Annotated in this window: 106 protein-coding genes, 3 tRNA genes and 1 riboswitch (2 of these 110 only partly in view); of the genes, 71 read left to right on the top strand and 38 right to left on the bottom strand. The window is 58.2% G+C overall.

Features of this window, described 5'->3' with window-relative positions; genetic code table 11:
- The 7 genes from ACS1BR_RS06745 to ACS1BR_RS06715 all read left to right on the top strand — a co-directional run.
- On the top strand, window positions 1-323 hold the 3' portion of the coding sequence (locus tag ACS1BR_RS06745; RefSeq protein WP_463561192.1) for a DUF3180 domain-containing protein. It extends 205 nt beyond the left edge of the window; only the last 323 of its 528 coding nucleotides appear in the window; its start codon lies off the left edge, out of view; its stop codon occupies window positions 321-323.
- A gap of 39 nt (window positions 324-362) precedes the next feature.
- Window positions 363-1253 carry a Rossmann-like and DUF2520 domain-containing protein gene (locus ACS1BR_RS06740; protein WP_463561191.1) on the top strand — a complete coding sequence of 297 codons (891 nt, stop codon included), beginning with the start codon at window positions 363-365 and terminating at the stop codon, window positions 1251-1253.
- An 18-nt stretch (window positions 1254-1271) separates the two neighbouring features.
- A complete protein-coding gene (gene panC, locus ACS1BR_RS06735; protein ID WP_463561190.1) occupies window positions 1272-2216 on the top strand; it encodes a pantoate--beta-alanine ligase in 945 nt (314 codons plus the stop codon).
- Window positions 2217-2257: 41 nt separating this feature from the next.
- A complete protein-coding gene (lysS, locus tag ACS1BR_RS06730) occupies window positions 2258-3772 on the top strand; it encodes a lysine--tRNA ligase (RefSeq protein ID WP_463561189.1) in 1515 nt (504 codons plus the stop codon).
- 99 nt (window positions 3773-3871) lie between these two features.
- Entirely contained in the window at window positions 3872-4087 is a 216-nt protein-coding gene (locus tag ACS1BR_RS06725; protein WP_463561188.1) for a hypothetical protein, read from the top strand.
- 195 nt (window positions 4088-4282) lie between these two features.
- Entirely contained in the window at window positions 4283-4636 is a 354-nt protein-coding gene (locus tag ACS1BR_RS06720; RefSeq protein ID WP_463561187.1) for a histone-like nucleoid-structuring protein Lsr2, read from the top strand.
- Between the two features lie 195 nt (window positions 4637-4831).
- Window positions 4832-7489, top strand: coding sequence for an ATP-dependent Clp protease ATP-binding subunit (locus tag ACS1BR_RS06715; protein WP_463561186.1), 2658 nt, complete (start codon window positions 4832-4834; stop codon window positions 7487-7489).
- A gap of 105 nt (window positions 7490-7594) precedes the next feature.
- Here ACS1BR_RS06715 and ACS1BR_RS06710 read toward each other — a convergent pair whose 3' ends face one another.
- A complete protein-coding gene (locus tag ACS1BR_RS06710; RefSeq protein ID WP_463561185.1) occupies window positions 7595-8560 on the bottom strand; it encodes an HhH-GPD family protein in 966 nt (321 codons plus the stop codon).
- A gap of 75 nt (window positions 8561-8635) precedes the next feature.
- Between ACS1BR_RS06710 and ACS1BR_RS06705 the strand changes: the two genes are divergently transcribed.
- Entirely contained in the window at window positions 8636-9406 is a 771-nt protein-coding gene (locus tag ACS1BR_RS06705) for a hypothetical protein (protein WP_463561184.1), read from the top strand.
- A 9-nt stretch (window positions 9407-9415) separates the two neighbouring features.
- Here ACS1BR_RS06705 and disA read toward each other — a convergent pair whose 3' ends face one another.
- From disA to ACS1BR_RS06690, 3 genes are read right to left on the bottom strand one after another with little or no spacing between them, the layout of a single operon-like run.
- Window positions 9416-10462: a DNA integrity scanning diadenylate cyclase DisA gene (gene disA, locus ACS1BR_RS06700; RefSeq protein WP_463561259.1), complete on the bottom strand. Its 1047-nt coding sequence runs from the start codon at window positions 10460-10462 to the stop codon at window positions 9416-9418.
- A gap of 47 nt (window positions 10463-10509) precedes the next feature.
- Complete coding sequence (radA, locus tag ACS1BR_RS06695; RefSeq protein WP_463561183.1) at window positions 10510-11904, bottom strand: DNA repair protein RadA; 1395 nt, start codon at window positions 11902-11904, stop codon at window positions 10510-10512.
- Between the two features lie 58 nt (window positions 11905-11962).
- Window positions 11963-13288 (bottom strand): FUSC family protein, encoded by a 1326-nt coding sequence (locus ACS1BR_RS06690; protein ID WP_463561182.1) that lies wholly within the window; start codon window positions 13286-13288, stop codon window positions 11963-11965.
- 174 nt (window positions 13289-13462) lie between these two features.
- Between ACS1BR_RS06690 and ACS1BR_RS06685 the strand changes: the two genes are divergently transcribed.
- From ACS1BR_RS06685 to pstB, 4 genes are read left to right on the top strand one after another with little or no spacing between them, the layout of a single operon-like run.
- Window positions 13463-14542, top strand: coding sequence for a phosphate ABC transporter substrate-binding protein PstS (locus ACS1BR_RS06685; RefSeq protein WP_463561181.1), 1080 nt, complete (start codon window positions 13463-13465; stop codon window positions 14540-14542).
- 5 nt (window positions 14543-14547) lie between these two features.
- Entirely contained in the window at window positions 14548-15543 is a 996-nt protein-coding gene (pstC, locus tag ACS1BR_RS06680) for a phosphate ABC transporter permease subunit PstC (RefSeq protein ID WP_463561180.1), read from the top strand.
- Entirely contained in the window at window positions 15540-16637 is a 1098-nt protein-coding gene (pstA, locus tag ACS1BR_RS06675; protein ID WP_463561179.1) for a phosphate ABC transporter permease PstA, read from the top strand. The genes pstC and pstA overlap by 4 nt, the downstream gene beginning before the upstream one ends.
- A gap of 26 nt (window positions 16638-16663) precedes the next feature.
- The gene (gene pstB / locus ACS1BR_RS06670) at window positions 16664-17443 is read left to right on the top strand and encodes a phosphate ABC transporter ATP-binding protein PstB (protein ID WP_463561178.1); all 780 of its coding nucleotides are present in this window, start codon (window positions 16664-16666) and stop codon (window positions 17441-17443) included.
- A gap of 55 nt (window positions 17444-17498) precedes the next feature.
- Here pstB and ACS1BR_RS06665 read toward each other — a convergent pair whose 3' ends face one another.
- The 4 genes from ACS1BR_RS06665 to ACS1BR_RS06650 form a co-directional block, all read right to left on the bottom strand.
- Window positions 17499-18047, bottom strand: coding sequence for a YceI family protein (locus ACS1BR_RS06665; protein WP_463561177.1), 549 nt, complete (start codon window positions 18045-18047; stop codon window positions 17499-17501).
- A gap of 387 nt (window positions 18048-18434) precedes the next feature.
- Window positions 18435-19448 carry an anion permease gene (locus tag ACS1BR_RS06660; RefSeq protein WP_463561176.1) on the bottom strand — a complete coding sequence of 338 codons (1014 nt, stop codon included), beginning with the start codon at window positions 19446-19448 and terminating at the stop codon, window positions 18435-18437.
- Between the two features lie 3 nt (window positions 19449-19451).
- A complete protein-coding gene (locus ACS1BR_RS06655; RefSeq protein ID WP_463561175.1) occupies window positions 19452-20072 on the bottom strand; it encodes a DUF47 domain-containing protein in 621 nt (206 codons plus the stop codon).
- A gap of 306 nt (window positions 20073-20378) precedes the next feature.
- Window positions 20379-21089 carry a hypothetical protein gene (locus tag ACS1BR_RS06650; RefSeq protein ID WP_463561174.1) on the bottom strand — a complete coding sequence of 237 codons (711 nt, stop codon included), beginning with the start codon at window positions 21087-21089 and terminating at the stop codon, window positions 20379-20381.
- Window positions 21090-21254: 165 nt separating this feature from the next.
- Between ACS1BR_RS06650 and ACS1BR_RS06645 the strand changes: the two genes are divergently transcribed.
- Window positions 21255-21327: transfer RNA gene (locus ACS1BR_RS06645), tRNA-Lys, on the top strand.
- A 91-nt stretch (window positions 21328-21418) separates the two neighbouring features.
- Here ACS1BR_RS06645 and ACS1BR_RS06640 read toward each other — a convergent pair.
- Window positions 21419-21973, bottom strand: a complete 555-nt coding sequence (locus ACS1BR_RS06640) for a site-specific integrase (protein ID WP_463561173.1) — start codon at window positions 21971-21973, stop codon at window positions 21419-21421.
- Window positions 21974-22269: 296 nt separating this feature from the next.
- On the opposite strand from ACS1BR_RS06640, the gene ACS1BR_RS06635 reads away from it, so the two are divergent.
- From ACS1BR_RS06635 to ACS1BR_RS06615, 5 genes are all read left to right on the top strand, one after another.
- Entirely contained in the window at window positions 22270-22671 is a 402-nt protein-coding gene (locus ACS1BR_RS06635; protein ID WP_463561172.1) for a type II toxin-antitoxin system death-on-curing family toxin, read from the top strand.
- 270 nt (window positions 22672-22941) lie between these two features.
- A complete protein-coding gene (locus tag ACS1BR_RS06630) occupies window positions 22942-23655 on the top strand; it encodes a DUF3800 domain-containing protein (protein ID WP_463561171.1) in 714 nt (237 codons plus the stop codon).
- A gap of 800 nt (window positions 23656-24455) precedes the next feature.
- On the top strand, window positions 24456-24905 hold the full coding sequence (locus ACS1BR_RS06625; protein ID WP_463561170.1) for a nucleotide-binding protein: 450 nt from the start codon (window positions 24456-24458) through the stop codon (window positions 24903-24905).
- On the top strand, window positions 24815-25153 hold the full coding sequence (locus tag ACS1BR_RS06620; protein ID WP_463561261.1) for a P-loop NTPase family protein: 339 nt from the start codon (window positions 24815-24817) through the stop codon (window positions 25151-25153). The genes ACS1BR_RS06625 and ACS1BR_RS06620 overlap by 91 nt, the downstream gene beginning before the upstream one ends.
- Window positions 25154-25449: 296 nt before the next feature.
- Window positions 25450-25980: a hypothetical protein gene (locus ACS1BR_RS06615; RefSeq protein WP_463561169.1), complete on the top strand. Its 531-nt coding sequence runs from the start codon at window positions 25450-25452 to the stop codon at window positions 25978-25980.
- A gap of 76 nt (window positions 25981-26056) precedes the next feature.
- Here ACS1BR_RS06615 and ACS1BR_RS06610 read toward each other — a convergent pair whose 3' ends face one another.
- On the bottom strand, window positions 26057-26539 hold the full coding sequence (locus tag ACS1BR_RS06610) for a recombinase family protein (RefSeq protein ID WP_463561168.1): 483 nt from the start codon (window positions 26537-26539) through the stop codon (window positions 26057-26059).
- Window positions 26540-26630: 91 nt separating this feature from the next.
- On the bottom strand, window positions 26631-27173 hold the full coding sequence (locus ACS1BR_RS06605) for a GNAT family N-acetyltransferase (RefSeq protein ID WP_463561167.1): 543 nt from the start codon (window positions 27171-27173) through the stop codon (window positions 26631-26633).
- Between the two features lie 257 nt (window positions 27174-27430).
- Between ACS1BR_RS06605 and ACS1BR_RS06600 the strand changes: the two genes are divergently transcribed.
- The 4 genes from ACS1BR_RS06600 (at window position 27431) to ACS1BR_RS06585 (ending at window position 30716) form a co-directional block, all read left to right on the top strand.
- Window positions 27431-27688 (top strand): hypothetical protein, encoded by a 258-nt coding sequence (locus ACS1BR_RS06600; RefSeq protein ID WP_463561166.1) that lies wholly within the window; start codon window positions 27431-27433, stop codon window positions 27686-27688.
- Window positions 27689-27701: 13 nt separating this feature from the next.
- On the top strand, window positions 27702-28040 hold the full coding sequence (locus ACS1BR_RS06595; RefSeq protein ID WP_463561165.1) for a hypothetical protein: 339 nt from the start codon (window positions 27702-27704) through the stop codon (window positions 28038-28040).
- Between the two features lie 468 nt (window positions 28041-28508).
- Window positions 28509-28685, top strand: a complete 177-nt coding sequence (locus tag ACS1BR_RS06590) for a hypothetical protein (protein ID WP_463561164.1) — start codon at window positions 28509-28511, stop codon at window positions 28683-28685.
- A 90-nt stretch (window positions 28686-28775) separates the two neighbouring features.
- Window positions 28776-30716, top strand: coding sequence for a heavy metal translocating P-type ATPase (locus ACS1BR_RS06585; RefSeq protein ID WP_463561163.1), 1941 nt, complete (start codon window positions 28776-28778; stop codon window positions 30714-30716).
- A gap of 45 nt (window positions 30717-30761) precedes the next feature.
- Here ACS1BR_RS06585 and ACS1BR_RS06580 read toward each other — a convergent pair whose 3' ends face one another.
- Both ACS1BR_RS06580 and ACS1BR_RS06575 read right to left on the bottom strand, forming a co-directional pair.
- On the bottom strand, window positions 30762-32240 hold the full coding sequence (locus ACS1BR_RS06580) for a polysaccharide pyruvyl transferase family protein (protein WP_463561162.1): 1479 nt from the start codon (window positions 32238-32240) through the stop codon (window positions 30762-30764).
- Between the two features lie 2 nt (window positions 32241-32242).
- Entirely contained in the window at window positions 32243-33217 is a 975-nt protein-coding gene (locus ACS1BR_RS06575; protein WP_463561161.1) for a glycosyltransferase family 2 protein, read from the bottom strand.
- A gap of 246 nt (window positions 33218-33463) precedes the next feature.
- Between ACS1BR_RS06575 and ACS1BR_RS06570 the strand changes: the two genes are divergently transcribed.
- The gene (locus ACS1BR_RS06570) at window positions 33464-37363 is read left to right on the top strand and encodes a S8 family serine peptidase (protein WP_463561160.1); all 3900 of its coding nucleotides are present in this window, start codon (window positions 33464-33466) and stop codon (window positions 37361-37363) included.
- 74 nt (window positions 37364-37437) lie between these two features.
- Here the strand turns inward: ACS1BR_RS06570 and ACS1BR_RS06565 are convergent, their stop codons facing one another.
- On the bottom strand, window positions 37438-38088 hold the full coding sequence (locus ACS1BR_RS06565) for a TetR/AcrR family transcriptional regulator (protein ID WP_463561159.1): 651 nt from the start codon (window positions 38086-38088) through the stop codon (window positions 37438-37440).
- Between the two features lie 77 nt (window positions 38089-38165).
- On the opposite strand from ACS1BR_RS06565, the gene ACS1BR_RS06560 reads away from it, so the two are divergent.
- From ACS1BR_RS06560 to ACS1BR_RS06540, 5 genes are all read left to right on the top strand, one after another.
- Window positions 38166-39053 (top strand): aldo/keto reductase, encoded by an 888-nt coding sequence (locus tag ACS1BR_RS06560; RefSeq protein WP_463561158.1) that lies wholly within the window; start codon window positions 38166-38168, stop codon window positions 39051-39053.
- 310 nt (window positions 39054-39363) lie between these two features.
- Window positions 39364-40104, top strand: a complete 741-nt coding sequence (locus tag ACS1BR_RS06555; RefSeq protein WP_463561157.1) for a succinate dehydrogenase cytochrome b subunit — start codon at window positions 39364-39366, stop codon at window positions 40102-40104.
- Window positions 40105-40114: 10 nt separating this feature from the next.
- The gene (locus ACS1BR_RS06550; protein ID WP_463561156.1) at window positions 40115-42055 is read left to right on the top strand and encodes a fumarate reductase/succinate dehydrogenase flavoprotein subunit; all 1941 of its coding nucleotides are present in this window, start codon (window positions 40115-40117) and stop codon (window positions 42053-42055) included.
- Window positions 42052-42804: a succinate dehydrogenase/fumarate reductase iron-sulfur subunit gene (locus tag ACS1BR_RS06545; protein WP_463561155.1), complete on the top strand. Its 753-nt coding sequence runs from the start codon at window positions 42052-42054 to the stop codon at window positions 42802-42804. Before ACS1BR_RS06550 ends, ACS1BR_RS06545 begins: the two co-directional genes overlap by 4 nt.
- A 168-nt stretch (window positions 42805-42972) precedes the next feature.
- Complete coding sequence (locus tag ACS1BR_RS06540; protein ID WP_463561154.1) at window positions 42973-43458, top strand: GNAT family N-acetyltransferase; 486 nt, start codon at window positions 42973-42975, stop codon at window positions 43456-43458.
- A 91-nt stretch (window positions 43459-43549) separates the two neighbouring features.
- Here ACS1BR_RS06540 and ACS1BR_RS06535 read toward each other — a convergent pair whose 3' ends face one another.
- From ACS1BR_RS06535 to ACS1BR_RS06525, 3 genes are all read right to left on the bottom strand, one after another.
- Window positions 43550-45634: a glucose PTS transporter subunit IIA gene (locus ACS1BR_RS06535; protein WP_463561153.1), complete on the bottom strand. Its 2085-nt coding sequence runs from the start codon at window positions 45632-45634 to the stop codon at window positions 43550-43552.
- A gap of 290 nt (window positions 45635-45924) precedes the next feature.
- On the bottom strand, window positions 45925-48438 hold the full coding sequence (locus tag ACS1BR_RS06530) for an HAD-IC family P-type ATPase (RefSeq protein ID WP_463561152.1): 2514 nt from the start codon (window positions 48436-48438) through the stop codon (window positions 45925-45927).
- A 239-nt stretch (window positions 48439-48677) separates the two neighbouring features.
- Complete coding sequence (locus ACS1BR_RS06525) at window positions 48678-49283, bottom strand: TetR/AcrR family transcriptional regulator (protein WP_463561151.1); 606 nt, start codon at window positions 49281-49283, stop codon at window positions 48678-48680.
- Between the two features lie 106 nt (window positions 49284-49389).
- Between ACS1BR_RS06525 and ACS1BR_RS06520 the strand changes: the two genes are divergently transcribed.
- Complete coding sequence (locus ACS1BR_RS06520; protein WP_463561150.1) at window positions 49390-50244, top strand: MBL fold metallo-hydrolase; 855 nt, start codon at window positions 49390-49392, stop codon at window positions 50242-50244.
- Window positions 50245-50280: 36 nt separating this feature from the next.
- Here ACS1BR_RS06520 and ACS1BR_RS06515 read toward each other — a convergent pair whose 3' ends face one another.
- Entirely contained in the window at window positions 50281-50997 is a 717-nt protein-coding gene (locus ACS1BR_RS06515; RefSeq protein ID WP_463561149.1) for a VTT domain-containing protein, read from the bottom strand.
- A gap of 198 nt (window positions 50998-51195) precedes the next feature.
- On the opposite strand from ACS1BR_RS06515, the gene ACS1BR_RS06510 reads away from it, so the two are divergent.
- The 6 genes from ACS1BR_RS06510 to ACS1BR_RS06485 all read left to right on the top strand — a co-directional run bounded on the left by ACS1BR_RS06510 (window position 51196) and on the right by ACS1BR_RS06485 (window position 58237).
- Window positions 51196-53358 carry a RecQ family ATP-dependent DNA helicase gene (locus ACS1BR_RS06510; RefSeq protein ID WP_463561148.1) on the top strand — a complete coding sequence of 721 codons (2163 nt, stop codon included), beginning with the start codon at window positions 51196-51198 and terminating at the stop codon, window positions 53356-53358.
- 5 nt (window positions 53359-53363) lie between these two features.
- Window positions 53364-53867, top strand: coding sequence for a nucleoside deaminase (locus ACS1BR_RS06505; RefSeq protein ID WP_463561147.1), 504 nt, complete (start codon window positions 53364-53366; stop codon window positions 53865-53867).
- Window positions 53868-53986: 119 nt separating this feature from the next.
- Window positions 53987-54751 carry a P-loop NTPase family protein gene (locus tag ACS1BR_RS06500; protein WP_463561146.1) on the top strand — a complete coding sequence of 255 codons (765 nt, stop codon included), beginning with the start codon at window positions 53987-53989 and terminating at the stop codon, window positions 54749-54751.
- Entirely contained in the window at window positions 54748-57435 is a 2688-nt protein-coding gene (locus ACS1BR_RS06495) for a YhgE/Pip domain-containing protein (protein WP_463561145.1), read from the top strand. The genes ACS1BR_RS06500 and ACS1BR_RS06495 overlap by 4 nt, the downstream gene beginning before the upstream one ends.
- A 3-nt stretch (window positions 57436-57438) precedes the next feature.
- On the top strand, window positions 57439-58104 hold the full coding sequence (locus ACS1BR_RS06490) for a TetR/AcrR family transcriptional regulator (protein ID WP_463561144.1): 666 nt from the start codon (window positions 57439-57441) through the stop codon (window positions 58102-58104).
- Window positions 58105-58146: 42 nt separating this feature from the next.
- Window positions 58147-58237: transfer RNA gene (locus tag ACS1BR_RS06485), tRNA-Ser, on the top strand.
- A gap of 279 nt (window positions 58238-58516) precedes the next feature.
- Here the strand turns inward: ACS1BR_RS06485 and ACS1BR_RS06480 are convergent.
- Entirely contained in the window at window positions 58517-58912 is a 396-nt protein-coding gene (locus tag ACS1BR_RS06480; RefSeq protein WP_463561143.1) for a type II toxin-antitoxin system death-on-curing family toxin, read from the bottom strand.
- Between the two features lie 471 nt (window positions 58913-59383).
- Here ACS1BR_RS06480 and ACS1BR_RS06475 point away from each other — a divergent pair, with 471 nt between their 5' ends.
- From ACS1BR_RS06475 to ACS1BR_RS06455, 5 genes are all read left to right on the top strand, one after another.
- Window positions 59384-60025, top strand: a complete 642-nt coding sequence (locus ACS1BR_RS06475; protein ID WP_463561142.1) for a tyrosine-type recombinase/integrase — start codon at window positions 59384-59386, stop codon at window positions 60023-60025.
- 490 nt (window positions 60026-60515) lie between these two features.
- Window positions 60516-61733 (top strand): MFS transporter, encoded by a 1218-nt coding sequence (locus ACS1BR_RS06470; protein WP_463561141.1) that lies wholly within the window; start codon window positions 60516-60518, stop codon window positions 61731-61733.
- Window positions 61734-61783: 50 nt separating this feature from the next.
- Window positions 61784-62422 (top strand): uracil phosphoribosyltransferase, encoded by a 639-nt coding sequence (upp, locus tag ACS1BR_RS06465; RefSeq protein WP_463561140.1) that lies wholly within the window; start codon window positions 61784-61786, stop codon window positions 62420-62422.
- 473 nt (window positions 62423-62895) lie between these two features.
- Complete coding sequence (locus ACS1BR_RS06460; protein WP_463561139.1) at window positions 62896-63669, top strand: winged helix-turn-helix domain-containing protein; 774 nt, start codon at window positions 62896-62898, stop codon at window positions 63667-63669.
- Between the two features lie 24 nt (window positions 63670-63693).
- Window positions 63694-64227: a SixA phosphatase family protein gene (locus tag ACS1BR_RS06455; protein WP_463561138.1), complete on the top strand. Its 534-nt coding sequence runs from the start codon at window positions 63694-63696 to the stop codon at window positions 64225-64227.
- Window positions 64228-64294: 67 nt separating this feature from the next.
- Here the strand turns inward: ACS1BR_RS06455 and ACS1BR_RS06450 are convergent, their stop codons facing one another.
- Both ACS1BR_RS06450 and ACS1BR_RS06445 read right to left on the bottom strand, forming a co-directional pair.
- The gene (locus ACS1BR_RS06450; RefSeq protein WP_463561137.1) at window positions 64295-64525 is read right to left on the bottom strand and encodes a hypothetical protein; all 231 of its coding nucleotides are present in this window, start codon (window positions 64523-64525) and stop codon (window positions 64295-64297) included.
- Window positions 64526-64527: 2 nt separating this feature from the next.
- Window positions 64528-64599, bottom strand: a tRNA-Thr gene (locus ACS1BR_RS06445).
- Window positions 64600-64831: 232 nt separating this feature from the next.
- Here ACS1BR_RS06445 and ACS1BR_RS06440 point away from each other — a divergent pair.
- The 4 genes from ACS1BR_RS06440 to ACS1BR_RS06425 all read left to right on the top strand — a co-directional run bounded on the left by ACS1BR_RS06440 (window position 64832) and on the right by ACS1BR_RS06425 (window position 67625).
- A complete protein-coding gene (locus tag ACS1BR_RS06440; protein ID WP_463561136.1) occupies window positions 64832-65545 on the top strand; it encodes a DsbA family protein in 714 nt (237 codons plus the stop codon).
- A gap of 112 nt (window positions 65546-65657) precedes the next feature.
- Window positions 65658-66332 (top strand): SDR family oxidoreductase, encoded by a 675-nt coding sequence (locus ACS1BR_RS06435; protein ID WP_463561135.1) that lies wholly within the window; start codon window positions 65658-65660, stop codon window positions 66330-66332.
- Window positions 66333-66375: 43 nt separating this feature from the next.
- Window positions 66376-66699 (top strand): acylphosphatase, encoded by a 324-nt coding sequence (locus tag ACS1BR_RS06430; RefSeq protein ID WP_463561134.1) that lies wholly within the window; start codon window positions 66376-66378, stop codon window positions 66697-66699.
- An 8-nt stretch (window positions 66700-66707) separates the two neighbouring features.
- Window positions 66708-67625 (top strand): cation diffusion facilitator family transporter, encoded by a 918-nt coding sequence (locus tag ACS1BR_RS06425; protein WP_463561133.1) that lies wholly within the window; start codon window positions 66708-66710, stop codon window positions 67623-67625.
- A 40-nt stretch (window positions 67626-67665) separates the two neighbouring features.
- Here the strand turns inward: ACS1BR_RS06425 and ACS1BR_RS06420 are convergent, their stop codons facing one another.
- Together ACS1BR_RS06420 and ACS1BR_RS06415 are read right to left on the bottom strand one after the other, a co-directional pair.
- Entirely contained in the window at window positions 67666-68883 is a 1218-nt protein-coding gene (locus ACS1BR_RS06420; protein ID WP_463561132.1) for an MFS transporter, read from the bottom strand.
- The gene (locus ACS1BR_RS06415) at window positions 68864-69940 is read right to left on the bottom strand and encodes a ThiF family adenylyltransferase (protein WP_463561131.1); all 1077 of its coding nucleotides are present in this window, start codon (window positions 69938-69940) and stop codon (window positions 68864-68866) included. The genes ACS1BR_RS06420 and ACS1BR_RS06415 overlap by 20 nt, the downstream gene beginning before the upstream one ends.
- Window positions 69941-70128: 188 nt before the next feature.
- Between ACS1BR_RS06415 and ACS1BR_RS06410 the strand changes: the two genes are divergently transcribed.
- From ACS1BR_RS06410 to ACS1BR_RS06400, 3 genes are all read left to right on the top strand, one after another.
- Entirely contained in the window at window positions 70129-70935 is an 807-nt protein-coding gene (locus tag ACS1BR_RS06410; protein WP_463561130.1) for a spermidine synthase, read from the top strand.
- 114 nt (window positions 70936-71049) lie between these two features.
- Entirely contained in the window at window positions 71050-71844 is a 795-nt protein-coding gene (locus ACS1BR_RS06405; protein WP_463561129.1) for a di- and tripeptidase, read from the top strand.
- A gap of 137 nt (window positions 71845-71981) precedes the next feature.
- The gene (locus ACS1BR_RS06400) at window positions 71982-72512 is read left to right on the top strand and encodes an HdeD family acid-resistance protein (RefSeq protein WP_463561128.1); all 531 of its coding nucleotides are present in this window, start codon (window positions 71982-71984) and stop codon (window positions 72510-72512) included.
- 65 nt (window positions 72513-72577) lie between these two features.
- On the opposite strand, the gene ACS1BR_RS06395 is transcribed toward ACS1BR_RS06400, so the two are convergent.
- The 4 genes from ACS1BR_RS06395 to ACS1BR_RS06380 form a co-directional block, all read right to left on the bottom strand.
- Window positions 72578-73741: a chloride channel protein gene (locus ACS1BR_RS06395; protein ID WP_463561127.1), complete on the bottom strand. Its 1164-nt coding sequence runs from the start codon at window positions 73739-73741 to the stop codon at window positions 72578-72580.
- Complete coding sequence (gene purB, locus ACS1BR_RS06390) at window positions 73731-75182, bottom strand: adenylosuccinate lyase (protein WP_463561126.1); 1452 nt, start codon at window positions 75180-75182, stop codon at window positions 73731-73733. Before purB ends, ACS1BR_RS06395 begins: the two co-directional genes overlap by 11 nt.
- A 65-nt stretch (window positions 75183-75247) precedes the next feature.
- Window positions 75248-75661, bottom strand: coding sequence for a hypothetical protein (locus ACS1BR_RS06385; protein ID WP_463561125.1), 414 nt, complete (start codon window positions 75659-75661; stop codon window positions 75248-75250).
- A gap of 9 nt (window positions 75662-75670) precedes the next feature.
- Window positions 75671-76339, bottom strand: coding sequence for an MFS transporter (locus ACS1BR_RS06380; RefSeq protein WP_463561124.1), 669 nt, complete (start codon window positions 76337-76339; stop codon window positions 75671-75673).
- A gap of 419 nt (window positions 76340-76758) precedes the next feature.
- Between ACS1BR_RS06380 and ACS1BR_RS06375 the strand changes: the two genes are divergently transcribed.
- Genes ACS1BR_RS06375 through ACS1BR_RS06365 form a run of 3 tightly spaced genes read left to right on the top strand, consistent with a single transcriptional unit; the run spans window position 76759 to window position 80434 of the window.
- A complete protein-coding gene (locus ACS1BR_RS06375) occupies window positions 76759-77937 on the top strand; it encodes a thiamine pyrophosphate-dependent enzyme (protein ID WP_463561123.1) in 1179 nt (392 codons plus the stop codon).
- A 2-nt stretch (window positions 77938-77939) separates the two neighbouring features.
- Complete coding sequence (locus ACS1BR_RS06370) at window positions 77940-78920, top strand: alpha-ketoacid dehydrogenase subunit beta (protein WP_463561122.1); 981 nt, start codon at window positions 77940-77942, stop codon at window positions 78918-78920.
- Between the two features lie 35 nt (window positions 78921-78955).
- A complete protein-coding gene (locus tag ACS1BR_RS06365; protein WP_463561121.1) occupies window positions 78956-80434 on the top strand; it encodes a dihydrolipoamide acetyltransferase family protein in 1479 nt (492 codons plus the stop codon).
- Window positions 80435-80462: 28 nt separating this feature from the next.
- Here the strand turns inward: ACS1BR_RS06365 and ACS1BR_RS06360 are convergent, their stop codons facing one another.
- The 5 genes from ACS1BR_RS06360 to ACS1BR_RS06340 form a co-directional block, all read right to left on the bottom strand.
- Window positions 80463-81479, bottom strand: a complete 1017-nt coding sequence (locus tag ACS1BR_RS06360; RefSeq protein ID WP_463561120.1) for a hypothetical protein — start codon at window positions 81477-81479, stop codon at window positions 80463-80465.
- The gene (locus tag ACS1BR_RS06355) at window positions 81479-82801 is read right to left on the bottom strand and encodes an ATP-binding protein (RefSeq protein WP_463561119.1); all 1323 of its coding nucleotides are present in this window, start codon (window positions 82799-82801) and stop codon (window positions 81479-81481) included. Before ACS1BR_RS06355 ends, ACS1BR_RS06360 begins: the two co-directional genes overlap by 1 nt.
- Before the next feature lie 63 nt (window positions 82802-82864).
- A complete protein-coding gene (locus ACS1BR_RS06350; protein WP_463561118.1) occupies window positions 82865-83578 on the bottom strand; it encodes a response regulator transcription factor in 714 nt (237 codons plus the stop codon).
- A gap of 166 nt (window positions 83579-83744) precedes the next feature.
- Entirely contained in the window at window positions 83745-84362 is a 618-nt protein-coding gene (locus ACS1BR_RS06345) for a sugar O-acetyltransferase (RefSeq protein WP_463561117.1), read from the bottom strand.
- A 15-nt stretch (window positions 84363-84377) separates the two neighbouring features.
- Window positions 84378-84527 carry a hypothetical protein gene (locus ACS1BR_RS06340; protein WP_463561116.1) on the bottom strand — a complete coding sequence of 50 codons (150 nt, stop codon included), beginning with the start codon at window positions 84525-84527 and terminating at the stop codon, window positions 84378-84380.
- A 57-nt stretch (window positions 84528-84584) separates the two neighbouring features.
- On the opposite strand from ACS1BR_RS06340, the gene ACS1BR_RS06335 reads away from it, so the two are divergent.
- The 4 genes from ACS1BR_RS06335 to ACS1BR_RS06320 all read left to right on the top strand — a co-directional run bounded on the left by ACS1BR_RS06335 (window position 84585) and on the right by ACS1BR_RS06320 (window position 89331).
- On the top strand, window positions 84585-86309 hold the full coding sequence (locus ACS1BR_RS06335) for a long-chain-fatty-acid--CoA ligase (protein ID WP_463561258.1): 1725 nt from the start codon (window positions 84585-84587) through the stop codon (window positions 86307-86309).
- Window positions 86310-86572: 263 nt separating this feature from the next.
- Window positions 86573-87436, top strand: a complete 864-nt coding sequence (locus ACS1BR_RS06330; protein WP_463561115.1) for a MetQ/NlpA family ABC transporter substrate-binding protein — start codon at window positions 86573-86575, stop codon at window positions 87434-87436.
- A 137-nt stretch (window positions 87437-87573) separates the two neighbouring features.
- Window positions 87574-88629 (top strand): methionine ABC transporter ATP-binding protein, encoded by a 1056-nt coding sequence (locus ACS1BR_RS06325; RefSeq protein WP_463561114.1) that lies wholly within the window; start codon window positions 87574-87576, stop codon window positions 88627-88629.
- Entirely contained in the window at window positions 88630-89331 is a 702-nt protein-coding gene (locus tag ACS1BR_RS06320; RefSeq protein ID WP_463561113.1) for a methionine ABC transporter permease, read from the top strand.
- On the opposite strand, the gene ACS1BR_RS06315 is transcribed toward ACS1BR_RS06320, so the two are convergent.
- Window positions 89328-90044 carry a hypothetical protein gene (locus ACS1BR_RS06315; protein ID WP_463561112.1) on the bottom strand — a complete coding sequence of 239 codons (717 nt, stop codon included), beginning with the start codon at window positions 90042-90044 and terminating at the stop codon, window positions 89328-89330. The genes ACS1BR_RS06320 and ACS1BR_RS06315 overlap by 4 nt on opposite strands.
- A gap of 325 nt (window positions 90045-90369) precedes the next feature.
- On the opposite strand from ACS1BR_RS06315, the gene ACS1BR_RS06310 reads away from it, so the two are divergent.
- From ACS1BR_RS06310 to ACS1BR_RS06280, 7 genes are all read left to right on the top strand, one after another.
- Window positions 90370-90960, top strand: a complete 591-nt coding sequence (locus tag ACS1BR_RS06310) for a histidine phosphatase family protein (protein ID WP_463561111.1) — start codon at window positions 90370-90372, stop codon at window positions 90958-90960.
- Complete coding sequence (locus ACS1BR_RS06305) at window positions 90960-91436, top strand: VanZ family protein (protein ID WP_463561110.1); 477 nt, start codon at window positions 90960-90962, stop codon at window positions 91434-91436. The genes ACS1BR_RS06310 and ACS1BR_RS06305 overlap by 1 nt, the downstream gene beginning before the upstream one ends.
- Before the next feature lie 120 nt (window positions 91437-91556).
- Complete coding sequence (locus ACS1BR_RS06300; RefSeq protein WP_463561109.1) at window positions 91557-92348, top strand: DeoR/GlpR family DNA-binding transcription regulator; 792 nt, start codon at window positions 91557-91559, stop codon at window positions 92346-92348.
- Window positions 92345-93307, top strand: coding sequence for a 1-phosphofructokinase family hexose kinase (locus ACS1BR_RS06295; RefSeq protein ID WP_463561108.1), 963 nt, complete (start codon window positions 92345-92347; stop codon window positions 93305-93307). Before ACS1BR_RS06300 ends, ACS1BR_RS06295 begins: the two co-directional genes overlap by 4 nt.
- A 128-nt stretch (window positions 93308-93435) precedes the next feature.
- Window positions 93436-95478, top strand: coding sequence for a PTS fructose transporter subunit IIABC (locus ACS1BR_RS06290; RefSeq protein ID WP_463561107.1), 2043 nt, complete (start codon window positions 93436-93438; stop codon window positions 95476-95478).
- A 53-nt stretch (window positions 95479-95531) separates the two neighbouring features.
- Window positions 95532-97229: a phosphoenolpyruvate--protein phosphotransferase gene (gene ptsP / locus ACS1BR_RS06285; RefSeq protein ID WP_463561106.1), complete on the top strand. Its 1698-nt coding sequence runs from the start codon at window positions 95532-95534 to the stop codon at window positions 97227-97229.
- Window positions 97230-97344: 115 nt separating this feature from the next.
- Window positions 97345-97623, top strand: coding sequence for an HPr family phosphocarrier protein (locus ACS1BR_RS06280; RefSeq protein WP_463561105.1), 279 nt, complete (start codon window positions 97345-97347; stop codon window positions 97621-97623).
- A gap of 93 nt (window positions 97624-97716) precedes the next feature.
- On the opposite strand, the gene ACS1BR_RS06275 is transcribed toward ACS1BR_RS06280, so the two are convergent.
- Window positions 97717-98628: a DUF3800 domain-containing protein gene (locus tag ACS1BR_RS06275; RefSeq protein ID WP_463561104.1), complete on the bottom strand. Its 912-nt coding sequence runs from the start codon at window positions 98626-98628 to the stop codon at window positions 97717-97719.
- 341 nt (window positions 98629-98969) lie between these two features.
- Here ACS1BR_RS06275 and ACS1BR_RS06270 point away from each other — a divergent pair, with 341 nt between their 5' ends.
- Both ACS1BR_RS06270 and ACS1BR_RS06265 read left to right on the top strand, forming a co-directional pair.
- The gene (locus ACS1BR_RS06270; protein WP_463561103.1) at window positions 98970-100070 is read left to right on the top strand and encodes a lipid II:glycine glycyltransferase FemX; all 1101 of its coding nucleotides are present in this window, start codon (window positions 98970-98972) and stop codon (window positions 100068-100070) included.
- Window positions 100071-100183: 113 nt separating this feature from the next.
- Complete coding sequence (locus ACS1BR_RS06265; RefSeq protein ID WP_463561102.1) at window positions 100184-102220, top strand: threonine/serine exporter family protein; 2037 nt, start codon at window positions 100184-100186, stop codon at window positions 102218-102220.
- Here ACS1BR_RS06265 and ACS1BR_RS06260 read toward each other — a convergent pair.
- Window positions 102217-102894, bottom strand: coding sequence for a uracil-DNA glycosylase (locus ACS1BR_RS06260; RefSeq protein WP_463561101.1), 678 nt, complete (start codon window positions 102892-102894; stop codon window positions 102217-102219). The two genes, ACS1BR_RS06265 and ACS1BR_RS06260, sit on opposite strands and share 4 nt — an antisense overlap.
- A 108-nt stretch (window positions 102895-103002) precedes the next feature.
- Between ACS1BR_RS06260 and ACS1BR_RS06255 the strand changes: the two genes are divergently transcribed.
- From ACS1BR_RS06255 to rlmC, 5 genes are all read left to right on the top strand, one after another.
- Window positions 103003-103263 (top strand): DUF3263 domain-containing protein, encoded by a 261-nt coding sequence (locus ACS1BR_RS06255; protein WP_463561100.1) that lies wholly within the window; start codon window positions 103003-103005, stop codon window positions 103261-103263.
- Between the two features lie 133 nt (window positions 103264-103396).
- Window positions 103397-104077, top strand: coding sequence for a LytR C-terminal domain-containing protein (locus ACS1BR_RS06250; RefSeq protein WP_463561099.1), 681 nt, complete (start codon window positions 103397-103399; stop codon window positions 104075-104077).
- A gap of 275 nt (window positions 104078-104352) precedes the next feature.
- On the top strand, window positions 104353-105984 hold the full coding sequence (gene groL, locus ACS1BR_RS06245; protein WP_463561098.1) for a chaperonin GroEL: 1632 nt from the start codon (window positions 104353-104355) through the stop codon (window positions 105982-105984).
- Window positions 105985-106192: 208 nt separating this feature from the next.
- Window positions 106193-106501 (top strand): nucleoside triphosphate pyrophosphohydrolase family protein, encoded by a 309-nt coding sequence (locus tag ACS1BR_RS06240; protein WP_463561097.1) that lies wholly within the window; start codon window positions 106193-106195, stop codon window positions 106499-106501.
- A gap of 38 nt (window positions 106502-106539) precedes the next feature.
- Window positions 106540-107685: a 23S rRNA (uracil(747)-C(5))-methyltransferase RlmC gene (rlmC, locus tag ACS1BR_RS06235; protein WP_463561096.1), complete on the top strand. Its 1146-nt coding sequence runs from the start codon at window positions 106540-106542 to the stop codon at window positions 107683-107685.
- Window positions 107686-107822: 137 nt separating this feature from the next.
- Here the strand turns inward: rlmC and ACS1BR_RS06230 are convergent, their stop codons facing one another.
- The 3 genes from ACS1BR_RS06230 to ACS1BR_RS06220 are packed head-to-tail and all read right to left on the bottom strand — an operon-like array spanning window position 107823 to window position 110407.
- Window positions 107823-108458, bottom strand: coding sequence for an ABC transporter ATP-binding protein (locus ACS1BR_RS06230; protein WP_463561095.1), 636 nt, complete (start codon window positions 108456-108458; stop codon window positions 107823-107825).
- A complete protein-coding gene (locus tag ACS1BR_RS06225) occupies window positions 108459-110036 on the bottom strand; it encodes a hypothetical protein (protein ID WP_463561094.1) in 1578 nt (525 codons plus the stop codon).
- A complete protein-coding gene (locus tag ACS1BR_RS06220; protein WP_463561093.1) occupies window positions 110033-110407 on the bottom strand; it encodes a hypothetical protein in 375 nt (124 codons plus the stop codon). Before ACS1BR_RS06220 ends, ACS1BR_RS06225 begins: the two co-directional genes overlap by 4 nt.
- 234 nt (window positions 110408-110641) lie before the next feature.
- A riboswitch (SAM riboswitch) is annotated at window positions 110642-110739 on the top strand.
- A 92-nt stretch (window positions 110740-110831) separates the two neighbouring features.
- Between ACS1BR_RS06220 and ACS1BR_RS06215 the strand changes: the two genes are divergently transcribed.
- From ACS1BR_RS06215 to ACS1BR_RS06205, 3 genes are all read left to right on the top strand, one after another.
- Complete coding sequence (locus tag ACS1BR_RS06215) at window positions 110832-111743, top strand: methylenetetrahydrofolate reductase (protein ID WP_463561092.1); 912 nt, start codon at window positions 110832-110834, stop codon at window positions 111741-111743.
- 32 nt (window positions 111744-111775) lie between these two features.
- Complete coding sequence (metE, locus tag ACS1BR_RS06210) at window positions 111776-114103, top strand: 5-methyltetrahydropteroyltriglutamate--homocysteine S-methyltransferase (protein ID WP_463561091.1); 2328 nt, start codon at window positions 111776-111778, stop codon at window positions 114101-114103.
- A gap of 65 nt (window positions 114104-114168) precedes the next feature.
- A protein-coding gene (locus ACS1BR_RS06205; RefSeq protein ID WP_463561090.1) for a cupin domain-containing protein crosses the window boundary here: on the top strand, window positions 114169-114437 show its 5' portion. Its footprint extends 136 nt past the window's final position; the window shows 269 of its 405 coding nt (coding positions 1-269); the start codon lies at window positions 114169-114171; its stop codon lies off the right edge, out of view.

The following is a 114437-nucleotide window of genomic DNA, read 5'->3' as shown; positions in this document are numbered from 1 at the left end:
GCCGGGATGTTCCGCGAATGAATCCGCTCCTTGCCGCCCGCACCGCGGTTTTCGCTCAGGCTTGCGCCTACACGGGGGTTCTTCTGGGTGGCTGGCACCTGGCCCTACTGGTCTACCAGATCTCCCTTTTCCGGGTGCGGCTGATGTGGGACCCCCTGCTGCAGGTAATTGCAGACTGTGTGGCGGCAGCTGTGATGGTGGCGGTGGGCCTTGCGGTAGAGAACATGTGCAAGATTCCACCCGGTGACCCCGAGGACACCGATACCGGCGCCCAGATGCCGGTTAATCCGCGGGAGAACAGGGGCTATGCGAGGGAGAGCTAAACCGACGGCGCAAAAATCTGCCGTGTAAGCTTGAGACTAATGAACTCTTCACAACCTTCACGCCTGGGCATCGGGATTATCTCCGCCGGAAAAGTTGGGGCGGTGCTCGGTGCTGCTCTGCGGGCTGCCGGGCACTCCATTGTCGGTGTACACGCGGTTTCCGAAGAATCTCAAGATCGAGCGCAGAGCCTTCTTGACGGGGTGCCCCTGCTGACAGTCCACGATATCGTTGAGCGTAGCGAAGTGGTTTTGCTTGCCGTGCCCGACGACGCCCTGCCCGGACTGGTCACAGGTCTGGCGGAGACCGGATCCTGGCAGCAGGGCCACATCGTTATTCACACTAGTGGCCGCTTTGGGGTCGGGGTGCTTGAGGCGGCCCGTGCTCGCGGTGCCGTTGGGTTGGCGATTCACCCGGCCATGGCCTTTACCGGACTGTCGCTGGACCTCACCCGGATCAAAAACTCCAGTTTTGCGGTAACCGGCCCCGCCCCGTTTTTACCTATAGCCCAGGCGCTCACCGTGGAAATGGGGGCAGAACCGGTTATTATTGCGGAGGGGGACAGGGCGCTTTACCACGCAGCGCTCACCCACGCTGCCAACCACTGTGCGACTCTCACCGGCCAGGCCCTGAAGATTCTTAACTCTCTGGGTGTTGAAGATTCTGCTCGTCTGCTGGAACCCTTACTGAGAGCCTCTCTAGATAACGCGCTTGCCTCGGGAGAAAGAGCTCTGACAGGCCCCATAGCGCGGGGAGACGCGCAGACGGTGCGTGCCCACAGAGAAGAACTGGCCGGGTTTGCACGCGAGGAAAATGCTGAAGATATCGCGGCAGCCTACCTGGCTGTAGCCCGCGCCACCGCACAGCGGGCACATGCCGCCGGTGCGCTGACCGACGACCAGATGGCGCAAATACGCGCCGCGCTTGACTAAAAATTTCAGTCATTAACAATGAAAGGATCGCTCACTACCGTGACGGCAAGTCCCGAAATTATTCGATCTATTGAAGATATCCAAGCTAGGGTAGACGACTCTCTGGGTGCGGCTCAAGCGGAAATTGACCGGCAAGCGGAAAACGAGGCACAGCCGGCACGCACAGCCAGCCTGGGCTACGTGGCGACCATGGGGGCCCTGCACGAGGGGCACGCTACACTGATCCGCCGCGCTCGCGAGCAAAACGATGTGGTTGTTGTTTCTATTTTCGTCAACCCTCTACAGTTTGGCCCCCACGAAGATTTTGAGAAGTATCCGCGCACCCTTGAGGCGGATGCTGAGTTGGCGGCGGAGACCGGTGCCGATTTTATTTTTGCCCCCGACGTGGAGCAGATCTATCCCGGTGGTCAACCGCGTATTAGTGTTTCTGCGGGACCGCTCGGTTCCCGGTTTGAGGGCCGTACCCGACCGGGGCATTTTGACGGGGCGCTCACGGTGATTAACAAGTTTTTTAATATTTTGCGACCGGCTGCGGTGGGCTATATTTTTAATGCGTATTTTGGGCAAAAGGACGCCCAGCAGCTGTCGCTGGTGCAGCGCATGGTTTCTGATTTTAGCCACCGGGTAACTATCAAACCGGTGGCTGTGGTCCGCGAGGACAACGGCCTGGCAATATCCTCACGCAATCGTTTCTTATCGGAGACTGAGCGGGAGAGTGCCCTGGTTATTTCGCGAACCCTGGCCCTGTTGCGTGAGCAGCTTCTTGGTCAGCAGGTTCGGGACATCGATCTGCAGCCCGCTCGGGAGCGTATTAACTCCACCGAGGGTGTGCGCCTTGACTACCTTGAGGTGGTTGACCCGGTAACTTTTGAGGAGCCAACTGCTGATTCACAGCAGATTCTTGCACTGGTTGCCGCCTACGTGGGTGAAACCCGGCTCATCGACAATATGGAACTGCTTTAGCCGTCGTATTATCTACTAACCGTTAGGTTTTTATAGTGACTATGAATGAGAGGGGCACCGCCCCCGAGACATCCGCAAATTCTGAGAGATCCGAGCAGATGCAGATTCGCCTGGAAAAACGGGCTAGGCTGCTTGAATCCGGCCGTCAGGCATACCCTGTGGGGGTTGCTATCACCCACACGATTGAGCAGGTGCGCAACAAGTACGAGGGTAAGCTTGAGGCTGACGAGACCACCGGTGAGATTGTTGGTATTGCCGGGCGCGTGGTTTTTATTCGCAATACGGGCAAGCTCTGCTTTGCCGCCCTACAGCAGGGTAACGGTCAGCGGATTCAGGTGATGGTTTCCCTGGCCGGCGTGGGTGAGCAGGTGCTGGCCGACTGGAAGGCCCTGGTCGATTTGGGTGACCATGTTTTTGTGCACGGCGAGGTGATTTCTTCCCGCCGGGGCGAGCTGTCGGTGATGGCCGATAGCTGGCAGATGGCTTCTAAGGCTCTGCGGCCTCTGCCCACCCTGCACAAAGATCTCAATGAGGAGACCCGGGTGCGGCAGCGCTATCTCGACCTTATGGTGCGGCAGGAGGCCCGCGATATTGTGGTTAAGCGTGCCAGGATTACACAGATTGTTCGCGATGTGCTCAACAGCCACGGGTACGTTGAGATTGAGACTCCGATCTTGCAGCTGGTGCACGGCGGTGCTACGGCCCGCCCCTTTGAGACTCACCTCAATGCTTTTGACCAGAAGATGACCCTGCGTATCGCCACCGAGCTCTTTTTGAAGCGGGCTCAGGTGGGTGGTATTGAGCGGGTGTACGAGATCGGTCGGGTCTTTCGCAACGAGGGTATAGATTCTACGCACAGCCCCGAGTTCACCACCCTGGAGTGTTACGAGGCATATGCTGACCAGTTTGTGATGGCTCGGCGTATGCAGGAGATCATCATGGCCTGTGCCGATTCGTTAGGGATCTATGAGATTGAGACCGAGGCCGGTACCGTTGATCTTCGCGGTGAGTGGGCCTGGATTTCGGTGTATCCCGGCCTGTCTGAGGCGGTAGGGGTACAGATCACTCCCGAGACCGATGCCAAGACCCTGCGTGAAATTGCCGAGCAGCAGGGGGTTGCGGTGGACCCCGCCTGGGGCGAGCAGAAGCTGGTGATTGAGCTTTTCGGTGAAATTGTTGAACCCACCCTGGTTAACCCCACTTTTGTCTATGACTATCCGCCGCTGGCTCAGCCGCTGGCCCGCCCGCACCGCAGCGAACCCGGTGTGATTGAAGCCTGGGATTTGATTATTGGGGGTATGGAGCGGGGTACCGCTTTTTCTGAGCTGATCGACCCGGTGATCCAGCGACAGCGGCTGCTGGAACAGTCGCGTATGGCCGCCGACGGCGACGACGAGGCTATGCAGCTCGACGAGGATTTCTTGCGTGCTCTTGAATACGGGGCGCCGCCCATGGGGGGTATTGGGCTGGGTATTGACCGCCTTGTGATGCTCTTTACCGGTGCGGGTATTCGCGAGACCATTCTTTTTCCGCTGATGAAACCGGAGGCCGGCTAGGGGTTTTGCGTGCGGGGTGCAGCTTGTGCCCGGCTCGTCGACATTTAGCTTTTTCGGCGTATGCTTGATTCAGGTTGTCGTCAGAAGAAATGAGCTCAGGTGGATTATCTTATTGCCATTATTCCTTCGCTGTTTGCGGGCGTTGTTTTGTATTTTATCCTGCGCTGGATCAACCGGGCGGATCGTACCGAGCGTGAGGCCCAAAAGAATTCTCAGCTGGATGCGGAGCAGTGGTATGAAAGGGTGAAAAAATCTCGGGGCACCAGGGATCCGTTCGGTGAAAAATCCACCAAATATCATAAAGATACTAAATAACCATATATACCTATATAGCTAATCGCATTTATTTTTTATTTTGTGTTTTTATTGCTATTATCGGTATCGAGCTAGTAATCTAGTGAGCGGATTCTTCCCGTTCAGGGGTTGGCGCACCGGGGGTAAAGCACCTGTGTTCTATGCTTATTGTGCCTGCCGAATGGGAGTCGGAATATAAATGATGAGGAGACAGCTATGGCTCAAAAAGTAAAGATTATTCTTGAAGACGATCTTGATGGTGGTCCCGCCGACGAAACCCTGCGTTTTGGCCTGGACGGGGGTCAATACGAGATTGACCTTTCCAGCGCCAATGCGGCTCGCCTGCGCGATGCAATTCGTCCTTTTGCGGCAAAAGCACGCCGTGTGCAGAACCGTACCACCGGCCGCACCGCAACTAAGGGTAATGGTGCAACCAAGCGTAATCCCGAAACTTCTGTCATCCGCCAGTGGGCTAAGGACAACGGCTACGAGGTATCCGACCGCGGCCGTATCCACCAGGATATTCAGGATAAATACTATGCTTCGCAGAAGTACAAGAATAGCCTCTAAACCCAGAGGATTATAGTGGAGGGGGCGTCTGGTGGGCGCCCCCTCCTTTTTGTGTGAGGTGCCGGGGTTTAAGCAGAAAATTGCTCAGGGCTTAATGTGTGTGCTGATGGGCTTTCACCCCGTGCGAACAGCGCACTCACTGCCGTTAAAGCCGCGTAATCTTTTTCCTAACGTTAGGTTTGTTAGGAGTGTTCAATGTTTGAACGATTTACCGACCGTGCTCGGCGCGTGGTGGTTCTGGCGCAGGAAGAAGCGCGTATGCTCAACCACAATTACATTGGCACGGAGCATCTGCTGCTGGGGCTGATTCACGAGGGCGAGGGAATTGCCGCCCGCGCCCTGGAATCACTGGGGGTTACCCTGTCGGCGGTGCGTGAGCAGGTACAGGATATTATTGGGCCCGGACCGCAGGCACCCAGCGGACATATCCCTTTTACTCCCCGGGCCAAGAAGGTTTTGGAGCTTTCCATGCGGGAGGCGATCCAGCTCAACCACGGTTATATCGGTACCGAGCATATTCTGCTGGGCATGGTACGGGCCAACGAGGGGGTGGCCAACCAGGTGCTCAGCAAGCTTGGGGCTGATCCCGCTAAGGTGCGTCAGACCGTGACCGACATGATTTCTGGTTACCCCGGAAACGGCGGTGAGGGCAAGGAGACCGCCGGTGTGGGCGCGGGCCAGTCCAAGGCGGGGACCCCCGCCGGTTCGGCGATCCTGGACCAGTTCGGCACCAATCTCACCGCCGCTGCCCGCGAGGGTAAGCTTGACCCGGTGATTGGCCGGCACACCGAGATGGAGCGAGTGATGCAGGTTCTCTCGCGTCGAACCAAGAATAACCCGGTGCTCATCGGTGAACCCGGTGTGGGTAAAACCGCGGTGGTGGAGGGGCTAGCGCAGGCAATTGTGCACGGGGACGTACCCGAAATCCTCAAGGATAAGCACCTCTATACCCTGGATCTCGGTTCGCTGGTAGCCGGTTCCCGCTACCGCGGTGACTTTGAAGAGCGGCTGAAGAAGGTGCTTAAGGAGATCCGCACCCGCGGCGACATTATTCTTTTTATCGACGAGATTCACACCCTGGTGGGTGCCGGCGCAGCGGAGGGCGCAATTGATGCCGCCTCCATTCTCAAACCCATGCTCGCCCGCGGTGAGCTACAGACGATCGGCGCCACCACCTTGGACGAGTACCGCAAGCACATCGAAAAAGATGCTGCCCTGGAGCGCCGGTTCCAGCCTATTCAGGTGGATGAGCCCTCGCAGGCTCTGGCCATTGAAATTCTCAAGGGTGTTCGCGATAAGTACGAGGCCCACCACAGGGTTTCTATCTCCGATGAGGCACTGGAGTCTGCGGTTAACCTTTCGGCCCGCTACATCTCTGACCGTTTTCTGCCCGACAAGGCGGTTGACCTGATCGATGAGGCCGGTGCCCGCCTGCGTATCAAGCGTATGACCGCCCCGCCGGAGATCAAGATACTTGAAGAGCGGATCGGCAAGCTGAAATCGCAGAAGGAGGTGGCCATCTCCGACAACGAGTTTGAGAAGGCGGCGGATCTTCGCGATAAGGAACAGAAGCTGACCCGTGAGAAAGAGGAGAAAGAGAAGAAGTGGCGTGAGGACGGCGACGCCTTTGGAGAGGTGACCCCCGAGGTGATCTCTGAGGTGCTGGCAGCCTCGACCGGTGTCCCCGTCTACAAGATTACGGAGGAGGAGTCCGGCCGTCTGCTGAAGATGGAGGACGAGCTGCACAAGCGAGTGATCGGTCAGGACAACGCGATTAAGGCGCTGGCGCGGTCGATTCGGCGCACTCGGGCCGGGCTCAAGGACCCCAACCGTCCCGGCGGATCCTTCATCTTTGCAGGCCCCACCGGTGTCGGTAAAACGGAGCTGGCCAAGGCTTTGGCAGAATTCCTCTTTGGCGACGAGTCCGCACTGATCACGCTGGATATGTCGGAGTACCAGGAGAAGCACACGGTCTCCCGTCTCTTCGGTGCCCCTCCCGGCTATGTGGGCTTTGAGGAAGGCGGCCAGCTGACCGAGAAGGTGCGCCGCAAGCCTTTCTCTGTGGTGCTCTTCGACGAGGTTGAAAAGGCGCACGCCGATCTTTTCAACTCGCTACTTCAGATCCTTGAAGACGGCAGGCTCACCGACTCGCAGGGCCGGGTGGTCGATTTCAAGAATACGGTGATTATTATGACCACCAACCTGGGCTCTCGCGATATGGCGCGCAAGGTGCCCGTGGGTTTTCAGGGTGTTGGTGACCTCGAAGGCGACTACGAGCGGATGCAGGCGCGGGTGATGGAGGACCTCAAGGAGCACTTCCGCCCCGAATTCCTCAACCGCGTTGACGATATTATTGTCTTCCCGCAGCTTGACGAGAAAGAGATCCTTCAGATTGTTGACCTCTTTGTGGGGCGTCTGGCCAAGCGTCTGGCTGAGCAGGACATGAGTATTGAGCTGACCGATGCCGCCAAGGCGCTGATGGCTGCCAAGGGTTACGATCCTTCGATGGGTGCCCGCCCGCTGCGCCGCGAGATGCAGCGCAACATTGAGGATGTACTCTCCGAGAAGATTCTCTTTGGCGAGATCAAGCCGGGTGAGAAGATTACGGTTGATAGCGTGGGTGAGGGGGAACTGGCCACGTTCACGTTCTCCTCGCAGCCCATGAGCGAGCTGGAGAAGTCTATGGATTTTTCCGCCTACGAGAACCAGGACTCCGAGCCGCTGCCGGCGGAGCCCGAAGCCGCGGTGGTCAATGAGGCCGCTGAGCTTCAGGCCGATGACGACCAGCAGGTGCAGCCCGTGACCGAGAGAGGGCCGGGGTCAAGCGCGGGACAGAACCGCGACGACTTCTAGGCTGCCTCAGGGCGCGTATGCGAGAAATTCTCTAGCATCTCTACAGCGGGGCCGGTGCCAACAGTACTGTTGGCACCGGCCCCGCGTGTGTTGCACCGTCGGCCCCTAAAGGGATACCGTGGTGGCACCCACCTGCCGGGCAAGACCGTCGGCCAGCAGACCCTCAAAGCAGCGGTGGAGCTGTTCTTGCGGGGAGTTGAGCTTTCTCAGGTTGTCAACCGCCGGAACAATGTCGCGGGGAAGGCCGATGTCAGCCCTGCCGCCGGAGAGTAGGATACGCTGATCGATGGGATTCTCTGCCGCGCGCAACACCGCCATCATGGCCCCGCGAAGCTGCCGGTCTGTTCCGGCCCATGCCTGCCCGCGCGGAGTGTACTCCGCCCGAGGCTGCCCCGCCTCCAGCCAGGCGCAGCGGGAACGTACCGGGCAGACATCGCACCGCGGCGATTTTGCGGTACACACGAGGGCACCCAGCTCCATGGTGGCCGCATTCCAGATCACAGATTCTTGCAGGTCCCCGGGCATGAGCTCCTCGGCCAGCCGGGTTTCAGCCGCGGTGAGCGACCTGGCCGGTAGGGCCTGACCGGAGACGGCGCGGGCAAAGACCCGGCGAATATTGGTGTCAATAACCGTTGCCCGGTGCCCAAAGGCAAAAACGGTGATTGCGGCCGCGGTGTAGGAGCCAACACCGGGTAGGGCCAGCAGGTCGTCGTAGGATTCCGGGACCTCGCCGGAATGCTGGCTGACGATCGTCCGGGCCGCGGCATGAAGTCTCAGTGCCCGTCGCGGATAGCCCAGCCGGCCCCAGGCGCGGACCGCCTCGGATGGGTCAGCTGCTGCCAGATCTGCGGGGGTGGGCCACCGTTCCATCCACTGTTCCCAAACAGGTAAAACGCGGTTGACGGGGGTTTGCTGAAGCATGAATTCGCTGACCATGACCCCCCAACCGCTGCGGTCGCTGGCCCGCCAGGGGAGGTCTCGGGCGTGTGTTCGGTACCAGGAGATTATATTCTGGTGAAGGAATGTATAGTGTGGGCGGTGATGATCGGTGTTTGCTCTAGTGGACGGCATTTTATCACTGTAGACGATTTTTTCTGACGAAGAGAAAATCCACACAAGAGCCCACAAAACCGGTACCCTAGAGACATGTCTGAAAACGGTTTCGAAGAGCCCTACAGCGATGAGCCCACTCCCGAAGTCTATCGGAAACGTCGTATTGTTGCGATGCTGATCGCACTGGTCATCCTTCTACTTATTATCTGGGGTGCTGTCGCGCTCTTCCGCCCGGCCCCGGAGGGGGAGACCGCAAGCACCGCCGGGGCAACCACCTCAACAGAGCCCTTTAGTGATTTCTCGGCCAGGTCGTCGTCGGCCAGCGCCAGCCCGTCAGAAACCGCCGAGAGCTCGGAGACAGGAACCGCTACACCGAGCGAGTCCGCCCCCGCTGAAACCGAAGGTACAGCTCAAACCACCGAAACCGCCCAGGCCACCGAGGAGGCAACCCCGCAGGAGAGCGCGCAGGTCGAGCCGGTATCCTGCACTTCCGCCGACATGCAGATCTCCCTCAGCCTCGACCAGAACTCCTACACCGCAGGGCAAAACCCGGCTATCGTCGTTACCTACACCAACACCTCGGGAGATCCCTGTACCGTGGGCGAGACCGGGCAGCACAATGTTGACATCAACATCACCTCGGGGCCCGCCCAGGTCTACAACTACTCCATGTGCCGGCAGCCTGAAGGAGAGGCCGCAGAGCTTGCGGCCGGAGCAAGCGAAACAAAGGTAATCACCTGGGACCGCTCTATCAACGCCCTCGGCTGCGGTGGAAACCAGAGCATCCAGCCCGGCTACTACTGGGTGACAGCAACGGTCAACGGTGTGCCGTCTCAGCCGACCAGAATAATCGTGACCGGCTAGCGGGCCGCCCTACATAAAGCGTTCCAGCAGGGAAGACTCTGCCATCCGTGACAGCGACTCCCTGATCACCCGGGCCCGCTGTCCGCCAATACCCTCGACCGCTCGAAGGTCGTCGAGGGTTGCCGCCATGAGTCCCTGAAGACCGTCAAAACGCTCCACCAGGCGGTCCACCACGGCACCGGGCATAGACTCCACCCCGGCAAGTAGACGGTAGCCCCGTGGGAAAAGGGGAGACTCCATGTTGTCACCGGGTAGCCCCGTGGCCGCAGCGATGGTGGGGAGGTCAACAATATCCCTGTCCTCCAGGGACTCCAGGGAGGCCAGGGCAGCCCCGACCTCGCGCCTATCTTCCAGCCGCGCGGGCAGGTAGTCGTGCAGAATAATATCTGCTCCGGGCTGCTCCGGCTGGGTAAGCTCGTCCAGCTGTAGTGCAATCAGCCGGCCGCTGGTGCCAAGCTCCAGCACATAGTTGTTGACCTCGGCCGAAATCCGGCGGACCATCTCCATCCGCTGAAGGGTCGCGGCAACATCGCGCTGGGTAACGCTCGCCTCAATCTCCTGCGCCGACAGAGAATGAAGCACCTGCCCCAGACGCTTGGTATAAGACTCCAGTGTCTGGATCGCCTGGTTGGCACGGCTCATAATGGTCTGGGTGTTCTCCACCGTGTAGCGAATACCGTCAACGTAGACGGTAATCATCGACATGGATGAGCTCACCGAAATAACGGGAAAACCGGTTTGTAGAGCCACCCGCTCGGCGGTACGGTGGCGGGTACCCGACTCGTGGGTTTCGATCCTGGGATCGGGAAGAAGCTGCACTCCGGCCGTGTGAATCGTGGTCACCTCCCGGTTGCACACGATAGCGCCATCCATCTTGGCAAGTTCTCGTAGACGGGTGGCGGAGAAAGCTGTGTCGATAGTGAACCCGCCTGACTCCATGGCCTGAACCGTCTTGTCCTTGCCCAAAACGATGAGTGCCCCGGTACGGCCGCGCAGAATCCTATCAATTCCTTCGCGCAGTTCTGTTCCGGGAGCTATCTGGGCCAGGGTTTTCATGAGAGAGTCGCTATAGAGGGTGGGCACGTAACCATCTTACCCAAGGTTTATCGCTCGCCCTGCGGGAAAAGGAGGGCGAGAGCTTCGGAGACTGAGGAGACCTCCCGTACGGTAACCCCGGCGGGTACCTCGCCCACCCCGGCGGGGGAGGCCGGCACGAGCACGTGGGTGAAACCCAGGCGGGCCACCTCCGATATTCTCTGCCGTATACCGGGTACGGCGCGTACCTCTCCGGCAAGTCCCACCTCCCCGAAAACAGCCAGCTTACGGGGTAGAGGCTTATCCTGGGCGGCCGAGGCCAGCGCCATCACCGCGGCCAAATCGAGAGCCGGTTCGGTAATTTTCGCCCCGCCCACGGTGGAAATATAGCAGTCGAGTTTACCGACATTGAACCCGGCCCTTTTTTGCAGCACGGCAAGCAACATCGATATGCGCGAGCTGTCCAGGCCGGAGGTTGCCCGGCGCGGCTGAGGCCCCCCGGCTTGGTCAAGGAGTGCCTGAATCTCGGCGAGCAGAGGGCGCCTCCCCTCCATGGTGACGGTCAGGCAGGTGCCAGAGACCGGGTGCGGTGTGCGCGAGACGAACAGCCCCGAGGGGTCGGTGACCGGCACAATACCGTCTTCTGCCATGTCGAAGCAGCCCACCTCATCGGTGGGGCCGTAGCGGTTCTTGACGGCGCGCAACATACGAATCCGGCTGTGCTTATCGCCCTCAAACTGGCAAACCACATCGACCAGGTGTTCCAGCAGACGAGGCCCGGCGATACTGCCCTCCTTGGTCACGTGTCCCACCAGCAGGGTGCACATGTTGCGCTGCTTGGCCGCGGTAATGATTGAGGCGGCCACCTCGCGCACCTGGGTTGGCCCCCCGGCGCTCCCCTCCACCTCTGCCGAGGCCAGGGTTTGCACCGAGTCGAGGACAAGTAGCCCCGGATCTACCCGCTCAATATGGGCAAGGACCGCGGCGAGATCGGTTTCTGCGGCCAGGTAGAGAGTTTCGGCGAGAGCGCCGGTGCGATCTGCTCGTAGCCGCACCTGCGCGGCGGACTCTTCGCCGGTGATATAGAGAACGTGGGATCTGTTTGCGCTCTGCCGGCTACGGGCAAAGGTGGCGGCCACGTCGAGAAGAAGGGTTGACTTTCCGACCCCGGGCTCCCCGGCCATCAGAACCACTGCCCCGGGGACCAGCCCGCCACCCAGCACCCGGTCAAGCTCGGGGTTGCCGCTTGGCATATAGCGGGCAAGGGCGGGGTCAACCTGCCCGATAGGCTGTGCCGGTGAACTCACCGAGCTGGCAGCCACCGTTTGCGCACTGCCCGCCCCGGTTTCCTCAACCGTGCCCCACTGCTGACACTGACCGCACCGACCAACCCACTTGGCGGTACTCCAGCCGCACTCGGTGCACCTGTAGACGGTAGTACGTGATGTTTTACGAGAAGCCATAAGACCAATCTTAGAGGCCGGCTACGACACTGTAGGGTGATTTTTCCACGCGCTGAGATCACTTGCGCTTGTGCTGGTCGGATCGCAACACAACATTGAGTGCCCGGGTGTCGTCGGGCGCCAGCGAGTCCAGCTCTTCGCCGTCGGTGTCATCGGTGCTATCCGCAGCGGCGGTGATGGTGATGCGCGGAGTCTGCGCCGGCGCCACCTGCCGGATCCCGCTGGTCCTCGGTGCGTGTTCGGTCATGGACTCACCCAGGGGAATGAGAATACTGCCGGCTTCCTCTGCGGGGAGCCCGGTGGCCTCGAGCAGGTCGATCACCAGAGGGCGGATCATGAGCACCAGAGATTCTGCCTCCATGGTGCGAACCCCCATGAGTGCCGGGTCCAGGGTTTGAGCAACCTGCACAAGGTCGTTTTGGGCGCGGCTTTTGAGGGCTTCACGCACCTGCTGGTCGGGTGCGGCCATGGCCTCGCCGAGCAGGGCGGTAGCTCCGCTGATCTGCTGGAGGGTGTCGGAGATAGATTCTATGGCCGTCTCGGATATTTGCACGTTGCCGATGGTTGAGGCCATCCGGCGCACCAGCACCCTGGTGTTACGAATGGCCAGGTCGACGGCGTTGAGTGTTGCCGAAAACTCCTCAAGCTCCCTGAGACGGTTTTTGCCCAGTAAAGAAATTTGCGCCATTCCCTTGGCGGTAACAACATCGCCGTCGGCGGCATCGTAGAGGCCCTGGAGCCTGCGTGCCCTCTCCAGGTTTTCCTGAGCCAGGTCGCTGCTGTAGGCGCGCATAGCCTTCACCGACTGGTTGAGTACCGCGCTGTAGGCGTTCATGAGCTTCAGGGCGTTGACTCGGGGGGCCACCCGGGGGTCTTTGGGGAAAAGAAACATCATGAGAAAAGCAAAAATACCGCCGACAATGGCGTCGAGGCTGCGGGCAAAGGGGCCGTCGGCGGTGGGGGCCATGAGCACCACCAGGCATGATTGCAGACCCATCTGAATGGTGAAGATAATACCGTTGTCTAGAAATCGGGCCACCAGAATAGAAATAAAAAGCACGATAGCCGCCTGCCACAGGCCGCGGCCGAGCACCAGCATCAGAGCGTCACCAATCAAAATGCCCAGGGTGACCCCCAGTGTCACTTCGAGCATACGGCGGGCGTGCGTGGCTCCACGCACAAATCCTAGCGAGACAATGGCGGCGGTGGCCGCAAAAATGGGTTCCCGATGGCCGAGGATAGCCTCGGCAAAGGCGTAAGCGCCGATACCGGAGACAACAATCTGAAGGGACTGGAAGAAGCCCTCACGCACGCGGGCCATCCCCGTGCGGTAGCGGGAGACCGCTTGCCCGGTCAAGGAGCGGAGAGAATCGGAGAAAGCCATACCTCCCAGTTTAAAGAATTAAAGCTTCCGGCAGGGGCCAGAGTTAAGGAGTCGTTTACCGCGGGGCATTATTTGCGCTACCTTCAGCTTTTAGAGTTCTGACCGTGCGGTTGTACCGGGCCGCTCCAGGTATTGAGATAGGGAAGACCTTTGAGAGCAAAAATAGTGACGCATGTGGCAGCTCTGGTAGCAGCTGGGCTGCTTGTGCTTTCTGCCTGCGGTAGCGACAACCCGACCGGCGAAACTCCGTCCAACCCTGATGCCGGTGGGCTGACCGGGACCCTTTCCGGTGTGGGCGCATCCTCCCAGCAGGCTGTTATCACGGCCTGGGAATCAGGGTTCTCCTCCGCCCATCCCGGCGCAAGCGTGCAGTATTCTCCTGACGGTTCCGGTGCGGGGCGTAAGGCTTTCCTGGCCGGTGGCGCTAGCTTTGCCGGCTCTGATGCCCACCTGACTACCGACGAATACGAGCAGTCGAAAGAGGTGTGCGGAGAAAACGGCGCAATCAATATCCCCGTCTACACATCTCCCATAGCGATCGCTTTCAACCTACCCGGTATTGATTCCCTGAACCTTGACCCCGAGACCATCGCGCAAATATTTAGGGGTGAGATAGGCAGCTGGAATGACACCGCAATTACCTCGCAGAACGAGGGTGTGAATATCCCGGATACCCCCATTACGGTGGTGCACCGCTCCGATGATTCCGGCACCACCGAAAATTTCACCGAGTATCTGGCTGCCTCCGCCGGCGCGGCCTGGGGTAAGGAGCCGGACGGTGAGTGGCCCAGTGACTACGCGGGCGAGTCCAATAAGGGAACTGCCGGGGTCGTCTCTACCACATCGGCCACCAGGGGCGCTATCACCTATGCCGATGCCTCAGCCACCGGCAACCTGGGCGGGGTGAGGGTGAAAGTTGGTGGCGACTACGTTGAGCTTTCCGCCGAGGCTGCGGCGAAAACGGTGGAGATATCTGAGCGGGTGTCGGGCGGGCATGAGCATGATATGTCAGTCGATGTTAACCGCACCCCCGACACCTCCGATGCCTACCCGGTGGTGCTGGTTTCTTACCATATTGTCTGCTCCTCCTACGGTAGCCAGAGCACCGCTGAGCTAGTGAAGGCTTACGAGTCATACGTGGTTTCTGCGGAGGGGCAGCAGGCCGCCGCGGCTGCGGCGGCCTCGGCACCGATGACCGAAAGTCTGCGTAGCGAAGCCCGGCAGGCTATCGAATCGATAGGGGTGAGCAGCTGATAACCATGAGCCAAAACCACCGCGTACCACAGCCCCAAGACCGTATATCTACGCCCTCACAGCCACCACAACCGAGCCCGCGGCAGACCGCCCGGGGCGGGGGCAGCCCTCTCGCCGATAGAGTCTTCTCGGGTATATCCCTGGGTGCCGGGTTGCTGATCCTTGTTGTGCTCGGTGCGGTTGCGGTTTTTCTGGTGGCCCAATCGGCACCGGTTTTTACCGCTGACCCCGATGATCTCACCGACTCTAACTTTTTTACCTATATCTACCCGCTGGCTATCGGGACCCTGATTGCGGCGGCAATTGCGCTACTTTTGGCAACCCCGGTGGGGGTGGGAGTGGCCCTCTATATTTCCCACTACGCACCCGCAAAGATTGCGCGACCGGTGGGGTACGTGATCGACTTACTGGCGGCTATCCCCTCGGTTATTTTTGGTGCCTGGGGTGCCGCCGTGCTGGCACCGAGAATCGTGCCCTTCTATGACTGGCTAGCCACCTTTCTGGGCTGGATCCCTTTCTTTGCCGGGCCCGCTTCGCAGACCGGGAAAACCATTCTTACCGCGGGTATAGTGCTGGGCATCATGGTGCTGCCCATCATTACCTCCATGTGCCGGGAAATATTTGTGCAAACCCCTCAACTGCAGGAAGAGGCGGCTCTGGGGCTGGGGGCCACCCGCTGGGAAATGATCACCATGGCGGTTCTGCCCTTTGCCAGAACCGGCATTATCTCTGCGGTCATGCTGGCCCTGGGGCGAGCCCTGGGCGAAACAATGGCGGTTACCCTGGTGCTCGCGGGTGGCCCCCTCACCGCGTCCATCATCAGGTCGGGCAACCAAACTTTTGCCTCGGAGATAGCGCTCAACTTTCCCGAGGCGTACGGGATCGGCATGTCAGAGCTCATCGCGGCCGGCCTGGTGCTGTTCATCATCACCCTGGCGGTCAATGTCGCCGCACGCATCATCACAAGCCGCTACAAAGATTTTTCGGGAGCTAACTCATGAGCCAGTCCCCTGTTCCTTCACGGCTCACTAGCGGTCAGGCCCCGCGCTGGCTGTCCCCCGCGGTCGGCGCCGGCTCTCTTCTGCTGGGCGCAGCGATCTCAGCTCTCATCGGGTTCTCCGTAGCCGCCTGGGCGGTCTGCGCCGGGCTCATCTTCGTCCTGGTAACACCGCTTGCAACCGGCATGATCGAGGGACGACGCAGGGGCACCGATACCCTGGCGCGGCTTCTTATCTACAGCGCCTTCCTCGTCGCCCTGATCCCCCTGGTCTCGGTGCTGTGGACAGTCCTGGTTAAAGGGGTTCCCGGGCTCTCCACCAACCTGCTGTTCTACTCCATGAAAGGAGTCACCGGAGTCCACGACAACGCCGCTGCCGCGGGCGAGGCGCCCGTTGTCGGCGGTATCTACCACGCGGTGGTGGGTACCCTGGAAATCACCCTGCTGGCAACCCTCATGTCGGTTCCTGTTGGCCTGCTGACCGCCATCTACCTGGTGGAGTACTCCCCGAACGGGCGGTTGGGCAAAATAATCACCTTCTTCGTGGACGTCATGACCGGTATCCCCTCCATTGTCGCCGGTCTTTTTGCCGCATCGTTCTTTGCCCTGGCCACAGGTAACCCTTCAGAGCGCACCGGTTTCGTGGCCGCCGTGGCGCTGTCTGTGCTCATGATCCCCACCGTGGTGCGTAGTACCGAAGAAATGCTACGCATCGTACCCAAAGAGTTAAGGGAAGCCTCCTACGCCCTGGGGGTGCGCAAATGGCGGACCATCGTTAAAGTGGTGATACCCACCGCGCTGTCGGGTATCGCCTCCGGGGTCACCCTGGCGATCGCCAGGGTGATCGGTGAGACCGCGCCCATTCTGGTTACCGCCGGCTTCGTAACATCCATCAACTGGAACGCCTTCAGCGGCTGGATGGCGACCTTACCCACCTACATCTACTACCAGATCATGACACCCACCAGCCCCACAGCGGCGGAGGTCTCCGAGACCCGCGCCTGGGCGGCAGCACTGGTACTCATCATCATCGTGATGGTGCTCAACCTTCTCGCCCGGGCTATCGCCAAAATTTTTGCGCCCAAAACCGACCGCTAACCACCCTGAAAAGTAAGGAAACACCAGTGTCAAAACGGATAGACGTCGAGCACCTCAACGTGTACTACGGTAAATTTCTGGCGGTAGAGGATATCACGATGACCGTTGACGCCCGCTCGGTCACCGCCTTTATCGGCCCCTCGGGGTGCGGAAAATCCACCTTCCTACGCACCCTCAACCGTATGCACGAGGTCATCGACGGCGCCTACGCCAGAGGTCGGGTACTGCTCGACGGCGAAGACCTCTACGGCAAAGGGGTCGACCCGGTGGCGGTGCGCTCGCAGGTGGGCATGGTTTTTCAGCGTCCCAACCCCTTTCCCACCATGTCGATCAGGGAGAATGTGCTTGCCGGGTTCAAACTGAACAACCGAAAAATTTCGCGGTCTGATGCCGATGACCTGGTGGAGAGCTCGCTGCGCGGTGCCAACCTCTGGGAGGAGGTCAAAGATCGCCTGGACAAGCCCGGTGCGGGCCTTTCCGGTGGGCAACAGCAGCGTCTGTGCATAGCCCGGACCATAGCGGTTAAACCGAATGTGATCCTCATGGATGAGCCCTGCTCGGCCCTCGACCCCATCTCCACGCTGGCCGTTGAAGACCTGATCAACGAACTCAAGGACGAATACACCGTAGTGATTGTCACCCACAATATGCAGCAGGCGGCCCGGGTGTCAGACAAAACAGCATTTTTTAATATTGCGGGGACGGGTAAGCCGGGCCGGCTCATCGAGTACGCTCCCACCCAGGAGATCTTCAACAACCCCAAGGAGAAGGCAACGGAAGACTACGTATCCGGGCGGTTTGGTTAGCCGGGTACACAAAAAGGGGGCCGTTGCGTTTTAGCGCAACGGCCCCACCCGATCCTTACTGCTCCTTGGTGAGCGAAAGCTCGAACTCCAGAGAGATCTTATCCGAGATCATCACCCCGCCGGTATCCAGAGTCTCATTCCAGGAGACCCCCCATTCTTTACGGTTGATACGCCTACCGCCCTCAAGGCCCGCACGGATATTCCCGAAGGAATCGGTGTTGATTCCGGTGAGGTCTAGCGGGATAGAGACCGAGCGGGTGATCCCGCGGATGGTGAGATCACCAACCACGATGAACTGGTTGCTATCAACCTCGTCGATAGTGGTCGAAACAAACTCAATGTCGGGGAACTCTTCAGCGTTGAAGAAATCCTTGTTCTTGAGGTGCTGGTCGCGGTCGGCGTTGCGGGTGTCAATACTATCGACCTTAACCTTGACCCAGGCCGAAGACTTGCTCCAGTTTTCGGCGCTGATATGCGCTGCCCCCTCAACATCGTTGAAGGCGCCGCGCACCTTGGTTACCATGGCGTGGCGGGCTGAGAAGCCCAAACGCGAGTGCATTGGGTCGATCTTCCAATCGCCAACAAACTGAGAATCAACAGACAAATTGAAACCCCTATCAAACTATTGAAGTGCTGTGTGGTGGATGTTTACCGCATAGATTTCAGTTCCAACCTGGAGCGGGTCTTGGCGGAGGCTCGATGAATAAACATACAACTGTTTAAGATTATAGTTTTTTACCACTGAAAATGGTTCTTTATTTTTGTCCACTATAAGGGTGGCAAGGCCAGCGGTGCGAGATTCCCCGCGCTCGCACGAACGGATACTGCTTCACTGTTCACCTCGATGAGACCTGTAGATTTACGGATCGGTGTCTATGAAGATTCTAGAACATTATGGCCTGAGTTTGTGTGTCTTGCCGTGAAATGTAGACATAACGCCCTACACGGTTCGTGCCCTGGTGTGGTTCGGGCAGCTGCCGTGTTGGCGACGCTACGACAGGAGTGGGGAGAAAGCCAAGAGAAGAGTGGCGGAGAAGATGAAGGACATGGGGATAGTGGCGAGCCAGGTCATGAGCAGTTTCCCCACGATGCCGGTGCGGATAGAGCTGAACTTCTGGTTGAGTCCCGATCCCAGCACCGAGCTTGCGGCCAGGTGCGACGATGATACGGAACCGGCCAGCATGAGCTGTGAGAGGAGCAGCACCAGCGAGGTGGTACCCTGGGCAACCGAGCCCCGGAAGGGATCAAGGTGCACCATCTTGTGGGCGAAGGTGTAGCCGATGCGCCAGCCGCCCAGCATGGTGCCGGCGGCTAGAACCAGTGCGCAGAGTACCAGCACACTGCCGTCGAGCCAGCTACTGTTTTCTATCCCCGAAGCCAGGCAGATCATCGTGAAGAGCACCAGTGCGCGTTGGCCCACCTGAATACCGTGGGTGAGCGAGATAAGAGAGTTGGCCAGGGACATGATGTTGCGCGATACCCTGTTGACCGTGCGAGGGTAGGCTTTATCGGCCAACCGTCGCAGGGGAAAAACCAGAACCCAGGAGATGCCGAAACTCAGAAGCGGGAACAGCAACATGGGCACGAGAATGAGGGCGTACCCGGGGTGGTTGAAGGGTGAAAGCTGCGTGAGCCCCACGGTGTGTGCGGCCCAGGTTGAGCCGAGTATCCCGCCCAGCAGCGCCTGGGTAGAGGATGAGGGCATGCGGAGCCACCAGGTGATTACTCCCCAGCTGATGTGCGCGATGAAGGCGGTGACCAGCATGGCTAGACCGATGTCGGAGCGGGGCAGATTCACCGGCTGAGCGGTGTAGTGGGTGAGCCAGGTTCCGCCCAGGAGCACACCGACCACGTTGAAGAAGGCGCTCATCTTGAGGGCTGTTTGCGGGGTGAGGGAGCGGGTGCGTACCGCGACGGCGACGGCGTTGGGGGCGTCGTGAAAACCCGAAACGAGCAGGTAGCCGGCGAGTCCGCAGAGGCTGGCGATAAGAAGCAGGAGGGTCACTGTCTATGATTCCTGCACGATGATGCGGCCAATCTGCATGGACACGGCGCGCATGGAGTCGGATGCAGCCTGTAGTTTGACCGCGAACTGCTGGGTTTTGAGGTAGCGGCTGGTTTTATAGCGGTCCACGATGTCGGCGGAGTAGATCTCGGTGGTGCGTGTTGCCTGCCGGCTGATGCGGAGCATATCGATCCAGTACTGGTCGAGTGCCTTGATTTCCTCCAGGCGGGGGAGCACGGCGGTGGTGAGTGTGGCTTCCCGCTGGATGGTGTCAAGGATGGTGGTGACGTGGGAGGTGAACCTGTCGATTCCGTGCAGTGAGAGGACATGCCCGGCGGAGGTGAGGTGCTCGGTGGCCGACATGAGGTGGTTTGCCAGCGTGTAGAGGTCTTCTCGGGGGACGGGGGAGGTGAAGGTGCTGCGCACGTGGGTCATGGTTTGAAAGAAGAGGTTCTGGGACTGGCTCTCGTGCTCTATCATACTTTCGAAGAGGGCGGGGTAGTCCTGTGCGCTGGCGCTGCCTACCATTTCGGAGAGGAGAGCTGCCGCGTCGGCCACTTTGCCCGAGAGGTTGGCGAGTGAACGTAGAGAGGTGTTCTCTTGCGGGAACAGGTTCTCGAACACGGGTTCTCCTGGCTCTGGTGTGGGATAGGGGTGGTGCAGAAAGGCTCGCGTTTTGTGAACTAAAACGCGAGCCGGTGTATTGGGGTGTTGTTCTTATTGTAAAACGGTGCTGGGCTGGGAGCGCCTCTCGGCGGAAGGCCGCTCGAAGCGGCTAAATATTTGGAGCCCGGGGCTACCAATTAGCAGCCCAGCACCTAACTTCTAGTGTTCTCGTTTTCTGCCCGACTGTCAACCCGAGTGTTGAGACTTTTCGTATCGGCTATGTACTCCGTGCCGGTTATCTTGGGTGGTCTCGCGGATGAGGGTTTAGCTTAGGGTGCCCGATCTCCACTGGGCGGCGGCGGCCTCAAGTTCTAGGGCGGTGCCCTGAAGTTTGGCGGCGCTGGTCCTCAGAGTCTGGGCTCGCCTTGCCGCCTCCGCCCTCACCTCGGTGCTGGGGTGGCTTTCCCTCATGGTGTTATGGTTGCTGCTGATCGGTGCGGCGGCATAGGTGCCGGGCTCGATCCTGCGGGCGGTTGCCATCTGGCCCGCGGCAATGACCCGGCAGAAGGCGGCAAAACGGTCGAGGGCCACGTCGAAATCGCCGGTGTAGGCCCCGGTGAGAATCCTGTCCGCGGTGGCGATAAGCTCGGTTTCGGTGGGCGGATCGGCCACACCGGAGATCAGCTGTGCGGTCCAGCTGGTTTCGGCTCCGCGCGCGTAGTAGTGGGAGATCTGGCTGGTTTTATCTCGCACGGTGTGCCGCAGGGCGTAAATGCGCCAGAGCGCACCGGGGAGGGAGACCGCTGGGGAGTGTTTCCACATGTTGGCGACGGTATCTATCCCAAAAACGTCGGTGAAGGTGACCAGTCGCCGGGTAATTTCGGGGCTGGTGTTGTGTCTGCCGCGGCGTATAAGTGCCTGCGCTGAGCGGTGCGCGGCGAGCTGGAGCGCGGCCGGGTCTTGGCCGCCGGTATACTGCTCAAATTTTTCGGTGGAGAACTTTACGGGACGCTGATAACGGGGGTTTTGAGGCATGGCGACTATCCTATTCTTACCCGTGCCCACCGGTGGGTTTGTGCGCGGTAGGCTGAAACCTCTTCCGGTTTCCTGCGCGGTGACAAATTTTTGGGTGGAGATTTTCACGATGGGCCGGTGGTGCTGTATAGTAGTTTTCGCTGACCTCTTCAGGGAGGCAGTGGAGCGCCTTTAGCTCAGCTGGTAGAGCATCGGACTTTTAATCCGTGGGTCGTGGGTTCGAGCCCCACAGGGCGCACAGAAAAACCCTCTCACTAGGCAAAACAGTGAGAGGGTTTCTTTCATTAAGGGCGCTAGTGTCCTTTTACTGTCCACTTTGAAATCTGTAGCTAGGCCAGCAAGACCCCCAAAGTGCTAGACACATCGGGCTGAGTTTCGAGCTTTTGAATGTAGTAGTCCTCAGTAATTTTCTCTGAACTATGCCCCAACAGTTGAGAGGCTACAGCTAGCGAATCTTCCCGACTAACAAGAGTTGCTACCGTCTTACGGAAAATATGCGGGGTAATGGCTCGCCCCAGCTCTACCGCTTTCATCTGCTGTCTAAAGGCCGTCCGAAAATTGTTAGGGTCTAACCCTGTCCCTCGGGTAGAAGGAAAGATAAACGCCTCGTCCGTAGCCCAGTCGGTAGAGGTTGCATAGGCCGGGATACGGTTAGCCCGCCTATCCCTTAGAGCCTGTGCCAGTTCCTCAGGAATGAAAACAGTACGGGTAGAACTGTCTGACTTAGTATGTTCCTGCCTGCCCGCTGGCCTATCCCCAAACCGCTGGGCATAGGTTCCAGTGAAACTAATCCGACTACGCCCCTCGGTCAGGTCTACATCGCCCCAACGCAACATGAGAACTTCCCCAATGCGTGCGCCTGTGCCCAGCAGAGTATCTACCACGGACAGCCTGCGGGGACATAAACCATCCCCATTAAGCTAAGATTAACCCACCAACCCAAAGACCAACGCACCCGCGAGCGCCCAAGGGTACACACTGAACGAGTACCCTATTCATTCCGCACCAGGCCAGCGTCTCAAGAGCCAGAAAGGAAACCCTGTACCCGTGACTATCACGCCTCAAGAAAAACCCACTACCGCCCCCGCCCTAGACTTTGACCAAGTAAAAGAAATCGTCCTAGACCGCCTAGAAGATGTAAACGCTATCCTCGCCACCCAGTAACCACCCCGCCCAGCCCTTGCGGTACATCACCCTCTCAGAAGCCCTAGATCTACATGCCAGCCTAGCCCCCGGCCAACACCTAAAACCCGGCGGTGAACACCTACTAGCAAGCGCGCTAGCTCGCCCTGCCACCAGCTACGCAGGCTATGAGCTATACCCCGGTATATTCCAAAAAGCCACCGCCCTACTAGAGGCCCTCGTCCAAAACCACCCCTTTACAGACGGAAACAAGCGCACCGCCTACAACTGCACCGTGGCCTTCTTGTACCTGAACGGATGGGCTATCCTACCCAGAGAAGAGCTAGGGGACGAAGAGCAAGCCCGCTTTGTCGTTCAGGTAGCAGAGCACGCCCTAACCAGCGAGCAGATAGTCCACCAGCTAAAAGAATGGGCTGTACCCTACCGGCCAGCGGGATAACCACGCCCCGCCTAAGCCCGTCCCGCCTTGACCGCTGTCCTGCCCACGCCCGCGCCGTCCACAAGCCACCCGGTACACCACGCCCCGCACCTGGCCTACAACCAACCACCTACAGCCGCCAGCGCCCACACACCGGCCCCACAGGTGGGGGTGCCCCCAGGGGGCTACCTTGACCCTTGACCGCCAGTGATAGCGCCTAAGAATTTGTACGGTTCCAGGTTTTACCGGCCACCCCGCCCTATGCCAGTTCTTTAACGCTAGTCTTATCTCATGCCCTTAGTTGCCTACTTTGACGAGTCCTACACCCAAGAACTCTTTTTCCTAGGCTGTGCTGTAGCAGAAGAAGAGAGCTGGGAAAGAGTAGACCAGAAACTAATCCAACTTCTAGACCAACAGAGAGAACGCTATAACCTTCCAGCAGAGGCAGAACTACACGCCCACGAAATCTTAGGCGGGACAGGAAAATGGAAACCCCTCAGAGGAAAGCACCGCGAAGCTAGCAACATTATCAAGCGAGCGCTCTCCATCATGAATGAAGAGAACGTGAAACTCATATTCCGTGGCATAGACATAACCCGCCTTAACGCCCGGTACAAGTACCCTTCACCGCCACATTCTCTAGCTCTACAACACACCCTCGAAAGAGCGAACGAACACGCAAAACGAACGGGCCAGAAAAAGCCTGTCTTACTCTATGCCGATGTAGTAGACACCAAAGCAGAACTGCAAGCCCAGTTCGCAGGTTACCAACAACGAACAACAGGCGGGTATAGACCCCGCAGGTTAGAGCACCTAGCCTCGCACATTCAGTTCTTTGACTCGCGCCTCATGCCAGGGCTACAGGCTATAGACATCGCCGTTTACCTTTATCGCCGTTTTCAGGTAGTGCCCCAAGAAAGCCATCCTAAAGCGCAGAAGACGCGGGAACAACTGGAAGCCCAGCTAAAAGAGATGACTGTCCACGCTTGGACATGGAAACCATGAGAGAAAATAAATAGGCCCCCTGAAAGCGGGGGCCTATGCTGGCAACGTTCTGGTAACCAGCCCGTTGTGTTCACAACGCTACAGGTTCTCAGTAGATTTTTCAAGCGCTCGCGGGCCTATACCTGCCCTTGACCGCACCGGGTTTTAGGTGTGCCCCTTGCCCATATAGCGGATAACCGGGGAGCCGGTAGCCAGCAGAGAAAACGGGGGTATGCGTGAATATCACCGGGTTCTGCCAGTGTGGGCTTGCCAGCGCCTAACCTGGGCCAGCCGGTCTAAGGGGTAGGGGCGGTGAAATCACCTAGCCCAGCGCCCCCGGCCCCTCATGGGGTGCCTCTGGCCTCTTCCCCCCGCCTGTTTTACTGGGGGTCGCGCACGCGCGTGATCATATGGGCAGAGCTACCAGAGAGGGGCCTAGTGCTTGTCTTGGTCTCTCTCTGGTCTTGGCCTCTCTCTGGTCTTGGCCTCTGCACCTGCCTACCCGCATGAAAAAGCCCGGCCTCGAAATAGCGTTAGTATTTCGAAGCCGAGCCACCCCTTAGCCTAACATCTTGCCCCCGGCCCGTGGCCTCTCACAGGCTAGCGTTAGCCCTGCCCGCGAGCACCCTTAGTGCCTGCCTGTTGGCCTGTAGATGGGGTGGTGCTTGTTTGGGCGTTTTGGTGTCCTTTTACTGTCCACTTTCAAACTGGATTGACCATATTTGAGAGTATGTCAGAACATCTACTTGAGGAAGTATTGCCTAGTCAGATAGGTTTTCTGGCATTTCTCAAGACCTACAAGATACCCCTAGTCTTATTCCGTGGGTCGTGGGTTCGAGCCCCACAGGGCGCACCGTGTCATTAGTTTCACCCCGTTCCGGTACCACCGGGGCGGGGTTGGCAAGTCCACTCTCGTTGTTAATCTAGCTGTAGCCTTTCAGCAGCTTAGCAAAACAGTTCACGTCCTGGAAACTGACCCTTCTGTTCGCACTGCCTCCCGCTGGGCAGATGATAGGGAAGAGCTGGGTCATGCCCCGGTTATTACTACCCGCAAAGAAGGCAAGCTCTCAGCCACTCTCAAGGAGATGGACGAACAGAGCGATATTGTCATCATTGACACAGCAGGCAAGGACTCCGAGGAGACCCGCTCAGCTATGATCGCAGCTGAGATATTCTGCTGGTGCCCACCGGGACCTCTCAGGCGGATCTGGACTCTACTCTTGATCTGGCGGACACTATCGACACCGCGCGGGACTACAATGAGGGACTGAAAACCCTCATTGTTGTTTCCAAAGCTTCAACTCACGCGTTGAGCGACGAAATCCAAGAGGCACGAGACTACCTAGAGGACTTCCCCCAAGGTATCGAAGCTGAGGTTGCCGATGTGGTCATCTATCACCGAAAGGCTTATCAGAGCGCCATGAGCGAGGGTATCTCTGTAGTGGAAGCTAAAGACGCAAAGGCTAAGGTGGAAGTGCAGCTGCTGGCCCAAGAAATCCTGACCCTGAAAGAGGCATAAATGGTTCGCAAACGTAGTTCTGGAAAATCCGTAGAGGACTTTATCGATGGTGCGGAAAAAGATGCCAGTTGGAAGCAAGAAGAAACCCCCATGGCACCTGCGCAGAAGCCACAGCCAGTACAGGCACCAGTTGAGACTAAGGAGCGAGTTCGGGCCCTGATTCCAGGTGAGACGCCGCCGGGGGAGAGAGGCTGGTGCCTACATTTGGCCTGATTCTTGTGGTGAGATGATGGTAGGAGCGCCGCTTTGCTTCTTTGAAGCAGGGCGGCGTTTTCTTTTTTGCCTATGATGACACCATGAGCAGTTGGAATTTACCTAAGGAAGTCGTCGCCCTGTCCTGCGCTGATGATTTTGAAACAGCCCGGCATGAATGGGACCTGATGGGTCACGAGATAGACCGTACTCGTTCGCAGAACTGTGTTTGTGGTAAAGAGGGTCTGAAGTATCTCTTCACTATCCGTAACCGTGAGACCGGGGCCGGGCTCTATCCCATCGGCTCTAGCTGTGTTGAGCTGTTCGGGCGCAAAGACCTTGACCAGCAGACCAATATTGCAATACAGATGTATGCGGTCCTTGCAGAGTACAGTGAAACTGGATCCTTGAAGCTCAACGGTGGAACCATGACAAAAGCTGTGCTCAAGCAGCTGTATGAAGAGGGTTGCTTTACCCCAAATCCCTTTAATCAGGGCAATCCTGAGGTCGATTATCGGTTCTTGGTGGATATGTTCAACAGGCGCAAGGATCCCAGCGAAAAGCAGCAGAAGAAGATATGGGTGCTGCTCAGTAAAACTGTTGGCCCGTATTTGGAGCGTACATTAGGTTCCTAGCTGTTACGGTTCTTTGCCTTGAGGCAAGTAATAGTAGAACGCGAGACACCTAGCATAGTAGCTACTTGATTCTCACTCATACCGTTGTAGATAAACGCAGTGCTGCTTGCTGTTGGTCTGGGGTGAGCTTAGGTGGGCGACCTCCAATACGCCCTTGGGTACGAGCATGTGCCAGACCTTCACGGGTGCGCTCCACTATCAAGTCTCGTTCGAATTCGGCCATCGACGCAAGCATAGAAAGAATGAGTTTGCCGGCAGGAGTCCGGGTATCAAGTTTCGTATCAAGAGCTTCTATCGTGATACCTCGACTGGAAAGTTCTTGAACGGTGCGGAGAACATCGACGGTAGACCTTCCAAGCCGATCAAGACGGGCGACAACGATACTGTCATTTTCTCGTGCATAGGCAAGCGCAGATTTCAGACCCGGGCGGTCCACTCGGGCTCCTGAGATTTGGTCTGTATCAATTTTTTCGCAACCGTAGGTCTTGAGTGCCTGGTGCTGGGCTTCTAGAGAGTCTTGTTGCTGGTTAGTTGAGACGCGGACATAACCAATTTTCATCAGCTGATTTACTGTTTAGTTATTTTAGAGCTTGTGGTTCCCAGGTCAATCCCCATGTAGATGTTGTTGGGACGGTATTCGGGGCGCATCATTACTGGGCCAACTCCAGTGAAATACTCTGTGGGCAGGGTGTGTTTGAAATTTTGAAACCCAGCATGGGTAAAGACTCTCGTGATTCAATTTTTCGAGCAGCTAGAGAGAACTTCGTGACCTGATGCTCTTGGAAGTAGTTGTAGCAGGCCTGGAGTAAGTCTTTGCCGATGCCTTGACCTCGGTAGTTCGGGGTTACGGCGAGTTCTTCGATGAAGGCAGTATTTTCACAGCAGTAGCGAATTGATTTAAGGGTTCCTTTCTGCCTTCGGGTATCAAGTCGAAAGAAGCTGTTGATGTCCCAGTGATACAGGAAGCTGGTGGCGTGAATAGCACCGATTAGTTGGTTGCGGTCAAAAGCGCCTATCCATAGATCATATACTTCTGGTGCATTGAATCCCGATGTTGCGAAGAGGTTGCGTAGCTTTCGACGTTGTAGTTCATCTTCTTTGTACTTGGTGAGATTTGTTGGAGTAATGAGTTCGTGAACCATGTGTCGGGCTGGTTTTTGTTCTCGTTCAGTCTCGAGAATTTTCAGTTCCACTGAGCCTTCTTTCTTATTTTCTTGGTACTGGGAAGCCTGCAAGGTGAGTTCTTGTCTGAGCCTTTAGAACGCTGACTCATAATCGAACGTTTTTGACGCAATCTAGTCTACTGGCATCGAGAGGGAGGGGGAAGACCTTTTCTTGCGTCAGAAGTCTGAGTCAAAACTTGAATGAGTCATAACCTGTCGATGAACATTTTTGACTCAAATTTCACACATCTATTTACCGTAGCCGTTTATTGTGCCACAATATAAGTATGGCAGTTGAATTTACCCCTAGCGCAAGCAAGCACGGCATCAGCCAAGCAGATGCCATGTATGCCATCGTAAACGCAAAAGGTAGCACCCCCATCAAAGGCAGAGACGGAAACAAAGATGCCACCGTCTTTGTTGGGCACCCGCATGGGCAGACTGACCGGTACATCGAAGTAATCGTAGAGGTTACTCCACCGCGCAATCTGAAAATCTTCCACGCCATGGAGCTTACCGATAAGTTTCGTCACCTCATCCGCTAAGAAAGGAAGCAGCATGAACACCAAGGACAATGCCTACTACGATGCCTTTGCCGAGGAAATCGAAGCGGGCAACATCGAGATCGACAACACCAACATCCAGCGTGGAAACAAGCTAGGACTTGACCTTGTCCTTGCGGCAACCGGGGCCTCTAACGAAGAGGAAGCGCTGGCTATGTTTGCCCCTGGCCGTCCTCAGGTTGGGAAAGAGCGGGGGGAGTCCCCTTCTATTCGTGCACGAGTGCCCCAGCAGCTTAAGGACAGCGTAGCTCTTCTAGCTGCACAACAAGGTAAGAAAGAATCTGAAATCGTGCGCTTAGCTGTTGCCGAATACATCAAGGTACACGCAGCATAAGAAGCAGGATTAGGGCCTGGGCCCAGACGCAATCCCAACTGGCCGGTGTAGATTCCTCTACACCGGCCAAAAATCTTTTAAACGCTCAGCGAAACAGATAGGGTAAAGCCACGAGCACCGAGCGGTTGAAGAAACCGTGCGCGGGTGAGGGCCCCGCTCTGGTGCTGAATTTACTATTTTGAACGCTCTACACTGGGAGTCCGTGCCAAAATTTGCGATGTTTCAAAAATGTCAGAGACGATAATTTGAGAGGCAGCCGTCGACTCTAAAAGATCGGCCAGAGTGATACCAGTAAGCGCTTTTTAGAAAGAGACCGTGGAGTTTCTGTTGTCTCTGGGCGTTCTAGGAGTTCAGAATACGTCTAGCTCACATGAAATAGTCTTTGATGGCAGGTTTGAGGAGCGCAAGAGACTCCGCTGGCAGCGGTAGTGGTCTGGTATCATTACAGCATAGTTGCTAGGGGCTGATATGAAAAACAATGCTATATTCAAATCTATTCTTTTAGGTGTGACAATAACGGTAGGGTCAGCATGTGGGATGCGGCGCTTAGAGATACCTATCTTTGCCTGGATTTTACAAGCGGTATTTCTTTCAGTAATTACTTATTTAATTATCAAAGGTAAAGAAAATAAGAAAAATAATTAGGGCTTCAGCGCCCTACCTATACACCGGTCCCTATACATAAAATTTCTGATGAAAATTGGGATTTTTTTAATTCGTTAGTGAGGATAAAACGTGAGTTCTGCTTGCGGTTGCGGTTCAGCGGACACCGCCGACGAAACCGAGGAAAAGCTACTGCCCTGGTACAGGGACTGGCATGTGCTTACCCCTATCGCTTCCGGTGTTTTCTTCCTCGCCGGCCTCGTTCTTGAATGGACTAGTTCGAACAAAAATACTGAAGCGGTAGCCCGGGTCTTCTTCTGGATCGGTTTACTGCTCGGCGCGTACACCTTTGTTCCCGGCGCCCTACGTAATCTGTTGACACAAAAGAAGGTCGGTATTGGGCTATTGATGACCGTGAGCGCGACCGGTGCGGTTGTCCTGGGCTACGTTGAAGAAGCCGCCGCGCTGGCATTCTTGTACTCCATCGCTGAAGCCCTTGAAGATAAGGCCATGGACCGTGCACGGTCAGGCCTGCGCTCCCTACTGAAGCTGGTTCCAGAAACAGCAACCGTCATCCGTCACGGTGCACCCGCTGTTATTGGTGTTTCAGAGATTCGGGTTGGTGATGTCCTGCGGGTGAAGCCGGGAGAGCGCCTAGCTACCGACGGGACGGTCAGCCTGGGATCTAGTAGTTTAGACACCTCGGCGATTACCGGTGAATCCATCCCAGTAGAGGTGTCCGCAGGCGACCAGGTTGTCGCCGGTTCAATCAACCTTTCAGGGTCTATAGAAGTTACCGCTTCGGCAGACGGCACCGATAACTCGTTGACTACTCTGGTGGGCCTGGTCGAACAGGCTCAGGCAGAACGCGGGGAGCGAGCCCGTCTCGCCGATCGTATCGCCCGCCCGCTGGTTCCCGGGGTGGTTATCTTAGCGGTCCTGGTAGCTGTCAGCGGTTCACTTCTCGGTGACCCTGAAACCTGGATCACGCGCGCTCTGGTTGTGCTGGTGGCGGCTTCACCGTGTGCGATGGCTATCGCGGTTCCCGTTACCGTTATGTCCGCGATCGGTGCCGCCAGCAAGTTCGGGGTCATCATCAAAAGCGGTGCGGCGTTTGAACGGTTAGGCTCTCTGCGCCGTATTGCGGTAGATAAGACGGGAACACTCACCAGTAACCAGCCGGCAGTGGTTCAGGTTTACGCTGTTGACGGGGTGGACCGGGACGATGTGCTCAACGTTGCCGCAGCCCTTGAACAGCACAGCTCCCACCCCTTGGCCGCGGCCATGAGCTCAGCGGCACCCGCGATCCCTCAAGCAACCGGGGTTACTGAAGAACCGGGCCGCGGTATGACCGGTGTGCTCAACGGCGACCCCGTTGCGGTGGGTAGTCCTCGCTGGATTGACCCGGGAGCACTCGCACCTGCCGTTGAAGGTATGGAAGCATCGGGACAAACCTGCGCGGTGGTTACCCGCGCGGGGAAAGTAATCGGCGTGATCGGTGTGCGCGATGAACTGCGCCCTGAAGCCCCCGAAGCGGTCCGTCACCTGCGCGATCAGGGAATCGACGTACTCATGCTGACCGGTGATAATGAGCGCACCGCCCATGCATTGGCTACTATCGCGGGCATCAGCACCGTCTATGCCGAGCTACGCCCCGAGGACAAAGTCGGTAAAATCGCTGCGTCTGTTCAGCAGCTTCCAACGGGGATGATCGGTGATGGGATCAATGATGCCCCCGCCCTAGCTACCGCCACGGTAGGTATCGCTATGGGGGTAACCGGCGCTGATGCGGCCATTGAATCGGCTGATATTGCTTTTACCGGTCACGACCTGAGGCTGATCCCGCAGGCTTTGGCTCATGCTCGCCGGGGCCGACGCATCATGAATCAGAACATTATCCTGTCTTTAGCAATCATCATCGTTCTGCTTCCGTTGGCCCTGACCGGTGTGCTGGGATTAGCAGCCGTGGTGCTTGTCCATGAGGTAGCCGAGGTCCTGGTGATTGCCAACGGGCTACGCGCGGCCCGTGTGCACCGGGTACAGGTGACCCGACAGCCTGACGGTAAAGATTAGCTGCTCATAGAGCTATCGGGTGGGCCCGAATGTCAGAAAAATGGGTTAACTCAAGAGGCCACGTATCCGGCCACCCAGGGTGGGCTTTCTCCTGGCCTTGCTGAGGGTATCAGCCAGTTCAGCATTCTTGCGTTCAAGGTCGTGGGCGTATTCCCGGGCCCGGTCGCGATCTATACGATACCGGCGGCTCCAGGAGAGGGCTCGATCGCTCTCGGCACGTGCCTGAGCGGCGGTGAGAGAAAAAGAGGCGATGTCATCGCGCACCAGTAGATTAGCGGTATTCCACTGACCGGTGACCATAGTGGGGAAGTCATTGAGCTGAATATCCGGGGAGGTGCGTTTTGCACCGTGGGCGAGCGCGCTGGATACGGTGTCCCACCAGTGAGCAGAAAAACCGCGCAGATACTCAGCGCGCTCTCGGAGGGTCTCCGACAGTTCCTCGCGTAGCCGAATAACCTCCCGCAGGGCTTCAGCGAGGGCTCCAGATCTCAGCAGGGCCAGAGAAATCGCATAGTTTTCTGCCCCGTACTGTGCCATCATTCCGCGTACTCGCATGTCTGTGAAAGCATCGGGTAAGAGCGCCACACAGGGAACACCGGCCGATAGAGAAAACACACCCGGATGGTAGCGGGTAGAGAACGCAATAAAGGCGCCGCGATGGATGCGCACAGCCTCATCGGCATGTACCACCGGCAACTGTACCGTATCAGAAAGCATATGGGAGGCGACCTCGGCGTGAACCTCAGCGTCTCCCGCCCCGGCGGAGAGCGGCTCACCCATGTGGGGTAAGAAGACGGTGCGCAGGCCGTAGTCGCGGTGTATCTCGTCAAGAAGCTGGCCGATCGCGCGCGCCTGATCCGGGGTGAGCCCGGAGAGAGTGGCACACACATAGCGTTCGGGAAGAGCACTGACGGCGGATCCGGGCAGAGAGCGCCCTTGCGGCCGGTAGAAGGTAGCATCATCGACAACAAGATGCGCCTCGACACCCTGCTTGATCGCCCAGGCCCGGGAGAAATGCTCGCGCACACCGACCAGCCGGGCCGAGGCCAGCATTTCTCGTAGCGTCTCAGCATCTGTTTCGGTGAGGACGGGGCCCACCGACTGCCCCGAAACCACGAGAGGAATGTTGTGGGCTCGGGCAACCAGGGCATAGGCGGCGCGCTCGTAGAGCAGCCAGCCGTAGACAGAATTCATATTGCCGCCACCGGCGATTACAATGCCGTCCATGCCGGCTACTTGCCCCACAAAGGAGGCTACTTCTTCGCGGGCGCGGGCACCGGCCAGGTGCTGTCTTACCTCATCAAGGAGAGTCTCACGCTCTGCCGGGGGCCAGGGAAATTCTAGGGTTTTGAGGTAGCCGCTTGCTGTACCGATATAGCTTTCTGAATGTTCAGGGCTGCGGGTGGCGATAAAAACCTCGTAGCCTCGGCGGGTGAGCTCGGCCGCGACCGCGATACCCATTGCTTCGTCGCCAACATGGTACACGGGCTGTCCCAGGTCTGCGAGCACAAGAATACGAGGCATCTCTAGCGGTTCCCCTTTACCAGACGGATGAGGCGCGATCTCAGCGAGAGCGCCCGCTCAACACGCTCTAGCCGCTCTGAGACGGTGCGGCCAGTTCTCTCTATACGGTCTAGCCTCGTACGGATAGCGGCCAATTCGTCAAGAACACGGTGGGTGAGGTCTATGCTGTGCCCTACGCTGCCGTCCACCTGGTTGGCTAGGTGGGCCTGGAAAAGATAGGGGCCGACATGTCCGCCCTGAGCCAGATCGTCACGGATAGCCTGAGACCGTACTCTGCCGTCGTACACGGTGTGCAGCTTCTTGGCGGCATAAATACTGTTGGCCTCGTTCCCTTCAGCATTGGGCCGCTGTGACCAGTGGGCTAGAAGCTCGTCAATAAAGTGAATGGGGTAGCGGGCAGCCACCCGGATATTGAATTCCCAGTCCCCAACCACGGGCAGGGACTCGTTATAGTAGCCGATTTCATCGTGAAGGCAACGGCGGTAGAGTATGGAAATAGGGACGGCCCTGTTGATCCGGAAAAGGTCTTGTACCGTGATGTCGTCAAGGATATCCCAGAAGGGCCGGGATTCAAGATGCTCAAAAGTGCCGTCGGGGGCTATGCGCTCAAAGTACTCATCGGTGCGTACGGTCACCAGCTGCCCATCGGTATTCTCAAGATGGGCGACAGTTTTTTCGAGGAAGGTCGGTTCCCAGAGGTCGTCGTCATCGTGGATGGCGATGTAGGTGGAATCTGTGGCCCTGATACCCAGGTTTGAGGCGGCCTCCATACCCCGCGATGTCCGGTTGTGAATTACCCGGAGGCGGGGAACCGTCTGGACGGTCGAGACAAGGTTGTCTATGGTTTGGCTGTCCCCGCCGTCGTTGACGATGACGACGCTGTGGTCTGTGAAAGTTTGCTGTGAGATATTTTCCAGAGCCCGTTGGAGGAAGGCGGGGCGGTCTTTCGTGCGAACGATAATGGCGACGGTAGGCATTGTGTTTCCCACTGTGGTCTAGGGTTCGTGTTCTGCAACCTAATATAGCGGATAGGCGTTTTGTGTGTAGAGAATCCCCCCAAACCTTCGAAAAATATCTCATATTGTGATCCGGGATATGAAATTTTCTCAAAAATCGGCGGAAGCTATTGACTCGTGAGTATGATGTAGGTCATTGTGTAGATAGCTTGTTCTGCAAGTAATGTGCAACACACTATGAACCACCTATCTAAGAGGAAATCTTACATGGATGTACAACACACACCCAAGGGGATCATGCGCGCAGGCGTGGCTTCTTTTCTGAGTCTGGGCATAGCCTTGATCCTGGGGGTTCCGCCAACGTCTGCAGCCGAAAACGTACCGTTTTCCCCGAGCCGTGTTGAATCGGCCAATGACCGGGTTCTGTCTCCGGCGATGCGAGCCGCTGAGGGCGAAATAAGCGCCTTTGTTCGGTTCCGCGGCACCGGAGCTTACGAGAGCACCCAGCCAGCAGCGGTCCTCCACCAAAAACAGGCACCCGTTGATGCCCGGTCTCAGGTTCAGGCGATTGCCGCCGCCGTTGAAAAACAGGGGCAGGCCATTGCGGCCGAAACCGACTCGGATATTCTCTATACCGCGCATAACACCCTCCGAGGGGTGGCAATTCGAGGCGATTCCGATAGAATCCGCGAACTGGCTTCACGGAGCGACGTGGTGAGAATTTCCCCCATTATCTCGAAGACACCCTCAAACGCCGGCACGGCAATTGATACACAAGCGATCGACACCTGGCAGCAGACCGGGTACACGGGGAAGGGTGTTAAAATCGCGATTATCGACACCGGTGTCGATTACACACACGCCCAGTTCGGTGGACCCGGCACCGCCGATGCCTACCAGAAAGCGTCTCAGCTAACCGACTTCCCCGCAGCAGAATCCGGGCTATACGATCCTGAAAAATATGCGGGCGGCTATGACCTTGCCGGTGATGACTACGACGCGGGGAATGCGGATACCGCCGTCCCGAACCCCGACGGCAACCCTCTAGATTGCCGTGCAGCCGGCCACGGTACGCACGTAGCTGGCACCGCTGCCGGTTACGCGGTTCAGGCCGACGGCACCACCTACAGGGGAGACTACACGCGGGTTACCGCCGATCAGATGCGCGGGATGAAGATCGGTGCGGGGTCCGCACCCGGTTCCCGCATCGTTGACTTGCGCGTGTTCGGTTGCAACGGGTCCACGGACCTCACCGGAGAGGCTCTTGACCGTGCACTCGACCCCAACAACGATGGCCTCTACGACGATCGTGTCGATGTGGTAAACATGTCCCTGGGAACCGATTTTGGGGCTACCGATGAACCCGAAAACGCCATTGTTGACGCCCTGACCCGCCAGGGTGTTCTCTCGGTTGTCGCAGCCGGTAATTCTACGGCCGCCGATGGAAACGGCGACACCTACTCTATTTCGGGTAACCCCGCTAACGCACGCTCGGCGCTGGCGGTGGCTAATACCGTGGGCTCTACCACCTATGTCGACAGGGCAGAGGTTACCTCACCCGGCTCATTGGCCGGGGACGTCACCGGTGACTATTCGACAAATTTTGACTACTCCACCGCGACAGAAGAGCAGCTGAGTGGCGAAATTATTATGTCTTCCGAAGACAACAGATTCGGATGCGATCCTTTCCCCGCCGGTACCGATTTTGGGGGCAAATGGGTCTTTATTGACTGGACCGACAACTCTGAGACCTACCCCTGCGGCTCCGCCGTCCGATTCGATCATGTGGAGCGTGCAGGTGCCCGGGGCGTTGTTCTTGCCTCCCGTCTCGATATTGAGCCTATCGGCATTGCCGGCAACACCACCATTCCCGGTATTCGGTTGACCCGCGCTGATGCCGACCGTGTCCGTGCCTCCGTCGAAGCCGGCGAGAATGTCACCATCAGACTAAAGGACCGGTGGATCTCCTCGGCCACCGTCGATTCCGGTATGTTTGACCGGGCGAACGATTCTACCGCTCGCGGCGTTCACGGTAGCGCAGGGTATACCAAACCCGATGTAGCGGCTCCCGGTACGAGTATCAAATCTGCCGCTGTTGCCGGCGGAAGCGACCCCTCCATTAAAACCGGCACCTCCATGGCAACCCCGCACGTTTCCGGTATTGCCGCCCTGGTCTACGAGGCAAATCAGAGCTACTCGGCCTACCGGGTGAAAGCGGCTATCATGAACTCGGCCGTACACGATATCACCACCGCCGAGGGCGCTGTTCAGCCGGTGGAGCGCGTTGGTTCCGGTCGTGTTGACGGTCTACAGGCCGTCAACCAGAAAGTGCTGGTGTACAACGCTGACCACCCCGATCAGGTGTCGGAGAGCTTCGGTGTTGTGGAGGTGCTCCCGCAGGCGGGTACCCAAACCTACACCCGTGAGCTCATTATTGATAACTCAGACTCAGCATCCCACACCTACGCGGTTTCTTTCGCCGCATCATCTGATATTCCCGGTGTTACGTTTTCAGCTCCCGACACCGTAACCGTTGAAGCCGGTGGTACGGCTCGCATCACCGTGACCGTAACCGTTGACCCCGACCAGCTCGAAAAAAAGCTAGAGGCGGCCAGCGCCGAGGAACAGCTTGGCCGGGCGCGCCAGTACCTCAGCATTGAATCGGGCCGCCTACTGCTGACCGAGGGCAATGTTGAAACCCGGATTCCGCTTCAGATAGCACCCAAACCGGTTGCCGATATGAAAGCTGGTTCGAGCACGATTGAGTTTGGTACCGACCGGAACCAGGCGACCATCGACCTTGAAGGCACCGCTCTGGACAGGGGCGGTTACGCCTCTCTCCTCGGTGCCTATGAGCTGGGCGCAACCTCCGACCGTATCCAGACCTCTAGCCTGGGATCCGTTACCAGCCAGCGGGTAGACCTTCAATACGTTGGTGCTTCATCCAACGTCCCGGGCCTGCGTGCGGCGAACCGGCCCGTTGACGAAGACGGCCGGATGGGTATCGGCATCTCAACCTGGGCCAACTGGGAGAATCTCACCAGCTCCGCCAGTATTGAGGTCGCCTTCGATATGGACAATAACAACCGTGCCGACTATTTCCTGAGCACCGACCGTATCACCGGTTTAGACTACCCGATGGCCACCCTGTCCGGTTACGTCAACGGGGAGCTAAAAGTGCTGGACCGTCTACCCATCAACGGGGCTTTCGGAGATGTTGACACCAATACCTTTGACTCCAACGTTCTTGAGCTGCCCGTGACCCTCTCCACAATGGGTGTTACCGAGGACAACGCGGCAAACCTGCGCTACGCGGTGACAACCTACTCCTGGTACGAGCCCGGCGTCATCGACACAACGTCCTGGATCCCCTACAACCCCTACTCACCCAGCCTCTGGTTTGAGGGCACCGGATCGGCATCAGCCAGCCTGTTTGCTGATACTCCTACCGCAGATATCACCGTCCATCGCTCATCGGCCTCAGTCAGCGACGCCCGTGCCCTGCTCTTACACGCCCACAACGGCACGGGAGACCTCTCGGGTGTTGTACCGGGTGAAGACGGCGCTAGGGCGGAGGTTCTCAACATCTCGGGAACCGGGGTGCCCGAGGTGAGAGATCCTCGGTTCACCGATGTAAAGCCCGGTGACCGGTTCTATTCCGAGATTGCCTGGCTCGCTGACCGCGGCATCACCGGCGGCTACCCGGACGGCAGCTACCGTCCGCTCGCGGAGGTGGAACGCGGTGCGATGGCGGCCTTTTTCTACCGGCTGGCCGGATCGCCCCAGTACACCGCACCGAGTGTGTCGCCCTTTAGCGATGTGCCCACCACCCACCGGTTCTATCAAGAAATTATGTGGATGAAGTCGGTGGGGATAACCACCGGTTACCCCGACGGCACCTTCCGCCCCGAGGCAACGGTTAACCGTGACGCAATGGCTGCGTTCTTCTACCGGTTTGCCGGCAAGCCCGCCTACAGCGCTCCGTCTACTTCACGGTTTGTCGATGTTACTGTCGAGACCCAGTTCTACAGGGAAATTTCTTGGCTAGCGTCGGTTGGTGTCACCACCGGCTGGGAAGACGGGACTTACCGCCCCGTTACTCCCGTTGCCCGCGACGCAATGGCGGCCTTCATTTACCGCTATGACCGGAGTGTAGCGCGTCGATAACCGGGGAGGCCCTGCTCTACGCTGGGTTCTGGATTGTCGGTGGGGCTGGGTCCGGTTCACAGCCGGCCCCAGCCCTAGTCTTTGTTCGAAAAAATGCGGTGGGTTTGCTCGGTGGTCAGTGCCGGCAGGGGGAGAGGGAGCTGATCGGGGCGGCGGCGTAGGGAGTCTAGGATTAGCCAGAGATAGCGGCGGTAGAGCCCGGAGGTGTCAGCCTGGGTGAGTCTGGCTATCGATATGATACCTACCTGCGCAAAAATAAGATCGGTTCCGGTGGCATCTTCGCGCACCAGTCCCGCCTCAACACCGCGGGTAACTACCCGGTTTACTAGAGGAGCAATACGGTCTTTCGCGCTGTCAAAGGCTGTTTTTCCTATGCGGTGCCCGGAGAACAGCTGGGCCATACCCCGATCGCGCACCTGGATGCGCACCGACTCTTCAAGGTAGAAGACAAGACCCTGCCAGGGGTCTTCCATAGCTAAAGCGGTGTGTAGAACCTTTTCGAGTTCTTCAAGCTGCTCCCGGTATATCTCGAGCATGAGTTCTTGTTTGTTGGCAAAGTGGCGGTATACGGTGCCGGTGCCGACCCCGGCTTCACGGGCTATGTCGTGCAGGGTGGCGGAGAAGCCGCGTTCGGCAAAAACCCGTTGAGCGGTTTCAAGGAGCAGTCGCCGATTTTCTTGGGCGTCTCTGCGGAGAAGTTTGGGTGGGGTGGTTGACCTTGGCATGGAACCAGTATGCCATACGGACATGGTATGTCCGTTTAGTGCTAGGCTGGAACATGTACCTAGCGAAAGGAAATACCATGACCACCCAACCCGTGCTCACCCTCAACAACGGCGTGACAATGCCCGCCCTGGGGTACGGCGTGTTCCAGACACCCCCCGAACAAACCGCGGAGGTTGTCGCCCACGCCCTCACAAGCGGCTATCGCGCCATCGACACCGCCGCAGTCTACGGCAACGAACGCGGAGTCGGCGAGGGAATCGTGAAATCGGGTATCCCCCGCGAAGAAATCTTTATCGAAACCAAAGTGTGGATCAGCGACTTCGGCTACAACGAAACCCTGCACGCCTTCGACAAGGCGGTGGGGAAGCTGGGCGTTGACCAGCTTGACCTTTTGATCCTGCATCAGCCTCTGCCCACCCGGTTCGACCTCACGGTCGACGCCTATAAGGCACTGGAAAAACTCTATGCAGACGACAAAGTACGCTCCATTGGTGTATCAAATTTTATGCCCGAGCACCTGGAGAAGCTGATGGGGCAGACCGAGGTTGTGCCCGCGGTCAACCAGATCGAGCTGCACCCCTATTTTCAGCAGCGGGAACTTGTGGCCTTCAACGAAAAGCACGGTATTCTCACCCAGTGCTGGTCACCCATCGGCGGAATTTCTTTCTACCGCGAGGGTGACCTGAAAAATATTATGGAAAACGAAACGATCGCCAATATTGCTCGCGCGCACGGGAAGAGCCCGGCACAGGTGATGCTGCGCTGGCACCTGCAGCAGGGTAGGCAGGCTATCCCCAAGTCGGTAACGCCGTCCCGAATCGAGGAAAATTTTGATATTTTCGATTTCCAGCTATCGCCGGAGGAGCTTGCCGCACTCGATGCCCTGGACACCGGTGTTCGCGGTGGCCCCGACCCGGCCTCACTGACACTTGAAGAATACGGTTTTGAGATACCCGAAGCCTAGGGTAACAGTACTGTGTGGGGCGGGGCGGCCACCGGGCCGTGACCCGCCCCATCTGCCCCCGAGAGAAGCAAAAAAGACAGATTTTTATTCGCTAATAGTTTTGGTCAGGCATTCCAAAACATAAATATTTAAAATATAGAAGAAAACCCCGAATTTTATTTTAGATTAAACCCCATATGTGAAATGGTTAAAGCGTAAGTAATGCTGTGCCGCGCGTTTACGCTAGTCCCACAACGGAGCAGAAACCGCCCCGCTCGAGCTGAGATGCGTCGTCCAGCAGCGCACCACATCGAGAAGAAGCGGGAAGAAAATGAGTACCACCTCAGTAAGAGCTGGCACACCAACTCCCCAGAAACATATCGGCCCCCGATGGCTGAACAACGTTCTGGCAAAATACACGATGGCCTTCACCGGTATCGTGTTTGGGGTTTTTGTGTTTGTGCACATGTTCGGCAACCTCAAGGTCTACCAGGGGCCGGAACACTTTAACGCCTACGCCCTGTGGCTACGCACCCTCCTCGAGCCGCTTCTCCCCTATGAAGGGTTCCTCTGGCTCTTCCGTATCTTCCTGCTGGTCTGCCTAGTCGGGCACGTCTACTGTGCCTGGCTCATCAGTGCCCGCGCCAGAGCACGTCGCGGAAAATTCGCCCGTAAGGGGCTCAAAGGGTTCAGCTCTTTTACCGCCCGGACCATGCCGGTGACCGGTATCGTGCTCCTCTTCTTCATTATTTTCCATATTCTCGATCTCACCGCCGGGGTGGCAGTTGCCCCCCGGGACTTCCAGCACGGTTCCGAGGCGGGAAGTTTTGCCTACGAAAACCTGGTTGCCAGTTTCTCCCGACCGTCGGTGGCGATCTTTTATATGGCGGCCATGATCATCCTCTTTCTGCACCTGGCACACGGCCTCTACGCCGCGGTCAATGATTTTGGTGTGACCATGGGGCAGAGGGTTCGCTCGGCGGTTGTGCTGGTGAGCGGAGTGTTTGCTCTACTGGTCATGCTCGGCGATATCACCATACCCCTGGCGGTTCTGACCGGGATTATAAGTTAGGAAAGCAGTCATGACAGAAATCAATATTTCCTATGGTGAAGACATCAACGGGAAGGTGCCGACCGGTGACCCCGCTACTGCCTGGGAACGTCGCCGCGACGAATACAAGCTGGTCTCCCCGCTCAACCGCCGCAAGTTCAAGGTTATCGTGGTGGGCACCGGCCTGGCCGGTGCCGGCTGCGCGGCGGCCCTGGGGGAGCTCGGCTACAAGGTGTCCAGCTATACGTTTCACGACTCCTCCCGCCGCGCACACTCGGTAGCGGCACAGGGCGGTATCAACTCTGCCCGCGCCCGCAAGGTAGATAATGACTCTATCCACCGCTTTGTCAAAGACACCGTCAAAGGCGGTGATTTTCGCGGACGCGAGGCAGACGCCTTTAGGTTAGCCGAGGAGTCGGTGCGGGTGATCGACCACATGAACGGTATCGGTGCCCCCTTTGCCCGCGAGTACGGCGGGGAGCTGACCACCCGGTCGTTTGGTGGTGTGCAGGTATCGCGCACCTACTATACCCGGGGGCAGACAGGCCAACAGTTGCAGGTTTCGGCCCACCGGGCACTCCAGCGGCAGGTGGGTGCCGGTACGGTTACCCTGCACACCCACCAGGAGATGCTTGACCTCATTGTCAAGGACGGCCGCGCGGTAGGTATTGTTACCCGCAACCTGCGCACCGGTGAGATCAGAGCGGAGACAGCCCACGCCGTGGTGCTTGCCACCGGAGGCTACGGCAACGTGTTCCACAAGTCGACCCTGGCCCGCAACTCCAACTGTACCGCCGCCTGGCGGGCCCACCGCCGCGGTGCCTTCTTTGCCTCACCGGCCTATATCCAGTTTCACCCCACGGCGCTGCCGATAAGCTCCCAGTTCCAGTCCAAGACCACGCTGATGTCTGAATCCCTGCGCAACGACGGCCGTATCTGGGTACCCAAAAAGGCCGGAGACGACCGCCCGGCGAACAGTATCCCCGAAGACGAGCGCGACTACTATCTTGAGCGTAAATACCCGGCATTTGCCAACCTGACCCCGCGTGATATCGCCTCCCGGGCCGCCCGGGAACAGATTGAGTCGGGTCACGGGGTGGGGCCGCTGAAGAACTCGGTCTACCTCGATTTCCGCGATGCTAAAGAGCGGCTGGGGCTGAAGGTGCTCGACGAACGCTACGGCAACCTTTTTGAAATGTACACCGATGCCACCGGGGAGGACCCCCACGAGGTACCCATGCGGATTGCCCCCGGTGCCCACTTTGCTATGGGCGGACTCTGGACAGATTACGACCAGATGACCAACATTCCCGGACTCTTTGTGGGTGGTGAGGCCGGCTGGGGCTACCACGGGGCCAACCGGCTGGGTGCTAACTCGCTTCTCTCCGCCTGCGTTGACGGCTGGTACACCCTGCCCTACTCGGTACCCAACTATCTTGCCGATCACCTGGGGGAGGGGACCCTGCCGCTGGATGACCCCGCGGTGACCTCCACCGTCGCCGAGGTGACCGAACGTGTCAACCGGCTAATGAGTATTGGTGGGAAGACCCCCACCGACCATTTTCACGCTCGACTGGGAGAAATTCTCTATGAGGGCTGCGGGGTGAGCCGCAACGAGGCCAAACTGCGCAGGGCGATCGAGCAGATCCGTGAACTGCGAGAGGAATTCTACCGCGACCTCTTTATACCCGGCACCCCGGAGAACTTTAACCAGGAGCTTGAGCGTGCCGGCAGGGTCGAAGACTACCTCTACCTGGCCGAGCTCATGTGCGTTGACGCTCTAGACCGCAAAGAATCTGCCGGTGCCCACTTTCGTGAGGAGTACCAGACCGCTGAGGGGGAGGCGCAGCGCAATGACGACGAATGGTGCTTTGTCAGCGCCTGGGAAGAGGGCCCGGCCGGCTCCCATATTCGCCACGCGGAGCCGCTCACCTTTGAGGCAATCCAGCTACAGACAAGGAATTACAAGTGAAACTCACCATTGAAGTCTGGCGCCAAGACAATCCCGAGACCGAGGGTTTTTTTGAGACCCACGAGATTGAGGGTGCGCAAGAAGAGATGTCCCTGCTCGAACTGATCGACTACCTTAACGACAGGCTGGTCTCTGCCGGGCGTGAACCCGTTGCCTACGATTCTGACTGCCGCGAAGGTATCTGCGGCACCTGCGGTATCACGGTCAACGACCAGCCGCACGGGCCGGTGCCCAATACGCCGTCTTGCCGGCAGCATGTTCGTTCTTTCCGGGACGGTCAGAGGCTGCGTCTGGAGCCGCTGCGGTCGTCGGCTTTTCCCGTGATCCGTGACCTCGTGGTGGATCGTTCTGCCATGGACCGGGTGATTGCCTCCGGCGGTTTCGTGTCGGTTGATGCCGGGACGGCCGCCGATGCCGATTCTATGCAGATCGGGCATGACCGCGCGGAGAAGGCACTGGATTTTGCCGCCTGTATCGGCTGCGGTGCCTGTATTGCGGCGTGCCCGAACGGTGCGGCTAACCTGTTTGCCGGTTCCATCTTGAACCATCTCTCTACTCTGCCGCAGGGTGGGCCGGAGAGGTCTAAGCGGGCACGGTCGATTGTGGCTGAGGTGGAGGAGTCCTTCGGCCCCTGCTCCGTGTACGGGGAGTGCGCGGTGACCTGCCCGGCGGGTATACCGCTTTCCGCTATTGCGGCGGTCAACCGTGAGCGCGCCAGGGCGGTGTTCCGCGCCGGTAAAGACGACTAGCGGTACCGGCTAACGGGCCGGGGCGGTTGTGCCCCGGCCCGTGGTGTGTGCGGGTACGGGAAAGCAGCCGGTGGATGGAAGTTTCAGCTGGGTAGGGAGGCCCAGCGTTTTATACCGGGGTAAGACCTGCTCAAAGTCTTTGGTTCTGTCCGGTGCTATTCTGGCCCCATGACACGAAATCCGCAGATATTTATTAAGACCTTTGACGAACTTACCGCTTTTGAACTTCACCATATCTATCTCACCCGCGGACTCGTTTTTACCGTGGGCCAGCAGATCACCGAGCAGGATATCGACGATGTAGACCTCCGGTGTGTGCACCTCTACGCCCCGGATACTGACGGCCGTGTGCTGGGTTATCTGCGCATGTTTGACCTGGGGAAAATCAGCGATTCTTCGCACAGCATCACCGAGGGATCCTGGACTATCGGTCGTGTTGCGGTGCTGGACTCTGCCCGTGGTACCGGGCTGGGGCGAAAAATTCTGGATACCGCGGTGTCCTGGATCAAAGAAAATACCGATGCGCAGCGGATTGATCTCACCGCGCAGTCCTACCTCAAAGACACCCTCTATAAAGATTTCACCGTCCACGGCGCAGAGTTTATGGATGCAGGATTGCCGCACTATCACATGAGCCTCGAACTGGATCGCTAGAGACACAACGGTATTTCCCGAAAAGGGATGGAAAGAGGCCCCGGCCCGCGGCGGTTCTACCGCCACAGACCGGGGCCTCCACCCCGCGATCCTAGCCGGTGGTTACCGTAACCAGGTTATCGCCGGGGGACACCTGACCGGTGAGCCCCTCAACGCTCGCAAACTTGACGGTGTTGGTCACCAGCACGGGAGTAGTTAGCGGGTAGCCCGCCTCCTGAATGACCTCGCGGTCGAAGACCAGCAGCTCCTGGCCGGCCTCAACTCGCTGGCCCTTGGCCACCTTCACGTCAAAGCCCTTACCGGCAAGGTTCACGGTATCGATACCCACGTGAATGAGCAGCTCAACGCCGTTATCCAGCTTCAGCCCGATGGCGTGTCCCGAGGAGGGCGCGGCTATCACTTTGCCGGCAAAGGGGGCAACCACGGTGTTTCCGGTGGGTTCGATCGCCGCACCTTTGCCCAGTTTTTCTGCGGCAAAAATGGGGTCCGGAACCTCAGAGAGGGGAATTGCCCGGCCCGTGAGGGGGGAGGTCACCGAAATTGTGGGATCCCCAGCCCAAGGGGCGGACGCTGCGGCGGTCCCCCCGCTCACACCGTCTGCGCCGCCGCTACCGGCAGCTGCGGCCCCGACCGATACCGGTTCTTGAGCCTTCTCCTGCTGAACATCTTCCTGAGCCTGATCCATGGCTTTCTTGGAGGTTCTCGAGTCGTAGCCGAAGATCAGCACAGCGGCCATGCCGCCAAAGAAAGCGATAGCGAGGCCAATCATGTAGTAGTAGGAGGGCTGCATAGCCGGAATGGAGAGTAGAGAGGTGAAGGCGAAGGCGTAAGACCTGACCCCCAGCATCGAAATGGTTGCACCGCCGATAATTGCCGGAACCAGGATCAGGGGGATAACCCTCTTGTAGCGCAGCACGACACCGTAGAGTGAGGGCTCAGAGATACCGCCGAGCAGACCCGAGACCGAGGCTCCCACCGCGGTCTGACGCAGCTCCTTGTTCTGGCGTGCGCGGATAGCGACACCGGTCACCACACCAAAGACCGCAAAGTTGTATGCGCCCATGGGGGACTGGATAAAGTCGAACCCGTTTGATTGCAGGTTGTTGATCATCACGGCGTTCAGCGGCCAGTGCAGGCCCAGCGGAACCATAAAGAGGTAGCTGCCGGCGATCACCGCACCGACCAGCCAGGGCGCATGGTCGTTGACGTAGCTGAAGAAATCAGAAATACCCTGGCCGAGCAGAATACCGAAGGGACCCACAATCAGTGCGGTGAGCGGGACCATGATCAGCAGGGAAATCATGGGTACAAACACCATATGGAGCATGGTGGGAATGATCTTCTTGAGCAGGCGCTCCAGCGGGGCTAGGAGAGCAACCGCAAAGAGAGGCGGAAACACCTGGCCGGTGTAGGAGAAGAGATACAGGGGTACGTCCCAGCTGCCGATGGTGAACAGGGTGATATACCCTTGGTTCTCGGGAAGGATCTCCGAGAGCCCGCGGAAGGCGTCGGTCATGAGAGCCGCGGGTATGGCCGCACCCACCCACATGTTTGCACCCAGCCGCTTGGCCGCGGTTGCACCGATCATGATGGGCATAAAATTCAGCACGGACAGTGCCGCGGCCAGGAGCAGGAACCAGAAAGTGAATTCTCCGCGCCACTGGTTGAGCATGTCGGCGTTGAGGGCGTCATCGCCGAGTTTGGGGCCGTTGACAATATCTTTGTTGACGACTTCGCCGGCAAAGTTGGTGTAGGTGCCAAAGAAACCCAGCTGCTGAAGTAGCACGATCAGGGTCAGGATCATGGAGGAGCCCAGAAGCGCCCACAGGATTGGCCGGAAGGAGTCCGAGAGAACATCGAAAACACGGGTGATGACGTTTGCTTTCTTCTCGTCATCTCCGGCTTCGACGCTGCCTTCACCAACATTTTTCATGCTGGGCAGTTTCACCATTTCGTTGTAGACAGATTCGACCTTATCTCCCAGTACCACCTGGGTTTGGCCGGACTGCTCGATCACGGAGAGCACACCGGGGGTTTTCTCAATTTTCTCCGTGTCGATTGCGCCGCGAGATTTTGGTGTAACGCGGAGTCGGGTTGCGCAGTGGGTAAAGTGGGAAATATTCTCGGGGCCGCCGAGGCCCTCGAGGATTTCCTCGCCCATTTCCTTGTTGTTCATGGTATCCATTTCGTGGTGTACGGAAGTATTTTGGGGAACAAAAAAGACCCTCAAACTACAGTCTGTCCGTGCGTGAACGCGGGGTATGCGCCCACTAACCGCCTACACGGTGGTAGAGGAACACCCATTCTTACCCGGGCTTTGCCCGCGGTATCCAGGGTCTGTAGCTTCGGGTCTTGCCTGCTAACCAGTAACAATCCTGATAATTACCGTGCGCCTATTCAGCGCTTCCGGCAAAGAATTCTACTCTGCCCGGATATTTTCTGCAAGATTTTTCTGTGAGGGGCCGGTTAGCTTGTGGCACGGGCGGCGGCTGCCGCGGCCACCGCTGCCGGATGTTTGCGCGCCAACCAGCGGTTGTGCAGGTGGAGATTGAGCTCAACCAGCACGATCCCCGCCGCCCCCAGGCCCAGTACCCAGGGGGAAAGCTGGGCACCGGGGTCCACAAACCGGTGGTAGGCGGCCAGCGGGGGAAAATACACCGAGACGAGCATTCCCGCATACATGAGCCCAACCAGTGCTAGACGGTAGGGTTTGAGCGGCCTGATAACGGTGGTGATGTTATAAACCCCGATGATGACCAGGGTGAGGAAGGTTGCTGTTTCCACCTGCTGGGTGGATACCCTGTCCCCCAGCGAACGCCCCACAAAGTTTACGGTCACCAGGGTAGTGACAATAATGACCGCTGTTGGGATAGCGTAGTGCAGGGCTCTTTCAAGGAAACCCGAAACGTACTTGCGTGTATTGGGAAACATGGTGATGAAGAAGGCGGGACCACCCACAATCAGCAGGTCTGCTGTGGAGTACTGGCGCGGTAGGAAAGGGAACTCCCAGCAGAGGATACCCAGCAGTACGCCCAGCATGATGGCAAAGCTGGTCTTGGTGAGGAACAGGTTTGTGATCCGCTCGATGTTGGCAATAATTTTACGGCCCTCGGCAAGCACACTGGGCAACCGGTCAAAACGGCCGTCCAGCAGTACCAGGCGGGAGACCGCCTTGGTGGCCGGTGCCGCGTTGCCCATCGCGATGCCGAGATCGGCGTGTTTGAGCGCCAGGGCGTCGTTGATACCGTCGCCGGTCATGGCCACGGTCTTTCCGGCTTTCTGTAGGGCCAGCACCATATTCTTTTTCTGCTGGGGGTTGACCCGGCCAAACACACTGTGGTTGAGGACCGCTTCCTCAAGCTCCCCGCCCTGATCGGGAAGTAGAGATGCGTCAACCGCACCCGCAGAGATATCCATACCCGCCTGCCGTGCGGCAGCGGCCACGGTCTGCGGGTTATCGCCCGAGAGCACTTTGAGCTCAATTCCCTGCGACCGGAAGTAGCGAAGAGTCTCCGGGGCCTCTGCCCGCACCTGCTCACGGAAGATCACCAGGGCAACCGGCTGAGTATCTTCCGGCAGCCGGTTGCGCACTTTCCCGTGCTCGTCACGGGTGAGGGCGGTCGCGCGAGATAGCACCATGGTGCGTAAGCCGCTGGAAGCAAACTCACCGGCCCGTTGACGCTCGGCGGAGCCTTCCACCAGCAGAACCTCGGGCGCGCCCAGGACCCACGCCCCGGTATCCAAAAATTCTACGGCCGAAAAACGGGAAGCAGAGCTGAAAGCAACGGTCCCCGAGGCCGGCTGTGCCGGTAGGCGGGTGAAAGAATCTGCCAGGGCGGCGGCGGTGGGGTTGGCGTTCTCGTCGGCACCGAACCAGGCAAGTGCCTGCTGGGCGGCCTCCGGCACTTCTTCCTTCTCGGTGTCGGGGGTGCCGGCCTCCGCCGGGTTCAGTGCCACCAGTTTTTCAAACCGCACTCCGCCCTCGGTGAGTGTACCTGTCTTGTCGAAACACACCACGTCAACCCGGGCTAGTACCTCTACGGCGGGCTGCTCCTGAATAAGCACATCGTCCTGGGCGAGTTTAACCGCGGCCGTGGCAAAGGAGATTGTGGTCATGAGCGCCAGGCCCTGCGGAATCATGGAGGCAATGGAGGAGACCGCCACAATCATGGCCTCACGCCAGGCGCCGGTCTCGATAGCGCTTGCCCAGCCGCCGGCGGCCACCATCTGACCGTTGAGCACGATAGCGATAATGGGGATAAGCGCCCAGGTAATCCATTTAACCACCCGCTCCATACCGGCGCGCAGCTCGGAGTTAATCACCGAGAACTGCTTTGCCTCGGTCGAGAGCTTTGCCGCGTGGGACTTCGACCCCACCGCAAAAAGCCGCACCCTGCCGGTGCCACCCACCACCGAGCTTGCCGACAGCACCCGGTCACCCTCTTTTTTGGCGACCGGGTCGTTTTCACCGGTCAGCATGGATTCGTCGAGGTCTAGACCGTCGGAGGTGAGTACCGTGGCGTCGGCCGGCACCTGATCGCCGCGTTTGAGTACCACCACATCGTCCTGAACCAGCTGCTCCATACCCAGCTGTGTCCGGGCGCCGTCGCGAATAACCGTCACGGGGTCGCGGCGCAGCAGAGCAATCCGGTCCAGCTTGCGTTTGGCAGAAAATTCTTGCACAAAACCAACCACAACGTTGGCAATAGCCGCCAGGAGAAAGAGCAGGTCGAGCCAGCTGCCCACCAGGATCACCACGGCACCGCAGAGCCCCAGCACCAGGTTGAAGAGGGTAAAGAGGTGGGTGCGGACGATAGTCCAGGTGGAGCGTGATGTTGAGGTATCTTGGACATTGACCAGGCCGGCCTGTTCGCGCTCGTGCACCTGGGCGCGGGTGAGACCTTGGGTGGCAAGGAGGTCTTCGGAACCAACCGTGAGTTCTTGGGAAACAGTACTGGCGTTACGGCCGTGTTTGATCAAGAGATAACTCCGAGGGCGTGAGGTCAAGGGGCTGGGCCTGCTTGAGCTGGGCTAAGCTCTAGCCTAGCCGGGAAAGACCGTAACTTTCCTCATTCCGAGGAATGATTTCAGGGTGATTTTGGATTATTGCCGACGGTGGGGGCTCCACGGGTTATCGTAGCCAGCGGTGGCGGCCCGATACCGTAGCCATGTGCGGCTGGGTTCGGCTGGTTGGCCTACCCGAAATAACTATCCGGCCTCTAGCCTTCGGTGTTCCCCGGCATGTAGCCGGGCTCGGCAAGTTTTGCTAGTCCCGGTCTTATCACCTGCGCGTACACGTGTCCCAGGGCGCGTATCTTGGCCGGATATTGACCGTCATCTACGGAGGCCAGCTCAATAAAGGCTCCGGCAAGACCGTGAACAAGGAAAGTGAAGATACTTTCTTGCTCGGGTGTCAGGGGTTCTCTACCGATAAACTTCAGCTGCACCCACAGTGTTCGCAGGTTTTCTCTAAAGCGTGTAAAAATGTTTCCGGTTGAATCGTGTGCCAGCTGTGTCCCGATATAGCGTAGAGGCCCCAGATTGAGTCGATAAAAATCTTCAATATGGGAGAAACCTCCGGTCTGTAGGAAAGCGAGCATAGGCTCGTATCTGATATCGGAGAGGTAGTGTTGCTCTACCGCTTGCTGGACTCCCGCCAGGTTCTCAAAGTGGTAGTAAAAGGTGGTGCGGGTGCACCCGGAGACCCGTGCGAGGCGCCCAACCGTTATATCTGTGAGGGGCCTTGTCTGCCCCAGAGACCAGCAGGCTTCAATAATTCTTTGGTCGGCTCCGGGGCGCTGACTATCGTGGCGCGGTTCTACCATGGTGTCCTCCGGTATGTGTGCGACAAAGCGGTCTGTATTTGTTCTATTGTAGGGACGGCCGGTGTCTGTAGGCTCGGTAGAGATATTCGCCGCAGAAGGAGAGACAGTGCAACCGACCGTAGAAATTCTTCAAACGGGTACCGTGAGAATTCGGCCCAGTCACCGTACCCAGTCCGCTCACCGGCCGGTACTGCTACGCCGCGCAAGGGTACTTTTTGACAGGCGATGGACAGACCCGCTGCCCATCAACACCTACCTTATCCAGCATCAAGACGGCCCTATTCTTTTTGATACGGGGGAATCGCCGCACGCATCCGACCCCGGCTGGTTGCCCCGCTGGAATCCTTTCTTTCGGTTCTCAGTCGATATTCGGGTGAGGCCCGAGGAGAGTATCGGGTACCTCCTGAGAGAGAAAGGTCTACGTTCCACTGACCTGCAGGCCATTCTCATTTCGCACCTGCACCATGACCACGGGGACGGTATCGGAGAGCTGGCTGAGGGAAATTTTATGGTAACCGATGAGCACTGGGCCGCTTTCAAACCCTCTATTGCTGCAACCATTGAGGGCGCGGTCCCCGAACACTGGCCCAAAAATTTTCAGCCCCGGCAGCTCAAACTTACCGGGCCGGCGGTGGGCCCGTGGAAGAACACCTACCCAATAACAGCCGATAACACTGTGGTGGGGGTACCCACACCCGGGCATGTAGCCGGGCACCTGTCAGTTCTGGTGTTTGCTGAAGAGGCCACCTACCTGCTTGGTGGCGATGTCACCTATGACCAGATTCTCCTCGACAGGGAGCTCACTGACGGTGTGAACAAAGACCCGCACCGGGCTGTGCGCACCCTACGCGAGATCAAAGAATACTGCCGGGATGAAGACGTGATACTTCTGCCGGCTCACGATCCGCAGGCGGGTAGACGGCTCAGCCACCGCGAATTTTATAGGCCAACTTTTCTATAGCGACCGTTAGCGGTTTGTGGGAACACAGGGACGCCCCTAGTCTCTGTGTTCTATGGGGGTGGCGGGGTCGGTGAGCTGGTCGGCTCGTTCTCTGGCTCGCTTGTTTTTGCGGCGTTCGTTGAGCACCTCGATCAGCACGGGAAGGAGGGAGGCAAAGACAATCAGGATCACGATTGCCTCAACATTGTTTTTGACGAAGGGGATATTGCCCAGGAAAACCCCGGCGAAAGTCATGGTGAAGACCCAGAGGATCGCGCCACTAATGTTCCACTTGGCAAAATCACGGTAGCGGTATTTAGCGATACCGGCGGCAAGAGGCACGAAGGTGCGCACGATGGGCACAAAGCGGGCCAGCACCAGGGCCTTACCCCCGTATTTCATAAAGAAGCCCTCCGCCGCGGCGAGGTTGCGGGTGTTGAGAACCCTGGAGTCCGGCTTAAAAAAGCGGCGACCGAACCTGTGCCCCAGATAGTAACCCACCTGGTCGCCTAAAACTGCTGCCAGGCACAGGCAGAATATCATTCCCGCGAGATTCAACCCCAGCTGCTCATGGATCAGGCCCAGGGTAAAGAGCAGTGAGTCACCGGGGAGAAAAGGGAAGAGCACACCGGATTCAATAAAGACGATGAGCGACACAACAGCCAAAGCCCAGGGGCCGGCCGCCTCAAGGATCTGTTCAATGTCGATGCCGAGTATTGCCACGGGTGCGTGCCACCCGCCGGCTGCGGTAGCAAGAGTGAGAAGAGCGCTCATACATGTCTTTCGTTGGTTTGAGTGCCGAGGTCGGCCTGTGCCGGCACTCAAGAAGGAAGGGTAAATCTCAGCCGATTCTACTCTGAAACCTTGTGCATTCCCGCAAAATTCCGGGGCATACACCTGTGGGTTTGACTACGTAGACCGGTAGCCGCCCGATGCTGGATAGTCCGGTACCCCAGCGCCTAGACTGAACCTATGGTCGCTCATACATCATCCCCGCTCTACACCGAGGCACTCGCTCTTCTTCGCCAGCTCACCGGAAGAGAAGACTCCCTCTTTCACCGGGGCCAGTTTGAGGCAATTGAGGCGCTGGTGGAGCAGCACCGGCGGGCGCTGGTCATCGAGAAAACAGGGTGGGGAAAGTCGGCGGTGTACTTTATTGCCGCCCTGCTCCTGAGGCGGCGAGGATCCGGCCCCGCCCTCATTGTTTCTCCGCTGCTGGCACTGATGCGAGACCAGGTGCATGCGGCATCGCGTGCCGGGGTGCGGGCGGCGATGGTCAACTCGGCAAACGTCACCGAGTGGGGGGAGACGCAGGAAGCAATAGGCAGAGACGAAACCGACGTTTTACTGATCGGCCCTGAACGCCTTAACAACCCGCGGTTTCGCTCGGAATGGCTGCCGTCTCTGGTGGACCGGCTGGGTCTGCTGGTGATCGATGAGGCACACTGTATCTCCGACTGGGGTCACGACTTCCGCCCCGACTACCGGCGTATCCGCCACCTCCTTGCCGAACTACCCGACAACACGCCGGTGCTCGCCACTACCGCAACGGCCAACGAGAGGGTGGTCTACGACGTGTCAGAGCAGCTGGGCACAGCCGGGGCCGGCCGTGCACCGGGGCAGGAGGTGTTTGTGCTGCGCGGGCCGCTGTCGCGTTCGTCTCTGCGTCTGGGTGTGCTGGTCTTACGTCAGCCTCAGGAGCGTCTGGCCTGGCTGGTTGAGCACCTTGGCTCTCTGCGGGGGTCAGGGATTATCTATACGCTCACCGTTTCGGCTGCCCAGGATACCGCCGATGTGCTGCGGCGGGCCGGCTACGAAGTGTACGCCTATACGGGTGGCACCGACGCCGAGGAGCGATCGGAGCTGGAGGAATCTCTGCGGGAGAACCGGGTGAAGGCGCTGGTGGCCACCAGCGCCTTAGGCATGGGTTTTGATAAACCGGATCTGGGTTTTGTGGTGCACCTGGGGGCGCCGGCGAGCGCTGTTGCCTACTACCAGCAGGTGGGCCGTGCCGGCCGTGGCGCTATTGATGCTGATGTGCTTTTGCTGCCGGGTGGTGAAGACAGGGAGATTTGGGAGTATTTTGCGACCTCGTCTATGCCGACCGAGGAGGATGCGGGGCAGGTTCTGGGCGCGCTGGAGGAGGAGACGCGGCGGGGAGGGGCACTGTCTGTGTCTGCTGTGGAGGCCCGTGTTAATGTGCGTCGTGGCTCGGTGGAGCTGCTTCTTAAAGTGCTGGCTGTTGAGGGTGCGGCGGAGCGAACCGGTAAGGGCTGGGTTTCGACCGGGGGAGAGTGGTTCTATGATGCTGAGCGTTATCGCCGTGTTGGTGAAGTTCGCCGGGCGGAACAGGAGGCGATGCTGGGCTATGAGGGGGCTAGGACCTGCCGTATGGTGTACCTGGTGCGGGAGCTTGACGACTATACGGCTCAGCCCTGCGGTATCTGCGATAACTGTGCCGGGCCCTGGTATACGCAGCGGGTGGGTGCGGAGGCAATGTCTGTGGTGGGGCAGGGGCTGAATTCCGCGGGCGTGCCGATTGAGCCGCGAAAGCTGTGGCCTCAGGGGCTTAACCGGTTGGGTGTTGCCGGTTCGGTGCGGGGGAAAATTCCTGCGGAGCAGAGGGCCGCTGAGGGGCGGGCTCTGGCGCGGTTGACTGATGTGGGCTGGGGTAACCGTTTGCGAGAAATCTTTGTGCGTGATTCTGAGGGTATTCCGTTTGACGGGCCTGTGCCGGCCGATCTTGGTGAGGCCTGCGTGAGGGTTTTAGCGGAGTGGGAGTGGGATCGGCGGCCGGAGGCTGTGGTTTCTATTCCCTCCCCGGTGCGTCCGCAGCTTGCCGAATCTTTGGCGCGGGGGCTGGCGAAGGCGGGCAGGCTACCTTATCTGGGTGCGGTCGAGGTGGTCTCGGACCCCGAATATTTTGGTGGAAATTCGGCGTTTCGCTGTGCCGGTGTGATCGGTGCCTACCGGCTGGGCGCCGAGATAGAGAACCACTGTGCGCGGCGTGGTGGGCCGGTGCTGTTGGTGAGCGAGTATGTTGATTCCCGCTGGACATTTACCGTGGTTGCCCGGCAGCTGCGTGAGGCCGGTGCCGGATGCGTTTTACCTTTTGCTCTTGCGGTTGCGCGGTAGTTGCTGTGTGGGGCGAGGAATATCGGGATTATCGGCGGGCTAGCAATCCGCTACCTGCCGGATCGGAAGAGTGGATGCGGCAGGCCCTGGGGCAGGCTGAGCTGGCGCTTGCGAGTGCGGACGTTCCGATTGGTGCGGTGGTGGTTGATAGCGGGGGCCGGGTGATTGGGCGGGGGCATAACCGCCGTGAGGCTGACCGTGACCCTACCGCGCACGCTGAGGTGTGCGCGATTCGTGAGGCGGCGCGGTATCTGGGGTCGTGGAGGCTGGACGGTTGCACCCTGGTGGTGACCGTTGAGCCCTGTCTGATGTGTGCCGGTTCTCTGCTGTTGGCGCGCATTCCCCGGCTGATTTTTGGAGCCTGGGAAGAGAAGACGGGTGCGGTGGGTGGCCGTTATGACGTGGTGCGGCAGATGAATCCGTCGGGCTGGGTTGAGGTGTATTCGGGGGTTTTGGAGGGGGAGTGTGTGCGTTTGTTGAGAGATTTTTTTGAGGGGCGCCGATCTTAGTGCGATGAAGCTCCCCGTAGTGCGTTGGGAAGGTCACTCAAATCCAGGCTAACTGACCGGTCGGTTCAAGTTAGTATTGTATCTGTTCACCCAAGCGCGCACTATCGAAGGATTCAATCATGCTGGTCGTTCGCCATATCTGGGCCAAAGGACGCCACAACGCCCTCTTTGGCCCCACCAGTTTTGAACTCGACCGCGGTGAGGTCATCATTATCCAAGCCGACAGTCAGCTGGAAAGAACAGCCCTCTGCCTCACCCTGACCGGCCGCATGAAGCCGTCGGGAGGCACCATAGCCTACAGCACCGGCCAGCGAGTGCGCCGCTCCCTGCCCATGAAGAAGCTGCGGCAGCACTCCGAACTCATCGACTCCCCCGACATCAACGAACCCGAAAACCACATGAGGGTACGCGACTACGTGTCAGAGATGCTCAGCTATAACCTTCCCCCTTTTTCCCGACCCCACAGCGGCAGATGGCTGGCCGAAAACGGCCTGCACGATCTCGACAACCTGTGGAACGAACAGGTGAGCGGTGAACAAAACATTCGGCTGATGAGCGCACTGGCGGCTAGCTACACAAACGCCGACCTGCTTGTTTTTGACACCCCCAGCCGCCACCTCAATCACACCGCCATGTGGCTGCCCCACCTGCTGGCGCTCGCAGAAGACCCCGACCACCCCAGGGCTGTAGTGGCCGTGGTCTCTCACATATCCAGCCAGTGGGAGGGAAAGCGGGCGGTGGTTGGCAGCGCCCACGATAGATTCCCCACCGACTCGCTTGACGAGTCTGCCACGGTGTGGGCAGAAGAACTTGACCGACCATCCACCGATACGGCAGACACAGCAGAGCCGGGAAGCGACTTTCAGAAAGAGAGCATACAGTGAGTATCGTACGAGTGACCCTTGCAGAACTCAGGCGCATGACCGCAGGTGTCCTCCCCAAGCTTGTGCTTGCGGCAATGGCCTGTATTCCGCTTCTCTACGGTGGAATATATCTATACGCTAACTGGGATCCCTACTCCAGTGTCGACGAGGTGAAGGGCGCCCTGGTCATGCAGGATTCCGGTGCGGTGGACTCTGCCGGCAACCGGGTGAACACCGGCCAACAGGTCAAAGAAAACCTTGAAGAGTCGGCCGACTTTGACTGGCATGCTGTGGCGGACCGCGGTGAGGCGGTAGAGGCTGTGAGCCGCGGCGACTATGATTTTGCCCTGGTGATCCCCCAAGATTTTTCGGAGAATCTACAGTCGGCGGGATCTTTTGCGCCGGATGCTGACGGTACGGTGGGGGAGATTGACCCGCGGTCAGCCGGTATCGAGGTCATCACCAACGATGCCAATAACTATATTCTGACCAGTATCGTGACCAGGGCAGGAACCTCTATTCGCGATACGGTTGCTCGGCAGGTGGGGGATCAGACCGCTAACACTCTGCTGGCTAGTTTCACCACTATTCATTCCAGTGTTCAGGAGGCGGCGGACGGCGCTGGAGAGCTTGCCAGCGGTAGCGTGCAGCTTGCTGAGGCTATCGGTCAGGTGAAAGACGGCACGGCCACCCTGGCTGAGGGAACCGTAACTCTCAAGGACGGCACGGGTCAGCTTAAAGATGGGTCGGATCGGTTGGTTGCCGGCCAGCAGCAGTTGGCGGAAGGGTCCGGTGAACTTGCCGGCGGGACCGGTACGCTGGCAGAAGGCGCTGCCAGCGCCGATAACGGGGCCAGGCAGATTGCCGCCGGCGCGCAGAGCCTCAAAACCGGTGTGGAGTCTGCATCGGTGGGGGCCGGTGACCTGTCCAACGGTGCACAGACCCTGCACACGGGCAGTAAAACGCTGGCCTCCGGCACACAGAGTATGGCGGACGGTGCCGGCGAGCTCTATACCGGTGTGCAAAATCTTTCGTCGGGTGCCGATGAGCTGTCCACCGGAACCCAGAGCCTCTCCGAGGGTGCGGATTCGCTGGCAGAGGGTACCGCCGCCCTGAGCACCGCACTGAGCGAATCCGGTCTGGGAGATCTGGCGTCCTCACTCAACGGGGTGTGTGCCGATCTTTCGGCAGCCGAGAACTCTTCTGGTACCGCCTCGGATCTGACCGACAGTGTGACCTCGCAGCTGGCCCAGACAGTAAAAACCGAGCTGTCACCCCTCGTTGAGGCCGGTACGCTAACGCAGGAGCAGGCCGATGGGGTCGTTGCCCGACTGACCAGTGAGAGCACCAAAGAATCACTGACCAGCGTAAACCGGCAGGCTCTTGACAGTATGGGCGGCCAGCTCAGCGCGCTGGGGAGTTCTTGCGCAACCGACGGCACCTCAACTATTGCCACGGACATCACCAACCTCACCGGGGCTGTCAGCGAGATCGACAGCGGCGCGCAGTCGCTATCGACCGGTGCAGAGACCGTGAATACGGGGGCATCGTCGCTGGCTGAAGGGGCCCAGACCTTAGAGGACAACATGAAGGACCTCTCTGAGGGGACGGCCAGTGTCAACTCCGGTGCTCAGTCTCTTGAGGCGGGCGCCGGGTCGCTGGCTACCGGGGCGGCCACCCTGGCCTCCGGTTCCGGCCAGCTCTCAACCGGGGCGGATAGCCTCTCGACCGGTGCGGACTCTCTTGCCGACGGTACCGGTCAGCTCTCAACCGGGGCGGATAGCCTGAACTCTGCGGCTCATAGCCTAGCCGAGGGCGAGCAGAGGGCACTTGAAGGGCAACAGGACCTGAGCAGCGGTATGGCCGGTGTCGATAACGGTGCCGGCGAGCTACAGTCGGGTGCCAGTGAGCTCGACTCGGGTGCCGGGCAGGTGCAGTCCGGGGCGTCGAGTCTTGAGGAGGGCGCGGGTAATCTGTCCGAGGGTCTCTCCGACGGTGTGAAACAGATTCCGTCGCTGAGTGAATCAGATCAGAACCGGGTGGCAGATGTGATGTCTAATCCGGTGACCCTGGGGGAGACGTCTCTGGCGTCCGGCAGTAACTATGGTGAGGGTATGGGTCCCTTCTTCATGGTACTGGCACTGTGGATCGGTGCGCTTATGCTGGTGCAGACCATGAGGCCCGCCAATAAGAGGGCCCTGGCAAGCGGTGCGTCCACCCTGCGCGTGATGCTGGGCAGCTGGGGGCCCTTTGTGGTGGTGGGTGCTGTGCAGGCGGTCTTGCTGTATGCCGTGGTGCGTTGGGGGCTGGGGTTCAGCTTCGCCCACCCGTGGCTTGTGCTGCTCTTCCTTATCCTGGTGTCGGTGGTGTATACCGCAATTATTTACGGGTTCGTGGCTCTGCTCGATGCCCCGGGTAAACTCCTGGCGTTGGTGGTGCTGATCGTGCAACTGGTGACTTCCGGCGGTATGATGCCCTATGAGACCCTACCCGCCTCTATCCAGTGGCTGCACCATCTGCTTCCTATGGGTTATGCCCTGTCGGGTGTGCGCAGGCTCGCCTACGGTATTGATCTTGCCAGTTTGGCGACCGATATAACGGTGCTACTGCTGTGGGGCGTATGCGGTCTTTTCCTTGCGTATCTGGGCACGGTCAAAGGCCGCACCTGGAACCTCAAAAAACTGAACCCGGAGATCACGGTCTAGCACATGAGTAATTCACACACCACCGGTCAGGGGGCCGGGGCGGGGGACTATGATTACCCCGTCCCGGTGGTCGATGCCGGTAGCCGCCGACCGGGGCGGACCAACCGCACCCAGATGAAACTTTTTCAGGCTGCCCTGGAGATTATGAGCGAGAAGGGGCCTTCTGCCACCACGGTCGAGGAGGTGGCCCTGCGCGCCGGCGTCTCTAAGGGCACGGTCTACTATAATTTTGGGTCAAAAAAGACAATGGTGGAGCAGCTGCTCCAGTACGGCGCTAAACTGCTCGGTGACCGGATCCGGTCGGGGGCCGCCAAGAGTGACCCGCGGGAGGCGGTGCGCGCCGGTGTCAGGGCAGCTTTTGAGTATTTGGAGGAGCACCCTGGTTTTGCCCGCCTCTGGATATCCGAGGTGTGGAAGGGGCGGGAGTTCTGGTCTCAGACACTTATGGATATTCGCCGCGGGCTGATGAGGGATATTGAGCAGCTGATTCGTGCGGTGCCGGAGCACTACACGGTTGATACCGCCCAGGACCCGAGGGCTATGGCTATTGCGGTTTTTGGTGCCACCTTTATGCTGTCGATGGACCGTGAGGTGCACGGGGTGCCGCGTTCTGCTGAAGATTCCACCAGAGCGGTGATGCTGATTATCGACTCCTATATAGCGCGGTAGATTTGTGCAGTCCGGGGTGGAACGGGTAAAGTAACCACAGTTGGTGACGTGTCCGAGCGGCCGAAGGTGCAACACTCGAAATGTTGTGTACGGTAACCCCGTACCGAGGGTTCAAATCCCTCCGTCACCGCCATAAGAAAAACCCCGTTTCCCCTAGTAAGAGCTAGAGGGGGCGGGTTTTTTCGTGCCAAAAATAAGGCGGCGCGGGCGGCTGCGGCGCTGTGTGCGGGGTAGGCACTGGTGGTGTAGCCGGTCAGCGCCTGTGCGAGGTGGGTTAGTTCGGTGTCGGTCAGAGCCAGGGCCTGTGCTGGTGTGAGGGTCTACTGCTGGCTGGTGGTGCTCATGGTTCCCAGATTAACAGGGGTAGGCGGAGCGGAATTGTGTTCCGGTCATGGCACTGGCTGGGCTAGGGCTATGAGCTGTGGGGTATTGCCCACTGTTTGAGCTGCTGGGCTATCTGCTCAAAGGTCAGTGAGTGTTCTGCTACCTGAACAACAAACTGTGCTTGCTCGTTATCTTCAAGCACCTCTAGAGGGAGAGTATCCCAGCCGTTCAGATACATGAAAAGGACGGTGCAGGTGTAGGCGGTGCGTTTGTTGCCGTCCGTAAAAGGGTGATTCTGTACCAGCGCTTCTAAGAGGGCTGCGGCCTTGTTGAAGATGCCGGGGTAAAGTTCGTGGCCTGCGTAGCTGGTGGCAGGGCGGGCTAGGGCGCTTTCTAACAGGTGCTCCCCACCGGGTTTGAGGTGCTGGCCGGGTGCTAGGCGGGCGTGTACTGCTAGGGCTTCAGATAGGGTTACGTACCGCATAGGCGGGTGGGTGAGCTACTGAGTAGCCAGGATAGCGTTTACTCCCTCTAGGCGGTCGAGGACGGTTTCTAGCGCGTCTTGAAAGTCCTGGGCGGTGGCTGTGGTTTCGTGAGCGGTTGCGGTCATTGGGGCACTCCTTTCGCTGTTGGTCTGCTGGTGTGGGTTAAGCTTAGCGTTAAGGGCGGGGTGGTGGCTAGGTGCTGGTGGTGCTCCATTGTCTTAGGCCCTGCCGTTGGGGGAGTGGTGGCGCTGGTGCTGGCCGGTGGTTGTGGTAGCTGCTGTGGGGGTGCAATTCTTGCAGATGTAGATTTTGCACCGGGTGCAATTTCTTGCCCCCTCCCCCTTAGACCCCCGCCCCCTGCGCCGGTCAAGTACCGTCCGGCCCGTAGAGTAAGGCGCGGGGCAGAGCAGAAACGGCACAATCACAGGCGGGGGTCTTGCTCTTTCATATTGGTAAACCCTGCCCGGGGTGTGAAGCTCCCCAAAAAGTCCAAGCGCTCTAACGTCTACCTGACCCATGAGCAGATTGGTGCTCTCGCCGCCGCGTCCGGTCGCCCTGAATTTATTTATACCCTGGCTTATACCGGCATACGGTGGGGTGAAGCCACGGGGCCACAGGTGCAAGATGTTGATTTCATGGCCGGGGTGCTGCGTATCTCTCGCAACCTGGTGGAGCTGACCCCGCACAAAGTCCACGAGGGTGCCCCTAAGAACGGTAAGGCGCGGTTGGTGCCGTTCCCGCCGTTCATTAGTGAGCATTTGCGGGCAGCGTGCCGGGGCAAGATTGGGGCGGCTGCGGTGTTCACCGAACCGGACGGCAGCCTGTTGAAGCGCCCTCAGTCTCAGAAAGGTTGGTTTATCAAGGCCGTTGCCGCTGCTGGAATTGAGAAGCACATTACCTCGCACGATTTATGGCACTCTGCTGCGTCTTTTGCGGTGGCTCCGGGTGCGCCGGTGAACTTGATTCAAAGAATGTTGGGCCATGAGTCGGCGGCTAAGACCCTTGATGTGTATGCGGACTTGTTCGAGTCTCAGCTAGGCACGGTGTCGGCTGCTATGGACGCGGCTTATAGGGCGGCTACTGCCCCGGCGGCGAGTGGTGGGGCCATGTAAATGTGCACGAAAAAGGGCGAATTTGGTGTAAACCCTTGTAACTATTATTCCTAGTCAGAGCGGTTTTTGAGGGTCTGACTAGGTGGTGTTTTAGGGTGCAGGTGTAGTTTCTGCATCTGTATAGTTCACTGTGTATGACGGTGAGCAGAGTGAGTGTTTTCTAGCCGGGGAGATGCCATGGCTTACAGGCCCAAATCACGGTTGTCCCGAACTAACAAAGATTCTATGATGTTAGTTAATTTTTATCGAGGTATTGTCTGAATCTCAAACTGGGTATAATATCTATCTCATGAAAGGAGATGGTCCTTATGCCAGGTCCTGAGTATCCCTAAGCCCCCGACCTTCGGGAGCGCGACAGCTCAAGCTGGCGTTTCCCGCGAACAGAGCTTGGTCGGCGGTAGTTTGGTGCAGGGGTGAAGGAAAAATTTTCACCAAAATATTTTTATGTATCACCATAATTATTATATAGATGTGCCAGAAGGGTGCTCTCATGGCGGATAAAAATTTTTCTGTAAAAAATACCGAGTTCAGAAAAACGGCACTGTTGGTTGGGCTGAACGAATTCTCGGGAACGATGTCGTTTACGGTCGTCCCCATTATATTCATTGCCCTCTACGGGTCATACACGCTTGCCAGTACATCGGTTTTTATCTATACATCTTTAGGGATCATATCCCAGATATCTTCCGGCGCGATTGTGGATAGGTTTGGTGCCACAATCGTCCTCCGTATCTGCTCAATAACTCTGGCGGTACTCTGGGCACTTTTCGCCCTTCTCGCACTGGCTCAGAACCTCAACCACTACCTTGCCCTAGCACTGATAGGTGCTGTAGGGTTTTGTTCCAGCTTTGACTATCCGGCAGAACAGCAGGTTATTAAGCGGGCAACAGCAGAAGAAAACCTGGGTAAAGCTGCAACGGTCATTCAGGTGCGGGAATCTTTTGCCGCCACCGCCGCACCTCCCCTGGGAGGCTTCCTGGTCTCGCTAGCAGGGCTCGGTGCGGTACTGGTGCAGGGACTCCTCAACTTTCTCTCCTTCCTGGTATCCCTCTTCTTGAAAAAAATAGGCGGGACCGACACCCGGAAAGAAAATAGTTTTATAGATAACCTCAAAAACGGTTATCGGGTAGTACTCACCGATAGGCTGCTCACGATCTTCGCCCTGGTTGCAGGAATCGCAAATATCACGGTGACAGGTATACCCCTGACCCTGATTTACCACTACTCCAGCCTGGGAAGAAACGAATTTGAGCTGGGACTGGTCAACGCATTTTTTGGTTTGGGTATTATTCTGGGCGGCTTTATCCTACCCCTCTTTCTCAAAAGATTGAGGATTGGCACCCTGGGGGCCCTAGCCTTAGGGATGATGGCCGTAGGAAACGTCCTCATGATATTTTCTAACCCGGATTTATACCTCACCATGGCAGTAATTGTTGCTTCGCTTCTTTTTCTGCCGGCCTTCAACGCGTCCCTAATGATATATACAAACCTGGCATCACCCTCCGAACTCATCGGATCCGTTAGTTCAGCTATGGGTATCCCGGGAATGATTCTCATGCCTGTCGGGTCCCTGCTCTCAGGGATTCTCTACTCCCGGTATGGAGCTGGCCCCACCCTGGCTGTCTTCTCCGCTTTCTCTCTCCTCTCCTTCGCTCTATTGGCCCTCAGTAAGGAGGTGAGGAGCCTCGGCTACGCGCCCCAAGACTAGCCCTCCCGCAACCAGCGTTCGCGGCCCTGTCGGGTGGTAGCGTAAAGGGTATGCGTATTACCGTTCTTGAACACCCGCTGGTCGACCATAAAATCTCTGTCCTGCGGGATAAAAAAACTCCGTCCCCTATCTTTCGTGACCTGGTGGGGGAGCTGGTGAGCCTACTCAGCTACGAGGCGACCCGCACCATTCGCACCGAAGAACGAAAAATTGAAACCCCGGTTGCCGAAACCACCGGGAAAGTGCTGACCAAGCCGCGCCCGCTGGTCGTGCCGATCCTGCGCGCCGGGCTGGGTATGCTGGAGGGAATGACGCGGCTTATCCCCACCGCCGAAGTTGGGTTCTTGGGCATGGCCCGCAATGAGGAAACCCTGGATATTGTGACCTACGCCGAGCGCCTACCCGAAGACCTCACCGGCCGCCAGGTCTACCTGCTTGACCCCATGCTGGCTACCGGCGGAACCCTCATTGAGGCCATCAAATTTTTGCGCCAGCGGGGGGCTGACCACATTAGCTGTCTCTGCATTATTGCCGCACCCGAGGGCGTAAGTGCCCTGGAAAAAGGTGTTGACGGATTTGAGAACATTGATCTTTTTCTCTGTGCTCGGGACGAGCGGCTCAACGACAAAGCCTATATTGTCCCGGGTTTGGGTGATGCCGGTGATAGGCTCTACGGCTTGGCCGAGTAGTCTCGGGCGCCGGTTAGAGTGCCCGACCGGTATCTTTACTACACATGCGCGGGTAGGGTTTTCCCTACCCGCTTTTTGACCAGATCAATGACATATTGATGGTTTTGGTCCGTCCACAGGCTATGAAAAACCAAAAAAATACAAGAAACTCTTGACAACGGTAAATTTTTAGTTTTCTAAAACTTTCTATGTAATTTTACTCAGATGGGCGCCGAAAACACCGGATTCCTGCGAATATAATGCATAGTTTTGGTATAAATATCCATACTGACACGAACGGTAGGAAACCTGTCTAAACCCATTGGTAACTTATTTTTGCGGAAGACTCCTGCAAAAAATTCAAATATTACTTGATTTATCGGCTCGTTGACGTAACGATTAAAGGCGTAAAGAAACACGGCTCCATCTCGCCCGACGGCGCATCCCGCCGGTGAGCTGTTTCCGTATTCCACCCCAGGAAGACAGGTAGAAGAATGTCAGGCGCACCCGGATACGTCCACATCTCACAGCGGGGACGGGGCGCTGCCCAGCAGGCCCTAGAACAGTCGCAGAATCCGTTCTTGAATTCTTCCCCGCAACCGGCAAACCTGCGCCCCATGACCGCTATGCAGCCGGAGCTCAGCCAGCAGCGGGCGCCCCAGCAGGAAAGTGAGGCCCGCGGATTTGTTATCTACGTGGGACTCTCAGAGGAGGCAGCAGCAGCTAACGGTACGTCCCTGGTGCGTATCGTGCAGGACCTCAGGGCCTACGCGCACAATCTCGTGCCAGAAAGTGACTCTTACGCGGCGGTGGCCCTGGCGCCAGAGGGTGCCGAGGGCACCGACCTGGAGGTGGTGCGTAACGCCCTGGGCGATCCCACTGCGGTACACCACCAGCCCGAAGAAATCTATGCGCAGAGCATGAACACGGTCAACCCCAACGACAGCGCGGGAGTGCTCGTTGACCTTGCCCGGCGCGAGGTGTACCTGGACGGGGAGAAACTCACCCTCACCTACAAGGAATTTGAACTTCTCCACTATCTCATTGAAAACAGCGAGCGCACCGTTAAACGCGAAGAGCTCCTGGGCAAACTGTGGCGGCGCGCTGAAGATGTGCCCAATATGCGCACTATCGATGTGCATATTCGTCGTTTACGCACCAAGCTGGGTAGGCTGTCTAACACTCTGAGAACCATACGGGGCCAGGGCTACCGATTTTTTGAGCACCCCGAAGTGGTGGTGTGGGCTGCCCCGGAATACACCATCTAGTGTCGCACTGGGTAGACTGGGCGCATGTCTGTAAACACGCAAAAACGCCATGACACCAGAACACTGATCGTTGTGCGTCACGCTGAGGCTGACTGGGGGATGGACGACTTTAATCGGCAGCTTACCCGCCGCGGCCACGCCCAGGCGCAGGAGGCGGGGCGGTGGCTGGTAGAGAACGACCTTCTGCCCCAGATGATCGTTTCCTCTGCGGCGTTACGTACCCGGCAGAGTACTGCCCGGATCTGTGAGATGCTGGGGGAGAAAGCCCCCACCGCTTCTTTGGATGAGCGGCTCTATAATGCCCAGGAATCCGCCCTGATGGCCGCGGTGAACGCTGCCCCCGAGACAGTTGATTCGCTGCTGCTGGTTGCTCACTTGCCCGGTGTGCAGGATCTTGCCATGCAGCTTATGAGGCCCGACTCGGAGTATGCGGCGAGTATGGAAATCAGCTACGGGTTTCCGCCGGCCTCGGTGGCTGTCTTTGATATTGAGGGAAGCTGGCGGGAGCTGGCAAGGGGCCAAGCCTACCTGAAAAACTTCAAGACTTTCTCGGCGTAAAGATAACTGCCGACCTAGCCCGCCTACTCAATGAAGAAGGTGAGGCGGTCAATGGTAGATGCAGCCCCTACTCGCCGTCGGACGAGGTGGTGTCGAAAGCGAGCAGGTAGGCCCAAAACCAGGCGACGGTCAGGCTCAGAAAAATAGCCCCGGCCAGGGAAGCCTCGGGTTGGAAGAGAGACCGGTAAAAGAACCATACGGCGGTCGAGGGAATGAGGAGCAGCGCAAAAATCGCGAGGAACCTCGGGGAGATTCGCCCGCTAGAGGGGCGGGGTTGTGCCGGACGCTTGTGTGCCATAGAGCCCCCAGTCAGATTCGAACTGACGACCTTTTCTTTACGAGGGAAATGCTCTACCCCTGAGCTATGGAGGCGTGTTCTGCGCGCGGTTTTCACGCTTGAACGAATGCCACTGTACCAGAAGCGCGGCCTGTATAGCCAGTTCACCGGTGGGCGGGTAAACCGCTGATGCGGCAAGAGCTAACACTGTGTGCCCATAATTTTTGGTGGGGTGTGCAAGCATTGATACTGCCCAGTGTGGTTGCCGGTGGGCTGATACCGGTGTCCACGCACTCGGAAAAATATAGAAAATTAAGGGGTACTTTCATGTCTCATTTCTCGGTCGACCGTCGCAGCCTGTTCGCCGGCGGTGCAGCCCTGGTGGCGCTTGGATTAGCGGCCTGCTCCTCAACAGGGACGGGTAGTTCCTCGAACCAGAGCGAGGGGGCGTCAGAAAGCCCGTCCTTTGCCGGCGGTGCCGCCAGCGAGACGGGGCTTCGTGACAATGACGGCTACCACCTCAACCAGCTCACCGAGGGTGCACCCACGGTGACCCTCTACACCGACTACCAGTGCCCCTACTGCAAAACGGTGGAACCCACCTACCAGGATGCCGCCGCAGAGCTGGCCGGGACCATGAACGTGACCGTTAAAAACTTTCCGCTGACCCGGCACAGGTATGCGGTGTGGGCCTCCTGCGCGGTGCAGGCCGCCGAAAATCAGGGGCAGCACCTGGCCATGTCCAACAGGGTCTTTGCCGAACAGGAAAACTGGAGCCAGGCCCCGGACACCGATGCCGTATACAACGACTACTTTGCCCGCTACGCCCAGGATTTGGGGTTGGACATGGAGCGTTTTAGGGCCGACTACAGCTCCGACGACACGATAGGGGCGGTGCAGGCTGACTACCGAGCCGGTGAAGATGCCGGGGTGCGGGGAACACCCTCCTTTGTGGTTGAGGGAAGCCCCCTTGAGAGCGTTGATTCGTCAACGAGCCTCAGCGATATGGTGGACGCCTTCAAAAGTGCTGCCGGACTCTGAGCAAAATATCCCCTACCCGCCGCTGTGGGGTGAGGGAATAAACCCCGCTGCCCCACCGTTATCGTTGTTGGCACACAAGATATACGAAAACTAATCGAGGAGAGACAGGATCATGGCTACTATTCTTTTGATCGGTGGACACGGTAAGGTGGCCCTGCTGGCAGAACCCAAGCTGGTTGAGGCCGGGCACACCGTGTACGCCGTGATTCGCAAACAGGAACAGGTTGCAGATATTGAGGCAACCGGTGCCCGGGCGGTAGTTCTCGATATTCAGAATGCCAGCACCACCGAGATCGAGAACCTGCTCAAAGAAACGGGGGCTGACACGGTGGTGTGGTCGGCAGGGGCCGGTGGCGGCGATATATCCCGCACCTACGGAATCGATCAGGACGCGGCCATCCGCAGCATTGAGGCCGCCCAGCATGCAGGTGTGAAGCGCTATATCATGGTGTCCTACATTGGCTCCGGTACGGGGCACACCGTGCCCGAGTCGAACGGTTTCTACGCCTACGAAACTGCCAAAGCGGTAGCGGACGCCTACCTGCGCGACTCCGATCTCGACTACACCATTCTGGGGCCCGGCACACTCACCCAGGAGGCTGCGGGCGGTATTGAGGTGGGTAGCTTCCCGGAGAATAATGAGACCTCGCGGCAACTGGTGGCAGAGGTTATCGTGGCCACCATCGCCGATAAATCCACCATCGGTAAGGCTATCGCCTTCTCTAACGGTAGCGAGGATATCGTATCTGGAATCGCCGCAGCACCGGCGAAAAAAGACTTTAAATAGTCGCCCCTGGTGCTGGCTGAGACCGATCTGACAGAATAAGAGCATGGGTTTCCTGAGTATTTTTGACAGGTCGCAGAAAACACCCCCTGCGCCGGCTGAAGCACAGCTTAAAGCTGTGGTACGCGGCCGGGTGCAGGGGGTTGGTTTTCGCTGGTGGACTCTTGGCCAGGCACGCCCCCTGGGCCTCACCGGCTACGCTAAAAACTGTGACGACGGCACGGTAGAAATACTTGCCCAGGGTAGTAGGGCCGGGTGCGATAAGCTGCTGGAGATTCTCAACTCGGGTGACACCGCCGGTCAGGTTGATGCTGTGGAAGCCGATATAACCCGGCCCACCGGCACCTATAAGAGTTTCGGCACCCACTAGGCCTGTCGATGGCAGATCATACACACAGCCACCACGGCGCCGGGAATAGCAGCCGGTTGCTTATCGTGGTCACCATTGCCTGGGCCCTGTGCATTGTTCAGCTGGTAGGTGCCTTCCTCACCGGGTCGCTTGCCCTACTCTTTGACACCGTTCACGTGGCCACCGACGCGGTGGGTGTCAGCCTGGCCCTGGTTGCGGCCAAACTTGCAGCCCGCCCCTCGTCGTTCAAAAGGACCTGGGGTTTTAAACGGGTTGAGGTTATTGCCGCCATGTTTCAGGCGGCTATTCTGCTGGGTATCGGTGTTTTTGTGCTTTATGAAGCCGTTAAACGTTTCTTTTACCCCGAAGAGGTGGCCGGTGCCGAGGTTCTGGTTTTCGGTGTAATTGGCTTGGCGGGAAATATTGTGATGATTGCGGTGCTGGCCGGCGGCAACCGCACCAACTTCAATATGCGGGCGGCTTTCCTCGAGGTGGTCAACGACGCCCTGGGGTCGCTTGCGGTAATTCTTGCGGCAATTATTATCACCGTAACCGGCTGGGTGCAGGCAGACGGGGTGGTGGCACTCTTTATCGGTGTACTCATTATTCCCCGCACTGTTAAACTGCTGCGTGAGACGGTCAATGTGCTCATGGAGTCGACCCCGCCGGGGCTTGATCTGGAGAAGGTGAGAGAGCACCTCGAGTCGCAGCCCCATGTGCTGGCTGTTCACGATTTGCACGCCTCACAAATCTCCTCCGACCTTCCGGTGCTTACCGCCCACGTGGTGATTCGCGATGATTGTTTTACCGGCGGACACCCGGTAAAAATTTTGAAAAACCTACAGACCTGTGTGAGCGACCATTTTGAGGTCAGCATCAAACACTCTACTTTCCAGCTCGAACCGCAGTCTTTGAGGGAAAGCGAACACTACGCGCACCTGCACTAGACTGCCTGCTCCTCAGTGGGAGCTGGGTTCTCCGACAGTCTTACTGGTGAGTTCGGGTTTCACTGAGCGAAATCAGAAAGACTAGTAGGGATGCGGTCAAGAAGAGTAGGGGCAGTGCGGTAAGCACTCCCAGATTAGAAATCAGATAGGCCAAAACTAGCAGAGATGCAACGGCACCCAGACGGGATATGGAGGAGAGCAAAGAGGTAATGCTACTGATATTTTTCATGGAAACCTGCCTTCGCAGTGAGTAGTTGCAGTAGGAGATCAGGACCCAGAACTTAGCCACAAAAATGGAGTAGGGGATTAGGGAGAAATACTCCTCCCAGGTGCTCATTGCCCAGAGTAGGGGAGGGGCGAGAACCAGGGAGGTCGCAGCCAGTTTAAAGATGGGACGCCCTGAGAGCTTATGAACGGGGACATAGCCGGTAAGAATCCCAATGACCTGGAAGAGTACGTAGAGCAAGTAGAAGTTTTCCTCTGCTATTCCTTTTTCGAGGGCGAAAGCCTGCCAGAACTGGAAGTGAGCTTGAAAGAATATTTGAGAAACAAAGATGAAGAGAGCAAAGCGTTTAAGGTTGGCGTTCTGGATAATTTCTTTCAGGCTTCCCCGTATATGATCTGAAAGTTTGTTTGCTGTTGGTGAGGTTTCAAGAATAAGAGGTGAATAAGATACCGCTATATTGGCAGTGGAAAATAAAATGAGTAGAATAGAGATAAGGTAAATCCTCGAATCTATTCTGAAGTAGAGGAAAGAACCTACCAAACTGGCTAGAAGGGTGGCCAGTAGGATCAGTCTGTTGGTGACCCGAGTGAAGCTAGATACTTCCCGATCTAGGATCTGGGCATCATCTGCGTATGCCACTTTAAGTCCATTGATAATATCATTTTCAAGGGTTCCACTAGAAATGGCTGAAGATAGGCCGTAGAGCACCCAGGCTAGGGAGAGCCAGCCCAGTCCTTCTTGTGTGAGAACGATTAGAGAGAAGCAGGCCAATATAAGGTTGGATATAATGAAGAGAAGTTTCTTGCTGTAGCGGTCGGCTAGTACCCCGCTTGGGAACTCGGTAACAAAAATACAGATGCTATAAAACATCTGAATGAGAGCTATCTGGGCTATGGAGATACCTTTGGCTAGTAGAAGAGGGGTGAGGATTGCGTGCGGAAGAGAAATAGATGCCGCTAAAAGTAGGCTGGAGAAAATATAGCATTTCCTATTTTTCTGTACTATTTTCTGCTTAACTCTCACACCACTCACAATTGGTATCTTTCTTGATTGAAATTGAATATTTTGAAAAGTCTAAATTGTCAATACCTATTCGAGCATTTAGCGATTGAATATTCTCTAAATCTCCAGAAAAATAGGAAACAATATCACTGAAAGCCATTGCCGTGGAAAATGAGTTGTTGATAAATGAAGAAGGTGCAGAATATGGAACATTGGAGTCTAGAAGTTCTTCAATTTCATTATTAACCCCGAGTTTCGATCCGCACATTGGGCAAGCTGAATTATTTCCTATCCAAAATGGGCCTATTACGGATATATCATTTAAATATCCTATATTTAAAAATGGGATCCCTAGCTCGGGAAGTTTTCTGCTAGCAGTAGGAATTATATCCGAAGAGTCAGCTGATAAAGCAACGAATTTGTCGCCAGGATATTTACTTATAATTCTATCCATATTGCTTAAATCGAAGCCTACACACTCGGTATCTATATTTAGTAGAGGATTTATTTCCAGTAGACGATCTTTTAATGCATCAACTTTATATCGACCGATGTCCTTGGACGAAAACATCAGCTGCCTATTTAGGTTTGATTCTTCGATTATATCAAAGTCTACTAAAACAATTCTACGGATTCGGTATGAAGATAAGGCATAAGAGAGAAAGTTTCCTATTCCTCCGCAGCCGGCAACTATAAAAGTTGTGTTTTGAAATTTTTTTAGGACTTGTTCAGAATTGTTCGTTATTAAGTCTAGATGTAACCTATTTTTTAGTTCTCTGTTTACTTCTAAGTTTGCATAGTCGGTGCTGTAGGGTATTATTATTTTTGCTTCAACAAGCTTATTCAGATGAGTAGAGTAAGGTCCTTTGGAAATAGTATTAAATTGTTCGACAGTGACCCCACTCCTAAATTTTTTAATTAAGTAACTGTAGACTTTCCAATTTTGATTATTGGAAATAAATTGGCCACGCCCAAGTCCAATTACGTATTTCTCGCCGTCCTTAAAAACACGCACTGTTTTTGCTGTGAAGTAATTTATCATTTTTTCAGTCCTTTCCCGCATGCCCCCAGGAGGCCCTGGGGGCATGCTTAGTTCGGGTTAGTTAATGGGGCGACCAAGCATGGTATCTCCTATCTCTCTGTAGGGAGCCTATCTCCCTGCTGGTTAAAAAGTATCAAACTGTGATGTGCGCGTCAATTATTTATTTGAGGGTATGTCTTAAGTCTTCTTTGGCGACGCGATATGGGCCATGTCATGGCTGGTAAAGTGGGAGCATGCCCCGCACCGTTCAACTTTCTGTCTCCGGCCTCACCGCCCGGATTGCACCCGATGGCTTGAGTGACGACGGACATATCCTCGATATTGGCGGTGCCGAGCAGTCACACGTGCACGGGTCCCACCCCGAGAATATTTTTTACGAGTACCTGCGCAGAATAGGGAACCTGGTCGACCTGCTGGGGCAGCCAGGACAGCCGATCACCGCCGCCCACCTGGGTGCGGGTGCCCTCACCCTGGCACGGTATATACAGGTAAGTCGCCCCGGCTCGCGTCAGGTGGCAGTGGACATAGAGAGGGAGCTGTTCAGCCTGGTACTGGAGGAGCTGCCGCTACCGGAGGGAACCCGGCTACAGACGGTAGTCGGTGACGTGCGAGCCTCGCTACCCGCTCTTCTCCCGGCACTGGGAGCATCGGGTGTGGACGCGGTTATCCTCGATATTTTTTCGGGCCGGGGAGCATCTGCCCACCTGACCGAGGAGGGTTTCTACCGCGAAATACACGGCCTACTGTCCCCGTCCGGGCTACTGGCTGTCAACGTGGGAGACGACCCCGGACTCAGTTTTTTCTCTGCCCAGGCGCAGATCATGCTAGCTGTTTTTGATCGGGTATGGTGCCTCACCGAGGAGCCCATGCTCAGCGGCCGACGAGCCGGCAACCTCATTCTGGTGGGGTCGGGACGGACCCTGGACCCTCAAACCCGTAAACACCTACTGGCCGCGGGCCCCCACCCGGCTGCGGTACTCGATACCTACGAGCTGGGCGATTTTCTAGCGTCACTGACAGGCGGTAAAACTGCAAACTGAGGCAGCCCCAGAACTCCCTGTAGCGGTAACGTGGGGTGACACGGCGGTGAGCTGCCGCTGAGCTGTCGGCGTAGAGGTTCAGAAAAATTCAGCTAAACATGCTTACATATATGTATGTTTGACTCTATGAAGAATGCCTTTGACGCTGACGGTAACCCTAAGCCCGCTCTCACCAGAACGCTTGATACCGTCCTTCGTGTGCAGCGGCCTCTGGTGCTTTCCATGGTCAAAAAGCTGCGGGAAAAACATCCCGAGGAAACACCGGGGCAGATCATACGGCGCCTGGAGAAACAGTATCTGCGCGATGTGACCGTGGGCGGTGGCGCTATTGGGGCCTCAGCCTTTGTTCCCGGTATTGGAACCGTAACCTCCATGGGGCTTTCAGCCCTAGCCGTGGGCGGGTACCTGGAGCTCACCGCCATCTACGCGCAGGCGATGGCCGAGATTTACGGGGTGCACGTGGAGAGCCCCGAGGCCGCTCGCACCATGGTAATGGGCATTATGCTGGGTGAAGACGGCGCTGTACTCATGGGCAGTCTCCTGTCCCAGACAGGCAAGGCTGCGGGGATTTCTAACAAGTGGGGCCTGATGATGGGCAAGCAGGATTCGGGAAAATTCTTCTCCGTCGAGCGCACCATTCGCAATATGTTCATTAAGCGTTTTCTTGCCCGCCAGTCGGGGGCTTTCCTGGGCCGGGCCCTACCCTTTGGTGTGGGGGCCGTGGTTGGTGGTGGCGCCAACCTCGCCCTGGGGAGGAAAGTGGTGGAGTCAGCTCACCGCGCTTTTGGGCAGGCACCGGCCACCTTCCCCGAGTCGCTCTCGCTCACCCCCAGAGCCCCCAAATTCCGCGACCCTCGGGAAACAGACACCGAAGTCTCCGCAGAGCTAGAAGAAAAGAAAAATACCTAGCACCGTTACCCAGCCCGATGGCTTGGGCGCCCTATTTCTTGCTACCTGTGAGGAAAAGCAAAGATAGAGCCGCCATCTCAACTACTGACGCGGTTGATAGACTCTAGCGACCTATAACTACACTCATTGGAGACTCTTTGACCCAGGTAAATATCTCTCGGCCTCTTTTTGTAGCCGGCGCACTCGCAATTGTGCTCGGCCTTATAGCACTGATCTGGCCGGGTATCAGCCTCGCCGTGATCGCTGTACTGTGGGGAATTTTCGCGTTAGCAGACGGTATCGCAAGCTTTTCTCGCGCGCGCGGTGCCCGCGGAGCAGAGCGTTTCTTTCATATTGTTTCGGGCATCATCGGCCTGCTAGCGGGCCTGGTGGTTATCGTGCAGCCGCTGGCGGGTATGGCGGTTCTCACCTGGGTTCTGGGATTCTGGCTGGTGATCCGCGGTATCGTCGAGATCATTGGGGCCTTTAGCCTGGCCGGGGGTAGTTCCAGAGTATGGTTGATTCTCGCCGGTCTTCTGTGGATTATTGCCGGTATTGTGGTAATGGCCCACCCCGGTAACGCCATGGTCGGTATCATGTTCTGGCTCGGTATCCTGGCCATCGCCTGGGGTATCGCTTTTATCGTTGCCGGATTCTCTGCGCGGTCAGCACAAAAAAATATGCGGTAGCGTTTTTATACTTCGCGGGGTCCGGGGATAGCTAGGCTACCCCGGACCCTTGTTGTTTTTTCGTGTTACCTCTGAAACCGCTGTTGAGCCCTTATCCCGAGCATGGCAATCAGCGCGGAGACAAGTAGGGGCCCAAGGGCTGTACCGGGCAGCATAAAAACCATGATGAGGATAACCGCCATCGGCTTGTGCAGGGCTACGGTGGTTGCCGCAACCATACCGGCGGTGAGCACGGTCCCGGTGTCAGCACCGGGGAATAAGGCCAGCGTGAGGGATCCGGCAGCGGCCCCGGCAAAGGCGAGCGGAAAAAATTCGCCGCCGGGCCACCCAGCCACCAGACTGAGCGCGGTCACCAGCCCCTTCATGAGGGCCAGACCCAGCAGAAGCCACCAGGCAGAGTCCTCGGCAAAACCCACAATTTCGGGTAGCTGCGAATGACCCGAAAAACGCAAGAGCGGGAAAGTTGCTAGAAGAATAGCCAGAAGCAGAGAGCCGGCAAGGGTCCTCAGCCAGGGCTTTCCTATTTTCTCCATGACCGCACCACCGCGACGGTGCAGAAAAATAAAAAAGAAAGCCGCAGCGGCCCCCAAAAGAGCCGCCGGAATGGCCTGCCACCAGCTCCCTACGTCGCCGCGCGGTGCTGAGGGAAGCTCCAGAAGGTGGCGCTCTGCCCCCACCAGGTGGAGGGTCACCATGAATAATATGAGCCCGCTGATGGCCGCAATAACAGAGGGTAGTTTTGCCGGTGAGAGAGTGTTATCCTCAAAAGAGGCGGCTGCCGGTGGCGAACCGTAAACCCCGGCCAGGGCTGCGGCGTTGCCGGAGGCACCCACGGCTTTGAGCTCCTGCTCGGTCTGAGCAATTTTTCCCCCGACAAGAATAGACAGCTCAGCAACCACAGCCACCAGCCCGGCCTCGGGGCCGATGGAGGCACCAAAGGCCACGGCAATAATTGCTGACAGGGCAAGAACCGCAACCTTTCTGGCCCGTAAAAGGGCGGGATTGGCCGCCTGCGCGATTGCCTCGTTGAGCCCGTCAACACCGTCTTTACGCTGGAGGGCAGCCAGAAGGACACCACCAACCGTGACGGCGGTGAAGGTGAACAGCCAGCTATCGCCCAGGGCCCAAATACTGTGCTGTAACCCCAGCATTAAAAGCAGGGTGAAGGCGGAGATGACACCGGCTAGTCCCCCGTAGCCGAGCGCGATAAAAAGGATTCTAGGACTCACGGTGATCTCTTTGCCGGGCAAAGTCGACAAGCCGGGGAGCAAGACCCGTGTAGGTTGCCGGGGTGAGCCGGCTAAGACGTTCTTCGGCTTGGGGGGAGAGCCCCAAGCCGGCAACAAACTCTTTGAGCCGGGCAGAATCAACCCTGTGACCACGGGTGAGTTCTTTAAGCCGCTCGTAGGGGTCTTCCATACCCGGCACACCGGCGATAGCCTCAGCTCTCATCACTGTCTGGATAGCCTCGGCTAAGACCTCCCAGTTGTTTTCAAGATCTTCTGCAATCACGTCTTCGGCAGTGTCGAGCCTGCTCAGCCCCTGCGCAACATTGGAGATAGCCAACAGGCTGTGACCAAAGGCCACACCGATATTGCGCTGAGTCGAGGAGTCGGTGAGGTCTCGCTGCCAGCGGGACTGCACCAGGGTCTCCGCCAGGGTGCTGAAGAGGGAGCTGGAGATTTCAAGGTTTGCCTCGGCATTCTCAAAGCGGATGGGGTTCACCTTGTGCGGCATGGTTGATGACCCGGTGGCCCCCGCCACCGGGATTTGGCGGAAGAACCCGATAGAAATATAGTTCCAGATGTCGGTACAGAGGTTGTGAAGCACCCGGTTGAAATGGACGATGCTGGAGTAGAGCTCCGCTTGCCAGTCGTGGTTTTCAATCTGGGTGGTGAGGGGGTTCCACCTCAGCCCCAGCCCGGTCACAAAATCTTGGGAGATTCTCAGCCAGTCGGCATCCGGGGCGGCAGCCAGGTGGGCGGAAAAGGTACCGGTGGCACCGTTGATCTTGCCCAGGAAATCGGAGGTTTCCACGCGGTTTAGCTGCCTGTCCAGCCGGTAGGCAAATACGGCCAGTTCTTTACCGAGGGTAGTGGGGGTTGCCGGTTGTCCGTGGGTCCGAGAGAGCATGGAAAGGGACCGGGTGTTCTCGGCCATCTCGCTTATCTGGGTGACCAGGGCGCGAGCTGTGGGCAGCCAGACCGACCGCACGGCGTCTCGAATGCCCAGGGCGTAGGCAAGGTTGTTGATGTCCTCTGAAGTGCAGCCAAAGTGCACCAGCGGTTTCAGGTGGCCTAAGCCGAGTGGGTCGAGGCGGCGGCCTATATAGTATTCGATTGCCTTGACATCGTGCACGGTGACAGCTTCAATTTCGGCCAGTTCCGCCACAGATTCTTCGTTAAAGTCGGTGACAAGTGCGCGCAGGTCTTTTTTCTGATTCTCGGTGAGCGGTTGCAGCCCGGCCAGTACCCCGTTGTCGCAGAGGTAGATAAACCATTCGATTTCTACGTGGAGGCGGTCGCGGTTGAGGGCGGCTTCGGAGAGGTAGTCGAGCAGGGGAGCGGCGGTTGCCCTGTAGCGGCCGTCGAGGGGGCTCAGCGCGAGGCCCGCGGTGGCAAGTGGGTGGCGGCCGTTGGGCAGGACAGTGCGTTGTTCATGATGGGACATGCTTCTATTTTTGCATGACTGCCGGCCCGCACAGTCCAGGTTCTTGCCGGATGATGGGGGCGGTTTTAAAGGATTTTTGCCGCTATCAGGGGCGATAGCGCAGAGCCGTAAGAGGAGCTCATCGAGTAGAAGCCCACCACGGCACCCCTCCTATTGTCAGGGCCGTATTCGTACTGGGCATTCCACAGGTTGATGGAGAGAATGGTGAGAGATATTTCGCTGATAAATATGGATATTATAGTTAGGGCGAATTTTAAATTAATGTCACCGATGGTAGCGGCTGCAAAGATGGTGAAGGTACTCAAAAGCGATAGGATCAGTGCGGTGGTCAGATTAATATTAATATGTGCAATGGTGAAATATTTTTTATATTTATTAATCACATATTCGGATAATTTTGCGATGGCTATCCCAGCTAAGAAATCGCAGACGAGGACGGTGGAGCCGTAGTGTCCAAGAGCCGGAAGAAGGAAAGGCACAGATGCTCCTCAGATCCCCGCTGCTGAAAATCCCGCCAAAAATATTAGCCAGGTTAAGTTCTTTGACCTGCCGAGGTTGATAAGAGAGAAGGGTTTTTTGGGGGATTCGCTGCGTGCGGGCTTGGGTAGGAGCACGGTTGCGATCAGGCATCCCAGGAAGGTGATGAGGTCAATGATAATAAACAGAATCGAGAATCCGTGCCACTTACCTTCCCACAGGAGGACTATAAGCCACGCTGTGGCTGAGGCGAGGGCTACCGCCACGAGGGTGCCAGATCTCACCGATGCTTTGAATGCGAGTAGATCGTCTTTGGGGAAGTAGGCGGGTGGCAGTGTTCCTCGGATGGGGGACAGCGTTCTACCCAGAACAAAATAAAAGAATATGAAGATGATGGACACCTGTGGATTCGGGGTGAACAGTATTATTGAACAGGTAGCTAACTGAAATGTTTGAACCAGGATCAAAGATTTTTTGCTGCCGAGAATATCGCATAACACTGACGAAAAATAGCTCAGAGAAGTGCCTACAAATACGGCAGCACCCATGCTGAGTAAGATGTCGGAAGGTTTCGACCCTAGATATTGATTGGTGTAGTATCCGATGCCGAGGCCAAATATTGATGTACCGAAAGCGTCAAAAACTATGTTTGCTTTTAGTAAAAATTTCAATTTATCCATTGTGTATACCGTGTATGACACGCTTTTCCGAATGGTAAATCAACCGTGCTTAACCTATTGGAATGAAGCAGTTCTGGGCGGGTTTCCTCGCGGAGCTTCAGCGCGGGAAGCTCGATTGCGCGAGTGTATCCGACCATTCTGCTCACCCCTCTAGATAGAGTCGAGTATACATTAAACACCGTGTTCCATATCTATTGTTGGGGAATTGTCCCTTAGAGTCGCGCCTATTCCCTTGACCTATGTAGGGCTGTTAGTTTCTGCGGTGGTGAGAGGTGGAACCGCTTGCCGGTATGTGAATCTGAGACGGCCGGTCTCGACGGGTCCGCGATGGTGACGAGTTGCACCGGGGTTTCGCGGCGGTTTCACAAGAAACGGGCATAGTCTTAAAAGAAACCGACACACCACCGTACGGAGGGCAGATGGGCACCGAGCAGCACGGGAAGGATCCCTTTGGAATCCCGCCACGCATCCAGCTACTGGACGAGCAGGGGCACATGAGAACCCACAAAAAATACAGTGCCTACACTACCGACATCGACGGCACACAGCTCAAAGAATTCTACCGCCAGATGCTGATCACCCGCCGATTTGACGACGAGGCAACAGCGCTCCAACGTCAGGGCCAGATGGCGCTATGGGTTCCCTCCCGTGGGCAGGAAGCCGCCCAGGTGGGCTCGGCGTTTGCCTACGCGGCCAACGACTATATTTTCCCCAGCTACCGCGAACACGCGCTGGCTTTTGCCCGCGGAATAGACTTTCGCGAACTGGTGCAGGTTTTTCGCGGCCATGACACCCTGGGCTGGGACCCCAAGAAACACAACTTCCACCCCTACACGCTGGTGCTTGCCGCCCAGGTCCCCCAGGCGGTGGGCTACGCGATGGGGCTCACCCTTGACCGAGACCTAGAAGAAGAGACAGGGGTGGCCCAAACCGGGCAGGGGCAGGCAACCGACCCCGCCGGGGACACGGTCAGCCCATCGGTCGCGGTCTACTTTGGTGACGGCTCATCCACCGAAGGCGACGTGCACGAATCCATGGTGTTTGCCGCCAGCTACAGGGCCCCGGTGCTCTTCTTTGTGCAAAACAACGGGTGGGCCATCTCGGTCCCCTTCAGCACACAGTCCCGGGTGCCCCTGGCCACCCGGGCCGCCGGATACGGGTTCGAGGGGATCCGGGTAGACGGCAACGACGTGCTTGCGGTCGCCGCGGTCACCCGCTACGCCATGGAAAAAATCCGTGCCGGAAACGGGCCAGTTATGATCGAAGCGGAAACCTATCGGCTGGGTGCGCACACCACCGCCGACGACCCCACCAAGTACCGCACCGACGAGGAGCTAGCATCCTACGCGGCAAAAGATCCCATGATCCGCCTGGAAAAACACCTGCGGGAGATCGGGGCCGCCACCGAAACATTTTTTACCGAGGTGGCGCACGAGGCCGACGACATTGCCCGCGAAGTACGGGAGAGCGTTCTGACCTCGCAGGCCCGCCCCCTGGACTTCTACCTGGGCAACGCCTACGCCCAACCGCACGCCCAGACAGAGGCCGACCGTGCCTTCTACCGGGACTACCTCGACGGTTTTGAGGAAGGAGAGTAATCGTGTCCGTAGAAAAAATACCGCTCTCTAAGGCCATCACCCGCGCACTGCACCACGCAATGGAGGCCAACCCCAAGGTGGTGGTGCTCGGTGAAGACGTGGGTAAGCTCGGTGGAGTCTTTCGGGTCACCGACGGCCTCCAAGCCGATTTTGGGAGCAGTCGGGTGATGGACTCCCCCCTGGGCGAGTCGGGTATCGTGGGCACATCGATCGGTATGGCCCTGCGCGGTTACTACCCCGTACCCGAGATCCAGTTTGACGGCTTTGTGTTTCCCGCCTTCAACCAGATCACTTCCCAGCTCTCCAAAATCTACGGCAGAACCCGCGGCGCCTACCGGGTACCGGTTACCATCCGGCTACCCTACGGCGGGGCGGTGGGATCGGTTGAGCACCATTCGGAATCTCCCGAAACCTACTTTGCGCACACCCCCGGCCTGAGGGTGGTCACCCCCTCCTCCGCCCATGACGCCTACTGGATGCTGCGCACCTCGATCGAGCACCCCGACCCGGTTATCTTTATGGAACCCAAACGCCGCTACTGGCTCAAGGGCGAGGTCAATTTCAGCGACGAGGACTACGACCCCTTCCGGGCCGCGGTACTGCGTCAGGGCTCAGACCTGACCCTGGCCACCTACGGCCCCCTGGTGCCGGTGGCCCTGGCAGCGGCAGAAGCGGCTACTGAAGACGGCCACGATATCGAGGTTATTGACCTGCGCTCGCTCTCACCGCTGGATACCGAGACGGTGGCGCACTCGGTCGAAAAAACCGGCAGACTGGTGGTCGCCCAGGAGGCAACCGCCTTTGTGAGCGTCAGCTCTGAGCTGGCGGCCGCGGTCACCGAGCGGTGCTTCTATTCGCTGGAGGCACCGGTGCTGCGCGTGGGCGGCTTTCACATTCCCTACCCGGTGCCCGGTGCCGAAGAAGACTATGTGCCCGGTATCGACCGTATCCTTGAAGCGGTAGACCGCTCCTTTGCCTACTAGTACACACCCGCAGGCCAGAACCTAAGGAAATATAGATGTCGCAGATTTTTAAACTTCCCGACGTTGGCGAGGGACTGACCGAGGCAGAGATCCTTGCCTGGAAAGTGGCAGAAGGCGACCGTGTCGCCGTCAACGATGTCATCGTGGAGATAGAGACCGCCAAATCGGTGGTTGAACTTCCCTCACCCTATGAGGGGATCGTTGAAGAAATACTCGTGTCGGCGGGTGAAACCGTGGAGGTGGACACCCCGCTGATCGGTATCTCCGGTGGGCAGGACAGCCCCGAAAGCGGAACCGGCCAGCCTCTACAGGCTCCCGCAGCCGGAGCAGACAGCCCTGAGACGGGGGAGGAGAAAGCCCTGGTCGGTTCCGGCCCCAAGGCCGACCCGGTCAAACGGCGGGCACGTCGGCGTCCCACCGGACTCCCGATGCGGCCGGAACCGGTACAGGATAACCGGCCGGTGCAGCCGGAAAGCAGCCAACAGCAGGACCGCAAACTGCTGCGCGGGCCCCTGGGCGGTCTCACCGAGCGGGCATCGGCCCTCATCGAGGGGGGACTGCGTCGGCTACCCGGCAGCGAAAAAGAACCGGTAGCTGACCATCCCGTAGCCTCCATCCCACGCCGCCCCACCCTGGCCAAACCCCCCGTGCGCAAAGCCGCACAGGACATGGGTATCGACCTGGCCGACGTCACCCCCACGGGCCAGCAGGGGCAGGTCACCAAACGAGACCTCCTCAGCTACGCCGCCCACGTGCGCGACGAGCAGGAGAACCAGCCGGTTCTCCCCGATTCTTTCTGGCTGCCGCAAGAAATAGGCGGCGACCGCATCGAAAGGATCAGGGTGCGCGGGGTGCGCAAGGCAACCGCCAAGGCAATGGTGGATTCCGCATTCAGCGCCCCGCACGTTTCAATCTTTGTCGATGTTGACGCAAGCCGCACCATGGAGTTCGTCAAACGGCTAAAAACCTCCACGCACTTTGAAGGAATCAAGGTCACCCCGCTCCTGATCCTCGCCAAAGCCGCCATCTGGGCCACCGCCCGCAACCCGCAGGTGAACTCAACCTGGACAGACTCAGAGATCCTCATCAAGCACTACATGAATCTGGGTATTGCCGCGGCAACACCGCGCGGACTCATGGTACCCAACATCAAAGACGCCCAAGATCTCTCTCTCCGCGACCTGGCCATCGCTCTCAACGAGCTCAGCCTCCGCGCGCGCGAAGGTAAAACACAGCCGGCTGAGATGAGTGGCGGAACCATGACCATCACCAATATCGGCTCCCTGGGTATTGATACGGGGACACCGATCATCAACCCCGGCGAGGCGGCAATCATCGCTTTCGGCACCATCAAGCAGAAACCCTGGGTGGTGGACGGCGAGGTGATCCCGCGCTGGGTCACCACCCTGGGCGGATCCTTTGACCACCGCATCGTTGACGGCGACCTCTCGGCCCGTTTCATGGCGGACGTGGCGGCAGTCCTCGAAGAACCGGCCCTGCTCCTCGACGAGTAGGCCCGGCCGGGCTGCCCCGGGCCGCGGCCTAGAAGCGCTCCACATTGCCCACCTGGTCTATTTCGATGGCGGAAGGTTCGTCATCTTCGGAATTTCCGTCGTGAACTATCATCACCGCAACCGGGTCATCTGCCGAGAAGGCGCGAATGGTGACGGTTCCACCGGTAACATCTTCGAGCAGGTCAACGGCGCAGGCGGTGAGCGGCTGTACGACCTCCGGCGGCAGGTCCCGGCCGCGTTCGTCGAGAATATCCACCTTGGCTCCGCGACGGCGGGCGCCCAGGGTTGCCTCCAAAATTCTTGGGTTGACGATGTGATGCCCGCGAATGGTGTCGCGCAGGTGGGCCTCGGTGAAACGGAAATTATCTATCTCTTCGCGGGTGACGGGCTCGGGGTTGTAGGCGATACGGTGCAGCATGTCTTCGGTGAGTTCACGCACCTCGGCTACTCGGCGGGAGGCGACGTCGCTGACCCCGCGTTCCTGGGCTTGCCCGAGCTCGGCGTTGCGCAGTAGAACCCTCGACTGTTGGGCGCGCTGGGTGGCGGCCCAAATATGGTGCTTGAAAATATGGCTGGCCACCACCACCGCTGCCGGTATAAGGAATTCCAAAACCACAGAATAGCGGAAATTGTAGAAACCCAGGTGCCACTTGACCACCAGAAGCATGGAGAAGAAGAAAAGAAACCAGGCGGCAACCGCGCAGTTACGCTGTACCATCACCGCGCAGATGAGGGTGATAATCAGCAGCAGCGGCACCAGGGCCGGAATATTGACCCTGGCCGGCAGCTTCTCCAACATGATCTGTAGAAAGATAAGGGTCAGTAGCTGGATCACCGGTACCAGCACGGGCGGTAGGTCAAAAGAATTATTGGGAAAGAAAACCAGGATAAAACTCAGCGCAATATATGCGCTGAGCGGCAGCCACATGCCGTGAGTGTAAAAGTCGTTGATATTGCACCAGAAAATGAAGGCACAGGCGACCAGGGCAAAGTAGATGACCAGGCTGATACGGAAGAAAGGGGTGGAATAGTATTCGTTGGGCATTAGCGATCACCGGGCCACTGTACAACAACCTTGGTGCCGCGGTCGGGGGCGGACTGGATAGACACTTTACCGCCCGCCTCCACCATGCTGTGCACCATCGAAACCCGCACACCCATGCGGCGGATATCGAGACTATTAACATTAAAACCCTGCCCGCGATCCGATACCGTACAGAAAATATAGGGGCGGGCCTCCGAAGACCGTGAGGAGCGGGACGAGCGGCGCATTTCGGTGCGCACACTAATCTGGGTGGTACGGCTACCCGAGTGGCGGGCAGAGTTTGAGACCGCCTCGGTGACAGCGTGCGTGAAGGCGCGGGCGGCAGCGTAGGGTATCTCTGAGGCGGGATCCGCCTTGGGCAGACCCAGCACCGAATCCGAATCTTCAACAAAACGTAGCCGAGAATTCCAGGGGGCCACACCCACGGCAATCTGCTCGGTGAGCTGCTGAAAAGTGATGGGTTGTGCGGGGGAGAGCCGGTTGGTTTCGTCCTCAATCACCGAGATAGCCCGCTGCGCCAGTGCGCGGGTACGGTCGGCAATAGGGCCCTCGGTCCGGCTGGCATCAAGCAGGGCTGCCATCACGTTGTCGTGTACCAGCTTGTTAAATTCTTGGAGAATATGTGACTGGTCGCGGCTGTGCTTGAACTGGAGGTGGGCGGTGAGGGTCTCGGTGTAGAGCACGTCAGAGCGCTCGGCATAGAAGCGGGCGATACAGAAGAAGAAACCAAGAAGGGTGGCGTAGCCGGTAAAAAGGAGGACGAGGGGGAGCACCTGGTTGACGTCGGCACTTTTGCCGGTGACCAGAGCTGAAACCAGCACACTGTAGAAGATGCAGATAATGAAACCAACGGTGTGGGCCAACGTGCGGTAGATGGCGCTGCCCGTGGTGAGAGGCGCAAGGAGACCGTAGAGGCCGATAAAGGCGCACCAGGGGATTAGGGTAGTTGCGGTGCTTTGAATTGCCAGCGGGTAGCTGAGGTAGGCGAGGTAGGAGATCACCAGAGTGGGGGTGACAATAGCCCGTGAAAACTCCCGGCGGATTCCCTTATAAATGAGCCATGTGCTGTTGAGCAGGATGAGCAACACAAAAATAAGGTGCCAGTAGCTAAAATTGGTGCTCTGCTGCGACAGCGGAAAATATGCCTGGAAGATGAGCACTAGACCGAAACAGGCAAAGAATATTTCCAGGGTACAGCAGAGCACATAACTGCTGGGGCCAACAAGAGTTTTTCCGGTGTAGGACCGGAGCCTCAAAAACGACCGGCGGGACGTGCGCAGAGCCTGGGCAAGATCCTTGGTCGCCCCCGTTGTATACGACAATGAGAACCCTCCGAGCGAGTGAACAGGTGGAGATCTACTCTTAAAATAGTATCTCTCAACCCGTTAAAACTGGCGTTCGGCGCTCCTCACATCCTCCATGCTGTCCACCAGGCCGTCTTCGATAGCGCGAATACGCAGATCAATTTTGGTCGGTGCCGGCCGGCCCACGCGGGCGTACTTGTCGCGAATACGGTCAATATTTGTCTTGACCGCAGACTGTTTGATGCCCATACGACGAGCCACCTGCACCTGGGCGTACCCTGAGGCGTAGAGCCGCAGGGTCTCCTGCTCCCGCGGGGACAAAGTTGCCCGCGAAAATTCCTGGTCGCCGTCAATCGCGGCGGCAAGCTCCTTGGTGACCACGGCCCGGCCTTCGGCAATGTTCTTTGCCTCGGCCAACGCCTGCTCGAGCGGCTCAGACTTACGCACCAGCCCCAGGGCGCCCGACTTGAGCGCTTCACGGATCAGAGAAGGGTTCTCGCCAATTGAAAAAATCAGCACCTTAATCTCTGCCTGCCGAAGCAGGTCAACGTTCTCCGAGGGCCGCGACCGATCCTGCAAAGACAGATCGAGCAGCACCACATCGCATTCACGTTTATGCTTGCCCAAATCTGCCACGCTGGGATCTATCGGATTGCGGCCAAGCGCTACCAGAAGCTCTCTCACGGTGGGGGCTGTAGCCACCAGCTGAACTCCCTTAGTCTTTCCGGCAACAGCCCTTAGCCCCTCGCGAACCACCTCGTGATCGTCAACGATCGCAACCTTTGTGTCAACCATATTTCCCCCATAAAAATATCTTCTCACTCCGGCCGGGTAGTGGGCCGACCACCGTGAGAGGTGACTTTATAAAATCTATATCATCTCAATCCGATGTAATTCTACCGTGGACTCAGAAGCAAAATCCCCGAAAGCGAACGATGCCCTAAAAGTGGCTACAAACTGTCTAGCCTGTGGCTAAACCCAGGGCGGCGGCACTGAACTGCCCGGTTTGCGGGCGTTCGTCGGCCCCCACCGTCTTGATAACCCGCGCCGGATTACCCGCCACCACAGCATGGTGTGGAACATCCCGGGAGACCACCGCACCGGCACCGACCACAGCATTTTTACCGATCGTCACCCCCGGCAAAATAATGGCTCCGGAACCGATCCACACATTATCTTCAACGGTAATGGGAAGCCCACCCTCCCAGCCGTCGCGGCGGTCGTGAGGGTTGAGCGGGTGGGTCGGGGTCAGAAATTGTACGTTTGAGCCAACCAGCACCGCATCCCCGATGGTCACCGGTGCGACGTCTAAAATCACGGTGTTGAAGTTGAAAAAACAGCCCGAGCCGATGCTCGTGTTAATACCGTAGTCAACCTGAAGAGTGGGCCGGATCTCCACCGAGTCACCCAGGAAACCAAAAAGCTCTTCCAGCACCTTCCCGCGCGCTGAGTCACCGCGCACGTACAGTTCGTTATAGCGGGCACACAGAGTAACCCCGCGCCGGTATATCTCGGCGCATTCGGTATCGGGCTTGTAGGCTTTGCCCGCCACCATGCGGTCAAAAACTCGTTCGGTCATGTATCTCTCCTCGAATTAGCCGTTATACCACAGGGCGAGAGCGGCAATAATCGCCACACCAAGAAATACCGCCCCAAGGCCCACCAGAATCATTCGTTTAACAATCTGGTGAATGAGAAAACGAACATCGTCTTCGGTGAGCGGGGGTAGTTGTTTTTTAGCCATACTCAAAGTATGGCAGGAAATACCCGCACCGCGGTGCTTCATGGCAGAATCGTGGATATGGATAAAGCTCAGAGCACTTCGCAGACCGACGAAAACTGGCCCCTCATCAACCGGCCCTGGGTAAAAAACTATAGACCTGAAACCGGTAGCGAACTCAACCTCCCCGAGACATCGCTCAGCCATCTCATGGAAGCAGCGGTGCGCGACGTGCCCTCAAAGATTGCCCTACAGTTCTTTGGCGCAAAAACCACCTACGCCCAGCTTGGTGACCAGATTCTTCGGGTGGCCGAGGGGCTACGGCGTGCGGGGGTCAACGCGGGAGACCGTGTAGCAATCGTGCTTCCCAACTGCCCGCAGCATATTGTTGCCTTCTACGCGGTGATCCGGCTGGGTGCCGTGGTGGTTGAACACAACCCCCTCTACACGTCGGCCGAGCTACGGCACATGTTTGAAGACCACCGGGCCAAAGTGGCGATCGTGTGGGATAAAGCGGCAGAAAACCTGGTCGACTTGCCCGCCGATATTCGTCCGGGAATTATATACGCTGTCAACATGATTGCGGCCATGCCCTTTCACATGCGCACGGCACTGAAACTACCCGTGAAATCAATGCGGGATTCTCGCGAGAAACTTGAGGGCCGCGCGCGAGGTACTAGGGCCTGGAAAACCCTGCTCAACAACGAGCCTCTAGAGTCCAGCCACCACCGGCCCACCGCCGCAGATCTCGCCCTGCTGCTTTACACGTCGGGTACCACGGGTGCGCCCAAAGGGGTCATGCTCACCCACCGCAACCTGGAGGCCAACGCCCGCATGGGTGACGAATGGATTCAGCCCGGCGATGACGAGGTTATCTACTCGGTGCTCCCGCTCTTTCACGCCTACGGTATGACACTGGGGCTGACCATCGCCGTGATCTGCCGTGCCCGGCTGGTGATTTTTCCCACCGTCGATATTGATCTGATACTGAAAGCCATGAAGAAAACCGTGCCCACCATTCTGCCGGCCGTGCCCCCGGTGTACCGTAGGCTGCTCGACGAGGCGGAGGCCCGAAATATCTCGCTGGAGGGTATCCGCTATTCGGTATCGGGGGCCATGAACCTGCCACCGGAACTGGTTGATGAGTGGGAGCAGAAATCGGGTGGTTACCTGGTGGAGGGCTACGGCCTGACCGAGTGCGCCCCCCTGGTTGCCTGCAACCCGCTCAACACCACCCGCCGGGCTGGATCTATCGGTATCCCCTTCCCGGCCACCGATATCCGGGTGGTTGATCCCGAGACGCTGACCGATGTTCCCCTGGGTGAAGAGGGGGAGCTGTGGGTGCGCGGGCCCCAGCGCTTTCGGGGCTACTGGAAGCGGGAGGAGGAAACCTGGCAGGCCGTGACCGCCCAGGGCTGGTTGCGTACCGGAGATATTGTACGGCTCGACAGTGATTTCTTCCTCTACATTGTTGACAGGATCAAAGAGGTGATTATTACCGGCGGCTTCAACGTCACTCCCACCGAGGTTGAGGTGGCGCTACGCCGGCACGACTCTGTCCAGGACGCCGCGGTGGTGGGCCTGCCCCGTCAAGGCGGCGGTGAGATGGTGGTCGCGGCCGTGGTCGCGGCGGACGGTTACGCGATTGATGAGACAGAACTGCGCGAGTACTGTTACGGTCAGCTCACCCGCTATAAGGTGCCCCGCAAGATTTTTGAGGTGAAAGATTTGCCGCGTTCGATGCTGGGGAAAACCCTGCGCCGGCAGGTGCGCACACAGCTTGAGGAAACCTACGGGCAGCAGTAAGCGGGCGGGCCGGGCGGATCGCAGGAGGCTGTGTGAAGCAATGTTACGAAATATGACGAAATGTTACAGAATAGTCTGCCCGGCTACGCAAAAAGACTTAAAACTGGCCACGGGCACGCCCGTTTCGTGGTGAACGCGGCGGCATGGTTCAATAAGAAGACATCTCCCAAAAGGGGAGACCGCCACTCATAAACCGACCGGCTCACACGAGTAGAAGCCGAAGTGGCCGCCCATACATATACCCAACAGAAAGATTCATAGCCGTGAAGAAATTTGTTGCCTCCTTAGCTGTCCTCCCCCTCCTCGCGCTGGCAGCTTGCGGCTCCTCCGGCGATCAGGCATCCGATACCGTAACCATCGGGGTGGTGGGTACCGACCCGGTCAACGACAAACTTAAAGAGGTAGCCGCCGACGAGGGCATCACCATCGAATACCGCGAGTTCAGCGACTACGCCCAGCCCAACCCCGCACTCAACGCCGGCGATATTGACATGAACTGGTTCCAGCACATCGCCTACCTCTCCAACTACAACGTTGAGGCAGGAGATGACCTCCAGGTCGTTGGGCCCACCGTCATCTACCCCATGGCGCTCTTCTCCCAGAGGCACGATTCTCTGGAGAGCATCCCCGAAGGCGGCACCGTCGCCATCCCCAATGACACCGTCAACGAGGCCAGGGCCCTGCTCCTCCTCAAAGAAAACAACCTCATCACGCTGACCTCAGACGACATCAGCTCCCCCACCGTTGACGACGTCGATACCGCTAACTCCAAGGTAAGTGTCACCGCCGTCGACGCCGCCCAGACCGTGGTCTCCATGGGCTCGGTAGACGGCTCGGTCATCAACAACGACTTCATCGCAGATGCCGGGCTCAACCCCAGCGAGGCCCTAGCCCAGGACGACCCCGCCAACGAGTCAGCCCAAAAATATGTCAACCTCTTCGTATCCCGGGCCGATGATGCCGATAACGAGACCTACAAAAAAATTGTTGAGCTCTTCCACACCGCAGCGGTCCAAGAAGTAGTGAACGAAGACACCCAGGGCACAGCGGTTGAGGTAACAACCGATACGGGTGAACTCCGCTCCACCCTTCAGAGAGAAGAAGAAAACCTGCGCAACCAGCAGTAATCGCTACAGGGATCAAGCGGTAGCTGACCCCGCCCGCCACGGCGCAGCGTGCTGGCAGGCCGGGGAGGCTACCGCTTAATCCGTCTACAGACCGTAGACATACACCGTCACAGAACCCAACCGATGAAAGCCTAACCATGAGCACAGAAGAAGCGAAGGCAGACCAGCCATCCAACCAGATGGTGGTTCTCGATAGCGTCTCCAAGGTATTCAAAAGCGGTAAAAACACCGTCACCGCGGTCGATGACGTATCTCTCACCATCAAGCGGGGAGAAATCTTTGCGATCATCGGCTACTCCGGTGCGGGCAAGTCAACCCTGGTGCGCCTGATCAACGGGCTGGAAACCCTCAGCTCGGGCACCCTGACGGTTGACGGGTTCACCGTCTCGGGGCAGCGCGAATCTGCCCTGCGGCAGGCCCGCCAAAACATCGGCATGATATTTCAGCAGTTCAACCTCATGAACTCCCGCACCGTTGCCGGCAACGTAGAATTCCCGCTCAAGGTTGCCGGCTACCCCAAGGAGAAGCGGGCGGGGCGGGTCGTCGAAATGCTTGAATTCGTGGGGCTGGCAGATAAGGCCAACCACTACCCTGACCAGCTCTCGGGCGGACAGAAACAGCGGGTGGGTATCGCGCGTGCGCTCGCCACCTCGCCCTCCCTACTGCTTGCCGACGAGTCGACCTCAGCTCTAGACCCCGAGACCACCTCCGAGGTACTCGGCCTACTGAAGAAGGTCAACGCGGAGCTGGGGATCACGGTGGTGGTGATTACCCACGAGATGGACGTGGTGTCCTCGATCGCTGACAGGGTGGCGGTGATGGAGCTGGGCAAGGTGGTTGAGCTGGGCAACGTCTACGATGTGTTTTCCAATCCGCAAACCCCCGTGGCGCAGCGGTTTGTGGCGACCACCGTGAAGCAGGCCCCCACCTCGGACGAGGCGGCTGAGCTCAAAAGCCGCCACCGCGGGTACCTGGTGAACATTGAGATTACCGAGGGGAACAGCGGTATCGGTAGGGTGCTTTCCTATCTGGGCGACCGGGGTATTCAGTTCAATATTGTGCAGGGTGGCCTTGAGACCTTACAGGGGAAAACCTACGGCAATTTGACCCTGGAGTTTATCGGTGAAGTCACCGGCGTGGATGCTGTTATTGCGGAGCTGGGCACGGTGACCCGAGTGAAGGAGGTGCGCTAGATGCAGGCTGTTATACAGGCAGGTCCGGTAGCCGCAGCAAGGGTAAACTGGGAAACCTTTATCCCCCAGAAACTGGTTCCGGCCTTTTTTGACACCGTGTACATGGTGTCGGTGACCATGGTTATTGCCGGCACACTGGGACTGGTGCTGGGTGCGCTACTCTACACCACCAGGCAGGGCAACATCCTGGCGAACCGGCCCGTCAACATTTTTCTGAACGTGCTCGTGAATTTTATCCGCCCGATCCCCTTTATTATTCTGATCGCGGCGCTGGGGCCGCTCACCATGGCGGTACTCGATACGCGGCTGGGCGTCAACGCGGCGGTTTTTGCCATGTGCTTTGCGGCAACCTTTGCTATCGCCCGCATTGTTGAGCAGAACATGGTGTCCATTGATCCCGGTGTGATTGAGGCGGCCCGCGCCATGGGCGCCTCAAAGTCACGGATCCTGTTTACGGTCATGGTCCCCGAAGCGCTGGGCCCGCTGATTCTGGGCTACACCTTCTTGGTGATCGGGGTGGTTGATATGTCCGCTATGGCCGGATACATCGGCGGCGGTGGCCTGGGCAATGTTGCCCTGGTGGACGGCTACCAGCGGTTCAATGACGCGATCACCTGGGCGGTTGTGCTCGTCATTATTGTGATGGTGCAGCTGATTCAGCTGGTGGGCAACCTGCTCGCCCGTAAGGTGATGCGGCGCTAGCGGCCGGTGACCCAGCCCGAGTCGTAGAGGTCATCGTCGTCCCGGTGCCTGCCACGGGTCGGGTCTCTTTCCAGATGCCTGTCGGCAAAGTCGGTGGGGCGTAGCACTGAGTCGTCGGTGTCCTCGGGGGTGTACACCGCCAGGGCGATCAGGCCGTAGAAGAGTGCTGCCAGGAGCCAGAGCATAAGTGTCAGCTCACCCCACAGGGCCGTATGGCTACGAACAACCTCCGGCGGGGCACCGGCGAAAACCCGCGGAATGATCGCAATTGCCCCGATGGCGGTTGCCAGGCCGGCGGCTGTGAGAAGGTGCGGGAACCAGAACCAGCGCGCCCTCTTATTGCGCGGTAGCGGGTTCTGCCCCGGCAGGCGCAGGGGTGCAAAGGAGCGGCGGCGCACGGCAATCAGGAGTCCGACTCCGGTGAGGGCGACCGCTGCTCCGAGGCTGGCAAGAATCAGGTTTGCTGCGAGCAGGGGAATAAAAGCCAGTAGTAGTCCCACCAGCAGAAGCGTGAAACTTAACCCGGTTGCCATGCGGATACGCGCGGTTACCGAGCGGTGGGCGGGAAGCACATAGCCGGGGTCACCCGCGGTCGGGGGAGGATCCTGCCAGAAGTCGCGATAGTATTCGAGCTCAGCCTCACTCATATCCCGGTAGCGGAGACCGTACTTGCCGGTGGGCTTATTCGTCATAGAATCTTCGGTGTGTCCCATAGCGGTCCTAGCCGAGGTTGACCGTCCCCGGATCGGGGGTGAGACTGGTGGCGGTAGTGGTCATGCCACCATTGTTTCACAGACCGACACCACAGGTCGGGCGAAAAACCTATTCAGCTACCGCAGTGGACCACGGTATAAGATCCGGTGTGCTCAAGCTCCCGCAACGGAAACGGGTGCTGGCCCGGTGTCCTTTGCGATAATAAAGGGGCGGCTCGGCCGGCAGCATCGCCCGGAGACCACCGGGTCCCACCAGCCTTTCCCCGGTAGCGTCCATCCGCCACCGTCAATGTATCTCACCTCACAGGAGCTAAGCGAGGAGTCTATGGTATCACCCGATCTTTCCGGAAGTCTGACCCTGATCCGCCACGGGCAAACCGACTGGAACAAGCGGGGCCTCATGCAGGGCTCCACAGATATTCCGCTCAATGAGCGCGGCCGCGAGCAGGCGAAGCTCACCGGGGACCTCCTGAGGCAGGCTGGCCACCGCTACGATGTGCTGGTGTCATCGCCGCTTTCTCGTGCCCTCGAAACAGCCCGGATCGTGGGTTCTGTTCTGGGGTTGAGCGTATCGGCAACCTATGCGGGCCTGGTGGAACGCCACTACGGTGAGGCCGAGGGCGTAGATATTCCTGCCCCGGCACGGCGGGAGCCCGATGCCTTTTATTCGGGTGTGGAATCGGAGCGGTCGGTTTACCTGCGAGGGGTGGGCACCCTGCGCGAAATCGTTGCCGCGTATCCGGGGCAGCGTATTATCGCGGTTTCCCACGGTTCTCTTATTCGCCGGGTGCTCAGCGCGTCTCGCGGAAAGCCCTGGCCCGGGGAAGTGCCCAACGCCGAGGCGCTGGAGGTTCCACTGACCGGCCTTTTTGCCTGGGACGAATCAACCGAGCCGCTGCTTGAGGGAAAACCCTAGTGGATAACACCTCCGGGGGCTCCGGTTTGGTCCGCCGAGTAGAGCGGTGGCGCGGAGCCTGCCGGGTACTGCTGGTTTTTTACCTGGCCGCGGTGGCCCTGACCGTTTTCTGGCCCCGGCATGTTGACGACAATGGTGGCGGAGCCGGGCTGGTTCAGCTGCTGAACCTGGGGCATTCATCCGGATGGTTACCCGCCTGGTTTGACTATGGGCTGGTGGAGTGGCTGGCCAACCTGGTGATGTTCGTGCCCGGTGGTTTTCTGCTGACCCTGCTTCTGCCGGTGTCCCAGCGTTTTTGGGTTCCGGTGGGAGCGTTTGTGGCCTCGTGTGGTATTGAGGGGATCCAGTATTTTATGCCCGAGCGGACCTCCTCTTATGCCGATATCGCGGCGAATACTGCGGGGGCGCTGGTGGGCTGGATTCTGGCGATGTCTCCGGGGCGGTGGCGGCAAAAACCGCCGTCGACGAGCATCTGAACAAAAATCTGGCACCCGATACGGCGGGCATACATTGACGAAACAACATAAACCCACATAAAATCAAATCGCAAGGGTATATTCAAACTTTTTCCCACACTAGCTAGGTGATTGCTCCCCATGTTCGCAGAAGAACGCCGCGCTGAAATAGCCAAACTTGTAGCGTCGGCCCGCAGGGTCAACGGCGCTGAGCTCGCGCGCCGTTATGAAGTCACCATGGAAACCGTGAGGCGGGACTTGGCCGCCCTGGAGATTGAGGGGAAACTGCGCCGGGTCCACGGCGGGGCCGTGACGGTGGAGCAATCCACCTCGGTGGAGTCCTCCATTGCTCTGCGGCAGAATATGAACACCCCCGAAAAGCAGAAAATAGCCCTGAGAGCCTACGAACTTCTGCGCGACTCCGATGTGGGTGCGGTGATTCTTGACGCCGGCACCACCATCGAGATTTTAGCCGACAGGATATCCGCGGAAAATTTCAGCCTCAAATCGGGTGCTGACCGTTTGATTATCACCCATGCCCTGCACATTGCCGTGAAACTGGCAGAGGCAGACGGTATCGTGCTTGACCTGGTGGGCGGGCAGATCCGCAAAATGACCTGGGCCGCAATCGGTGCCCGGGCGGCAGAGCACTTTGCTGCCATCCGACCCGATATTGCCTTTATCGGGGTCAACGGTCTTGACGCCGGATTCGGTTTGAGCACCCCCGGCCTCAACGAGGCGGTCGTTAAAACGGCTATTGTCAAATCTGCCCGCAGGGTTGTGCTCCTCTGCGACTCCGCTAAATTCGGCCGCGAATCCCTGGTTCGCTTTGCCGGCCTTGAAGACATCGACACCCTTATTACCGATCAAGCGCCCGAGGGCGAGCTTGCGGCAGCGCTTGAAGAATCCAATGTGGAGGTACTCATCGCATGATTGTTACACTAACCGCCAACCCCAGCATGGACCGTACCGTGGAACTGCCCGGTGAGCTTAGGCGCGGGGCCGTGCTCCGGGCTGAGCGCGCGGTGCAGGACCCCGGTGGTAAAGGTGTGAATATTGCCCGCGCCCTGCAGGCCTCAGATTTTGGGGTGGTCGCGATCCTTCCCGGAGATGACCATGACCCCGTACTTTCCCTCCTGCGTGAGGAGGGGGTTACCCACACCAACATGCCGGTGGGGGCCCCTATCAGGTCCAATATCACCGTGGTTGAGCCGGGTGGTACCACCACCAAAATTAACGCACCCGGTGAGCCCCTCGACGATATTGCCCAGCAGCAGCTTACCCGCCTGCTGATTCAAGAGACCCACGATGCTTCCTGGCTGGTACTGGCGGGTTCGCTACCTCCCGGTGTGCAGAGTGACTACTACTCGGTGGTGGGGCGCGCTATCCGCGAAGCGCTGGGGGAGCAGGCCCCGCTCATTGCTGTGGACACCTCGGGTAATGCTCTTCGGGACGCGGTTAATGGTCAAGACGGAATGCCCAACCTGATCAAACCCAATTCTGAGGAGCTTGCCGAGCTCGTGGGGCGGCCGGATTCTGCCGAGGAGCTGGAGGGAAATATCGAGCTCACCGCCGATACCGCCCGGCAGCTGGTGACCCGCGGTGTTGACGCGGTACTGGCAACCCTGGGCGGTGAAGGTGCTGTGCTGGTGACCCCTGACGGCGCCTGGCATGCCAGACACGCGCCGGTGACGGTGCGCAGTACCGTGGGTGCTGGCGACTGTTCCCTGGCCGGTTACCTGATCGCTCACGAACAGGGCAAGAGCCCGGCTGACTGTCTGGTACAGGCTGTGGCCCACGGGTCTGCCGCGGCCGCTCTTCCCGGAACACAGGTTCCCTCACTCGCCGAAACCACCCCCGAGGCGGTCACGCTCACCGAAGTAAACCTGTAAATATGCGGGTAAAAATTTTCATCTATTCATAACACTGAGCGCAGCCCCACGCCCCGACGGGTACATTCCCGTGTACGGGAAGGGCAACGGTGGATGCGCACTAAAAATCCTTTAGAGGAGGAGCGAGCATGTCTGCTCTCATTACTACGGATCTTGTGCTTTTGGACAAGAACCTTGGTGATACTCGCTTTGATGTGATTAGGCATCTAGCGCAAGCCGTGACTGACGCGGGCAGGTCAACCAGTTTTGACGAACTCTATGCTGCCGCGTCGGAGCGCGAGTCGAAAACCGATACCGGCATTCCCGGCGGTATGGCGATTCCGCACTGCCGTTCGGCCGCTGTCACCGAGCCCACCCTGGCTATGGCCCGGCCCAAACCAGCGGTAGATTTTGGTGCTAAAGATGGTCCGGCCGACCTCATTTTCTTTATTGCCGCGCCGGAGGGGGCAGATCAGGATCACCTGAAGATTCTCTCCACCATGGCCCGCTCTCTCATGAAGAAGAGTTTTACCCGGCAGCTGCGTGAGGCACAGACCGAGCGGGAGATCGTTGATGCGGTCAACGGTGCCCTGGGTCTGAATGAAGACGGTACCGAGGCTGTAGCCCCCGCCCCGGAGACCGCACCGGCGTCTACCGGTGGGGCTGAACCCGGTGCGGGTACGGCTGCCCCTGCCCGTCAAAAGATTGTTGCGGTCACCAACTGCCCCACCGGTATCGCCCACACCTATATGGCGGCAGATGCACTCACCTACGCTGCCGAGGAGATGGGCTACGACTTCAAGGTGGAGCCCCAGGGCTCGGCTGGAGGGGACAAGCTCACTCAGGCCGATATCGATGAGGCTGACGCGGTGGTATTCGCTGTCGCCCTTCCGGTGCGGGGCCGCGAACGTTTTGCCGGCAAACCGGTGGTTGAAAGCCCGGTCAAGCGCGGTATCGACGAACCCAAGGCCATGATCGAGGAGGCGCTTGCGGAGGCCGCCAACCCCCGGGGCAAGCGTGTTGCTGCGGGGAGAGTGGATACGGAAGAGACCGCCTCGGCTGAGGGCTCCTGGGGGACCCGAATCTACAAGGCGCTCATGACCGGTGTCTCCTACATGATTCCTTTTGTGGCCGCGGGCGGTATTATCGTTGCCCTGGGCTTTATGCTGGAGTCGATCACCATGCCCAACCTGGGTGATGTTGACCCCCAGATGATCTTGGGTATGAGCGACGATTCGGTCAGCCACCCCACACTTTTTAACCTGGACGGTGTGCCGCTTTCCCTCTATCTGGGTGCCGCCCTGCACTTTATCGGTGGTTTCGGTCTATCCCTCATGGTTCCCGCGCTTGCGGCCTATATTGCTTACGGTCTGGCCCAGCGGCCCGGTATTGCCCCGGGCTTTATCGCCGGTTCTGTGGCCGTGCAGGTTGGTGGCGGCTTCCTGGGGGGTATCGTGGCTGGCCTCCTCGCGGGTCTTTGCGCCTACTGGCTTTCGCTTCCCAAGATGCCGCGCTGGCTGGCGTCGATGATGCCGGTGGTGGTCACACCCCTGCTGGCTACCCTTTTTGCCGGCGGGCTCATGTACTTTATCCTGGGCGGTCCTATCGCCTGGGTGATGGAGAGTCTACAGAACTGGCTGGCCTCCATGTCCGGCAGTTCGGCTGTTTTGCTGGGCATCATTCTGGGAGCCATGATGGGCTTTGACTTGGGTGGCCCCGTTAACAAGGCAGCCTATCTCTTTGCGACCGCCGGTCTCTCTGAGGGGGGTCTGGCCAACCAGCAGATTATGGCCGCGGTGATTATCGCGGGCATGGTTCCGCCGCTGGCTATGGCGCTGGCTACCACGGTTCGGCCGAGGCTCTTTACCGCGCCCGAACGTGAAAACGGTAAGGCCGCATGGCTGCTGGGGGCATCGTTTATTTCTGAGGGCGCTATTCCGTTTGCCACCGCTGACCCCCTGCGCGTGATCCCCTCCTCCGTGGTCGGTGCCGCGGTAGCGGGCGCGATCTCAATGGGTGCAGGTGTGGCCTCCCCGGCGCCGCACGGCGGTATCTGGATTATCGCGCTGGTGACCAACTGGCCCATGATGATCGTGGCTATTGCTGCGGGTACGGTTGTTTCGGCGCTGATCTATGTGGTGCTGAAATCACTGACTTCACAAGCACGTACGAAAGAAGAGGTTGCCGCGTAAACGCGGGTAGACTCTTCTCCAATGAGAGAAAACCTTCAAAGATAGGAAGAGTGATGACTACCTATAAGGGTGTTGGTGTTTATGCCGGCCGCGTGATCGGCGAGGTCTTGCAGATGCCCGAGCAGATTAGGGAGCCTAAAGCGGGACTCAAGCTTGCTGCCGGTGAAACCGTTGAGTCGGCGTCGGCCCGGATACAGTCGGCCGCCGAGGCTGTTAAAGCGGACCTGCTAGAGCGTGCCGAACACGCTAGCCGCGACGGCAAGGCGGTGCTCAAGTCGACCTCACAGATGGCTACCGACCGCGCACTGCTGAAGGGTGCTAAAAAGCTGGTGGAGAAGCAGGGTATGGCCCCCGAGCGCGCTATCTGGGAGGCGGCCACCGATTTTGCCAAGCAAATGGAATCCCTGGGCGGCTATATGGCGGAGCGGGTGACCGATATCCAGGATGTCCGCGCCCGGATTGTCGCGCAGCTTACCGGCCAGCAGGCCCCGGGTATCCCGGTATCCGATAAGCCCTTTGTGCTGGCGGCGGTTGATCTGGCTCCGGCTGATACCGCGACCCTGAGCACCGATACGGTGATCGCACTGATCACTTCGGACGGTGGACCCCAGGCGCACACCGCGATTCTTGCCCGCGGGCTGGGTTTGCCCGCCATTGTTGCGGCCAAGGGTGTTACCGAGATCCCCAACGGCACTACGGTCTATATTGACTCCAACGAGGGGCTGATTGATACTGAACCCACCGCCGATCAGCGGGAAGCCGCGGTGAAGTTTGCCAACCGCAAGCCCCTCCCCGACTTTAGCGGTAAGGGCGAGCTGGCAGATGGCACCTCTGTGCCTCTCTACGCGAACGTTGGCGACGGTAAGAGTGCCGAGAAGGCTGCGGGGCTTCAGGCGGAAGGCGTGGGGCTGCTCCGCACCGAGTTTGGTTTTCTGGGGAATGACACTGAGCCCTCGGTGGAAACCCAGGCCGAAACCTATAAGTCGGTTTTTGATGCTTTCCCCGGTAAGCATATTGTGGTGCGCACTCTCGATGCCGGTGCGGATAAGCCCCTTCCCTTCCTTAATGTGAAGGAGGAGGAGAACCCGGCCCTGGGTGTTCGCGGTTTCCGTACCGACTGGACCGTTCCCGGGGTGCTGACCCGCCAGCTAGAGGCTATTAATAAGGCGGCGGAGGGGTCCGAGGCGGATATCTGGGTGATGGCACCGATGATCTCCACCACCTCTGAGGCCCGCAACTTTAAGAATATGCTTGATCGGGTGGGCATTAAAACCCGCGGGGTGATGGTTGAGACTCCGGCGGCTGCGGTGAATGCCGAGGCTATCCTGGGTGAAGTTGACTTTGTGTCCATCGGCACCAACGACCTGACCCAGTACACCATGGCTGCGGACCGTCTGCTGGGCGATCTTGCTCATCTGAACAACCCCTGGCAGCCGGCGGTGTTGAAGATGATTAAGCTGACCGTTGAGGGGGCTCAGCGGGCTTCCGTGCTGCACGGGACCAAGAAGTATGTTTCCGTGTGCGGTGAGGCGGCAGCCGATCCCGCCCTGGCGGTGGTGCTGGTTGGGTTGGGTGTTGATACCCTCTCCATGAACGCCGGGGCTATCGCGGCGGTTTCTGCGGTGCTGAAGTCGGTGACCAGGGAGAAGGCTCAGCAGATCGCGGTCAAGGCGCTTTCGCAGATCTCGTCTGCTGAGGCTAAGGCTGCGGCCCGTGAAGAACTCCCGATCCTCGATGAGCTCGGGCTATAAATAAAGAAAGCTATAAATATAGCAAGTGGGTGGGTTCGGTGCGTCAAAACGCGCTGAACCTCCTTTAGACTCATAGTGGAAGAGCTTTTCCACACTCTAATCAAGGAGAACTATTATGGCAGAACGTATCGCCACCATCGCAAGCCGCGTTGGCCTGCACGCCCGCCCGGCAGCTATCTTCGCAGAGGCAGCTGGCGACCTGCCCGTAGAAGTAACCATCGCGGCTGAGGGTGAGCCCGCAGACGAGGCCATGGATGCGGCATCCATTCTTTCCCTGATGTCGCTGGGGGCTAAGCACGGTGACCGTGTGGTGCTCCGTGCTGAGGGTGACGGCGCCGAGGAGGCTCTTGACACCCTGGTCAAGATTCTTGAGACCGACCACGACGCTGAGTAGCCTCGGTTTCTCTAGGTCGATCAGGGGGCCCGCTACCGTAACGGTAGCGGGACCCCTTTTTATGGGGGCTGAGGCTTTGAGAAGATTACTAAACTATGAGGATTGGTGTCCTGTATTTTTCTTGCTGGCCGCCAGTATTCTGGCAACGTTCTTGGAATGGAGGCTGTCGCCTATACGCTGTCCAAGTATAGGAGGGTAAAGACGCCTTTTTTGGTCGAGTATCTGAGAGTGGTAGATATCCTGTGGAGACCGATTGAACAATCGTACTTTTGATTCATATGTGAAGCTGCCTCGAAGCCGATTTGCTGATTCGTCTTCGCCCACCCACATGTAGGCTGAATCTTCAATGAGCTGGCGGTCAAGCGCTCTGGTCAGATATCCTGCGACCCAGTCGGCGAACTGAATATTGGAGGATAGTTTGCTATCCAGATGCATAGGGGCTTCTAAGAGTCTGCGCATCTCTGGATAATCAGCAGATCGAGAGAATATGTGTTGGTACATGCGGGCTACTCTCTGAGCCCGTTGTTTTTCATTGATGCTGTCGATGGTTACTAGGATGTTTGAATCTTTTGTCTCGGCGTAGCGAGCTAGACGGTTGAGAGTTTCTTTCATCGCTATTGCTTCCCGTTCTTCCACGTCTAGAGATGTTTGCTTGGGCGTGCCACGTTCTTTCTCATCAATGTAGTAGAAGAGTTTCCCTCCACTTTTTCTCAGTTGATCGACGAGCGAGCAGAAAATACGCAGGTGTTCGGGATGCTGGATAGGAACTTCTCCTCTGAAAATTTCAGAGCCTTTGACCTCCAGGTATTTGATGTCCTGGTCTGGGGCTTTCCCCGAAAAGCGGTTGCGCTTCTCGTTGGTGAAGATGGCTCCAAACCCTCTGGCGTGTTCTTCCGGGATGATGAAACCGGCGTACCCGAAACCGGGGGACGTGTTGTATCTTCGATCATCTCGTGAGATGAAGGCGCCTGGTTCCCCAATTTCGTCAATATAGGCTAAGAGCATACGTTCTCTGTATCCTTCTTTATCACGACAAAAGCTCACGCCGAAACGTGAGCTTTTACGGGATGACGCTCTGAGGACTCTTGGGAGCAGACCCTCACCTCTAGCTTTCAAGACTCATCGTACAGTGAAGTTGACCAGATCGTCAATGACTTGTGGAGAATTTTAACTAGCAGCGAGGATGGTGCTTGTAACCACTTCACCAGTCAGGGGCCAGAGCGAGCGATCAACCGGCCCCATCTCACGTCGGTCCGGCTGTAAACGTTCCCCGTATCTCGCTAGACTTGGGGTGGAGAAAAATCTGTATGGCGTGTAGGAGACGCGCCCGTTGGAAGTTGAGGCCCTTGCAAAAATTTAAAGCGCGTTTTGCCACTGACCAAGAAGTAGCTCACTGGGACGATCACGTGATCTCCAACCCCGGCGGAGGCAACCTGTTACAGTCGGAGTCTTTTGCCTCCGTTAAGGCCAAGCATGGTTGGAAGCCGCTCCACCTGGTCTACGAGGGCACCACCGACATCGACGGTGAGGAGAATCCCTTCACCAGCTACAACCTGGTGCTTGAAAAAAAGGTACCGGTACTGGGCAAAATCTGGTACATGATCAAGGGCCCAGGCGTTGACCGTGTTGAGGACATACCGGCTATTGTCGAGGCAAACCGGGTTTTTATTCGGGAGCAGAAGCTGGGTGTTTTTGCCGTGAAAATTGAACCGGATATCCTGGCAGACGATCACACTAGCGCTGTGCTCTCCGGCAGCGGACTGGTGAAATCCTGGAATATCCAGCCCAACGACTCCACCGCTATCCTCGACACCGACAAGAGCGAAGAAGAGGTGCTCAAATCCCTGCACTCCCGCGGCCGTAACGCGGTGCGCAGGTCTGCCCGTGAAGGCTGCGTGGTGGAGCGGGTGGAGCTCACCGAAAAAAATATGCGCACCATGTACGCGCTCATGGACACCGTGGGGCAGGGGAACGCCAAGGTGCACCTACGCTCCTACGACTACTACCGTGATTTCTGGACACATTTTGCTCAAGCCGGGCAGGGCCGGCTCTACTTCACCTACGAAGACGGAGAACCCTCTGTGGGCGCTTACGTGATCAACTACGGCGAGAAAGGGACCTACAAAGACGGCGGATCCAAGCCCCGCCGTAAGCAGTACGGTGATTCCCACCAGGTGCAGTGGACCGCGATCACCGACCTCATGAAAGAACACGGAATCACAAGCTATGACTTCTGCGGGACCCCTCCCAAAGATCAGCTAAAAAATAAGGACCACCACCATTACGGTTTGGGGCTTTTCAAAACATCGTTTACCAAGACCGTGATCGACTATGTTGGTGTGTGGGACCAGGTGTTGTCTCCGGTCAAATATAAGGTGTGGGTCAATTTTGCGGAGAAAGTGATGCGTGGCCTGTGGGTGCGTAAAACGGGGCAGCCTTTCTACTAGGATAATTTTTCGGTATACAGCGCCCACCCACCGATACGCGGTGAGGTGGGCTATCTTATGAATAGCCGCGCTGCGCGTAAACGGTATGAAAGACAGTCGGAGAGGAGGGCTCGGTGAGCGATTCTGAGAGGAAAGTTTTGCGGCAGACGGCTTACCCTTCTGCCTTTGCGTTTGATCGAGGTGCCGCTGAGCCTACCGCTGAGGGGCAGGACAGCGCTGTCTTTGGTGCCAGTGCACCCCTGCCCGGACCCCAACATCCCCGGGCGACACAGGGCCTCTCTGGGCAGCTGGGGGTTCCGGTGGTATCGCTGGACGAGGTGCGTGACCCCCATCTGCGTGACTCGTTACGGGCCGGTACGGCGGGTGCCGGTGATACCGCAGGTGAAGGTGAAGAGTCGGCTACCGGGCACAGCGGTCAGCAACCGGTGGGGGGTTCGGGGCAGAGCCCTTTTGAGCCGGTGAGTGAGCCGCAGCAGCCGCAGCCTTTAACCGCGGCTCTTCCGGTCATTTCGGCGGATACCCCGCGATCTCCTACCACGGGCGGGGTCGCGCAAGCCGCCTACCCGTCGGCCGAGCTGACCAGCCCCCTGACGGCCCCCGGCCATCTCACCACTGCTAAGCCCGGCTGGGTCAAGTCCTCGTTTAAATCTTTTGTGCACGCTGACCGCTCCCTCACCAAGCCCATGCGGGGTATGGCCAGACTAGCCCAGCGTCAATTTGCCGCAACCCGGCGGGAACGTGACCGCCAAGACTATGTGCGGGAGAAAGAGCAGGCGCGTGAGATTCTCAACTTCACCCTCCGCCTCTCTGAAACCATGTTCCACTACGGGGCAGATACCGTCGATGTTGATTCGGCGATCGTCTCGGTGTGCGCGGCCTACGGGCTCGATAACGTTGAGGTGGATATCACCAACCAGTCGGTCATCATCAACTATGTCTCCGATATCGACGATGTTGACCTGCACACGCGGGCACTTAACACCGTGGACCCCGACGGTGAGGAAACCAAGGAGGAGCGTTTTAGTCACACCGTGATGCGGGTGGTGCGCTCTTCGTCCGATAACTATGCGGCGCTGGATGACATATACAAGCTCATCTACGACATCACCCAGAACCAGCTGCCGCGGGGCCGTGCTGAGCGGCGGCTGCTGAAAATCAACGAGGCCAAGAAACCGTACTCGCCGCTGGTTCTTATGCTGGCAAATATTGTGACCGCGTCATCGCTGACCATTGGTATCGGAGGTTCGCCGGCTGCGGGGGTGGCCGCGGGTCTGGTGTTTTTGGCGATCTATTTTGTGGACCAGCTGATTGCTCGGCTCAATATGCCCAGTTTCTTTAACATGGCGGCGGGCGCCGGGGTGGTGACTTTTTCTGCTATCTACATGTCCGGGGACTCGTCACTGGTTGCGAATATGGGGGTGAGCGTTGCGGCCCCGCACATTGTGGCTGCGGGTTTGATTATGCTTCTGCCCACGTCCAAGCTGGTGTCGTCGGTGCAGGATGCTCTCAACGGTTTTCCGCTGACGGCGGCGGGTAAGGTTGTTTCAACCGGCATGTCATTTCTGGGTATAGTGGTGGGTCTTGCCTCGGCTGTTGCCGTGCTATCAGCGATCGGTATTTCTGAGCTCAATGTTGAAGAGACCGTGTTTGATCCGCCCCATCTCTGGACCAACTATATTTTTATGGTGCTTGCCAGTGTGGCTATCGGGGTGACCATGCACGCCCGTATTCGCACCCTGCTGTGGGTTGTGCTGATCTCAACCTGCGGTATTGCGGTCTATGATCTGTTTACCTATTCTTTTGGGGCCGGGGCGGGGCGAGCTAACACGGCTGTTGCCGCTATGGTCATTGGGCTGCTGAGCACCTACCTGGCCTACCGGCTTCATGCACCGGCCGCTATTTTTTATGTTCCGGGTCTGACTTTTCTGCTTCCCGGCCTCTCTATATTCCGTGGCCTGTATATGTTTACGGTGGAAGCTGACTCCGTGACCGGGGTTCCGGGCATGGTGACCGCGGTGGGGATTGTGGTGTCCATGGCTTCGGGTGTGGTGCTGGGCAGCTACATTATGCAGAATATTGTGCAGCGTGCGCTGCGGCCCCGCCGCGAGGTCGGTGCGCAGCAGACCGGGGCGCACACCCTCGACCGCTAGCCCAGTCTCCAGTCAACCGGTTCAGCGCCCTGCTGTACCAGGTAGCTATTGGTCTGTGAGAAGGGGCGGGACCCGAAAAAGCCGCGCGAGGCCGAAAGCGGTGAGGGGTGGGCAGATTCCACACAGGGGTAGTTGCCCAGGAGCGGGCGGGCATTGCGTGCATCCCTGCCCCAGAGGATTCCTACCAGGGGGCTCCCCCTCTCCGCCAGGGCCTGTATAGCCCGGGTAGTGACAGCCTCCCAGCCCAGGTTGCGGTGTGATCCGGCTTCGCCGGCACCGACCGAGAGCACCCTGTTGAGAAGCATCACTCCCTGCTTACTCCAGGCAGAAAGGTCCCCGTGCTGCGGCGGCTGCACCCCCAGGTCGCTGTGTAGCTCCCGAAAAATATTCTGCAAAGATCGGGGAAGCGGCCGCACATCGGGGTGCACGGAGAAGGACAGCCCCATAGCGTGCCCGGGGGTCGGGTAGGGGTCTTGTCCAATGATGAGTACCCGCACCCGTGCAAGGGGCTGTTGAAAGGCGTTAAAAATATCCCGGGACGGCGGTAGGGTGTGTCTGCCGGCCCGGTGTTCTTCACGTAAAAAATTTCCCATAGCCCGAATATTGGGTTCAACGGGAGCAAGGGCATCTGCCCAATCTGCTGCCATAATGTGATCCAGGGGCTGAGCTGGCACGGTGCACCTCACAAACGAGAAGGGTATGAAAATATGCGTTTCAAGACTAGGCTATCGAAAATAAAGTGACCGGGCAGCCGGTATGCAGAGAGAAAAGGGGTGGGCGCGATGAGCGAGACAGGATCGAAGCCAGAGGAAGCAGAAACCGGGGAGAGTATCGTGGCAGAGGAGTCCCTTGAGGCGGGTATTCTTGCCATCGAAAAACGCCGCTGGAAATATCCCGGTGCCAAGGAGCAGGCAATCCGCCGAGAACTTAAAATGGCGCCCATCGCCTACTATCAGCGGCTCAACACCATGATCGATGACCCCCGGATTATCGCCCGCGAACCAGCACTCACCCGCCGGCTACGTCAGCACCGGCAGGATTAGCACCGCAAGAACACCGTATTCCCGCTAACTTTTCGCATCGCTGCCGGCCAGCAATCAATCCGTGCACGGCGATACCTGTGTACCCTAGAGGGTAATTCAAATATTTCTCTCACCGCATCTTTTGGAGGACCCCGTGACCCAGTATCCCCGCGACGAATTTGATGATGTTCCCGAAGATTCCCAGCGCCGCGGTGCTTACCGCGGTAGGGAAAAACAGGAAAAAACCTCGAGTAAAGGGTTTATCGCTATTCTGGTGGCGGGCTGCCTCTCCCTTCTGGTGGGGGCCCTGATGTTTATCTACCAGCCGCGCAACCTTTCGCCCGAGGCCTCGGCGTCGTCTGCATCGTCGGCGCCGGCCGCCGAGTCGGCGTCCCCAACTGCTGAGGCGAGCGAGGGTACCGCCGCCCAGGAGGTCGAGATCTACAATGGTGGCGCCTACGTCGGTGCCGCCACCGAGGCTCAGCGGGTAGTGGAGGAACAGGGCTACACTGTCACCACCACCGACAACTGGCAGGGCGTGCCGGTAACAACATCGGTTCTGTTCTACTCCGCCGGGAAGGCCGCGGAGGCTAACGCGTTGGCAGACTCCTTGGGTATAGCGCTGATCGAGGAGGACCCGGCCGCGCAGGTGGATTTCTACGCGGTGCTGGGCCCCGATTACACCGGTACAAGCCAAAGCTCCGGGCAGGCTAGTGCGGATACGGGTACGGGAACCGGCACGGACGCGGGAACCGAAACGGGCGCAGATGCAGGGTACGGGAATGGTGCCGGCTACATCGACCCCAACCAGGCCGGCGGCTACACCGGCCAGTAAACAGGCACCCTGTGCGCTCAGGGCGATTAAGTCTGACAGCGGGGTGAAAAGGTTTGCGCTTGCCTTACTCAAGTGCCAATATTGATTTAGCACTCTCGGTGCTTAACTGCTAAATCGCGGTGCTAGATTTTGCGGTGTACCGGGAGAGAAAAAACTTACTTTCACCCTGTGAGGTGCAGGTTCCTCTCGTGAAGATCGCGCAGGGGGCGGCGCCGTCCGTCGCGGGCACAGTTGAAAGAAAAATAACTTCTTGGTCCAGGAGGGATTAAGTAAATATGGCAAAACTTATTGCTTTTGATGAAGAGGCCCGCCGCGGCCTCGAAAAAGGGCTCAACACCCTGGCCGATGCCGTGAAGGTGACCCTGGGTCCCCGCGGCCGCAACGTCGTCTTGGAGAAGTCGTGGGGTGCACCCACCATCACAAACGACGGTGTTTCTATCGCTAAGGAAATTGAGCTTGAGGATCCTTACGAGAAAATCGGTGCGGAGCTGGTTAAAGAGGTCGCTAAGAAGACCGACGATGTAGCCGGCGACGGCACCACCACCGCCACCGTTCTGGCTCAGGCGCTGGTGCGCGAGGGTCTGCGTAACGTTGCTGCCGGTGCTGACCCGCTCTCGCTCAAGCGCGGTATTGAGAAGGCTGTTGAGGCGGTTACCGCTGAGCTGCTGAGCTCCGCGAAAGAGGTTGAGACCGAAGAGGAGATCGCCGCAACCGCTTCTATCTCTGCCGGTGACCCCGAGATCGGTAAGCTTATTGCCGAGGCCATGGAGAAGGTCGGTAAAGAGGGCGTTATCACGGTTGAGGAATCGAATACTTTTGGCCTGGAGCTTGAGCTTACCGAGGGTATGCGTTTTGATAAGGGTTTCCTCTCCGGCTACTTTGTGACCGATGCTGACCGTCAGGAGGCGGTGCTTGAGGATCCTTACATCCTGATTGTGAACTCTAAGATTTCCAATGTGAAGGATCTTGTGCCCGTACTTGAGAAGGTCATGCAGGCGGGTAAGCCCCTGCTGATTATCGCTGAAGACGTGGAGGGCGAGGCTCTGGCGCTTCTGGTGCTGAACAAGATGCGCGGCTCCATTAAGTCTGTTGCGGTGAAGGCCCCGGGCTTTGGTGACCGCCGTAAGGCTCAGATGGCGGATATTGCCGTGCTGACCGGTGGCCAGGTGATCACCGAGGAGGTTGGTCTCTCGCTGGAGCAGGCAACCATTGACCTGCTGGGTTCTGCTCGCAAGGTTGTGGTGACCAAGGATGAGACCACCATCATCGAGGGTGCCGGTGACCAGGCGGCCATCGAGGGTCGTGTGGCTCAGATCCGCGGTGAGATCGCTAACTCTGACTCTGACTACGACCGCGAGAAGTTGCAGGAGCGGCTGGCTAAGCTGGCCGGTGGTGTGGCTGTGCTCAAGGCGGGTGCGGCAACCGAGGTTGAGCTGAAGGAGCGTAAGCACCGCATTGAGGACGCTGTGCGCAATGCTAAGGCAGCCGTTGAAGAGGGTATCGTCGCCGGTGGTGGCGTAGCTCTGATCCAGGCTGGTGCCAAGGTATTTGACTCCCTCAACCTTGACGGTGACGAGGCAACCGGTGCGGCGATCGTGCGGGTGGCTGTTGACGCTCCGCTTAAGCAGATCGCTACCAACGCGGGTATGGAGCCCGGCGTTGTGGTGGCTAAGGTTCGTGAGCTTCCCGAGGGTACCGGGTTGAACGCGGCAACCGGTGACTACGAGGACCTCATGGCTGCCGGCATTAACGACCCGGTGAAGGTGACCCGTTCCGCTCTGCAGAACGCTGCCTCTATCGCCGGTCTTTTCCTTACCACCGAGGCAGTGGTGGCCGATAAGCCCGAGCCGGCCGGTGCCGCTAACCCGGCTGCCGGAATGGACCCCGGTATGGGCGGCATGATGTAAGCAGCCCGCTAGGCCCCTTCGGTACTTAGCGAGAAAACCCCGCAGTAGCCCTACCCGTGATGGTAGAAGCTGGTGCGGGGTTTTCTGCTTTACTATAGTGTGGGTTGTCTGGGCTTGCCGGAATATTTATTGGTGGGCGGGGTGACCGGCGGCCGGTTAGACCATCCCGAGCTCACCGGAGTGTGTATTGATGAGAAGGGACTGCGGAATGGATTTGCAGAGAGTTACTGAAGAGTCGCGTGATATTCGCGCGCAGTACCACCGGCTAGAGGATCTTCACCACGGGTCTCACTGGTCGGTGGAGGAGGACGCCCTGGCGTTCCTCACGGACGCCGGGCTGGTGGGCCGCTACACCATGGCCCAGCAGGGACGCTGGCCCAGTGAAGGTGCGGATGAGTTGGCTTTCAAAATTGGTGAATGCACCTGGTGGTTAGCGGTTTTGGCGGATCGTATGGGGCTTTCATATCGGGAATGTGTTGAAGGTTTCCTAGAGCAGAAGCGGCAACAGTTTAACTAGCTGGACCGGTGGGTAAGGGGCGGTAAGATGGTGAAGCTATGGATTGCCACTACCATCGGGCGGGACTCTGCCACTCCTGTACCCTGATCGAGACCCCCTACAGTCGTCAGCTAGAGGGTAAACAAGAGCGGGCCGAGAGCCTGCTCGCTTCCTGGACCGGTCTTACCTGGCTAGAACCGGTAGCTAGCCCTGAGTCGGCTTTCCGCAACAAAGCCAAACTGGCGGTGGGCGGAGACACTCAAAACCCTACCCTGGGTGTTATCAACCGGGACGGGGAAGGAGTTGATCTCGCTCACTGCGGCCTCTACGATCCGCAGATTACCGCTATGCTACCGGCACTCCGTTCACTGATTCGGCGGGCAGGGCTCACCCCCTACAGTGTTCGGCGGCGAAGGGGAGAACTGAAGAATATTCTGGTGACCGTTGCACCTGGTGGGCAGTCTATGGTCCGGTTTGTGCTGCGTTCTAAAAAACTTTTGGTGCCTATCCGCAGGGAGGTCGACCGTTTAAAGCGGGAGATCCCGGGCTTGCGGGTGATTTCGGTGAACCTCTTGCGCGAGCACGTTGCCCTACTGGAGGGGGCCGAGGAGATTATTCTTACGGAGCAGCAGACCCTACCCATGCGGGTCGGAGGGCTAACTTTACACCTGCGCCCGCAGAGTTTCTTTCAAACCAACACCGCTCTTGCTGAGGAACTCTACCGGCGCGGGCAGCACTGGGTTGCCGAGGTGGCTCCGGCCAGCCTGTGGGATCTGTACTGCGGTGTTGGCGGGTTTGGTTTACACGCCGGGCAGGTACTGGGCGATCGGGCGGAGGTGACCGGTATTGAGATCAGCGAGCAGGCTGTTGCCAGTGCCCGGCGGAGCGCGATAGAGCTGGGGCTTGGGAACGTGCGATTTGAGGTGGGGGACGCTACGGGTTTCGCCCTGGACGCCGGACCCCGCGCGGTGCCCACACCCGAGATGCTGGTGGTGAACCCGCCGCGTCGGGGCTTGGGCGAACGGCTTGCCGCCTGGATTGAGTCGTCGGGGGTTGAAACCCTTATCTATTCCTCGTGTAGGGCCGAAACACTGGTCAAAGATATGGAGTCTATGCCCTCTTACGCGCCGGTGGGAGCCCAGGTGCTTGATATGTTTCCGCAGACTAAGCACTACGAGGTGATAACTCTGCTGAGCCGGCGGTAGCGTCGGTGAGACCTTTGCCCTCGAATTCCTAGGTTTCGTCCGAGATCCTAGGAAATAACTGAGGATCTCGGACGAAACCTAGGATCTGGGTGCGGGTTATCTTTTGCCGTCCACCGCACGGAAATAGTCGACGGCAATCATGATTCTTCATGTGAGAGGGAGCGAAGGTTGATCCCTAACCAGGTGTTGGGGAGAAGGTCGCGGTGGGTATGGGTAACAACGACCATGCAGCGCCCTGCACTGCGTTCGGCCTCAAGTATCTCAACCATGAGCGGGACCGACTCTGTGTCGATGGCTGACAACGGTTCGTCCAGCAGGAGTACAGGAGCGTGGCTGGCGGCAACCGTTGCGGCAAACCACACTTTTTGGGCCTGGCCGGTGGAGAGCTGTGCGCAGAGTTGGTCTGTCACATCTTCACAAATGAGCTGTCGCACCAGGCTCAGGGAATCTTCAGGGTTTCTGCCGTGAGCGGCAGCGTAAAATTCAAGATGCTCGCGCACTGTCAGAAGCCGGAAGAGCGCCGGGTGAGATGTCATGTGCCATCGGGAGCGACGGGCGGATACGGTATGGGCTGGGAGGCCGGCCAGGGTGACCTGCCCGCTATCTGGCCGCAGTGCGCCGGCAAGAAGATTGAGCAGGGTGGATTTTCCTGAACCGTTTGGCCCGGTGAGTACCGCTGCTTGGGCAGCGTCAAGGCTGAGGTTTACGTTTTTGAGGACGGGGTGATCGGGGATGAAACCGAAGTGCAGGTCGGTGATGGAGAGAAGGGGCATTTAGAGTGCTCCTCGCGGGAAATGGGCGGTCAGAGTACAGATGGGGGCGAGAGATGCAGCCCCGACGATCATGATGAATATGGGGATACCAATATGTAAGCCGGCGTAGATAGCCGCACAGATGGACAGGGTGAGACCGGTAGACAGTAGGGTGGCCACCGGGTGTTGTCGGATACGGCCGTTAGAGTTGGCTGGGATCCGTGCGGGAAAGAGACAGTCGGCAAAAACTGTGGCAGGGGAGACGAGGAGGGCCCCGGTGAGCCAGGCAGATAGAGCTGACCCCACCGGCAGCGTGGATGAAAATATAATCATGGGTAATGGGGCCGCACCGAGGAGCGCACAAAGCAAAAAGGTTGAGCAGATGAGTGCGCTTGCCACGCCGCGCTCGCCCAGATGTGAGGCCGTAAGGTGTGGCAGAAGGGACTGGTAGGTGTTGACGGAGCATATTCCGTGAGTGAGTCCGGCCGCTAAGAGGGGACCGGAGGCGGCAATACCCCATGCGGCTTCGGTGGGGAGGACCGGGGCCGCTGATGCGGTCCATAACGCGCCCAGCCCAAAAGCCGCGGTGCAGAGTGCGGCCCTGACCGAGATGAGTATTTCTCCGGTCTCGCTGTCGGGGCGGTCTCGAAGGGTTGTCAATGGTAATGCTATGAGCCTGCCCCAGGCGTTCCGAGGCAGGGGGAGAGCCCGTCGAGTGTGGACCGGTGGGGAGTCTATGGGGGCTTGGCCTCGGGGAAATTTTAACAGTTTCGGCAGGGTGATGGCGGTGGCAAGTAAGAGAGTGGTAAGGATACCGAGTAGGGTGTGGGCTCCTTCTGGGGAAGCAATGAAGTTAAGGGCCCTGTGTAGGGTGGGCTGGAGTTCTTGCCTTCCGGGAAAGGCGGGGAGAAGAAGCCCGGAAAAGGCTACACCGGCTACCGCCGCAACCAGAGTCCAGCAGCCCAAGCGGAGGAGGGTCAGTGATACCCCTCCCATGGCGAGTATACAGAGGAGGGCCGCTCGAACGAGGGCACCGGCTACCGCCAGGGATATGCTCAGTAGGGCCGGTGCTACCAGGGTGCCGGGGGAGAGCTGCCAGCTGTAAAGCGCAAGAATACTGCCCAGGGCTATGACGGTGACCATGGCGAGGGTTTCCAGGGCGATGGGGAGGATAATTCGGGCTACAATGATCTCTCCCTGGGTGTAACCAGCGTGGGTGAGGATTGCAGCATCTGCCGGTGCCCTGGTTTCGCGTGCGGTGCGGCCGGAGATACTGAAGATGTGGTGGGCCAGGAAGATGATCCCGCTACCGTGCAGCATGGCGGTGAGGGTCTGGGACGTGTCTAAGAACTCGATGAGTCGGGGGCCGACGGCCACCAGGAGGGTGAGTATGAAACCGAGGGCTAGCGCGAGGGTAGCAGCTGCCGTGGTGAGGATCAGACAGACACTTCGGGTGATCCGAAAATCCGGTGATACGGTGCGTATGTGGAGGAGCCTGTTGGTCTTTACGATGAGTAGTACCGCGCGCCATCGGGGTGGGACGGCGGTATTCTCGGGTGCATGCGGCCTGTGGGCTATGCTGCCGGTCTGTTCTTTCACAGGTGGGTCCGTTGGGGGCGCTGCGCTAGTTCTATGCCCCCGATAATGAGAAAGAAGAGTAACCAGGATCCGGCTGCCAGCGCGGGGGCGGGCCCCGCTGCCCGGTGTGCCAGTATCGCGGTGGTGGGGGAAGCGGCTCCTCCAATGAGCAGGGCCAGGGCTAGGGGGAGATTGACTCCTAGGCGGCTACTCACCGTGATTGTGTAGGTTATCGCGAGAATGGCGGCCAGACCAAACCACACGTAGATAAGGAAAGTCCAGAAGGCGGCGGCATGATCGGGGAGTTCAGCTGGCGGGGCTACCGTGGCCACGATTCCGACGATTGCGGCTGCCCCGCTGAGGGCTATTCCGCGGACTAGAGGGGTTCTCACCGGGATACTCCTATCAGAAACACGGTTGTAAGGATTATACACAGAGCTAACTGCGCAATAAAACGTATGATCTGGGCACGTTTGGGCAGCATTCTTCGGCTTTCTTGACGCTGTGTTAAGCACCCGGACTTTTGTGAAGCGTTTGTGAAGACACCGTCTTCACGCCCTGTCACACGGCGAAATATAGGCACCTTATCTTGTGGGGCGGTACCGAATCCGCCTATATTGATTTTGTATCTATCAAGAGCGGCCGAGAGAACTGGCTCAGTGACGCCGCAGCAACCTCACCCGATAACACCGGGAGAAGGTGCTCCTGCCAGAGCCGATAGAAGAATCAGCTTTAAGCTTCTGGCATCGTGGCTCTCCTGCGAGGGAGTCCGATGCTGATCTATCGGGCGAATCCACCGGAAGGAGACGCTCTACCATGGCACCTCATACGGCCCTTTCGTATGAACTTTACCCGCCGAGAAGTTCGGAAAGTCGGGATTCGCTTTTGCGAACCATTGAAGAACTATCGGCCACAACACCCGACTACGTGTCGGTTACCTACTCGGGTAGTGTCGAACGTAAACGGCAGACGCTTGCCCTGCTGGACTATCTGGTGCACGAAACCAGGCTGGTACCGTTGGCTCACCTCACCTGCGTGGGGCATTCGGTAGATGAGCTGGAACATGCCGTGCGGCGTATTATCGGCTTGGGAGTGCGGGGTCTGCTGGCCCTGCGCGGGGACCTTCCTCCGGGGGTGCCCCCGGATTCCCTGGAGCTTCCCTTTGCCCGCTACCTGGTGGAGCTGATCCGGCGTGTGGAGCGCGAAGATTTTGCGCACTTTGCCGGGGGACGGCTGGCGATCGGGGTGGCCGCCTACCCGCAAAAACACCCCGAGTCCCTCTCCCTCCTTCAAGACATTGAAATTTTGCTTTCCAAGCAGCGTGCCGGTGCAGATTTCGCTATTACACAGGTCTATTTTGATAGCGACCGCTACCGGAGCCTGATTGATACCGCGGCCGGTGCCGGCGTCAACCTACCGATTATTCCGGGCATTATGCCGGTGACGTCCCTGGGTAGGCTCACACGCCTGTGCGAGCTGGCGGGGCTGGAGATTCCCGCAGACCTCGCTACCGCACTGGAGGGTGCTAGCAGTGAGGCGGAGCGTCACAGGGTCGGTGTGGACTACGCCTACCGGCAGTGTCAAGAGGCCCTGGATTCGGGGGCTAGCGGGCTGCACTTTTATACCTTCAACGAGCACCGCGCCGTGCTCGACGTACTCGACCGGCTGGATATCGCACCCTACACTTCGCGCTACCACACCTCTCTGACACCCTCAGCGTCACAGTAGGATCATCAATATATTTAAAGAAAGGTTTTACCTTGTCAACACATGTTTTTCCCTCAGCAACCATCGTCGGTTACCCCCGTATCGGTCGCCACCGCGAATTGAAGAAGGCGGTTGAGGCTTTTTGGAAGGGCACCATAGATTGCCGGGAGCTCACAGCCCGAGTGGATCGGTTACAGCAGGATAACCTCGCCCGGTTGACAGAACTTGGGCTGGAGGAAGACTACTCGATTCCGGCCTCTTTCTCCCACTACGATCAGGTGCTCGATACCCTGCGGCTGTTCACCGCCGTACCCTCCCGATTTTCCGGTGTGCTGGATCAGCGCGGCCTCCTCCCGCTGGAGGGATATTTTGATCTGGCCCGCGGCACCGCAGAACAGCCAGCACTCGAGATGACCAAGTGGTTTGACACCAACTACCACTACCTTGTGCCCGAGATTGGCCCCGGCACCGAGTTTAGGCTAAACCCCGAGGAGCTGTTCGCCCAGCTTGATACGGCGAGTGAACGGGGGGTCGCGGTGCGACCGCAGATCGTGGGACCCATCACGTTTTTGGCCCTGGCAAAAACCGAAAACGGTGCCCCCGAAGGTTTTGAACCCATCTCCCGGCTCAAGGACTTACTGGCAGTCTACGAGGAACTTTTCGGGCAGCTTTCCGCACGAGGGCTGGCCTGGGTGCAGCTTGACGAACCGGCGCTAGTCGCCGACCATACCCATATCGGCCGCGAACGCTTGGCCGAGCTGGTCTCAGAGACCTACACGCAACTTGCCGGCCTCAGTAACCGTCCCTCCCTGTTTATCACCTCACCCTACGGAGATTTAGAGCAGAACCTTGAGCCCCTGGTCCGCTCGGGTATTGAAGCCCTACACCTCGACACGGTCTCTGCCAACTACGGTGACCGCCTAGCAGACATTGCCGGACGACAGAACCTCCAGCTTGTTATAGGAGCGGTTAACGGCCGTAACGTCTGGCGCACCGATCTGAGAGAGGTCGTCAACCGGCTGGGCTCTCTCAAGCACCTATCCGTGGCCACCTCAACCTCCTTACAGCACGTGCCCCACGATCTTGAGCTTGAAGAACATCTCGATGGCAATCTCAAAAACTGGTTGGCTTTTGCTGACCAAAAAGTGTGTGAGGTGCTCACCCTGGCTCGGGCCCTGGCCGGGGACCAACAAACAACTGCCGGTGCTATCGAAGCGGCCTCGGAGGCGCAAACCCTGCGCCAAGAATCACCGGGGGTGCGGGTGGCAGAAATTCGTGAGCGCGTGCGCCGGATCACCGACCAGGAGGGAGCTTTCGAGCGCCCGGCGGCAGAGCAGCGGCAGAGAGCGCAAGCCCACCTTAACCTTCCGCTGATCCCCACCACCACCATTGGTTCCTTCCCCCAGACATCGGAGGTGCGCAAACAGCGGGCAGCCTTCCGCGCGGGTAAAATCTCTGCCAAAGAATTTGAGGGCTTTTTGCGCGGTGAGATTGCCTCGGTAATCAGGTTGCAAGAAGAGATCGGCCTCGATGTTTTGGTACACGGGGAGGCCGAGCGTAACGATATGGTGCAGTATTTTGCCGAGAACTTTGACGGCTTTGCCACCACCGTTCACGGCTGGGTACAGTCCTACGGTTCGCGCTGCACCCGCCCCTCTATTCTCTGGGGCGATGTGAAGCGTGCCGGTGCGGGGCTTGAGGGTGAACCTTTTACCGTACCCTGGATCTCCTATGCCAATTCGCTGACCGATAAGCCGGTGAAAGGTATGCTCACCGGACCGGTTACTATTTTAGCCTGGTCTTTCGTGCGCGATGACCAGCCCCGCGCGCAGACCGCCCACCAGGTGGCCCTGGCTTTGGCGGATGAAATAGCAGATCTTGAGAAAGCGGGGATCGGGATTATTCAGGTGGACGAACCGGCCCTGCGGGAGCTACTGCCCCTTCGTGGCGCGGAGCAGCCGGACTATCTGGACTGGTCTGTTTCCGCGTTCCGCCTGGCTACTTCCCAGGTGGCTGACTCCACCCAGATTCACACCCACCTCTGCTACTCGGAATTTAACGAGGTTTTTGAGGCGATTGACGCCCTTAACGCCGATGTGACATCCCTTGAGGCGGCGCGCTCGCGGCTGGAGCTTTTGCGGGATCTTCCGGCAAGTTTTGACCGCGGGATTGGGCCCGGCGTGTGGGATATTCATTCGCCCAGGGTGCCGTCTGTGCAGGAGATTCGTGCTCTGCTTGAACAGGCTGTACAGAGTGTGGCTCCGGAACATGTGTGGAGTAATCCCGACTGCGGGTTGAAGACCCGTGACTATGAAGAGACCCGCGCTTCTCTTGTTAACCTGGTGGAAGCGACCGAGGCGGTGCGCGGACAGGTGCGCTAGGGATACCGTACTTTTTCTCTGCGGGGAGTACGGTAGATGGTGAAACAGGAGAAAGGAGAGCTGATATGGCCAAGAACGAGGACGCCGTGAAGAATGACCCGTTTGGGTTTGGTGAGTCTAACCCGCTGGGGGCATCTTTTGTGGGGGAGTCTTATCTGAAAACGCTGGTTGCAGACCCGGCGGTGAGCGTGAACGTGAGTAATGTTTCTTTTGAGCCGGCCAGCCGAACCAACTGGCATGTGCACACCGAGGGCTATCAGATTCTGCTGGTGACCAGGGGCGAGGGCTGGTACCAGGAGGAGGGTGCGGCGGCGCGCCGCTTGTTTCCCGGCGA

It is taken from the genome of Rothia sp. 18CD1-1 (genome assembly GCF_055285355.1).
The sequence above is the reverse complement of the archived record's forward strand: the minus strand, read 5'-3'. Positions and strand labels throughout refer to the sequence as shown.

Excerpts from the sequence above, each read along its gene's own strand:
- ACS1BR_RS06740 (WP_463561191.1), top strand. The coding sequence starts at position 363 with ATGAACTCTTCACAACCTTCACGCCTGGGCATCGGGATTATCTCCGCC.
- panC (WP_463561190.1), top strand. The coding sequence starts at position 1,272 with ATGAAAGGATCGCTCACTACCGTGACGGCAAGTCCCGAAATTATTCGA.
- lysS (WP_463561189.1), top strand. The coding sequence starts at position 2,258 with ATGAATGAGAGGGGCACCGCCCCCGAGACATCCGCAAATTCTGAGAGA.
- ACS1BR_RS06720 (WP_463561187.1), top strand. The coding sequence starts at position 4,283 with ATGGCTCAAAAAGTAAAGATTATTCTTGAAGACGATCTTGATGGTGGT.
- ACS1BR_RS06715 (WP_463561186.1), top strand. The coding sequence starts at position 4,832 with ATGTTTGAACGATTTACCGACCGTGCTCGGCGCGTGGTGGTTCTGGCG.
- ACS1BR_RS06710 (WP_463561185.1), bottom strand. The coding sequence starts at position 8,560 with ATGCCGTCCACTAGAGCAAACACCGATCATCACCGCCCACACTATACA.
- ACS1BR_RS06705 (WP_463561184.1), top strand. The coding sequence starts at position 8,636 with ATGTCTGAAAACGGTTTCGAAGAGCCCTACAGCGATGAGCCCACTCCC.
- disA (WP_463561259.1), bottom strand. The coding sequence starts at position 10,462 with ATGAAAACCCTGGCCCAGATAGCTCCCGGAACAGAACTGCGCGAAGGA.
- radA (WP_463561183.1), bottom strand. The coding sequence starts at position 11,904 with ATGGCTTCTCGTAAAACATCACGTACTACCGTCTACAGGTGCACCGAG.
- ACS1BR_RS06690 (WP_463561182.1), bottom strand. The coding sequence starts at position 13,288 with ATGGCTTTCTCCGATTCTCTCCGCTCCTTGACCGGGCAAGCGGTCTCC.
- pstC (WP_463561180.1), top strand. The coding sequence starts at position 14,548 with ATGAGCCAAAACCACCGCGTACCACAGCCCCAAGACCGTATATCTACG.
- pstA (WP_463561179.1), top strand. The coding sequence starts at position 15,540 with ATGAGCCAGTCCCCTGTTCCTTCACGGCTCACTAGCGGTCAGGCCCCG.
- ACS1BR_RS06650 (WP_463561174.1), bottom strand. The coding sequence starts at position 21,089 with ATGCCTCAAAACCCCCGTTATCAGCGTCCCGTAAAGTTCTCCACCGAA.
- ACS1BR_RS06630 (WP_463561171.1), top strand. The coding sequence starts at position 22,942 with ATGCCCTTAGTTGCCTACTTTGACGAGTCCTACACCCAAGAACTCTTT.
- ACS1BR_RS06615 (WP_463561169.1), top strand. The coding sequence starts at position 25,450 with ATGAGCAGTTGGAATTTACCTAAGGAAGTCGTCGCCCTGTCCTGCGCT.
- ACS1BR_RS06610 (WP_463561168.1), bottom strand. The coding sequence starts at position 26,539 with ATGAAAATTGGTTATGTCCGCGTCTCAACTAACCAGCAACAAGACTCT.
- ACS1BR_RS06600 (WP_463561166.1), top strand. The coding sequence starts at position 27,431 with ATGGCAGTTGAATTTACCCCTAGCGCAAGCAAGCACGGCATCAGCCAA.
- ACS1BR_RS06595 (WP_463561165.1), top strand. The coding sequence starts at position 27,702 with ATGAACACCAAGGACAATGCCTACTACGATGCCTTTGCCGAGGAAATC.
- ACS1BR_RS06590 (WP_463561164.1), top strand. The coding sequence starts at position 28,509 with ATGAAAAACAATGCTATATTCAAATCTATTCTTTTAGGTGTGACAATA.
- ACS1BR_RS06580 (WP_463561162.1), bottom strand. The coding sequence starts at position 32,240 with ATGCCTCGTATTCTTGTGCTCGCAGACCTGGGACAGCCCGTGTACCAT.
- ACS1BR_RS06575 (WP_463561161.1), bottom strand. The coding sequence starts at position 33,217 with ATGCCTACCGTCGCCATTATCGTTCGCACGAAAGACCGCCCCGCCTTC.
- ACS1BR_RS06570 (WP_463561160.1), top strand. The coding sequence starts at position 33,464 with ATGGATGTACAACACACACCCAAGGGGATCATGCGCGCAGGCGTGGCT.
- ACS1BR_RS06565 (WP_463561159.1), bottom strand. The coding sequence starts at position 38,088 with ATGCCAAGGTCAACCACCCCACCCAAACTTCTCCGCAGAGACGCCCAA.
- ACS1BR_RS06560 (WP_463561158.1), top strand. The coding sequence starts at position 38,166 with ATGACCACCCAACCCGTGCTCACCCTCAACAACGGCGTGACAATGCCC.
- ACS1BR_RS06555 (WP_463561157.1), top strand. The coding sequence starts at position 39,364 with ATGAGTACCACCTCAGTAAGAGCTGGCACACCAACTCCCCAGAAACAT.
- ACS1BR_RS06550 (WP_463561156.1), top strand. The coding sequence starts at position 40,115 with ATGACAGAAATCAATATTTCCTATGGTGAAGACATCAACGGGAAGGTG.
- ACS1BR_RS06540 (WP_463561154.1), top strand. The coding sequence starts at position 42,973 with ATGACACGAAATCCGCAGATATTTATTAAGACCTTTGACGAACTTACC.
- ACS1BR_RS06535 (WP_463561153.1), bottom strand. The coding sequence starts at position 45,634 with ATGAACAACAAGGAAATGGGCGAGGAAATCCTCGAGGGCCTCGGCGGC.
- ACS1BR_RS06525 (WP_463561151.1), bottom strand. The coding sequence starts at position 49,283 with ATGGTAGAACCGCGCCACGATAGTCAGCGCCCCGGAGCCGACCAAAGA.
- ACS1BR_RS06515 (WP_463561149.1), bottom strand. The coding sequence starts at position 50,997 with ATGAGCGCTCTTCTCACTCTTGCTACCGCAGCCGGCGGGTGGCACGCA.
- ACS1BR_RS06510 (WP_463561148.1), top strand. The coding sequence starts at position 51,196 with ATGGTCGCTCATACATCATCCCCGCTCTACACCGAGGCACTCGCTCTT.
- ACS1BR_RS06500 (WP_463561146.1), top strand. The coding sequence starts at position 53,987 with ATGCTGGTCGTTCGCCATATCTGGGCCAAAGGACGCCACAACGCCCTC.
- ACS1BR_RS06490 (WP_463561144.1), top strand. The coding sequence starts at position 57,439 with ATGAGTAATTCACACACCACCGGTCAGGGGGCCGGGGCGGGGGACTAT.
- ACS1BR_RS06480 (WP_463561143.1), bottom strand. The coding sequence starts at position 58,912 with ATGCGGTACGTAACCCTATCTGAAGCCCTAGCAGTACACGCCCGCCTA.
- ACS1BR_RS06470 (WP_463561141.1), top strand. The coding sequence starts at position 60,516 with ATGGCGGATAAAAATTTTTCTGTAAAAAATACCGAGTTCAGAAAAACG.
- upp (WP_463561140.1), top strand. The coding sequence starts at position 61,784 with ATGCGTATTACCGTTCTTGAACACCCGCTGGTCGACCATAAAATCTCT.
- ACS1BR_RS06460 (WP_463561139.1), top strand. The coding sequence starts at position 62,896 with ATGTCAGGCGCACCCGGATACGTCCACATCTCACAGCGGGGACGGGGC.
- ACS1BR_RS06455 (WP_463561138.1), top strand. The coding sequence starts at position 63,694 with ATGTCTGTAAACACGCAAAAACGCCATGACACCAGAACACTGATCGTT.
- ACS1BR_RS06450 (WP_463561137.1), bottom strand. The coding sequence starts at position 64,525 with ATGGCACACAAGCGTCCGGCACAACCCCGCCCCTCTAGCGGGCGAATC.
- ACS1BR_RS06440 (WP_463561136.1), top strand. The coding sequence starts at position 64,832 with ATGTCTCATTTCTCGGTCGACCGTCGCAGCCTGTTCGCCGGCGGTGCA.
- ACS1BR_RS06435 (WP_463561135.1), top strand. The coding sequence starts at position 65,658 with ATGGCTACTATTCTTTTGATCGGTGGACACGGTAAGGTGGCCCTGCTG.
- ACS1BR_RS06430 (WP_463561134.1), top strand. The coding sequence starts at position 66,376 with ATGGGTTTCCTGAGTATTTTTGACAGGTCGCAGAAAACACCCCCTGCG.
- ACS1BR_RS06425 (WP_463561133.1), top strand. The coding sequence starts at position 66,708 with ATGGCAGATCATACACACAGCCACCACGGCGCCGGGAATAGCAGCCGG.
- ACS1BR_RS06415 (WP_463561131.1), bottom strand. The coding sequence starts at position 69,940 with ATGCCCCCAGGGCCTCCTGGGGGCATGCGGGAAAGGACTGAAAAAATG.
- ACS1BR_RS06410 (WP_463561130.1), top strand. The coding sequence starts at position 70,129 with ATGCCCCGCACCGTTCAACTTTCTGTCTCCGGCCTCACCGCCCGGATT.
- ACS1BR_RS06405 (WP_463561129.1), top strand. The coding sequence starts at position 71,050 with ATGTTTGACTCTATGAAGAATGCCTTTGACGCTGACGGTAACCCTAAG.
- purB (WP_463561126.1), bottom strand. The coding sequence starts at position 75,182 with ATGTCCCATCATGAACAACGCACTGTCCTGCCCAACGGCCGCCACCCA.
- ACS1BR_RS06380 (WP_463561124.1), bottom strand. The coding sequence starts at position 76,339 with ATGGATAAATTGAAATTTTTACTAAAAGCAAACATAGTTTTTGACGCT.
- ACS1BR_RS06375 (WP_463561123.1), top strand. The coding sequence starts at position 76,759 with ATGGGCACCGAGCAGCACGGGAAGGATCCCTTTGGAATCCCGCCACGC.
- ACS1BR_RS06365 (WP_463561121.1), top strand. The coding sequence starts at position 78,956 with ATGTCGCAGATTTTTAAACTTCCCGACGTTGGCGAGGGACTGACCGAG.
- ACS1BR_RS06360 (WP_463561120.1), bottom strand. The coding sequence starts at position 81,479 with ATGCCCAACGAATACTATTCCACCCCTTTCTTCCGTATCAGCCTGGTC.
- ACS1BR_RS06350 (WP_463561118.1), bottom strand. The coding sequence starts at position 83,578 with ATGGTTGACACAAAGGTTGCGATCGTTGACGATCACGAGGTGGTTCGC.
- ACS1BR_RS06345 (WP_463561117.1), bottom strand. The coding sequence starts at position 84,362 with ATGACCGAACGAGTTTTTGACCGCATGGTGGCGGGCAAAGCCTACAAG.
- ACS1BR_RS06340 (WP_463561116.1), bottom strand. The coding sequence starts at position 84,527 with ATGGCTAAAAAACAACTACCCCCGCTCACCGAAGACGATGTTCGTTTT.
- ACS1BR_RS06335 (WP_463561258.1), top strand. The coding sequence starts at position 84,585 with ATGGATAAAGCTCAGAGCACTTCGCAGACCGACGAAAACTGGCCCCTC.
- ACS1BR_RS06325 (WP_463561114.1), top strand. The coding sequence starts at position 87,574 with ATGAGCACAGAAGAAGCGAAGGCAGACCAGCCATCCAACCAGATGGTG.
- ACS1BR_RS06320 (WP_463561113.1), top strand. The coding sequence starts at position 88,630 with ATGCAGGCTGTTATACAGGCAGGTCCGGTAGCCGCAGCAAGGGTAAAC.
- ACS1BR_RS06315 (WP_463561112.1), bottom strand. The coding sequence starts at position 90,044 with ATGGGACACACCGAAGATTCTATGACGAATAAGCCCACCGGCAAGTAC.
- ACS1BR_RS06310 (WP_463561111.1), top strand. The coding sequence starts at position 90,370 with ATGGTATCACCCGATCTTTCCGGAAGTCTGACCCTGATCCGCCACGGG.
- ACS1BR_RS06300 (WP_463561109.1), top strand. The coding sequence starts at position 91,557 with ATGTTCGCAGAAGAACGCCGCGCTGAAATAGCCAAACTTGTAGCGTCG.
- ACS1BR_RS06295 (WP_463561108.1), top strand. The coding sequence starts at position 92,345 with ATGATTGTTACACTAACCGCCAACCCCAGCATGGACCGTACCGTGGAA.
- ACS1BR_RS06290 (WP_463561107.1), top strand. The coding sequence starts at position 93,436 with ATGTCTGCTCTCATTACTACGGATCTTGTGCTTTTGGACAAGAACCTT.
- ptsP (WP_463561106.1), top strand. The coding sequence starts at position 95,532 with ATGACTACCTATAAGGGTGTTGGTGTTTATGCCGGCCGCGTGATCGGC.
- ACS1BR_RS06280 (WP_463561105.1), top strand. The coding sequence starts at position 97,345 with ATGGCAGAACGTATCGCCACCATCGCAAGCCGCGTTGGCCTGCACGCC.
- ACS1BR_RS06275 (WP_463561104.1), bottom strand. The coding sequence starts at position 98,628 with ATGCTCTTAGCCTATATTGACGAAATTGGGGAACCAGGCGCCTTCATC.
- ACS1BR_RS06255 (WP_463561100.1), top strand. The coding sequence starts at position 103,003 with ATGAGCGAGACAGGATCGAAGCCAGAGGAAGCAGAAACCGGGGAGAGT.
- groL (WP_463561098.1), top strand. The coding sequence starts at position 104,353 with ATGGCAAAACTTATTGCTTTTGATGAAGAGGCCCGCCGCGGCCTCGAA.
- ACS1BR_RS06240 (WP_463561097.1), top strand. The coding sequence starts at position 106,193 with ATGGATTTGCAGAGAGTTACTGAAGAGTCGCGTGATATTCGCGCGCAG.
- rlmC (WP_463561096.1), top strand. The coding sequence starts at position 106,540 with ATGGATTGCCACTACCATCGGGCGGGACTCTGCCACTCCTGTACCCTG.
- ACS1BR_RS06230 (WP_463561095.1), bottom strand. The coding sequence starts at position 108,458 with ATGCCCCTTCTCTCCATCACCGACCTGCACTTCGGTTTCATCCCCGAT.
- ACS1BR_RS06215 (WP_463561092.1), top strand. The coding sequence starts at position 110,832 with ATGGCACCTCATACGGCCCTTTCGTATGAACTTTACCCGCCGAGAAGT.